The sequence below is a fragment of the Winogradskyella helgolandensis genome, from assembly GCF_013404085.1.
Lineage (GTDB): Bacteria > Bacteroidota > Bacteroidia > Flavobacteriales > Flavobacteriaceae > Winogradskyella > Winogradskyella helgolandensis.
In genome coordinates this window covers 461,372-576,714 of the sequence record NZ_JABFHO010000001.1, presented here as the reverse complement: position 1 = coordinate 576,714, position 115,343 = coordinate 461,372, and the positions used below count along the sequence as shown (strand labels likewise).

Here is a 115,343-nt window from a genome sequence, read left to right as displayed (position 1 = left end):
CCTTATGATACGAGTTTATTCTTAAACGCATCTATAGAAAAAGTAATTCACACTTTATTAGAAGCTTTTCTATTAGTATTCTTAGTGGTGTTTATTTTCTTGCAAGATTTCCGTTCAACATTAATTCCAGCGATTGCTGTACCTGTTTCTATTATTGGTACGTTCTTTTTCTTGAATGTTTTTGGGTATTCCATTAATTTGTTGACGCTATTTGCATTAGTTCTTGCTATTGGTATTGTGGTCGATGATGCCATTGTAGTTGTGGAAGCCGTCCATGCTAAAATGGATGAAGGTGAAAAAGATCCAAAGAAGGCAACGTTAACGGCCATGAATGAAATTTCTGGAGCAATTATTTCAATTACATTAGTCATGGCTGCTGTATTTATTCCAGTAACTTTTGTAACTGGTCCAACAGGTGTATTCTACGAGCAGTTTGGAGTCACTTTAATTATTGCGATTTTAATTTCTGCTGTAAATGCCTTAACATTAAGTCCGGCTTTATGTGCACTATTATTAAAGTCACACAACGATGATGAAGAACTTAAAGGAAAAAGCCCATTAAAGCGTTTTTACGCACTTTTTAATCGTGGATTTAATGCTACAATAAACAAATACGGAAATTCACTTCAATTCTTATACAAGAAAAAATTCATATCGGTAGTCTTACTAATGATAGCCGTTGTTGGTATTTATTGGGCAGCAAACAACACACCTACAGGTTTTGTTCCTAATGAAGATAGAGGTATTATTTTCGCCAATATTGAATTACCAGCTGGTGCATCTTTAGATAGAACAGATGCCGTAGCCAGAAACCTATACTCTAAAATAGAAGGTATGGAAGGTGTTATTGGTGTAAATGTTATTAAAGGTAGAAGTTTAATTAACGGTTCTGGTTCCAACTATGGTATGGGAATTATTAAGTTAGAGGATTGGGGTGATCGTGAAGATCCATCATTGTCAGCACAAGCTATTACAGGAAAATTATTTGGTATTGCTGCAGGAATTCCAGAGGCTAAAATTATTTTCTTCTCACCACCTAGTATACGTGGATTTGGTAACTCAGCAGGATTTGAAGTGAACTTATTAGATAAATTTGGAGGTGAATTCACCGATTTAGATCAAGCTAATAAAGATTTCACAATGGCTTTAATGAGTCATCCTGAAATTAAGTACGCACAGTCGTCTTTTAATACGAGCTATCCACAATATGAGATGGAAGTTAATGTGCCTTTAGCAAAAGAAAAAGGGGTCGATATATCGAGTATTTTTTCAACATTACAAGGCTATATAGGTGGCATATATGCATCCGATTTTTCTAAATTCGGAAAACAATTTAGAGTATATATTCAGGCATTACCTGAGGACAGAGCAGATGTTAGTGCTTTAAATAGCATGTATGTAAGAACAAATACTGGCGAAATGACGCCAATTACACAGTTTGTAAACTTAGAAAGAGTTTATGGACCACAATCGGTAACGCGTTTCAATTTATTAAATTCAACAAGTATAACCGGTGCAACTAACGAAGGGTTTAGTACAGGTGATGCTATTAGAGTTATAGAAGAAGAGGTTGCCAAATTACCAAGTAATTATACGGTTGCTTATTCTGGTTTAACTCGTGAAGAGGTTAGTGCAGGAAACCAAACGACGTTTATTTTTATCTTAAGTATTCTGTTTGTGTATTTCTTATTAAGTGCACAATATGAAAGTTATTTATTACCATTCGCTGTAATTCTATCATTACCATTTGGAGTCTTTGGCGCTTATATAACCACGAATCTTTTAGGATTAGAGAATAATATTTATTTCCAGATTTCCTTAATTATGCTTATTGGTTTATTAGCTAAAAATGCCATACTTATTGTAGAAATCGCACTACAGAGACGACGATCGGGCGAGGATATTGTTGATGCAGCTATCACTGGTGCAAAAGTACGTTTACGTCCAATTTTAATGACGTCATTTGCTTTTATATTAGGATTAATGCCATTAGTACTAGCTAAAGGTGTTGGGTCTGAAGGAAACCGATCTATAGGGTCTGGAGCCGTTGGAGGCTTGTTAATCGGAACTATTTTAGGTGTTTTCGTCATTCCTATCCTATTTATATTATTTCAGTGGTTACAAGAAAAAATTTCAAGTAAACCAGCAGTACAAACTATTGAAGATTAAGAACTATGACATCAATTATAAAACATAGAAATTTTAGTAAAGGAGCACTATTGCTAATTGTTGCAATCACATTACAAAGTTGCTTTGTAGCACAAGATTATGTAAGACCAGAATTAGACTCAGAAACGGAAGCACTTTACAGAACAGATAATTTGCCAACGGACAGTGTGTCTATGGCAGATGTATCTTGGAAATATTTATTTACAGATCAATATCTTCAACAATATATTGAAGAAGGTCTTCAAAATAATATGGATGTGCGCATCGCATTGCAACAAATGTTAGCTGCTGAAGCTTATGCAAAACAAGGTAAGTCTGGATATTTACCAACGGCAAGTATTGGTGCCAATGCAACACACCAAGAATTGTCAGAGAATAGTCAGTTTGGTGCATTGTTTAGTGGAGGTATAGATACTTATGATATTACGGCAAACTTAGCTTGGGAAGCCGACATATGGGGGAAAATAAGAAGTAATAAACGAGCAACACAAGCAGGTTATTTACAAAGTGTAGCAGGACATCAGCTGATAAAAACGCAGCTTGTGTCTAGCATTGCCAACACGTATTACAACTTACTAGCTTTAGATGCACAGTTGGAAGTCACTAAACAGACCATTGCCACTAGAGAAAGTGGTGTAACAACTATTAAAGCATTAAAAGAAGCTGGCCAAGTAACACAGGTTGCAGTAGATCAAAATATCGCGCAATATAATAGTGCAAGAGCTTTACAAGTTGATATTGAAACCGCTATTTTTAAAACTGAAAACACCTTAAGTATTCTATTAGGTAAATCGGCACAACATTTTGAAAGAAGCAGTTTAGATATTCAAAAAATTGATGAAGATATAAAACTAGGTTTACCAGCCACATTGCTTAGTAATAGACCAGATGTTATGGCTGCTGAGTATGGTTTAATTGAATCTTTTGAGTTAACCAATGTTGCGAATAGTAGCTTTTATCCGTCTTTAACATTAAGTGCTTCAGGAGGCTTGCAAAGTTTAGAGTTAGATAAATTATTTAATGCTAATTCTTTATTTGCGACGGTAATTGGTGGCTTAACACAACCCATTTTAAATAACAGAAAACTAAAAACTCAAAAAGAAGTTGCACTTGCAAATCAAGAAGCTTCACTTTTAAATTTTAAGAAAACCTTATTGGTTGCAGGTAATGAAGTGTCTAATGCGTTGTATTCTTATGAAGCGGAGATGAAGAAATTCGAATTTAGAAAAAATGAAGTCGAAGCGTTGCGTACTGCTGAAGCCAACTCGGAAGAATTACTTAAAAATGGTTACGCTAACTATTTAGATTTATTAACCGCAAGACAAAGTGCCTTGAGTGCAGAGCTTAATATCATAGATAGCCAATTACAACAATTAGTGTCTATCGTAGATTTATATGAAGCTCTTGGAGGTGGTTGGAAATAAAATAATGTAAACATGATTACTAAAGCTACATTGTTAAAATGCTCTATAGAACAGTTTACCCAATACGGGAGTAAGCATGTGACATTAGATGATTTAGCTAGAGAGCTCGGCATATCAAAAAAAACAATTTATTCATTTTTTAAAAATAAAGAAGACTTAGTATCCAGTAGTGTCGAAAGTATTATAAATGAATATAAAGAAGATATCGATAGGATTATTATCAGCAATGCTAATGATCCTGTTTTGAGTGTTATGTTAATTTACAAAAGAGGGTTTCAGTATTTACAGTACTTTAAACCCTCTTTTATTTTTGGAATAGAAAAATATTATCCAAAAGCCAATAAGCTTTATAATGATTTTATTGAAGCGTTAGCAAATAGCATTGTATTAGACTTATTAAAAAAAGGTAAAGCACTAGGTGCTATAGAAAAAGATATTAATCTAGAATTGGTAGTGAAACTCTATTTTTATAGAGTAGACCATTTAATATTTAAAGAGAATAATTTATTTGAATCCCATTCAGAATCTGAACTCTTTAAGCACTTAGTCACTAATAATCTTAGAGGTATAATTGCTAAGGATTATTCTAATTCATATTTTGAATAGTTTACTATTTTTGCACTATGAAAAAAGATATTAGAATTCCAGAAGTAAATGATGTACACGTTGCTGTAGTACAAGAACAACATATAGAATATAAAACTCTAGATTGGAACGCTTATATTATTAACAATAGTGATAATGATTTAGAAACGGTCCTTATCGTTTCTAGAGGGTATAATGAAAAGAAATTAACACCATTAATGCGACACACCATCGCAAAATTACCAGCAAGAAGTTACGCTAAGATTGAATACCTACAAGAAAAAGTTTTAGAGCTTAATAACGAATTTAAAATCACATTTTTTGAAGGCAATAAAATGTTTGATAAAACCTACTTATTCAGAACGAATACGATTAACGAAAAGGCTTTACAAACTGTTCCTTTGATGCAGTTGAAAGGGGTTTTGGTAAAATAGCTCTTAGCCTTTTGCTTTTGGCTAACAGCTAAAGGCAAATAGCCAAAAGCTAATCCAACTTATCAACTAATTTTTGAAACACTTTTTTAGCATCTTTTCCTTCATATAAAATATCGTAAACGGCATTTATTATAGGAAGCTGCGTTTTTTTCTTGTTCTTTTTATTTAATTCAAAAGCACTTTTTGTGGCGTAATAACCTTCTGCAACCATATTCATTTCCATTTGTGCAGATTTTACGGTGTAGCCTTTACCAATCATATTTCCAAACATGCGGTTTCTAGAAAATACAGAATAACCCGTTACTAATAAATCACCCAAATAAGCCGAGTTATTAATATTACGTTTCATCTTATGCATCTTTTTAATGAAGCGTTTCATTTCTCTGATAGAGTTACTCATCAAGACACTCTGAAAATTATCGCCATAGCCTAAACCGTGAGCCATTCCGGCGGCGATAGCATAAATATTTTTCAGCATTACAGCGTATTCTATACCAATAACATCATCACTTGTTTTGGTTTTAATGTAATCGCTCGATAAATTATTGGCGATGGCTTGTGCCTTTTTTTTATCATCGCAAGCAATGGTTAAATAGGATAACCGTTCTAAAGCAACTTCTTCTGCATGGCAAGGACCAGCAATCACAGCAATGTTTTCAAACGGAATATTATATTCATCATGAAAGTGCTCACCAACCAATTTCCCTGTTTCTGGCATAATACCTTTTACAGCAGATACTATGGTTTTCTTGCTAATGTCTGTGGTGAGTTTCTCTAATTCACCATGGATAAAAGCAGATGGAATCACAAAAATAAGCACATCTGCCCAATCTGCTATGTCGTTAATATCGTTACTCAGTTTTAATTGTTCAGTTTTGAATTCAACAGAACTTAAATAACTAGGGTTATGTTGTTCTTTTAAGATGTGTTCTTTAGCGTAAACGCTTCGCATATACCAACCCACTTCCTCTAAGTTTTCGCAAAGCATTTTTACAATGGCTGTAGCCCAACTTCCTGCTCCAAAAACGGCATATTTTGTTGTATCACTCATAGAGATTAAATCAGTTTTGTATATCAAAGTTACGGAAAATTTATAGAATTATTCGAGCTAAAACCATGTTAACACTTCGTTGTTTAAAGACTTTATAGATGTGGAAATAACTAGAACAAATGTGGTTTTGGAAGCAATCAAAATAGCTTCAGAATATTTTTTGGCACAGGTTTTGAAACTCTCATAAGTAATAACCATAAAACCGTCGAATTATGAAGACTATAAAACTACTATTAGGATTTGCATTTATGGCAACAGTGTTTACATCATGTTATGTAGAGGACGCTTATTATATAGACGAACCAGAAATTTCATTACATCAGTTATTGAAATCTTACGATTTATGGTATGTTGATATTAATTCGACACAAGGCTATGGGGAAACACCATTTTTACAAATTGCATTTACGGTGTCGTTTAATAATGGTCGTTTGTATGCTAATAATAATTTGGTTGGCTTTGGGAGTCAAGGTAATGGTTATGGTGTTCAAATTGGGAATTATGATGCCTACGATATGATATTGGATGTCGACCATATTATTGATGGTTATGATAGCTTTGATGTGTACCAAGTAGATAATAATACCATTGAATTATATAATCCTTTTAATGATACTTCATATTTTTTAGAGGGTTACCAAAAATCTAACTTTGACTATGATTTTATTTTCTATGATAATATTCATTATTTCTTACAAGAATATGAAGCTTGGGAAAAAACATATACCAGTAATTATGGAGCGCTAAATGATTTTGATAATGAGAATTATTTACAGTTTTTATCTGGTGGAAACGATGCTACATTTAGAAGTTCTCAAGATCAAAACGTCCATAACACAAATAATATTTATTGGGATTTTATAGGTGATTATGGAGTGGGAGATGTCTCTGGAAATAGGTACTTAAAAACATTAACATTAGATTATGATTTCTTCGACAATGAATACTTCGAATTGAGCGTTATTAATGATAGTACGGTAGAGCTGTTTCATGCAAATTCTGGAACATTATATGAATTTAGAGGCAATGGATACATTCAGTATTATAGAAGTACCGATACTGAAGGCAAGTCCACAACAGACGTCGATAGATTTAAAAAACGTAAACAAAATACAAAGAAAGTAGAAAATAAAAGATCAAACACTCGAAACACTTTAGAATCAGTTTCGATGATATAAAAGAAATGAAACTAAATTTGGTTGGTTATTTAGTTTCAAAACGCTCAGTTAAAACACTTGTTTTTGCTGGGCGTTTTCTTTTTAATAAGACGTGTTGTCATCCGAATTATTTTTCCATTTAATAAGTCGAGATATCACACTGTCGTCTGTGCCGTATCTTCTAAAAGAACCCGTTAGATCATCGGCGAATAGGTTCAGAATTCTATCACTTATTTTATCAATAAATAAGAAGTTACTTAAGTCTTTAATAATGGTAAATGGTGTTAATAGAAAACCTTTAATCGACCACCAACCTGCAAGTAAAGTAATTATAATAGCATTAAATTTGGCTTCTTTACCGCAGTTTTTGCAAAGAATTTGTTCATTTCTAGACGTGCTAGTTACAATTAAAAATGATTTTACGGTGTGTGTTTCAAAACCATAAAGTTTACTTTTTTCAGAACATTTTGGACACTGTTGATTTTGAATTTTTCGAATAAGATTTTGACGCTCTAAACCATTGAAAGATTTAGTTTCTGCATCAACCCAATTAATAAGGCTTGGATTTAAATGTCGTCTTGTAATTTCGTCCTTTAAGACATTAAGGATCTCTTTTCTTAAACCTTTAGATTCGTTTCTTGCGATATTTTCAATTTTCGCATCAGTAAAACGTTTGTAGTTTTCTCTTACTTCTTCAATACTGTACATGTAAATTTTATAAGCCCTTCAATAAAACTTCCAATTCCTCAAAACCATAAGGCTTAGCGATAATTGTTTTTGAAGCATCTAAAATAAAATACATTGGAGTAGCTGAAATACCATAGGTTTGTACAATTGGGTTATCCCATTTTTCCAAACCGATTTGATGAATAAAATCAGGATAGTTTTCTTTTTCTTTTTCCCATTTTCTTGCATTATCTTCTAACCCATAAGCAACCACTTTTAGATTGGGTTTGCTTACTACCATGTCTTTTACTTTTGGCAACTCGCTTAAGCAATGACTACAACCACTACTCCAAAAGATTAGCAAGTAGTTTTCTGCGTTATTTAATTGATGTAAGCTTGTTGTTTTGTTACCTATGGTGATTTCAAAATCTGGTGCCTTAGACCCAATAGAGGTGTTTTTAAAAGAAATAACCATATCTTCTAAAACTTTATTGTTAGTAGATTTGGCTAATTCTAACAAATAACGGTCTGTAATATAATTGGCAAGATTATTATTTTCTAATGCTACAAAACGCTGCCAAAGCATTTCTAAAAGACTCGTTTTAATACTTAAATCGTCATTATTAATAGCTGCGGCAACATCATCAATATGCTGTTTATAGGTGGCTTCACTAGGATCTGCAACCATGTTGAAAACATACGCTGTAACTCGATCTATTAAATATGAAGAACTCTGTAGCAGATAATCTCCAAAATCAACCTGACTTAAATAATGCTGCTTAAGGTTTTGCGAATAAGTGCTAATGCCTTCATATTGTGTTGGAATATAAGGTCTATTTGCTTTAATAAAATTGAAAACCAATTTGTCTTTCGCTAATTCTTCGTAAGCCATTTGTGTATCTCTTAACGTTTTGAAAATAGCAGTAAAACCTTTTTCGTCATTATTGTCTTTAGAGTAATAATTACTAATGGTTTGGTTGACCATTTCTATACTTTTTAAGTAAGATGTCCAAAGTTTATTTTCTTCAGACTGAGTGAATTCTACACCTTTGTCATTGCTAAAATTAAAAGCAACGGTTTCTTTGCCATCATATATAAAATCGAAATTATTCTCTTCTGGCGGAATCGCATATACTATTTTATAAATACCTGGTGTTACAGTTGAGTCTAATTGAATTTCAAAATTACCAATGCTATCTAATTGTCCTCTATTAATGTAATTGGCACTTTCTGGTGTTGCTTGATATAGAAATGCATAGGTGAAATCTTCAGCTGGTGAAAAGGTGCCTGATACACTTTGAGCAAAAGTAATTAGTGGTAATACGATTAATAAGACTATGATTTTTTTCATTTGTATATACTGTTTTATCTTTTAATGAGCTTCAAAAATTAAGCCATTTTAATTATCCTATTTCTTTTTTGATCTTACACTTTCAATTACAACGGTAGCCAATATTAAAGCACCTCCAACAAAGGTATGTTTTGTTGGTATTTCATTTAAGAAAAAGTAGGCGATTATAATTCCGAATACAGGTTGCGTGCTTCCAATAATACTCGCTGTACTGGCTTTAAAGTATTTTAAACTATTTACAAACATGGTGTGTCCAATAGTTGTGGTTACTATTGCTAGTAACAGAACGTATGGATACTGCGATGTGATATTAGAGGTATCCATAAAATATAATGTTGGGGCTAATACTACAGTTAGAATTAGCACTTGATAAAACATTAGCATTATCCCATTATACTTTGTAATATGATCTTTTAACATTAAAATTCTTAAAGCATAGCATATTGCGGAAAGTATGCCACACATAATGCCTTGTAATTGACTGTTTTCTAAATTAAATTCTGGTGCTAAAATGTAAATACCTAGAAGTACCATTACACCTAAAAGGATGTGAATAGGATCTAATTTTATTTTTGAAAAGAAAGGTTCTAAAAGGGCTATAATAACCGGAAATGTAAATAATGATATCATACCAATAGCAACATTGGATAACTTTAAAGCATAGAAATAAAAGATCCAATGGCCACCCATTAAAAGCGCTGCAATAAAAAAGGTGAACCGGTCTTTTTTATTGTTTATTTTTAAATTAATGCCCTTATATAAACAAAAAAAGAAAAGTATGAGAGCTGCTAAAATAGAGCGCCACCAGATAATTACAGGAGTAGGCATGTCTATAAAATTACCTAGAGGACCAGATGTACTTAGGCAAATGGTAGCAATTAAGAGTAGTAAAAGATTATTTAAATGACTTTTTTCGTTCATTGTAGATCTTTTAAAGCCAATAAAGCTTGTTTGGTGTTCTTAATTTTATCGAACGTAATTAATAAGCGTAACCCTTTTCTGGTTTGTTTTTCCTTCATTTTACATTTGCTAGCATTCATCTGCACAAACTGTAAAACTTTAGTAAATGCTTCACTTTGATAAAATCCACTTTGTTGATCTTGAACAAAATAACCAATCATTTTACCTTGTTTCATAATCAGTTTTTCAATTCCCATTTTTGTGGCAATCCATTTCAAGCGAACACTATCTAATAAATCTGAAACTTGAGTTGGCAATTCACCAAATCGGTCAATAACTTCAGTTTCAAACTTAGTAAGTTCTTCTTCTGTTTTTATGCCGTTGAGTTTCGTATAAAGATTTAAACGCTCGGTAATATTATTGATGTAATCATCTGGAAATAACAATTCAAAATCCGTATCAATGGTCATATCCTTAACGTATTGTTTCGGCTTACCATCGTCTTTATATAAATCTGAAAATTCAGTTTCTTTTAATTCGTCAATAGCTTCATTTAAAATTTTCTGATACGTATCAAAACCTATGTCATTAATAAATCCGCTTTGTTCACCACCTAATAAATCACCAGCACCACGGATTTCTAAATCCTTCATGGCAATGTTAAATCCACTTCCAAGTTCTGTAAATTGTTCTAAAGCCGAAATACGTTTTCTGGCATCAGCAGTCATTGCAGAATATTCTGGAGTAATAAAATAACAGAATGCTTTTTTGTTACTACGACCAACGCGACCTCGCATTTGGTGTAAATCACTCAGGCCAAAATTGTTGGCGTTATTAATAAAAATAGTATTGGCATTTGGAACATCTAAGCCACTTTCTACAATGGTGGTAGCGACTAACACATCAAACTCACCATCCATAAACGCAAGCATTAGGTTTTCGAGTTTCTTACCATCCAGTTGCCCATGACCAATACCAATTTTGGCATCAGGCACTAAACGTTGAATCATGCCAGCAACTTCCTTAATATTCTCAATTCTATTATGAATAAAATATATTTGTCCACCACGTTGAATTTCATAACTAATGGCATCTCGTATGGTTTCTTCTCCAAAACGAATGACATTACTTTCAATAGGGTATCTATTTGGAGGAGCGGTATTAATGACCGATAAATCTCGTGCTGCCATTAAACTAAACTGCAATGTTCTCGGAATCGGAGTTGCGGTTAACGTTAAAACATCTACGTTTTCCTTTATCGTCTTTAATTTTTCTTTTACTGAAACACCAAACTTCTGTTCTTCATCAACAATCAGTAATCCTAAATCTTTAAATTTTACGTTTTTACTAGCGAGTTGGTGGGTTCCGATAATAATGTCAACACTTCCTTTTTCTAAGCCTTCTAAAGTTTCGCGTTTTTCTTTAGCGGTTCTAAAACGATTCACATAATCTACCGTCACCGGAAAATCTTTTAATCGTTCCTTAAATGTGCGCGAATGCTGATAAGCCAAAATGGTTGTGGGTACTAAAACAGCAACTTGTTTGCCATTATCTACGGCTTTAAAAGCAGCTCTAATGGCAACTTCGGTTTTTCCAAAACCAACGTCACCACAGATGAGGCGATCCATTGGTCGTTCACTTTCCATATCAGCTTTTATATCTGCTGTGGACGTGATCTGATCTGGAGTATCTTCGTAGATAAAAGATGATTCCAACTCCAACTGCATATGGCTATCGGGTGCGTATTGAAATCCTTTTTTAAGTTTTCTTTTAGCGTATAATTTAATAAGGTTGAAAGCAATCTCCTTAACCCTAGATTTCGTTTTTTGCTTTAAAGTCGCCCAAGCTTTGCTTCCTAATTTATAAACCGTTGGTGGCTTGCCATCTTTACCGTTAAACTTGGTAATTTTGTGTAGAGAGTGAATGCTGAGGTATAAAATATCCCGTTCTCCGTACACCAATTTAATGGCTTCTTGTTTTTTGCCTTCAACATCAATTTTTTGTAATCCACCAAATTTACCAATACCATGGTCAATGTGAGTCACGTAATCTCCAATTTCAAGATTTGTGAGTTCTTTTAAAGTGATGGCTTGCTTCTTCGCGTAGCCATTTTTAAGATGAAATTTATGATAACGATCAAAAATCTGATGGTCTGTATAAACTGCGAGTTGATGTTCTGTATCTACAAAACCTTGGTATAACGAAAGCGTAACCGTTTTATAATGTACAGTCTGCTCAGCATCATCAAAAATATCGTGAAAACGTTTGGCTTGTTGTTCACTTACACAAGCGATATAGTTGGTAATACCGTTAGCATGATTTTCGTTTAAATCCTCAATTAATAAATTGAATTGCTTGTTAAACGTTGGTTGTGGTTTGGTGTAAAATGCAATAAGTTGCTGCGCGAAAAAAGCTTCAGATCCAAATTCAACCAAAGGATAGTCCAGAAATTGTCGTTTTAGCAAATCTGAATTACAGAATAATTCTTCAGGAGACGCATGTTTTATATCGCTAGATAAATTGTTAAAAGCCTCTTCAGCCTTCTTGTAAAAATCATCAATTCTTGAAAATGTGAGTGATGCATTTTTAGAAAAAATAACGGTTTTATTCGAAATGTATTTTAGAAAACTTTCGCGTTGTTCAGCAATCTGTTTATTAGCTACATTTGGAATAATGCTCACTTTTTTAATGCGCTCGGTAGATAATTGTGTTTCTACATCAAACGTTCTAATGCTATCAACTTCATCTCCAAAAAACTCTATTCGATAAGGTTCATCATGCGAAAATGAAAAGACATCAACAATACCACCACGAACTGAAAAATCACCAGGTTCTGTTACAAAATCGACACGCTTAAATTTATATTCAAACAAGACTTCGTTTACAAAATCGATACTTAAATCATTTCCTACAGAAATTTTAAGTGTGTTCTTTTCGAGTTCCTTTTTTGTGACTACTTTTTCAAAAAGCGCATCTGGATACGTCACAATAATACATGGTTTTTTACGCGAATTGATTCGATTTAAAACTTCTGCACGTAATAGGACATTGGCATTATTGGTTTCTTCAATTTGGTATGGTCTTCTGTAACTTCCTGGATAAAACAACACATCTTTATCATTAATGAGTTGTTCTAAATCATTAAGATAAAATGCGGCTTCTTCTTTATCATCAAAAATTAATAAAAAGGGTTGGTCTGCTGTTTTAAAAACTTCGGCGACCGTAATTGAAAATGAGGAGCCAACGAGTCCTTTTAAATGTGTTTTTGTTTCGCTTTGGGCAATAGTAGTTTGCAGATTTTGCAGTTGCAAAGTCTGTGCGAATGTTTGGGCAATAGATACTTTACTCAAGTTTCTTTGTTTGTAAGGTGCAAAAGTACATGATTTTATTCATTTGAATATTCAAAAAACTTAAATGAATAAAATTTATAGATTAATGACATAGTTCTTATCGTGAAGCTAATTTTTGAACTTTTTTGAAGTGTTAACTAACGTAAGTATATAAACTATTTCAGTGCTGTGAAAATCAAAAAGTTTAAATGAGGACACTGTTATTCTTTGAATAGAATTATATTTGTGCCCAATTTAATAATAAGATAATAAATACAATAGATATATGTCATTTTCAGATTTATTCGATAGCGGTTTTAAAAAACGTAACGAAGACCATTTTGCAGCAATCGTTAGAGTAGCTATGAGCGATGGTGTAATTTCAGATAAAGAGAAAGCTTTTTTAGAGCGTTTAGCTACGCGTTTAGATATTTCAGAGCTTGATTTTAAAGAAATTTTAGAAGATTATAATAGTCATCCTATCAATGCCCCACATTCTTATGATCACCGTTTAGAGCGGTTATACGATTTAGCTCGTATGGTCTGGGCTGATGATATTGAAGGACCAAATCAACATTGGTTATTAGAAAAAATATGTGTGGGATTAGGATTTCATTCTCAGAACGTAAAGTATATTGCAGATAAAGCCTTGGCTCTTGCTCATGATAAGGTAGACTCTGATACGTTTATAGCAGAAATGAAAAATATGAACAGGTAGTCGTTTACACATCTTAATTATATATAAAAAAAAGCAACTAGTAATAGTTGCTTTTTTTTATAATATGTATGTTGTAATTAGTTATTACGCATAAACTCTTCTGCTTTTTCTACCATATTTACACTGCCACAAATAAAAGGTACACGCTCGTGTAATTCGGTAGGCTGAATATCCATTATTCGTGTAAAACCATCACTCGCTTTACCTTTAGCTTGTTCTGCAATAAATGCCATTGGATTACATTCATACAATAACCGTAGTTTTCCTTTTGGATTCTTAGTGCTTTTTGGGTACATATATATGCCTCCTTTAATCATGTTTCTATGGAAATCTGAAACTAAAGATCCAATATATCTACTTGTATATGGTCTTTCTCCTTCATCTTGTTGACAGTATTTTATATATTTTTTTATGCCTACAGGGAAATCAGAATAATTACCTTCATTTACAGAGTAAATGTTGCCGTCTACAGGAAATTCCATATTTGGATGTGATAAATAATAAGATCCAATCGCAGGATTAAGCGTAAAACCATTAACACCATCTCCAGTTGTGTAAACTAACATAGTAGATGTTCCATACACTACATAACCAGCAGCAACTTGCGCACTTCCTTTCTGTAAAAAATCTTCAATTTTTACTGGTGTTCCAATTGGCGTAACACGTCTATAAATTGAAAAAATGGTTCCTACAGAAACATTAACATCTATATTAGATGATCCGTCTAGTGGGTCAATTAATACCACATATTTATTTTGATGATTTTCATCCTGACTGTTAATGGCAATAAAATCATCTTCTTCTTCACTAGCAATACCACAAACGATATTTCTTTTAGTTAGCGTTTGAATAAACTTGTCATTGGCATAAACATCTAGTTTTTGTTGATCCTCACCTTGGATGTTAGTATCACCAGCATTACCAATAATATCTACTAAACCCGCTTTATTAACTTCATGATTCACCACTTTGGCAGCTAACCGAATAGAATTTAGAAGTCTGGAAAGCTCTCCAGAAGTGTATTTAAATGAGGTTTGATTTTCGATGATGAACTCACCTAAAGTTTGATTGCGTTTTGACATGAAGTGTAATATTGATTAGTAGCTCACAAATATCGCATTTTTTAGCAAACTATAACGTTTTCGTAGTTTAAAAAATTGTTTTGTAAACTGAGTTTAGATTATCTTTGAATCTTTTATTCAAAAAATGAACGAACCGAGATTAGCACTTATTAAAGATATGCCAAGAGTATTAGAACTCATTCAAGAATTGGCAACCTACGAAAAAGAAGCAGATGCTGTAGAAATTACAATGTCTGATTTAGAAAATGATGGTTTTGGATCAAATCCAAAGTTTATATGTTTTGTTTGCGAAGTTAAAAATAAAATTGAAGGCATCGCCTTAGTATATCCAAGATATTCTACTTGGAAAGGTGAAATTTTGCATTTAGAAGATCTTATTGTGAGTGAAAAATGTAGAGGTAAAGGTATAGGAACTCAGCTTTTAGATGTGGTTGTAAAATATGGACAGCAACGCGGTGTAAAACGGATAAGTTGGGACGTTTTAGATTGGAACGAACCAGCTATAAATTTTTATGAAAGTAAAGGAGCAGATGTAAAGCGCGACTGGAATGTTGTGCATTTGGATGAACAAGGAATTAAAAATTATTTAAACCAATTATAATGCGGATTTTTAAGTTTGGAGGTGCATCAGTTAAAGATGCAGATGGTGTAAAAAACTTGGCGAAAGTTTTAACAACCACAGGTTATGATAGGACTTTAGTTGTGGTCTCAGCAATGGGAAAAACAACTAATAGAATGGAATTAGTAATTAAGAATTATTTTGAAAATAAAAGTGAATTACAAAGTTCAATTCACGACGTTATTAAATGTCATGATGATATTTTAGTAGATTTATTTGAGAATAAACGTCACCAAGTATTTACAGATGTAAAAGCGCTTTTCGATGAATTAAACGCATTTTTTAAAGCTAATAAATCTCCGGATTACAATTATGTGTATGACCAAGTTATTGGTTATGGAGAATTAATTTCAACAACAATAATTAGTAACTATCTTAATGAAATTGGTTTAAAAAATAATTGGGTTGATGTTAGGGAATTTATAAAAACAGATAATTATTATAGACGTTCAAATGTAAATTGGGAGAAAACGCAAGAGAATATTTCATCTCATTTAGATGCTAATATTTTAAATATTACGCAAGGATTTTTAGGAAGTGATTCCAATAATTTTACTACAACTTTAGGAAGAGAAGGAAGTGATTATACAGCAGCCATATTTGCATATTGTTTAAATGCGAATAGTGTAACCATTTGGAAGGATGTTCCGGGTGTTTTAAATGCAGATCCACGTTATTTTGAAAACGCACAATTATTACATCAAATATCCTATAGAGAAGCTATTGAGTTGGCTTTTTATGGAGCATCAGTAATTCACCCAAAAACTCTTCAGCCATTACAGAGAAAAGAAATTCCGTTGTACGTAAAATCATTTTTAAATCCTGAAGGAGCTGGTACATGTGTAAGTAAAGGAAAAGCTTTAGTACCAGAAGTGCCTTGTTTTATTGTTAAGAAAAATCAGACTTTGATTTCTTTATCATCTTTAGATTTTTCATATATTATGGAAGAAAATATTAGTGAAATTTTTAGTTTGTTACACTTATACAAAATGAAGGTTGATGTGATTCAGAATTCTGCTATTAGTTTTTCTGTGTGTATTGATAATTTATATGATAATTTAGAAAAATTACTTCAACATTTAAAGGCAAAGTTTAAAGTTGTTTGTCACAATAATGTGAGTCTATACACGATTAGACACTATAATGATACTGTCGTAAAAGAGCTGGAAAAAGATAAGGTAGTATTGTTGAAGCAGTTAGCTCAGGGGACAGTCCAAATTGTTACTAAGTAAATAGTTGTTACATTTGTTTTATGGGGAAATCATCTGATACCGGTTTAGTAACCGCAAAAGAAGTTGCAAAAGCAATTCATGCTGATAAGTATGGGTTTTTAGGTACCTTCTTTGGTTGGATGTTAATGAAAGTGCTTAAAATTTCTACAATAAATAAGTTTTATAAGCGTAATAAACATCTCAGTGATGGTGCCTTCTTAGATGCCATTTTAGAAGAGTTTCAGATTAAGTTTGAAATTCCTGAAGAAGACATGAAACGGCTACCCAAAGAAGGGCCTTATATAACAATCTCTAATCATCCACTTGGCGGGATTGATGGTATTTTACTGTTAAAGTTAATGATAGAACAGCGTAGCGATTTTAAAATCATTGCAAATTTTCTGTTGCATCGTATTGAGCCACTTAAGCCTTACATTATGCCAGTAAATCCTTTTGAGGGTAGAAAAGATGCGGCTAGCAGTATTGCAGGTTTTAAAAATGCGATTATGCATTTAAGAAATGGCCATCCGTTGGGTGTGTTTCCTGCTGGTGAAGTTTCTACCTATAAAGACGGAAAATTAGTGGTTGATAAAGAGTGGGAAGTAGCTGCTATGAAATTAATTCAGAAAGCTGAAGTCCCTGTGGTTCCTATTTACTTTCATGCTAAAAATAGTCGATTATTTTATAGACTCTCTAAACTAAGCGATACATTAAGAACGGCTAAGTTGCCTTCAGAAGTCTTAACTCAAAAACGTCGTATCATTAAAGTAAGAGTAGGTAAGGCGATTTCTGTTAAAGATCAAAAATTACATCCAACGCTTCCGGAGTTTTCAGAATTTTTAAGACGAAAAACATATATGTTGTCTAAAACATTTGAAGATAAACCTAAGATTTTAGATAATATACAATCACAATTAAAAGTAGCTAAAATACCAAAGCGTATTGTGACACCAATTGCTCCAAAAGTAATGATTGCTGAGGTAGATAAACTTAGAGTGAGCGATTGTAGATTGTTAGAAAGTAAAAATTACGAAGTGTTTTTAGCTTCGGCAAAAGATATTCCTAATATTTTAAGAGAAATAGGAAGGCTTAGAGAAATTACTTTTAGAGAAGTCGGTGAAGGTACTAATGAAGCGATTGATTTAGATAAATTTGATACCTATTACCATCACATGTTTTTATGGGATAACGAGAAAAACTTAATTGCAGGTGCCTACAGAATGGGCTTAGGGTCTAAGATTTATGAACGCTTTGGTATTGATGGTTTTTATCTTCAAGATTTGTTTCGATTTGAACCTGAATTGCATAAAATGATGAGCCAATCTATAGAAATGGGTCGTGCATTTATCATAAAAGAATACCAGCAAAAACCAATGCCTTTATTCTTACTTTGGAAGGGTATTGTACATATTACATTGCGTTTTCCTGAACATAAGTATTTAATAGGTGGTGTAAGTATCAGTAATCAGTTTTCGAATTTTTCTAAAAGTCTGATGATTGAGTTTATGAAATCTCATTATTACGATCCTTATGTAGCGCAATATGTACATCCTAAAAAGGAGTTTAAAGTAAAACTAAAAGATGCCGATAAAGATTTTGTTTTTGATGCTACCGAAGCCGATTTAAACAAGTTTGATAAAATAATTGACGAAGTAGAACCAGGAGCATTACGACTTCCTGTTTTACTGAAAAAGTATATTAAACAAAACGCTAGACTTGTAGCTTTTAATGTAGATCCGTTGTTTAATAATGCGGTAGATGGCTTAATGTATATAAAAATTGCAGACCTACCAGATAGCACTGTTAGACCTGTAATGGAAGAATTTCAGGCAGAACTAGAACGCAAGTTTATGGATAACAATGAGGATAAGTAAACTAGTTGTTTTAATCCTTCTATGTCCTTTTTTTTGTGTTTCACAAACGCTTACCGGTCGAGTAATTGATAAAGTTACTCAACAGCCTATTGAAACGGCTTCTGTTTTCTTTAATAATACAACAATTGGTACCACAACAAACAGTAATGGTGAATTTTCTATCACGTATTCAGACGCAGTACAATCTACTTTAGTTATTTCTTATTTAGGCTTTGAAAAGGTTTTGATTTCAGATTATAGAAGTCAAAATGAGATTCGAGTAGAACTCATTGAAGCTAATAACGCATTAGATGAAGTCCATTTAGACTACGATGATGGATTGACGAGGAAACAAAAACTGAGACTGTTTAGAAAAGAATTTTTAGGAACTTCTAAGTTTGGCAAGTCGTGTAAAATTTTAAATGAAGAGGCTTTAGTATTAAAATATGATAAACTTAATAGATCATTATATGCAAGCTCTAAAGCGCCTCTTAAGATTATAAATAAAGCTCTGCAATATGAAGTTGTATATGATTTAATGGAGTTTGAAACTCGCTTTAGATATGCAAATCTTGATGCCTTTAGGTTTACAGTAGACTATGTTACCTATTTCGGAACTTCATTTTATAAAGATTTAGATACGACTAAAAAGAAAACGCTAAAACACAGAATTAAAGCTTACAAAGGATCGACACAACATTTTATGCGTTCACTTTATTCTAAAAACCTTAAAGATGAAGGTTTTTGGATATTTAGTGAATCATTTAGAGTTGATGAATGGTCTTTTTTTACTGTAGAGGAGATAGAGGGTCAAGATTCTAAGCGCGTATCTTTAAAAGAAAAGGTGACTATTCTTTTTGATAAAAATGATCAATCTGAAATTCAATTAAAAATCCCAGAATTTTTTGTTGACGCTTATGGTAATTATACCCCTATAATTGGTGTGTATTTTAGTGGTGCAATGGGTGATCAAAGAATAGGTGATACCTTACCGTTAAGTTTTGGTTTAGTTAAAAAAGAGTAATTAAAAAACCCAGAAGGTTAATTCCGGGTTTTTATATATTGTGACTATTTTGAAACTATTTTAGAACCACGGTTTTTTGCCAACTTGGTAGGTGTTGTAAAACTCTTCGTCAGATTTCGTGAGGTATATTATGCCTTCAATTAAACCTACTAAGCCCGCAAGCCAAACAACAATAACTCCAATTCCTACACAAGATAACACAATACCTAATAGTGTTATTCCTAATAAAATTCCACCTTCTTTATTATAACCTAATATAAACTTATGCACACCAAAGGCTCCTAAAATAATACCTAATATGCCGGCTAAAACCTTCTTGTTGTCACCAGAAACGTTATTAAATGTTTCTTTAGCACTATCAGAAAACTCTTTAGCAGATTCCTTTGCTTCTCCTGCAAATTCAGATGCTTTTTCTTTGGCTTCACGTCCAAGTTCTTTGGCGTCATCCGAAAACTCATGAGCCTTTTGACTTATTTTATCGCCTGATTTGCGAGCATTATCCTTAGCATCGTCCAACATATCGTTAAGATCGTCGCCTAAATTTTTATTATCATCTGACATTTTTTTTAGTTTTTTGATTAGACCATAAAGTTAGTAAAATATTATGAACCTTATTAAATATTATGAGGTGATAAAACAGCGTTATAGTTATTTATCTAAACAACATAATTAGACCTCCAATAGTGGTAACTATTAAAATAAAACGCCTATAATTTACATTCGAAATGCGTTTTACAATGTTTATTCCTAATGTAAACCCAATTAGGACAGCCGGAATTAAAACGGAATTTAAAACTAGTGATTCTACGGTAACGGTTTCCCATATAAAAATATGAAAAGGGAGTTTAATTACATTTATAATAAAGAATAACCACGCGGCCGTTCCTATGAATTCATTTTTAGGAAAGCGCATGGTTAAAAAATAAATATTGGAAATAGGACCTGCTAAATTGCCAATCATCGTAGCAAAACCAGTTAGAAATCCCATGCCAACTGAAAAGAACTTATTATTGGGCACATCGCTAGATTTTCGCTTTTCAAAGTAAAACATTATTAGCACTGAAACGAGTATGATAATAGCCATTAACCTTTTAAAAACGAATTCAGAAATATCAGTTCCAACCCACACGCCAATTAAAACACCTATAATTATCCATGGAATCAGTTTTTTGATAACGACCCAATCCGCATGTCTGTTGTAGTAAATAACAGCTAAAATATCGGCACAAATGAGCATAGGAAGTAAAACACCTGTTGATGCTTTTTCTCCAAAAACAAACGCAAGTATAACGATGAGAATGATACCTACTCCTTTAATTCCGGATTTGGATAAACCCAATAAAAAAACAGCAAAAGCAATAGCAATCCATTGAAATACAGTTAAATTATAAGATTGAAGTATTTCTAAATAAGACAATGGTTAAGGTATAAATGAAGATTATAAAAATGCTTTATCTATAGGTTCCCAAAGTTCAATTTTATTACCATCGTTATCAAGGATCCAACCAAATTTACCGTAATCATATTCTTCCATGTCTCCGACTATAGTAACACCTTCTTCTTTTAAAGTGGCGAGTAACTCTTTTAGGTTTTCAACTCTGTAATTAAACATAAAGTCTTTTTTTGAAGGCTCAAAATAGTTTGAATCTTTCGCAAAAGGACTCCATTGTGTAGAGCATTCTTTTCCTTCTTTATCTTTCCACCAAAAGGTAGAACCATAATCATCGGTATTAAAGCCTAAATGCTTTTTGTACCAATCTTTAGCTGCTTTTGGATCTTCAGTTTTAAAGAATAATCCTCCAATTCCTGTAACTCTTTTTTTCATTTTATTTTGAATTTATGTTAGGATTTCAATAGTTAAGCTCATAACTATTATATTTCTCCTTGTTTCTACTTTTTCTTTAGGGCAGATTCATAAATGTTTATCCATTCATCACAAGTCATTTTTTGTACGAGATCTTCAATTAACTGATAAGGAATGTCATCTATTTTTTTAAATCGAATGCAGCTTTTACCCATGTCTAATTTTCGTTTGCAATGTTTTGGATATTCATTTACAAACCAATCGTGCAATTCAGGTTTGGCATAAATGCCACTATGATAAAGATTAATTGAATTTTTTTGAGAAGCAAAACTCATAAATGGCAATGGTGTTTTTGGATCACAATGATAGCCATCAGGATATACAGAATGTGGGACGTAATAACCAATCATGTTGTATTGCATGCCTTCTTCAAACCCCTCTGGTAAATTTGTTCTTATAACTTGCCTTAAAGTATTTAGAGCATCGTGGCGCTCTTTAGGTGTTTGGCGAATATAATCTTCTGGTGAGTTAGCTTTGATGATCATATATAAAATGGGATATTAAATTCTGTAAATTAATTAAATTTAACCTTTATCTTATCAACGATAGTTTGTGAGAGTTTAATATTACTTTCAACCGTCCAGCCTGCAACGTGAGGAGAAAGTAAAACGTTTTCTGATGCTATTAAATATTTGAAAGCTTCAGGCATGTCATTGGATGTGAATAAATTTTCAAACGATGATTTTTCATATTCTAAAACATCTAATCCTGCTCCTAGAATTTTACCGGATTTTAATGCCGAAACTAAATCTTGAGTCACGACGCTTTTTCCACGTGCTGTATTAATTAGCCAAAACGGTTTTTTAAACCCATTTATAAAATCAGAATTTATCATATTCAGCGTTAAATCTGTTTGTGGTATGTGAAGACTTAACACATCGGCTTTTGCTTTTAATTCTTCGAGAATAACTTGTTTAGCGTTGGCATCTCCAACATCTGTTTTTATGTCATAGCATAAAACCTCTACATCAAAACCTTTTAATTTTTTAGCAAATGCTTTTCCCATGTTTCCGTAACCAATGATTCCTACGGTTTTTCCATCTAACTCTAATCCACGGTTCTCTTCACGTAACCATTTACCTTGTCTGACTTCTTTATCTGCTTTATTGAGTTTATTGAAAAGTGATAACAACATGCCTAAACTATGTTCGCCAACGGCGTTTCGGTTACCTTCTGGTGCAGAAATGAGATAAATACCTTTTGTTTCCGCATAATCACAATCTATATTTTCTAAGCCTGCACCAACTCTCCCGATAAATTTTAGGTTTTTGGCGGCATCTAAAAATGATTTGTCAATGCTAAATCGACTTCGGATAATTATGCCATCATATTTAGAAATTTTAGCTTCAATTTCAGATTTTGAAGACTTGTAATCTTCATGATTGGTGAATCCTAATTCGTTAAGTTGATTTAGAAGTAAAGGGTGGTTAGAATCTAGGTGTAGTATTTTCATGGTAATGCCTACGAAAGCAGGTATCTTTTTTAAGTTTAGACCTGCTCGTTTTTTGAAACCTGCTAGGTCTTACAATATGTTGAAGTAAAGTTACAAAGTTTTGCGTTAGCGATTACTCATAGATTTTATTTAGAAAGAAATCGTGAATGCGTTAGCGATTGAAGTGAACATCCTTTTGCTTTTTTGTAAAAGATTGCAACGGAAAGCGCGACCCTTGTGGTAACGCCCAAATAGTTTTAAATACCAAGAATTAATTTAGCAATTAGAAAGTAAATTAATATTCCAAAAACGTCATTACTTGTGGTTATAAAAGGTCCGGTTGCAACGGCAGGATCGATTCCTCTTTTATCTAGAAAAATAGGAATAAAGGTGCCTATAAGAGCAGCCATTACAATTACAGCAATTAATGCAATACTTATAGTTATGGATACGATGTACGGTGTTCCGAAAATAAAATGTGTAATAAGAATGGCAACAAGTGAAATAGCAACTCCATTTACTAATCCTAATAAAAATTCTTTGAATAATCGTTTTAGAATTTTACCGTCAATAGTCCCATTGGCGATACCTTGAACGACAATAGCAGACGATTGTACACCAACATTTCCGGCAGTTGCTTGAATTAATGGTACAAAACTGAGCAACACTATAAAATTGCCCATATTATCATTAAACTGTTCTATAATACTGGCAGCACCAAGACCTCCAAACATGCCAATAAACAACCAAGGTAGTCTTGCTTTGGTCAATTTTAGTATACTATCATCGGCCTCAACATCTTGTGAAATACCAGCGGCTAATTGGTAATCTTTATCAGCTTCTTCTCGGATAACATCTATAATATCATCAATGGTAATTCTTCCTACAAGAATTTGGTCATCATTAACTACAGGAATGGCTTCCAAATCATATTTCGCCATTACTTTTGCTACATCTTCTACATCGTCATTAACGTGTGCCCAATCTACATTGTCTTTAGCTATATCCGCGATTTTTGTGTCGCTTTTAGAAATGATTAAATCCTTTAAGGACAATCTACCAATGAGTTTATCTTGCTTATCTACAACATAAACGGAATGTACTCTTGTTACATCTTTTGCTTGCCCTCTAATTCTGCGTAAACAACCGGCAACTGTCCAGGTTTCATAAACTTTCACTAACTCCTTTGCCATAAGTCCACCTGCTGTATCCTCGTCATAGGCTAAAAGTTCTTGAATTTCGTCCCTGTGTTCGTGGTCTTCTATGTACGCAATAACTTCGGCTTGCCGTTTTTCTGGAAGCTCGGCAATCATATCTGCCGCATCATCGGTATCTAATTCTTCAACCTCTTCGGCAATTTCTTTAGTAGATAGATTTTTAAGTATTTTTTCTCGGATATCCTCATCGAGTTCCATCAGGATTTCTGAGGTCATTTCAGAGTCGAGAAGTTTTATGACATAAACAGCATCATCATTATCTAAGTCATCTATAATTTCGGCAATATCTGCATGGTGATACTCATTTAATAAGGCTTTTAAATCTTTGTCGTTTTCTTCTTCGACAAGAACTTCTACCTTTTCAATAAGTTCATCAGTTAACTGAAATTGTATGTTGTCTTGGATCTCTTCCACTTGATTTTTAATACGCTTTTACTTTAAAATGTATTTCAACTGCGTTGTGAGTGACAGCAGATAAAATTAGTTTTCGTCATTTTCAATTAACGACGTAAGCTCTATAAACTGTGAAACACTTAGCTGCTCTGGTCGTTGCCCAAATATAGTATTTGCTTTTAAATTATCCGACAGATTGAAGGTTTTTAAACTGTTTCGTAATGTTTTTCTTCGTTGTTGAAAACCTGTTTTTACAACTCTAAAGAATAATTTTTCGTCGCATGGTAATGTAAAATTTTCTTTTCGTTTTAATAATAACACACCCGAATCTACTTTGGGTGGTGGGTTAAAAACGGTTGGAGGAACAGTAAACAAATATTCTGCATCGTAAAATGCTTGGGTTAAAACCGATAATATACCGTAAACTTTGGAACCTTCTTTAGAACAAATTCGCATAGCGACTTCCTTTTGAAACATGCCAGAAAATTCAGGAATTTGATGTCTTTGCTCTATGGTCTTAAACAATATTTGAGACGAAATGTTATATGGAAAATTACCAATGATAGCATAAGGTTTATCTTCAAAAACAAGATTTAAGTCATATTTTAAGAAGTCTTTTTCTATGATTCTATCCGCAAGATTTAGATAGTTGTTTTTTAAATAATCAACCGATTCTGTGTCTATTTCAATAACATGAAGCGTAGTGTCTTTTTTTAGAAGATACTTGGTAAGCACTCCCATACCTGGTCCAATTTCTAAAACATGATCGTAGCCTTTAAAAGATAAGCTATCTGCAATATCTTGTGCAATGGATTCATCTTCTAAGAAATGCTGACCTAAATGTTTTTTTGCTTTAACTTGGTGTTGATTTGCCACGAATACAGGACGGTTTTTAATTAGTAGTAATGCAAAGATACGTTGTGAGAGATTGAGAATGGCTGAATTGCAATAGAAACCTTAATTTATCGTTACCGAATACTCATCTACAACTTCCAATTCTGTTCTAAAGGATAATACTTTATCTCCAAATCGTTGTAATCCATCTTGTTTTAAACGCTCTGCATGCTCATCATAATATGAGTTTAAAGCTTCTCTAGAATGTGCTCTATATTGCACAGAGTAGGTGTCTGCTTCGTCATCATCTACCAAAACTTTGGTTAATTTAGCTTCTTTAAAATGACCAGTTGCTAAGACTTGCGGAATGTGCTCTTTTATCCATTCTAACCATTCTTTGGAAATACTTTTATCGATGTTAAGGGTAACGTTGTATATGATCATTTAATTTGTATTAATTATATGGATAGAGTTGTTAGTCACAAAAATATAAATATGAAAGCGATTATTAAGTTGTTTATAATTTTAATCGTTAATAAACGATATAGATAAGGCTATAAAACACATTCCACTGAGAATAGACATTCCTAGCCCACTAAATATCTTAGGGTGTAATTCAAATACAATGCTTAAACTTGCTGTAAGAAGAGCTACTAACATCACAACTGATCTAAATGTACTTTTGCTTTTATCATTCATTATTATAATTCTTTTCAAAAAAACTAATTAATACTATCACCACGCAACATCCTAAACTTCTTACGAGCTTCAATAAAATAAATACTGTCTTGGTGCTCAAATATTATTTTTTCGTAGAGTAGCTTGGCTTCTTCGGGTTTTGCTAGGTGGTTGTTATAAAGTTCAGCTAAATAGTAGAGTGTATCATCTATTAAAATATCCTCTCCGTAATCTTTGATGATGACTTGGTAGTTAGCTTCAGCCTTAGTGTATTGTTTTTTCTTTTCATAGAGCTTTGCCTGTTGATATAAAGCTTGGTCTGTGATACTTTCTCCTTTGTGCTCTTCTAAAATTTTGTCTAAAAGAGAAATGGCATCGTCAATTTTATTCTGAAACGAAAATAAATCAGCTTTCGCATAGTATTTTAATGCGGTTTGCGTACTGTCTTCATATTTATTATCCGAAATTAATAATTTTAAGTCTAAAGCATCATTTGCAATTAATTGTGATGTTGATGATTTTAGAATTTTAAGTTGCGATTCTGCCCAATCAAAATCACCTTTGTAATAACTTGTTTTTGCGACTTTAAATCGTGCTTCTTGAGCAATAGTGCTATTTTTTAGGTTGGCTTGAATCTGAGAATAGAAAATTAAAGCTTCATTAAATTTTTCTTGAAGCACCAAAATATCAGCCAATAGTAATTTTACTTTCGCTTCTTGAAACTTAGAAACATTAAGCTTTAAACTTTTCTTTAAAAATGTTGTGGCTGCTTCTGTGTCTTTTTGGTTAAAGGCTAAAAATTTACCATAGGCTAATTGTAGCGGTAAGGTTAATTCAGATTTCCCAAACGTTTTAAACAGGTTATTGTAAGTGGCATCAATCTGTTTTAGCATTTTATCGTCAGCATTTTTAGTGTCGATTTCTAAAATGTACTGATGAGCCGTTAAAGCCGTACTTGGGTCTTGCGTAATTTCAAGTATGTAATTGAAAATAGATTTTGCAGTGTCATCATCATTGTCCTTTTGAGCCGTGACAGCCAATTCTATTAAGCGATCTAAACTTTCTGGGTTACGTTTGTAAAGTGCTTTTTCTTGAATGAAAGATTTGTTATAGGCTTTTTCTTGAACATACAACCAACTTAACATTTCATACCAATAGGTTTCTGGATTTTGCTGAATTTTTTTTAAAAGCAGTCGTCGTAAATGGATGTTGTTTTCGTTATCCTTATTTTCTGAAATAAAATCACTGATAGATCGCTTAACATTATTGAGGTGATTAGGTTTGTAGTGAATATAATCTACGTAGTTTACAAACATTTGTTCTACATTGCCTTGATCGCCATAAATACGTGCCAATTGAATACTGTAGTTTCTATCTGGTGTTAGAGTTTTGCCTTTTTCATATATGCGAATAGCTTGATCTGATAGCGAGTAATCTTCAAATTTTTTGGCGATTATATAAATATAGTTGGGCTTATCATCAACAAATGCTATAGCTTCATCATAAAGTTTATTTGCCGTTGCAATACTATCTTTAAGCTGAAAGTTATAACCCAACACAACAACCAATTCCGGATTTCTTCTAATAGATAAGCGTTGTGTAAGAATATTTTCAGCGTCATCATACTGTTCTAATTGCTGATAGATGTCAACAAGCTTATAAATATAGTTGTAATTGAGAGGTTTTTCTTTTAGTAGATTTTTATAAATTAACTCTGCTTTTTTAAACTCCGCTTTTTTATAATAAATTTCTGCTTGTTCTTCACTGTTTTGAGCGAAACCATAAAAGCTTATAAATATAAAAAGTATGATGAAGAAACGTTGTTGCATGTCTGTTTTGGAGTATGTCTAAAAGTCACTGTAAGTGTAAATATAACAAATGCGCCAAGTAGATGTTGTGAAAAAAAGTATAAAAAAAATGCCTAAACGAAAGTTTAGGCAAATTACCAGCAAAATAAATGTGCTATTAACCATTATTTATGTAAAATATGATTCAATTATCTTGACTAAGTTTGTTGTATATATTACTAATTATTGAAGTAATTTATAACTTTTCAACTAAAAGTTTAAAAGCATTTCGGTAGTTAAAATAAAACTTTACTTACCAAAGCAATCAGTGAAACCAGTAATACGATTCGTTTTAAATTCTTCATAATTAAGTTGTTTTAATCTGGGATTACTAATCTCTAAAAAATCAACGAATAAAAAGAAGAAAGGCTATAATAATCGATATAATACATTAAATTTTAACAATTAGAATGAAATAAGTGATTTTACGCTGTTCTAAGAAATCATGTCAAATCCTGTATACGGCACTAAAACTTCAGGTATTTTAATACCATCTTCTGTTTGGTAGTTTTCTAATATGCCAGCTAAAACCCGAGGTAATGCTAAAGAACTTCCGTTTAAGGTGTGGCATAATTCATTCTTTCCTTCGCTATTTTTAAAACGTAATTTTAAACGATTGGCTTGAAAGGTTTCAAAATTAGAAACAGAAGAGACTTCTAACCAGCGGTCTTGTGCTGTTGAGAATACTTCAAAATCGTATGTTAAAGCAGATGTAAATCCTAAATCTCCACCACATAATCTTAAAATTCTATATGGTAGTTTTAAGTCTTGTAAAAGACCTTTGACATGATTTACCATACTGTCTAATGCTTTATAAGAATTATCAGGATGCTCAACTCTAAGGATTTCAACCTTATCAAATTGATGTAATCTGTTTAATCCTCTAACATGTGCACCATAACTACCGGCTTCACGTCTAAAACAAGGTGTGTAACCCGTAATTGTAATAGGAAGATCATTTTCGTTTAAGAGTGTATCTCTAAAAATGTTAGTTGCAGGGACTTCAGCTGTTGGAATTAGGTATAAATTATCTGCGGTAACATGGTACATTTGCCCTTCTTTATCTGGTAATTGACCTGTTCCAAAACCAGAAGCTTCATTCACTAAATGTGGTAGTTGGTATTCTGTGTAACCTGCTTCTGTATTTTTATCTAAAAAATAGGCGATTAATGCCCGTTGTAATCTTGCACCTTTACCAATATAAACCGGGAAGCCAGCACCAGTGATTTTGTTTCCTAATTCAAAATCTATAATGTTATATTTTTTTGCTAATTCCCAATGAGGTAAAGCACCTTCATGTAAATTAGGAATATCTCCTTCTTTAAAAGTTTCTTCGTTGTCCTCATCTGAGTTTCCTGCTGGTACAATAGGATTTGGCACATTAGGAATTCTGTACAATAACTGAGAAAGGGCATAGACTTTATCGCCAAGATGTTGTTCTAACTTCTTAGTCGTTTCTTTTAACTGTGTCGTTTTTTCTTTTAAAATATTGGCTTTTTGTACTTCGCCAGATTTAAAGAGGTTCCCTATTTCTTTGGATAATGTGTTAGATTCTGCTTTTGTATTATCTAATTTAGTCTGTATTGCTTTACGATCTTCGTCTAAAGCAATTGCTTCATTAATAATTTCTGTAGCATCAATATTTCGTTTTGCTAAACGTGCAATGATGTCTTCTTTGTTCTCTTGAATAAAAGCAACTTGTAACATATCTATTAATTTTGGTTTATGCCAATTGGCATGGGAAAAACAAGAGACAAAAGTAAAAAGAAAATGACCAGATAAAAATAAAAAGTTTCTATTTTATATTGTAAAATCTGATTTCATAAAAGTTGAAATTTTTAAAGCAAGAAATGACAGTGCTAATTATTCTGATGGTAATATCCAATCGTGATGTTTAAAGTGTTGCCATTTTTCATTTGCCAAATCAACTTTTGGATCGATTAATTGTTTAGAAGGCTTCCCGTTAACCCTCACATAAGAATTGACATAAACTTTGATTGGGATTCCCTTTGTAGCAAAATCCTTTTTAAGATGTTGTGCAAATTGCCAAATAATATCAGGTTTAGTTTGAGCTCCGCGTTGCTGTTTTTTAGTTAAATAATCGTTTAACTTAATAGGAATAGGGTCATTGGTATTGGCGTTGAAGACTTTATAAGTGGTTCTTCCGCTTTTGGCTCTTAGCATCATTCTCCAAGAAAGACGATGGCCTTCTTCGGTCCATAATACATCGTCTTTAAAAAAGTGATGTCTTAATGGTAAGGCTATTTGAATGATAAAATATATGGAAAACAACGCTAATAAAACTGTATTGTATTTTGGGATGATCACTTCATCAGCATCATAATAATCTTTCCGCTTTAAGAATATATTTTTAATCGTTTTAGGTTCAAAAAAGAACAAACTAAAGGCTAACGACATATAAGGGAAAATGCCGATATGAAAGATAAATGAATTAAATAGATGGAAGAAAATAGACGCAAAGAAGGCATATTTTCGAGTGCGTTTAATAAGTAATAATGGAATAATTAACCCATCAAACAAAATACCACCATAAGATAGTATGTAATGGACAGTTTTTTGTTGCAAGAGCTCTCCAACCACATAAAAATCAGCTTTACTTCGCATTAATATTTTCATTACAGAACCATCTAGCCAATCGGGATAAAACTTAGCTGCCGATGCGTAGGTATAAAGAATAAATAATTGAAGTACAAAAAACCATTTGCACCAACTAGGCATTGAATTACTTTTAAGAGCTGGATTCAGATTAACATCTATTGAGGCATACCGATTTGCTGGAAAAAACACCATTAAAAAACTTAATAGCATTAATAAATAATAATGGTTGTTGTATGAAGACTTTTGCATTAGGTACGTTCCTGTCCACATTACAGCAAACATTAAAACGCTCAATCTGTATTTGTAACCCAGCATTATAAAGAGTCCAAAAATTCCCATTACGGCGTAATATGCATACATCCAATCGCCAGGAAGTGGTTGTAGCCACTCAAAACCAATAAATGAAAAGGTAAATTCGGGTTCTATTAAAGTTCGTCTAATCCAACCTGTAAAAATGGCTCCTACAGCTTCTAAAAAACACAATAGCCCAAAAATGATTCTAAAAACAATGAGTCCTGAATTGTCTATATGTTTAAATAGAAACTTATGCATTTAGAGTTTGTATATAGTTTGACGCATTTACCATGTCTTTTTTTAATTGCATTTTTAAGGCTTCGAGATTCTCATATTTTTGTTCGCTACGCAGGCGTTTTAAAAACTCAATTTTTAATTCGGCATTATAAATATCTTGGTTAAAGTTAAAGAAATGAACTTCAATAGAACGTGTTTTACCATCAACAGTTGGGTTGGTGCCAATATTCATCATCCCAAAAACCGTTTTGTTCTCAATTATAGATTTAACAACATACACGCCATCACTAGGAATCAGTTTGTAAGTTGCGGTGATATTAATATTTGCGGTTGGGAAATCTATAGTTCTACCCAGTTCTTTGCCTTTAACAACTGTGCCAGTTATAAAGAAATTATAACCTAAATAAGAATTTGCTAAATCTACTTCTCCGCTATTCAGTGCGGTTCTAATTTTAGTAGAACTTACGGTAACATCCTTGAGATCTTGTGCTGAAATTTCTTCAACTTTAAAATCATAGAGGTTAGCAAATGCTTTAAGGTCTGTTATATTAGCACTTCTATTTTTGCCAAAATGGTGATCGTAACCAATGACGATTTGTTTAGTATTTAATTCGTCAACTAAAATTTGCTTCACGTAATCTTGAGCAGAAAGGTTAGCAAAGTCTTTTGTGAATTCTTTTACAATAACTTCCTTTATGCCCAGAGATTTTAATAATTCAATGCGTTCTTCAATGGTATTTAAAAGTTTAATAGAATCGTCTTTTTGAAGCACCATTCTTGGATGCGGAAACAAGGTGAGAACCACAGGAACGTAACCTTGCTTTTTAGCAAGAGCTACCACCTGTTTAAGGATTTTTTGATGTCCAATATGAACACCGTCGTAGGTGCCAATGGTTGTTACTTTTTCTGATTTTGAATTCAAACCTAAATGTATTGCGCTTTTACCAATGGTAAACTCTTAGAAAACAAAACTAAATTTTATTTTCCATTAAATTGGTTCATTGTTGTATTTACTCCGGCTAATGCAAAAGATTTTACCAATTCTGCCGAAATTTTTAAACGTTCTTTAAGTTGTGTGTTTTCGTCTTCGGTCCATTCTCCAAGCACGTAATCTATTTGTCGTCCTTGGCTAAATTCAGCGCTGATACCAAATCTAAAGCGATTATATTTTACAGTTTGTAATTTGTCTTGTGTGTCTTTTAGGCCGTTATGACCTCCATCACTGCCTTTGGTTTTTAATCTTAAAGACCCAAAAGGAAGGTTTAAATCGTCAGTAACCACAAGTAGGTTTTCTAAAGGAATTTTTTCTTTCTCTAACCAGTATTTTATGGCTTTTCCGCTGAGATTCATAAACGTACTTGGCTTTAAAAGAATTAAGGTTCGTCCTTTTATTTTTAGTGTTGTAACATCTCCAAGCTTTACAGTTTCAAAAGTTATGTCATTAGTCTCTGCTAAATAATCTAGGATTTTAAAGCCGATGTTATGTCTGGTATTGGCGTATTTTTCACCGATGTTTCCTAAACCAACGATTAAGAATTTTTTCATTGTATCTTCTTCTGTGTGTTCTGTTTTGTCACTAAAACCAAACCATTTTTTAAAAAACGTAATCATGATGTATTTTTAGTTGGTGCAAAAGTAAAAAGAAGTTGACTAAAACCTAACTTTATAGCTCTGGTCTTTGGGTTGTGGGTTTAGTTTTTGAAGATCAAATTTTTAAATAGGTGCTCATTCACAACATAATCTACAAATCTTGATATCATAACATCACTACTATTAGTGGTATGGGTCAAACCATCTTTCAAAGGACCACAGCCTCTAGAATAGTTATAATCATTTTGGTAGTGCGATTCAACAAGCTTCAAATTAGAAAATAACGAGGTGTTAAATGCGTCAGAATTAAGTTCAAAATCAATGTCAGTATTTAACATGGTAAACTTAGTATCGTTTTGTTGAAATTGAAAGGGTAATGGAGTTGTGATTTTTGTGAATGTAAATTCAGCCAATTTCTCATTTAAAAATACAGAAGAATTAAATTTCGTACTACTAAATTCCGATGTTTGAGTAAAGCAAAAAGAACCCATTGCCAATACAAAAACTAAAGTAATACGTAGTTTCATTTTAAATGATTTTTCTAATGCTTTAAAAATAACAAAAATTTATTGATATTTGTAGCACATGATATGAGCGCAAGATAAAATTTTGTAGCTCAGCGTATGATTTTAGCGCGAACAGCATGTGACCATAAAAGCATTAGTTTTAAACACATGACACCATTCTGGGCCAACATAAAATTGCATCTTCATTTCCTAATTAAAAGGAATCCAGAATAAACACGCCTTATTCTTGCGAAGGCAGGAATCTCTACAAATTTTGTACCTTTAAAATTGTAAATAAAGTGTCACCTTGAGCGCAGTCGAAAGGTCTTTGTAATATTTAAAACCATTCAAAAACATGCCATTCTATCATAAATTAGGAAAAATTCCACCAAAACGCCACACGCAGTTTAAAAAACCAAATGGCGATTTTTATTACGAGCAATTGTTTGGTACTATCGGTTTTGATGGTATGTCTACCAACAGCTATCATGAGCAACGGCCAACACAAGTAAAAGAGATAAAAAAGCAATACAGCGTTGCGCCTAAAGTAGCGAAGGAGAATAACATGCAATCGTATCGGTTTAGAGGGTTTCAAGTACCAGCTGAAAACGATTATTTAGAGAGTCGGAAAATTGTACTCACAAATAGCGATTGTAATATTATATTGGCAGCGCCAAAACACTCTACGGAAGATTATTTTTATAAAAACACGGATGCAGATGAGTTAATTTTTGTCCACAAAGGCACAGGGAAATTAAGGACCCATTTAGGAAATTTAGATTTTAAATACGGAGATTATCTATTAGTGCCAAGAGGTGTGATTTATAAACTCGATTTTGATACTGAGGACAATAGATTATTCATTGTAGAATCTAGACGACCAATTTACACGCCTAAGCGTTACCGTAATTATTTCGGACAATTATTAGAGCATTCACCATTCTGTGAGCGCGATTTAAGACAGCCACAAGAATTGGAAACTTATAATGAGTCGGGTGATTTTCTAATTAAAATAAAAAAGAACGACGACATTTTTGATATGGTTTATGCCTCACATCCTTTTGATGTGGTAGGTTACGATGGTTATAATTATCCGTACGCCTTTTCTATTCACGATTTTGAACCCATTACAGGTCGCGTGCACCAACCACCTCCAGTACATCAAACCTTTGAAACCGATGCTTTTGTAGTGTGTAGTTTTGTACCACGTTTATACGATTATCATCCAATTGCGGTGCCTGCACCATATAATCACAGTAATATTGATAGTGATGAGGTGTTGTATTATGTGGATGGTGATTTTATGAGTCGAAATGATATTGCGGCTGGTCATATATCATTGCATCCAGCAGGTATTCCACACGGGCCTCATCCTGGAACCATGGAAAAAAGTATTGGCAAAGTGAAGACAGAAGAACTAGCAGTTATGGTAGATACCTTTAAGCCTTTAAAAGTAACTGAAGACGCCTTAAAAATTGCTGATGAAGATTACTTTAAATCGTGGTTAGAACACTAAAATAGATTAAAATTAAATAGAAGATTAACAAAGGCTCCCTTCTCAGCAAACAGAGTCCCTTTTAAAGTAATGCCAATAGTGGTTTATACAGAAAGGTAAGGTTGAGAATTAAAAAATGAATCAGAATAAATTACCCGCAGATCCACTATCACTTATTTTAGGAATATTAGCCTTAGTTATTGGTATCGCTGGCTGTTGTTGTTATGGTATTACTGCTATTGTTCCATTAGCTATGGCTATTATTGGATTGGTGTCTGCAAATAAAAGTTTACGTGAGTTTGGTGAGAATCCGGAGGCTTTTAATCCACAATCAAGAAGTAACGTAAATACGGCTAAGATTATAAATATTATAGCTATTGTTCTTAATGGTCTTGTGTTCTTAGTGGCAATCGGAGTATTAGCTATTTATGGCACATTATTTTCTTCTGCTATTTTAGAGGGTTTAGAAAATGGAAATTTTGAAGATGATGACTATTATTACGAATCGGAATATGAAACGACCATAGAGCCAGAAAGTTCTGAGACTTGGGAAGATGATACCTATATTATCGAAGAAGAAGTTGATTCTATAAATTTAGATTCAATACAATAGAAGCACAATTAATTATATAACACAATTACAACTAATAAAAATCGAAGAAAATTAGAAGAATTTTATAAGATGACTATCGGTTTTCATAATAAACTAATAGAGTCACTTCTCTTTTTCTAATGTCTCGATTATAAAACAAATAATTATGGCAAAAGAAGTAGAAAATGTAAACTACGGTTTAGAAAAAATATTTGAAGGAGCGCAAGATTTTTTGCCGCTTTTAGGTACAGATTATGTTGAATTTTATGTGGGTAACGCCAAACAAGCCGCACATTTTTATAAAACGGCTTTCGGATTTCAATCATATGCGTATAAAGGTTTAGAAACGGGTTCAAAAGATTCTGTAAGTTATGTGCTGAAACAAGATAAAATACGTTTAGTGCTTACCACTCCTTTAAGCAGTAAATCTGAAATCAATAAACACATTGTAAAGCATGGAGATGGCGTAAAAGTCGTGGCATTATGGGTAGAAGATGCGCGTAAATCTTATGAAGAGACAACCAAGCGAGGTGCGAAATCCTATATGGAACCAACCGTTGAAAAAGATGAATTTGGAGAAGTGGTAAGAGCCGGAATTTATACCTATGGTGAAACTGTACACATGTTTGTGGAGCGTAAAAACTACTCAGGAACCTTTATGCCAGGTTTTGTAGAATGGAAAAGTGATTACAATCCAGAACCGGCAGGATTAAAATATATAGACCACATGGTTGGTAATGTAGGTTGGGGACAAATGAATACATGGGTAAAATGGTACGAAGACGTGATGGGCTTTGTTAACTTTTTATCTTTTGATGATAAGCAAATCCATACCGAATATTCAGCTTTAATGAGTAAGGTAATGAGTAATGGAAATGGACGAATCAAATTTCCAATTAACGAACCTGCTGAAGCCGCTAAAAGATCCCAAATTGAAGAATATTTAGATTTTTACGAAGGTTCTGGTGTGCAGCATATTGCTGTGGCAACCGATGATATTATTACAACAGTTTCACAATTAAAATCTAGAGGAGTTGAATTTTTATCGACGCCACCAGAAGAATATTACAGAGCAGTGCCGGGAAGATTAGAAGAACATAGTCACGCGCTTAGAGAAGATATTGAAACCCTAAAAGGTTTAGGTATTATGATAGATGCCGATGAAGAAGGCTATTTGCTTCAAATTTTTACTAAGCCAGTAGAAGATAGACCAACTTTGTTTTTTGAAATTATTCAACGTATGGGAGCTCGTGGATTTGGAGCAGGGAATTTTAAGGCGTTGTTTGAGTCTATTGAACGCGAACAGGAGAAGCGCGGGACACTTTGATATAAAAAAGCGCGTTTAGTTCCCTAAATTTAAACGCGCTAATAAAAAAACTAATTCTAGTTACCTTCACATATACGTAATAATTTGACTCCATATGTTTTGGTTACCACTACACTTACATCGGCTGTCTTTAAAAATGAGAGCATAACTAATTATGGTGTTTATATCTATGATGTTTTTAGATAGTAAATAAAAGATTTTATAGATTTGGAATAGTAATTGTATTTAAGATAATTGTAACGTAAAAAATGCGTTACATTATTTATATTTACAAACTATAGATTATGAAACATTTATTTGCAATTATATTATTCTTTGTAGGATTTCAAGCCTCTAACGTAAAGAAGGAATCAGCCTTCCAGGAAGGAGAATGGTTTAAATTTGAGATGAGTTATAGCGGCTTCATTAAAGCAGGAAATGCAACCCTTTCCGTCAACGAAAAGAAACTAGACGGAAAGCCCGTATATCATGTGGTTGGAAAAGGTTGGACAACAGGAGCTATTAAGTGGTTTTTTAAAGTTAAAGACCGTTATGAAAGCTATTTTGATAAAGAAACAGGTGCTCCTTATAAATTTATTAGAAAAATTGATGAAGGTGGTCATACAAAGGATGTAGAAATTAACTTTGACCATGAAAAGAAGATTGCTGAGGTCAATAATAAAAAAGATAAAGAAACTAAAAACATAACCACAGAGCAAGATGTTCAGGATATGGTATCAATGTATTATTATTTAAGAAATAACATTGATGTAAAATCGTTAAAAGTTGGTGATGAAATAAAAACCAACATGTTTTTTGATGAAGAAAACTATGGTTTTAAGCTTAAGTATTTAGGAGTAGAGACAATAGAAGTGGATGTTAATGGTTCAGATGTAAAAGTGAAAACCATTAAATTCAGACCCTATGTTATGGCTGGTCGTGTCTTTAAAGAAGAAGAAAGTTTAACACTTTGGGTGAGTGCCGATAAAAATAAAATTCCTTTAAAAATTAAAGCAGATTTAGCTGTAGGCTCTCTTCGTGCAGACCTTGTTGAGTTTAAAGGTTTAAAACACTCTTTTAAAATAGTATTCTAAGATTAAAATTAATGATGTCAGACCAACCTAATTACGACGAAATTGTAAAATCACTTCAAGAGAAGTACGAAAAAATAGACCAAGATACAGACGACCATTTATACGGCTTACTTTATAGTAAACCCATTACGTATTGGGATTACATTCATACAGATGCCTTGTTGAATTTACAAATTCAACGTACCACGCTTCCAGATGAAATGGTGTTTATTGCCTATCATCAAATAAATGAGTTGATTTTTAAAATGATTCTTTGGGAGATTTCTCAAGTGGCTGAAAAAGAAGATTTAGACGTTACGTTTTTTGAAAGTAAACTGATGCGTATTAGTCGTTATTTCGACATGTTGTCCACCTCTTTCAACATTATGAGAGAAGGTATGGATGTTGAGCAGTATATGAAATTTAGATATACCTTAACTCCAGCAAGTGGATTTCAAAGTGCGCAATACAGACTTATTGAGTTTTCATCAACAGAATTGATTAATCTAATAGACTATAGATTCAGAAAAGATATTGATAGAGATACACCGTTTACACATGCTTTTGAGCATTTATATTGGCAAGCCGCAGGAAAAGACCATAAAACAGGAAAAAAATCGACACTTTTAGTTAATTTTGAAAAACGTTACAAAGACGAGTTTTTAAGATTTATGGAAACTTATAATACCACAAATCTTTGGACACGTTTTAAAGAACTTCCAGAAAAAGATCAGAAAGACGAAGAACTAGTTAAAGCCATGCGTCATTATGATTATACGGTTAATGTGAGTTGGGTAATGGCACATTACAACGCTGCCAAACATTATATTGATAGTGGAATCGGAGATGGTGAAGCTACAGGAGGAAGTGACTGGAAAAAATATATGCATCCAAAATATCAAAGACGGATTTTCTTTCCGGAATTATGGAGTGCAGAGGAATTAGAGAATTGGGGAAATAATTTATAATTAGCTTAATTAATGCAGTTAAAACGATTAATAACAATTGCTGTAATTGCAGTAAGTTTATATGCTTGTAAAGAGGATAACTCGGCAGAAATAGCCTTCGAAAAAGAACAAGCCGAAATAGTTGAAGAAGAAAAAATTCTTGAGTTTGGTTTCGATATTAATAATTACATCGTAAAACGAGATACCATACAAAAAGGGGATAGTTTTGGTGAAATTCTACAACGAAATAATATTGGGTACTCCGAAATTTTTAAGATTGCTGAGGTTACAAAAGACACCTTCGATATTAGAAAACTACATCCAGGCAGACCTTATACCTTGTTGTATTCTAAGGAATCGGAACAGGATTCGCTCCCAAGTCCAAATACGTTTATTTACCAAAATAGTCAAGAAGAATATGTTGTTATTGGTTTAAAGGATTCTATTCATGCTTATAAAAACAGAAAGCCGATAACTTATGTCGAAAAAACGGCAACAGGAATTATAGAAAGTAGTATTTCCAAAACGCTTGAGGATAAAGGTTTAAGTCAGCGATTAGCCTATAAAATGGCTGATGAAATTTATGCGTGGACCATCGATTTTAGACGACTACAAAAAGGAGACCGTTTTAAAGTTATTTATACGGATAAATATATTGATGATACTATATATGCAGGAATCCAAAATGTAAAAGCAGCTTATTTTGAACACAATGGTGATTCATTGTACGCGTTTCAGTTTGAAACAGATTCTATTAAAGGCATAGTTGATTATTTTAATGAAGATGCAAAAAATCTACGACGTGCGTTTTTAAAAGCTCCCGTTCAATTTAGTAGAATATCGTCGCGGTATAATCTAAAACGACGTATTGCCGTTTATGGTTATAAAGTTCGTCCTCACAAAGGAACCGATTTTGCAGCTCCAATTGGCACTCCAATTATGGCAACAGCGAACGGAACAGTAACTGAATCTACGAGAAGAGGAGGTAATGGTAAGTATGTGAAAATTAGACATAACGATACCTATTCTACACAGTATTTACATATGAGTAGGCAGAATGTTAAAAAGGGACAATTTGTAAAACAAGGTGATATTATCGGTTTTGTTGGTATGACAGGAAATACAGGTGGACCACATGTCTGTTATCGTTTTTGGAAAAATGGAGAACAAGTCGATCCTTTTAAACAAAAATTACCTGAAGCCAAACCAATATCAGACAGCTTAAAGGTAGAATTTTTAGATCATATTAAACCGATTAAGCAACGTTTAGATAATATCTTTTTCTTAGAGGCAGAGCCTATTCAACCAGAAAACACAATAACCGAAGATTTAAATACAGACATACAGTAATGGCATTAAAAGCAACCAACCCAACCACTACAAACGCTTGGAAAAAATTACAAGCACATTTTGAAACTATTAAATCTCAGCATTTAAAAGATTTATTTAAGGCTGATAAAGAAAGAGCAAATGACCTAACGATTAAATGGGATGATTTTTATGCTGACTTTTCAAAAAATAGAATCACAACAGAAACGCTTGATTTATTAGTTGAATTAGCAAATGAGCAGGACCTAAAAGATGCGATTTCAAAGTATTTTGAAGGTGATATTATTAATGCCACTGAAGGTAGAGCAGTTTTACACACGGCTTTAAGAGCACCTAAAGACGCCACCGTTTTTGTGGATGGTGAAAACGTAATTCCAGAAATACACGAGGTTAAGAAAAAAATTGAAACTTTTACGAACTCCGTAGTTAGCGGAAGTCATAAAGGGTTTTCTGGTAAGGCCATCACAGATGTTGTAAATATTGGTATTGGAGGTTCTGACCTTGGACCTGCAATGGTCGTAGACTCACTTCAATACTATAAGAACCAACTAACAACTCATTTTGTAAGTAATGTAGACGGTGATCACTATCAAGAAGTGATAAAAAACTTAAATCCGGAGACTACGCTATTTGTTATTGTTTCAAAAACATTTACGACTCAAGAAACGCTATCTAATGCGAATTCTATTAGAACTTGGTTCTTAGAATCCCAACCAAAAGAAGCGGTTTCTAAGCATTTTGTCGCAGTTTCAACAAATATTGAGAGTGTAAAAGCTTTTGGTATTGATGAAGAAAATATTTTCCCAATGAAGGATTGGGTTGGTGGTCGTTTCTCTTTGTGGAGTGCTGTTGGACTATCAATAAGTTTAGCGTTAGGCTACAAACATTTTGAAAGTCTTTTAGATGGAGCGCATAAAATGGATGAGCATTTTAGAACTGCTGATTTTAGTGAAAACATCCCCGTAATTTCAGCTTTGCTAACCGTTTGGTATAATAACTTTTTTAAGGCTGAAAGTGAAGCTATCATTCCATATACACAATATTTAAACCAATTTGCAACCTACCTTCAGCAAGGTATCATGGAAAGTAATGGTAAGAGTGTCGATAGAAATGGTGAGAAAGTGAACTACCAAACTGGAACGTTGATTTGGGGAGAACCAGGAACCAATTCACAACATGCCTTTTTTCAATTAATTCACCAAGGAACAAAGTTAATTCCAACGGATTTTATTGGTTATGTAAATTCATTATATGGTAATAAGGACCATCATGATAAATTGATGTCTAATTACTTCGCGCAAACAGAAGCGCTTATGAATGGTAAAACTGAAGAAGAGGTTTTAGCTGAATTTGAAGGTAAAACGATGTCTAAAGAAGCGATTTCTGCATTAGCACCTTTCAAGATATTTGAAGGTAATAAACCAACGACTTCTTTATTAATTAAAAAGCTAACTCCAGAGAGTTTAGGAAAATTAATAGCCATGTATGAGCACAAAATCTTTGTTCAAGGCATCATTTGGAACATTTATAGCTACGATCAGTTTGGTGTTGAGTTGGGAAAACAGCTCGCGAAATCTATACTAGATGAGCTTAATAATGCTAGTAAAGATGGCAATCATGACGCTTCTACGCAAAATTTACTAGCTTTCTATATGAATAATTGTTAATAATTGTTAAAAAGTTTTCATAAAATTGATTATCAATGTATGAAATTTGTTGATTCTATAATTTATCTTCACAATGCTTAATTGTTAACATTAAGTTAATGTTTTAGCTGTTGTATTGCGTAATTTTGCGCTGATAAAAAACCAATTAACTTAAATTTTATATGAAAAAATTTAGTCTTTTTTTATGTATTGTTGTTTTAACCAGTTTAACAACAATTGCATATGCCCAAAGCACTATTACGGGTAAAATTATTGATAGTGACATGAACTCTGCGCTTCCTGGTGCTAATATTATAGAGAAGGGAACGACCAATGGAACAACTACAGATTTCGAAGGTACTTTTACTTTAAACTCTAAATCGAGTTCAGGTGAAGTTGTTATTTCTTATGTAGGTTATGTTTCGCAAACTATTGCATTTAGTGGAGATACTGATTTAGGTACAATTACGCTAATGTCTAGTAATGTTGGCTTAGATGAAATTTTACTTGTGGCTTCTGTCGCTGTTGATAGAAAAACGCCAGTGGCTGTGTCAACAATTAAGGCTGAAGAAATTGCTATAAAATTAGGTACTCAAGAATTCCCTGAAATTTTAAAGTCAACACCTGGTGTTTATGTAACAAGACAAGGTGGTGGTTATGGTGACAGTAGAATTAATCTTAGAGGATTTAGTTCTGAAAACGTTGCGGTAATGATTAACGGTGTTCCAGTAAACGATATGGAAAACGGAGCTGTTTATTGGAGTAACTGGGCAGGTTTAGGAGATGTAACATCGACTATGCAGGTTCAAAGAGGTTTAGGTGCTTCTAAAGTAGCGGTTAATTCAGTGGGTGGTACAATTAATATCATTACAAAAACAACGGATGCAGAACAAGGTGGTCAATTTGGTGCTACTTTAGGTAATGACGGTTATACGAAATACGGAATGACTTACTCAACAGGTTTAAGTGATAAAGGTTTTGCAGCAACAGTTAGCGCTTCTAAACTTTATGGTGATGGTTATGTTGATGGAACAGAATTTTCTGGATATAACTATTTCTTAAGTTTATCTCAACAAATAAATGACGCACACAGATTGTCATTTACGGCTTTTGGAGCTCAACAAGAACATGGTCAGCGTTATAACCGTTCTACAATAGCAGAGTTAAAAGATACCGATTCTGGTCCTCAAAAAGCAAATAAAGATTGGGGTTATAAAAATGGTGAAGTTTACCACCAGTCTTATAACTTTTATCACAAACCACAAATATCTATAAACCACCTTTGGAATATTGATGATAATTCTTCTTTATCAACAGCTGCTTATGCATCGTTTGGTACCGGTGGTGGACGTAGGGATGAAGGTTCTAAAATTGGTTCTGATGATTATAGATTAGGGTCTACAGGCTTAACACCAATTGATTTTGATAAAGTTGTAGAAGAGAATCGTGCTAATGGTGTTAATGGTTCTACTGATATTCTTTCATCATCTATAAATAATCATGAATGGTATGGTATTTTATCTAGTTATAAAAACAGAATTAATGATAAACTAACAGTATCTGCTGGTTTTGATGGTCGTTATTATATTGGATCACACTGGTATGAAGTAACAGATTTATTAGGAGGTCAATTCTTCTTAGATAATGAAAGTGATACTTATGCTTTTGGTAAACCATTACAAGTAGGTGATAAGTACAATAAGGATTACGATGGTGTTGTTACAAGATATGGACTTTTTGGACAAGCAGAATATCAAATCAATGAATCTGTAAACGTATTTGTTGCGGCAGACGTTTCAAATAGTAATTACAAGCAGAAAGAATACATGAATAATACCATAGTAGGTAGTAGAGAGTCTGAAGCTGTTAACTTTACAGGATACGGTATTAAAGGTGGTGGTAACTACAACTTAGACATGAACAACAATGTGTTTGTAAATGTTGGTTATTTCTCTAAAGCACCATTTTTAGATGATGTATTTTTAGATGAAGATGGAATCATTCCTAATGAAAAGGCCGTTAATGAAAAAGTATTTAGTGCAGAACTTGGATATGGTTTCCGTGGTGACAAATTAAGTGCTAATGTTAACGTATATTATACGCAATGGTTAGATAAGTCATTAGGTGGTTCACTTGGGACTGGCGAAAGTCTATTTTTCTACAACTTACAAGGTATAGATGCATTACACCAAGGTGTTGAAGTTGATTTTAGATATAAGGCAACTGAAGAATTAACGGTAACAGGTATGGTATCGATAGGAGATTGGCAGTGGAAGAGTAATGTGTCTTCAGAAATTAGAGATCAATCAGGTGATGTTATAGATGTAGTTGAAGTTTATGCAGAAGATTTAAAAGTAGGTGATGTGGCTCAAACAACATTTGCTCTTGGACTTGATTATAAATTAGCTTCTAAATCTAATATCTACATTGATTATAACTTTGCAGGTGATAACTATTCATCATATGATGTTACAAATAGAGGTAGTTTAGATTTACCAGATGTATGGAAACTTCCTGATTTTGGTTTATTTGATGTTGGTGTAAGACATTCTTTTGAAATGGGATCTTTTAATGCAACATTAATAGGTAAAGTGAATAATGCATTTAATACTGAGTATGTTTCAGATGCTAACGATTTAGATGGTACAGCATCAACAGCTCAAGTTTATTTTGGTCCTGGAAGAACATATAGTGTAGGATTAAATGTTAATTTTTAAAAAAAATTGAATATGAAAAGAATATTTTATTGTTTAGCAGTTTTGGGTATCACCTTGGTAGGTTGTAACCCAATGGATGATATTTATGACGGATTAGATTCGTCAGCAGATCCAATTGTAGGTTCTGAAACTTACACATTAGTTAGTGATGATTATGATGCGTTAGAATTACCTTATGGTAATTTTGGTTCAGAAGAAGAAGCTAAAACGATATTGCCAGGTTTTTTATCTGATAAATATCCATTTTGGGGAGAAGGTTCTTCTGTCTTAATTGGATATGATTTATATGTTGGTAATGCTGAAGGTGTAAGTGATTACACAGATGCCGATGTTTATTCATTAGAAATTTTAGATTATCCTCAAGGATCTCTAAATGCAGTTGGTTTTTATCCAAATGAAAACCCTGAAGATTTTTTACCTAGTATACTTGAAGCAGAATACACTGAGCCAACTGAAGGTCAAGTGGTATTAGCATCATATAAGAGATATACTGAAGAACCAGTAGAAGGTATTTCTAATATATATGAAGCAGATTTTGTTTCTGCAGCAACACTTTTAGACTATACAGCTGTCAGTGTAACTGGTGATCAAGTTTGGGAAGCGTCTAGTTACGGAGCTAAAATGAATGGTTCTGACTATCCTGACTATTTTGAAAATGAAGATTGGTTAGTATCTTCAGAAATTGATTTATCAGCTTATGAAAATCCGTTATTTCAAGTAACTCAAATTTTAAACTATGCTAATGAATCTGATTATTATAACATCTTAGTATCTACAGATTATACTGGTGATGTTACTACAGCAACTTGGGATACTATTGAACTTAATCCTGTGCCTGCTGGTGATAGCTGGTCTTCTGTGACTTCTGATGATTATAATTTTTCTGCTTATGAAGGTGAAACAATTCACATTGCCTTTAAATACGAATCAGATACAACAATTGGTGCGACTTGGGAAATAGAGTTAGCTGTAATTAAAGTTGCAGGTGTTGAAGGAGATACTGTAAATGAAGAGGTTTATTACACGTATACAGATGGAGAATGGGAATTGTCTGAAGGTGTATATATCTTAAGTGAAGAGGATTTTGCATCTATGGGCTTAAGCAACTTCGGAAGTTCTATACCTGCAGATAATTATTTACCTGCATTTTTAAATATTAAATATCCGTATGCTCAAGAAGAAGATGCGTTAACAGTTATCTATAAATATGTGTCTAGTTCTTCTGGAGCACAATTAAGAGGTGATTTATACACATTTGAAGCTGGTGAATGGACTGCTCATGAATCTACTATCTCTACAACTTTACAGTTTGGATTTGTTGATGGTATTTGGGTTCCTGATAACACAATTAGGTATACTTTAACATCTGCTGATTATGCTGCAATTGTTGCGGATTTAGCAACTGTTTATCCAGCGGCTACAGCAAGTACAGAAAATTACGGAAACATGGACAGAAGAGCTGGTAATGCAGCTGAGTGGACAGACCCAATGATACTAGATGCTATTAATGTAGTGTTAGGTAACGTTGCACCTTCTGCAGATGAAGAGCAAAAGTATGTGATTACGCTAGAGGTTTATAATGGTAGTAATACTACAGAAGACTTCGCTGTTATTAAAATAGGTGGCGTATGGGTTTACCAAAGCTAATAAAGCGGTAAATTAAATACATTACAAATAAAAAAAATGCCTATCGAAATTTCGATAGGCATTTTTTTATAGTGTTAAGTTTATAAGATTATTGGTCTTTCCAGCGTACGGTTTCCATAATATGGCTTATATCTTTTTTTAAGTATTCTGAAGCAGGATAAATAGAATCATAATTAGGTTTCGCATAAAAGTAAAGTGAGCCACTTAAAAAGTGATGAATACTATCTGTTACATAAAATTGAGATTGTGATGCAGCATCTCCTCCTATTTCATATAACATACCGTATACATTTGCTTCTTTGTTCTCAAATAACTGATGAGAGATTTCATCAGCTTTTATAGCGTGCTTTTGAGTAAGGTTTTGAGCGTCTCTAAGTAAACTATCAATATTGCCGTTTTTAACTTCTTTATAAGTAAGATAAATGGTGGCTTTAAGTGGTGTATACTTAATATTAATACCATTGGTATTACCTATGGTTTTTATCGTTTTAATAGGGTCTGCTAGTTTATTTTTTTCAAAAGAAAAAGGTAAAGGAACAATAGCTTTTTCATAAACAGCGTTTGGGTATTCAAGTCTTAAATAACCTTTAGGTTTAGGTAAAGTGTCATCTCCGCATCCTAACATTAATACGCTTAACAAGGGTAAAACTAGTCGTTTCATGTGCTCTTTTTTGTTCTTTATTTGACGTGCTTCTTTTTCTTCTTACAAGCAAAGCATTCTCATTTTATTCTTGGTTATCTAATAAGGTTAGCTTAATCTGCTTAATACGTTTTCGTTCTAAAGCTTCTACAGTAAAAACGTAATTTTCAAAATTTATTTTACTTCCTATTCTCGGAAATCCACCCGAAATCTCTAAAACAAAGCCAGCAAGTGTTTCTGAATCCCCTTTTTTAGCTTCAAAAAGTTCTGCATCGTCCTTAATACCAACTATTTTGTAAACATCTTTTAAAGGAGTCTTGCCTTCAAAGCTAAAATTGTTATTATCTAATTTTGTGTACACTAAATCATCATCATCATACTCATCACTAATATCTCCTACAATTTCTTCTATGATATCTTCAAGAGATACCAATCCCGATGTGCCTCCATATTCATCAACAACAACAGCAAGATGTACTTTTTTGGTTTGAAACTCTACCATTAAATCATCTAATTTCTTGTTTTCTGGCACAAAGAAAGGTTCACGTAAAATAGTGGTCCAATCAAATGTTTTCTTATTTAAATGTGGTAATAAATCTTTTACATAAAGGACTCCAATAATGGTATCTATACTTTCTTCGTAAACAGGAATTCTAGAATAACCGTTATCAATAATTTCCGCAATAATGGTTTCGTAAGGAGTTTTTATGCTTAGAGCAAATAAATCCATACGCGGACGCATAACTTGTTTGGTGTCTGTGTTTCCGAAAGAGACGATACCTTTTAGTAATTTTTGTTCTTCTGTTGTGGTGTCTTCGTCATTAGTTAGTTCTAAGGCTTGTGATAGTTGATCTACGCTAAGGTTTGAACGTTGTTTTCCAAATTTGTTATGAATTTTTATCGTTACATAACGCATCGGTAAACTTAAAGGAGAGAAAATAACATCCAACACCTTTAGGGGTTTTGCCATAAATGAAGAAAACTTTACACTATTTCTACTGGCATAAATTTTAGGGATAATTTCTCCAAATAGTAGAATCAAAAATGTAGCAACAATTACTTTAACAAAGAAAGCTAGTTCAATTTCGAAAAAGTGGAAATTGATTGAATAATTAATTCCGTCAAAAACAGTGTCACTAATTGATGCAAACAATAAAACAATTGCAATATTTATAAAGTTATTAGCGACTAATATCGTTGCCAATAATTTTTTGGGTCGTTCTAAAAGTGAAGCAATGATTTCCATGGCTGCCGATTTGTTTTCTAAACCATCATTCAAATTAGATTTTGTAAGAGAAAATAAAGCGACTTCAGCACCGGAAATTAGCGCAGAGCATAAGAGTAAAACGATGAGTAATATAATGCTTACTACAAAGGAAGTGTTGGCAATTAATAAAGAAGAAATTAAAACCGTGGGTTCTGGGTCCAAGATAAAGTTATATTAAATGGTTAAAATGGTTAAAATGGTAAATCGTCATCGCCTTCTGGTTCTGCTGAAGCGGGTGTAGTAGGTTTTGCAGAAGGTTTTGATTGAGCATTAGTATTTGTTGTAGACTGCTTTGGTTGTTGCTGGTCCGTTTTAGGAGTTAAAAACGTAAATTCATCACATTGAATTTCTGTAGAATAACGTTCCATCCCTTTATCATCTGTCCATTTTCTGGTTTTTATGCGTCCTTCAATATAAACCTTATCACCTTTTGTAAGATACTTTTCACAAATTTCGGCAGCTTTATTTCTAACCACGATGTTGTGCCATTCGGTATTTGAGACACGTTCATTAGTCTGTTTACTTATATAAGTCTCACTTGTTGCTATAGGAAAGCGACCAACACAATTTTTATCATCAAAATAGTGCATTTTTACTTCGTCACCTAAGTTTCCAATTAACATTACTTTATTTAAGGTTCCAGACATAATATTTAAGTTTTAATAAGTTGCAAAGTTACTCAATTGCGTAATCACTACTTTAAAAGTAGTAAAAAAATGTGATTTCTTTATGGTTCTAAAAACTGAAGTTGTCTATAAACTCACTTATAAGCACAGGAGATGGATATTTTGTGAGCGATTTAATTAAAATTGCTTCCTTTGGAAGTGATTCTACATCAATAATCCAAAATTTTGTATACAAATGCTGATGAGATAATTTATGAACAATATCTACTTCATTATATAAGGAGTAATCCAAAGGATTAATTTTCAACAAGGAGTCTTCAAAATTTAAAAGATGAAATTCTTCTGCAGTTAAACTTTTTTCAGATTCTATTAATGGAAACTGGTAAAGATGCTGCCATATCCCTTTTTTGCTACGTTTCTCAAAAAGCGTTTTTTTATGATGATCCATAAACACCAGAAAGTTGAAGTATTTTACAGTAACTTTCGTTTTCTTCAGTTTAACAGGAAGCACATCAACGATCTGATTTTTGAGGGCAACACAACTATCTTGTAATGGACAAACAGAGCAAATGGGATTTTTTGGTTTGCATTGTAAAGCTCCAAACTCCATAATAGCTTGGTTATACGTGGCAGGTTGGTTGTGGTCTATTAACGTTGAGGCTAATAATTTGAATTCTTTTATACCTATAGTTGAGTTTATAGGAGTGTCAATTCCGAAATAACGAGATAGTACCCGATACACATTACCATCTACCACAGCAGCGACTTCGTTAAATGCAATAGAAGCAATAGCACTTGCTGTATAATCACCAACTCCTTTTAATTTTAATAAGTCTTTATAATTATCCGGAAATTCACCATCAAACTCCTTAACAATATGTTTTGCTGTAGCATGAAGATTTCGTGCTCTAGAATAGTAACCTAAACCTTGCCATAATTTTAAAATTGACGTTTCAGATGCCTCAGCAAGATCAAAAATTGTTGGGTATTGGGTAACAAATGCGTCATAATATGGTAATCCTTGCTTAACTTGAGTTTGTTGTAAAATTATTTCTGATAGCCAAATGTAATACGGATTACGTGTTTCTCTCCATGGTAATTCCCTCTTTTGAGTTGAGTACCAGTTAATTAGTTTACTATTGAAATCCATTTGGTTTTTTTAATGAAAAGCAAAATTAAATGTTTATTGTGTTAAATTTTAATTAATTACGTTTGAACTATTGAAATTAAATTACCTATATTTGCATCCCTTAGAATTTATAGTAACCCTAAAACTAGTAACAAAATGACAAAAGCTGATTTAGTAGCGAAAATATCTGATAAATTAGGTATAGAAAAAGGAGATGTACAAGCAACAGTTGAAACCTTTATGGAAGAAGTAAAAACATCTTTAGAGAGCGGAGATAACGTTTATTTAAGAGGTTTCGGAAGTTTCATTATTAAAACAAGAGCTGAAAAAACAGGTCGTAATATTTCAAAGAATACTACAATAAAAATTCCTGCACACAACATTCCAGCATTTAAGCCTGCTAAAGTATTTTTAGAAGGAGTTAAATCTAATGTTGAGGTTAACTAAGAAAGCATTTAAACAAAATATTAATTTAAAAAGCATTATTTATTATGCCAAGTGGTAAAAAAAGAAAAAGACACAAGGTAGCGACGCACAAGCGTAAAAAACGTAGACGTGCTAATCGTCACAAGAAAAAATAAATTGAAAAAAGTAGTTATAAAACTACTTTTTTCAGTTTTAAAGAAACGTTCTTTGATATAGAATTTATAGCATTTAATAGAGTGCTGATAGATTTGTTGGATTCCCGATTTTAATCGGGAGACCTGTGTCAAATAATTTAGTAAAATCCATCTACCTCAATTAAGAGTTAGATATAAATTAACATTATGAACAAGGAATTAATCGTAAGATCGAGTTCAGATATTGTTGATTTTGCCTTATTAAAAGATGGAAAACTTATTGAATTACATAAAGACGAAGAGGATAACAACTTTGCGGTTGGTGACATTTTTATTGCCAAAATACGCAAAGTCATGCCTGGTTTAAACGCTGCGTTTGTTAACGTTGGCTATGAGAAAGATGGTTTTTTACACTATCATGATCTAGGACCGCAAATGCCTTCGCTTTTAAAATTCATTAAACGTGTAAGCACAGGGAAATTAAGGGATTACACCCTTAAAGACTTTCCTATGGAAAAAGATTTAGATAAAAATGGTAGCATTGCAAATGCTATTAAATCTAATCAGTCCATATTAGTACAAGTAGTAAAAGAACCAATCTCTACAAAGGGACCACGCATTAGCTCAGAATTGTCTATTGCTGGTAGATATATTGTCTTGGTACCTTTTTCTAATCGGATTTCAATTTCTCAAAAAATTGAATCACAAGAAGAAAAAGACCGCCTAAAAAGACTCGTTAAAAGTATCACACCTAAAGGTTTTGGAGTTATTATTCGTACTGTAGCAGAAGGCAAAAAAGTTGCCGAGCTAGATAGTGATTTACAGAATTTGCTGGATCGATGGACAGCAATGTGTAAAAAATTGTACAAAGCTCATCACCCAACTAAAGTATTGGGAGAAATGAATAAAGCATCCTCTATTTTGAGAGATATTTTTAATGATTCATTCTCTGGTATTGTTGTAGATGATGAAGAAATGTATGTACAAGTAAAAGATTATGTGCAACAAATTGCACCGAATAAGGAATCCATAGTGAAGTATCACAAAAATGGACCTATATTCGAAAAATTTGGTATCGAACGCCAAATAAAAACATCATTTGGTCGTACCGTCTCTATGTCAAGAGGTGCTTATTTGGTTATTGAACATACCGAAGCGCTTCATGTTGTAGACGTAAACAGTGGTAACCGCTCCAATAAAGAGAAGAACCAGGAGGATACGGCTTTAGAAGTGAACATGATTTCTGCTCAAGAAATTGCAAGACAATTGCGTTTACGCGATATGGGAGGCATTATCGTTATCGATTTTATCGATATGGGAAAAGCAGAGAACAGAAAAAAGCTTTATAATTATCTTAGAGATGAGATGAAAGATGATAAAGCAAAGCATAAAATATTGCCGCCGAGTAAGTTTGGATTAGTGCAAATAACCAGACAGCGCGTTAGGCCAGAACGCAATATTAAAACGAAAGAAGAAAATCCTAATGTATTAGGCGATGAAATCGAAGCACCAATTAAAGTGGTGGAACGTATTAATCAAGACCTGCAACGTATTTTCAAAAAAGACCATAAAAAGGTGACTCTTAATACACACCCTTTTATAGCAGCCTTTTTAACCAAAGGGTTTCCATCAGTACGTTCAAAGTGGTTTATTGAACACAAAAAATGGGTAAAAGTTTTACCTAGAGATGCTTACACATATCTTGAATACCATTTTTACGATAAAAATGGCGACAAAATTAAATAATATCTATTAAAAAAAGCCCAATTGAAATTTCAGTTGGGCTTTTGTTTTTAAAAATATATTCTATATTTATTTATAACGTCTTTTAGTATTCCAAATCATTGAACTTGCCTTACTAAATTGTTTAGTTTTCGTTCCAACTTTGCTCTCTGCAGTTATTTGATTATTTAATTTCATAATTTATTTATTATCTCTTTTTTTTCGAGGTGCAAATTTACGACGCTTATACGCTTTAGAATACAATAGATTTGATGTCTTTCTATGTTATATTAACCTTGTTTTTATTTTTTTAACACTAATCAGGTCAAAATAAAATATTTATTAAAAAAGCCCAACTAAAATTTTTAGTTGGGCTTTTCATTTTTTATATAATTTGAGATTAATCTCTAGACATAAATATTCTTAAAATATACCAGAATAATAGCATTAAGGATGCAAACAATCCTAAAGCTGCCGGAATATAATCTTCAACTCCATAAGTCTTTACTAAGTTAGAGGTTTGATATAGAATAGAACCGCCTGCTAATAAACACATACCTACGGAAAACCATAAGCCTAGATTAAAACCAAAAATAGTACCTGCTATAATTAAGCCTATTGCAATGAAGAAACCAACGGTTAATCCTGTTTTTAAAAATGAGAAATCGGATTTCGTCATAAGCACCACAGCAGATAGGCCCGTGAATAATGCCAAGGTTACAATAGAGGCTTGATAAAGAACTTCTGAACCAGCAGGACCCATTAGTTCAGTAACTATATATAACATTGGTACAAAAATTAAGGCTTCAAAAAATATGTAAATGCCATAGGCTAAATACTGCTTGTTTTTATCCGTGGTTTTCATAGCCATACCTTCTGCATAGTTGGTTGCTAACATAAAACCGCCAAGCATTAATAACCATTTATAGCCTTCAGTCATGGAAAGCATAAATTTTACTACCGCATCACTTTGCAGTAATACGTATTCAAATAAGATGAAAGCAAGAACTCCACCTGCAACATGTGAGTATGTTTTTTTGTAAAAAGTAGTGCGCTCGACCTCTGAAATATGGCCTATTAGTATTTTTTCTGAGGATTGGTTTGGGAATTGGTTGTCCATAGTATGATTTAGTTAGAAATGTTAAAGTAAGTGTTTTCTTTATACAGAACAAAAAAAGCCCTGAAAAATCAGAGCTTTTAATACTATATTTTAATAATTAATCTCTACCACCAAACACTTGTAGTGCCCAATATAATAAAGAAGCTAGTGCTCCAATAGCAGCAACCAAATATGTTCTAGCTGCCCATTTTAGTGCATCCTCAGAACCTTTGTATTCATCTGGAGTTAGCATGTTTTTGTTTTTTAACCATGCTAAAGCTCTGTTACTCGCATCATACTCTACAGGTAAAGTAATAAAGCTAAATAATGTAGCAAAGCCCATAAAGACTAAACCAGCAACAGCAACCCAATATCCTAAACCAACTCCTGCAGCAGCTCCTAAAACAAGGCCGCCAATTACTAACCATTGCGACATGCCAGATGTAACACTAACAATTGGTACTAACGCAGACCGCATGCCTAAAGCACTATAAGCTTGTGCATGTTGCACGGCGTGGCCACATTCGTGAGCGGCAACAGCAGCCGAAGCTGCGTTTCGTTGATTATAAACGGATTCACTTAAGTTAACCGTTTTATTTTTTGGATTGTAATGGTCTGTTAATTGTCCTGGTGTAGAAATAACCTCTACATCAGTGATACCATTATCTGCTAACATTTTTTCTGCTATTTCTCTTCCAGATAAACCATTGCGCAATTGTACTTTAGAATACTTAGCAAACTTGCGTTTTAGTTGATTACTCACTAACCAGCTTACTAATGCAATAGCACCAATTAGTATGTAATATCCTATCATTCCACTCATAATTTGAAATTTTTAATTCATGTAAATTTAATAAATGAATAGCAAATAGTAAGCCAAATTTGAGTTAAGAAATTTTGTCAGGACTTTAAATGACAGTCGTAAACTTTACATAGCATCAACAGACCAGTTAAAGGCTTCTGCAATTTCTTCATATACAATTTTACCCTTAACGATGTTTAATCCTTTAGCTAAGGTGGCATCGTTTTTACAAGCTGTTTCCCAACCTTGATTTGCTAAACGCAACACATAAGGTAGGGTAACATTAGTTAAGGCTAAAGTTGATGTGTATGGCACAGCTCCTGGCATATTAGCCACACAATAATGTACAACATCATCTATAATAAAGGTTGGATCTTCATGTGTTGTGGCTTTCGTAGTTTCCATACAACCACCTTGATCTACAGCGACATCAACTAAAACTGTACCTGGTCGCATATCTTTAAGCATATCTCTAGTAATTAATTTTGGGGCTTTTGCTCCTCTAACTAAGACACCTCCAATAATTAAATCGTGATCTTTTATACGTTGTCTAATATTATACTCACTTGAAAATTCGGTGACCACATGGCTAGGCATAACGTCGTTTACATAGCGCAATTGCTTCATGTTAATATCCATAACAGTAACGTGAGCACCTAAACCAGCCGCCATTTTTGCCGCTTGGATGCCAACAACTCCCGCACCCAAAACTAAAACGCGTCCTGGAGGAACACCTGGAACTCCGCCAAGTAATACTCCACGACCTTTAATAGGTTTTTCTAAATATTTTGCACCTTGCTGAATTGCCATTCTTCCAGCAACTTCAGACATTGGTGTTAATAATGGTAATGAACCATCTTTATCTTCAACGGTTTCGTAGGCAATACACACAGCTTGGCTATTTAACATGGCCTTTGTTAATGGTTCGCTAGATGCAAAGTGAAAATAGGTAAACACTACATGATGCGATTGTATTAAAGGGTATTCTTCAGCAATAGGTTCCTTAACTTTTATAATCATATCACTAGAGGTATAAACGTCTGTTATAGTTTCTAACACTATTGCGCCAGCATTTATATAATCTAGATCAGAGAAGCCACTACCAAAACCAGCATCTTTTTGGACATATACCGTGTGTTTGTTTTTTGTAAGTTCAAAAACTCCAGCAGGTGTCATACCAACTCTGTTTTCATTGTTTTTAATTTCTTTTGGGACTCCGATTTTCATTTTTTAATGATTTATAAAATTAATAGCTGGAAGAAAGTACCATCAAAAAAACTAGCTATGCAAATTTCAATATCAACTAAGAGTCATTTTTACGAAATATTTATTTTCAGGCTGTAATTTTGAAAACTATAAAAAATAGTGCTGATTTTGAGGCTAATATGGTATTACGTGAATGTTGAATAGTTTCGGTAAAGTGCCTTACGAGTGTGGCCTCAATATAAAATTGTCGAAAACGAAATGTTACTTTAGGTAATTGGCGAAGAATGAACCGATTGTAATGATGAATTAAAAAGAGATTAGTTGTTTCTAGATTCTAAAACCATTTTAACAACCTTATTATTTTCAAAAATTAAAACGAGTTGCATGGGACCTTCATTATTAAAACTGGCTCTTTCTCCGACGTAATAAATATAAGAATCTATATCTTCTGTATACCTGTCATTAGGTTTTCCTAATTGATCTAAAACGTCTTGTTTTGTAGCGTTAATAAAAAGGTTTCGATCCATAACATCATCGACCATTTCATCCCGAAAGGAAGGTTGAGATTTCCATTTTTCGGAGTCAAAACGTTCGTTAAATTGATAAATTAAAGTGGTTGCCAAAACAAATGCTAAAAAGAAAATTAAACCAACTTGATTGACCTGATTATTACGAAAATCAAAATAATCCTTAAGACTTTTACGCTTCTTTTTAGGTGTGGGTTGATTTAAAAACATAGCATTAGTCTTTGTTCGTATTACCAAACCAAATAAAATAGTTGGAGACCAAACCAACATAACTTTGAGACCAACCTATAATTGGTAACAAAGTTATGATGATATATTTTAGAAGTTTACCCAACAATATTTACAATTTTTCCAGGCACCACAATGATTTTCTTAGGTGTTCTGCCATCTAATTGCGCAATTGTTTTTTCGTGAGACATTACGGTTTTTTCAATATCGTCTTTGTTCATGTCCATTGGCAATTCTAAAGTAAAACGCATTTTACCATTAAAAGAAATGGGATAGTTTTTACTACTTTCTACTAAATGACTTTCGTCAAAAACAGGGAAAGGTGCCGTAGAAATAGAATCATTATTTCCTAATTGACTCCATAATTCTTCAGCAATATGTGGTGCGTAAGGTGAAATTAAAACCAATAAAGGTTCTAAAATGGCTTTACTTGTACACTTCTGAGCGGTTAGTTCATTTACCGCAATCATAAAGGTAGAAACTGACGTATTGAAAGAGAAATTCTCAATATCTTCTTGGACTTTCTTTATGGTTTTGTGTAAGGTTTTTAAGTTGTCTTTGGTCGCTTCAGCATCATTCACTTTTAAACCATTTTCACCAACGTATAATTTCCATAGTTTTTTAAGGAAATTATGGACTCCTGTAATACCAGCAGTATTCCAAGGTTTGTATTGCTCTAAAGGACCTAAGAACATTTCGTAGAGTCTTAGACTGTCTGCTCCGTAATCTGCACAAATACTATCTGGGCTCACAACGTTGTATTTTGATTTAGACATTTTTTCAACGTCTCGACCTACTTTGTAAACATCGTTATTTCCTTCAATAATATCTCCGTTTTCACTAATAAAAATAGCATCTTTATAATCAGCTCCAAATTCAGGATCCGTTTTTAATGCTTCAATATCTAATTCATCTGAAGCATTTACATATTGTACTTTCACGTGAATTTCAGATAATGATATTTTTTCAAAATTAGATTCAACTTTGAATCCATTCTTTTCCCAAATAGAATTTGTTTTATTTAAAACTTCAATTATATTTTTGTCTTGTATTCCTTTTTGAAAATTATCATAACTTGATTTTGAAACATAGAAATGAGGTAATTTGACTTCATCTAAACGAACAGTTTCTGACATACTTTTTACTGTAACGGAAGGTCCAACTCTATAAACAAAAGCACTAGTCCCCAAAATCATTCCTTGGTTAATCAACTTTTTAAAAGGCTCTTCAACATTAACAAAACCGCGATCTTTCAATAATTTCACCCAGAAACGCGAGTAGAGTAGGTGACCAGTCGCATGTTCTGCGCCACCAATATATAAATCTACATTTTCCCAATATTTCAGCGCAGCTTCACTTGCAAAAACACCATCTCTATTGGCTGCATCTTCCATATAACGGAAGAAATACCAAGAACTTCCTGCCCAACCAGGCATGGTGTTTAGTTCTAGTGGATGAATTGTTGTATTGTTTATCTTATCATTAGAAACCACAGAATTACTTTCAGTACACCAAGCCCAAACGTCTGCACGTCCTAAAGGCGGTTCACCTTCTTCGGTTGGTAAATATTTTTCAACTTCCGGTAATCTAATCGGTAAATGCTCAGCATCTATCATTTGTGGCATACCATTCACATAATAGACTGGGAATGGTTCTCCCCAATATCTTTGTCTTGAGAATACAGCATCACGCAAACGGTAATTAGTTTTACCTACGCCTTGACCTAATTGTTCTAATTGATAAATAGCCAATTTAGATGCTTTTTTATAGTTCATGCCATTAAGGAAATCACTATTGGCGATTTTTACATTGTCTTTAGAAGCATAGGCTTCTTCAGAAATATCAACACCTTCAAATATATTTGGAATAGCAATATCAAAATGTTTTGCAAAATCGTAATCACGTTGGTCACCACAAGGCACTGCCATAACTGCACCTGTTCCGTAGCTTGCTAAAACGTAATCGCCTATCCAGATAGGAATCGGTTCTTTAGAAAACGGATGCTCCGCATAAGCTCCTGTAAACACACCAGAAATGGTTTTTACATCTGCCATTCTATCGCGTTCGCTTCGTTTGGCTGATTTTTCTATGTAAGCTTCAACTTCAGCTTTTTGTGCTTCGGTTGTAATTTGTGATACTAATTCGTGTTCTGGTGCAAGCGTCATAAATGACACTCCAAAAATAGTATCTGGTCTTGTAGTGAAAACGTCGATGACATCATCGTGTCCATTTACATTAAAAGATACCGAAGCTCCAACGGATTTACCAATCCAGTTTTTCTGAATGTCTTTTAAGGCATCGGTCCAATCGAGATCATCTAATCCTTGAAGTAAACGTTCTGCATACGCAGAAATTCGCATGCTCCATTGGGTCATTTTTTTACGTACTACTGGATGACCACCTCGTTCCGAAACACCATTAACTATTTCGTCATTGGCTAAAACGGTTCCTAATTCCGGACACCAGTTAACCTCAGTTTCTGCTAAATAGGTTAATCTGTATTTTAAAAGTATTTCTTGTTGTTCTTCTGAAGAAAAATTATTCCATTGCTCTGCCGTAAACTGGCCTGCATTATCATCACATACAGCTTCTACAGCAGCATTACCCTCTCTAGCAAATACCTTTTCTAATTCAGAAATAGGAAATGCTTTATTTGCATGTTTACAAAACCAAGACTCATACAATTGTATAAAAATCCACTGTGTCCACTTATAATATTCAGGATTAGAAGTTCTTACTTCTCTGCTCCAATCGAAAGAAAAACCAATTTGGTCTAATTGACGACGATACGTTGTAATATTGGTTTCAGTAGTAACTGCAGGATGCTGACCTGTTTGTATCGCATACTGTTCTGCAGGCAATCCAAAACTATCATAACCTTGAGGATGTAAGACATTAAAACCTTTATGGCGTTTATAACGTGCATAGATGTCACTAGCAATATAACCTAAAGGATGGCCAACATGTAAACCTGCTCCAGAAGGATAAGGGAACATATCTAATACGTAGTATTTTGGTTTATCGCTTTGGTTTGAGGCTTTAAATGTTTGGTTTTTTGCCCAATAGTCTTGCCACTTTTTTTCTATGTCGTTGAAATTGTATGTCATATGAATTGTCTTTTCACGCAAAGGCGCAGAGTCGCAAAGCATATCGTTTAAAAAAATGACTTTGTGACTTAGCGCCTTTGCGCGAATTTGCCTTTACTTTAAAGCGCAAATTTAATAATAACCATCTAAACAGCCTATTTTAAAATGAATAGGAATTATAAAAGAATAAGCACCTTGTTTTAGACAAGATGCTTTTACTAGGTTAAGTTGTGGGAGATTAAAACTTATAGCCCAAAGCGACTTGAAAAACACTGTTTTTTATATCTGGATTTTCTGCTACAGTTGAGATTCCAAAATTATAACGTGCTTGCACAAATAGGTTTGAACCCAAATTATAACCAAGTCCAACATTTGCACCAATATCAACACTAGAGGCATCTGTGTCTTCATCTGGTAAATCACTATCTATATACTCGCCTTTATCATTAACCAGAAACGAAAATTGTGGTCCTACTTCTAAGCTAAATCTATCAGCTACATAGTATTTAGCCATAATTGGAATGGCTAAGTAATCGACTTTTATCTTAACCACATCTTGTACTTCAGAACCCTGTCTAGAATATAAAAGTTCGGGTTGAAGTGAGAATTTTTCACTTAATGGAATTTCGGAAATGAATCCCACATGAAATCCGATAAGGCTGTTTCGGTCAGCATCTCCTCCTGTAAAATTAGAGATATTGAGTCCGGCTTTGGCTCCAAATTCAATATCTTGAGCATTGGTTTTTTCCGTTAATCCTAAAGCTGCAAGTGCGACTACAACGAGTAATTTTTTCATAATAATTGATTTTAAGGTTTAATTGATTGTTCAAGCTTTGACAAGAACTATGCCAATACAAAATTTAAAAGCTATTAAGTCTAGTAAGAAAACATCTGAATTTGTTGTTGAAATACCATAGAATTTAGGTGCACTTACTTACTTTAAGTCATCATATACAACACTATTAAAAGTTCACCGTTGTAATAGTTAACATAAGCAAATTCTTTATTATTTTTACAGCATAAATCCGCATTCATTCATGGCATCATCTTTTGACAAATATCAAAAACGTAAACTGATATCATCTTACATTTCTGTAGTGATAAGTATCGCTTTGGTCTTGTTTCTTTTAGGCTGTTTGGGTCTTTTAGTCATCAATTCTAAAAAAGTAGCAGATCACTTTAAAGAACAAGTGGTAATGACCATTTATTTGAATGATACGGCAAAAGAAGTCGAAGTCAATCAGCTAAAAAAGAGTTTAGCGATGGCGGATTACACAAAAGATGCCCTTTATGTTTCTAAAGAAGAAGCCGCAGAGTTTATGAAAGCCGAAACAGGTGAAGACTTTATGGATTTTGTAGGTTACAATCCTTTAAAGAATTCGATTGACGTACACTTAAAAGCAGATTTTGTAACGACAGAACAATTAACTGAAATAACAGATGCGCTTTCCAATAAAGCATTTATTGAAGAAATAAGATACGATAATGATTTGGTAGAACTCATGAATGACAACGTTAAAAAAATCACGTTTTGGGTACTAATTATTAGTGGGTTGTTTACGTTAATTGCTGTTTTATTAATTAATAGTTCTATACGATTAGCCGTGTATTCTAAGCGTTTTATTATAAAAACAATGCAAATGGTCGGTGCAACCAAAACCTTTATTCGCAGGCCTTTTGTATGGAAAAGTGTGCAATTAGGAATCATTGGTGCACTAGTTGCCTTAGGAGGCATGGCAGTTGTTTTATACTATTTAGACCTCACGTTTCCTGAATTAGAATTACTAAGAAACACCGTTTTAATTGCAGGCTTGTTTGTCGGCATTTTCCTATTAGGCATTGTAATTACTTGGATTAGTACTTTCATCGCCACACAACGTTTCTTAAACTTGAAGACGGATCAACTTTATTATTAATGCATGAAAGTTTCTGTTTACGTTCTAGCGTTATGTCTAATTGGTCTCTTTAGTTCATGTAATACTCTTGAAACGATACATCCCAATAGTATTTCAGTTGAAATTTTAAGTGAAGTACAGCCAGATAGTATTAAAGTTGTAAGCTATAATAATTCTGAAGGTATTAGTTCAAAACATGGAAGTCCTTATATTTTTAACTTTAGCAAGACTATTAATGATGCCTTTATAATTGATGTTTTTAAAGACGAAAAAACATATTCTGAAAAAGTATTTCTTAATGGTGAACGTTTAAAGATTCAAGTGGAATTATTACCTGAATCGTTAAAGATTGATACTGTAATTGGATCTGAAATTTATACTAAATCTATTCGTTTCTATTCCGATTTAGATAGTTTAAATAGGCTTGAGATTAACAATTTTGATGTCAATACATTTTTATTGAACAGTGTGGAGGAGAATCTTAATCATCCGTTTTCTTTTGAAATAAGCAATCATTATATAGATAAAAACAAAAATTATAAATCTAGATTGATTGATTTAAAATCTATTTTAGATAAACAATCAGATACTTTAAAAGCACACACGCTAAGTGTTCATAGAGTTTTAAAAGACTTAGTTAAAACCGAGAGTTTGGATCTTTCAGCTTTTGAGTTCTATAATAGAAAAGGAGCACTTGCAAAAGTAGACAGGTCTCATACAGGAGATTATCTTTTAGATTTTTGGTTTGTTCAATGTCCACCCTGCGTTCACGATCATAAAAAGATGGTTAACTATTTAGAAGTGTTTGAAAAAAACAATGTAGAATTAATTGGTATTTCTATTGATACACAAGCTGATAAATGGCTAAGTTATTTGCAGAAGAATAATTATGATTGGCAAAACTATAGAGAATTAGGAAGCGATAACGATCTTGTTGAAGTTATGGATGTATGGGAATTTCCTACGTATATACTTCTCAATAGCAAAGGTGAAATTATTACTAAGTTTTATTCTTTTAAAGACATAGAGAATTATTACAGTAAATATTAGACATTAGAATCCGCTTTTATCACTATTAAATTTACAAACTCTTAACGTTTCTATTAGAAATAAAACTGTTACTTTGCATATTACTATAGTAAACTAGAAATGACCATGGGACAACAAAAACGAAATGAAGACTCAAAATCCGAATTTATCTTTGGAAAGAAAAACTATAAATTCTTATTTATAGGTTTAGCATTTATTGTTGTTGGGTTTATCTTAATGTCTGGTGGTGGTAGTGACGATCCTAATGTTTTTGACGAATCTATATATAGCTGGAGACGAATTCGTTTAGCACCAACACTAGTCTTAATTGGATTTGGTATTCAGGTTTACGCTATTCTTTTGAATCCTAATAAAGACTCTAAAAAATAATTCATATTTTATTTACATTTACAGCGTATCATTTCTCTTAATTGATACTTTTGTCTCATGGAAATTATAGATGCAATTATTTTAGGAATTATTCAAGGTCTTACGGAGTTTTTACCTGTATCCTCTAGTGGTCACCTAGAAATAGGAAAAGCCATTCTTGGTGATAATTCTGTACCAAAAGAAAGTTTGTTGTTTACCGTTGTTCTACACTTTGCCACTGCATTAAGTACCATGGTAATTTTTAGAAAAGATATTTTTGATATCATAAAAGGTATTTTAAAATTTGAATGGAATGAAGATCTTCAGTTCATTTCAAAAATTGCTTTATCCATGATACCAGCTGTGATAGTAGGTCTCTTTTTTGAAGAAGAATTAGAGCAACTTTTTAATGGAAATATTCTTCTTGTAGGTTGTATGCTTATTGTTACAGCCGTATTACTCTTCTTAGCAGATAAGGCTAAAGATACACAGAAAAAAGTATCGTTTTCTAATGCGTTTATCATTGGTATTTCTCAGGCTATTGCTATGCTGCCAGGTATATCACGTTCAGGTGCTACAATTTCAACCTCTGTGTTATTAGGTAATGATAAAACTAAAGCAGCTCGATTTTCATTCTTAATGGTTGTGCCTTTAATATTTGGTAAAATTGCTAAAGACCTTTTAGGAGGTGAATTAACCTATGATAGTTCTAATGTAACCGCGTTGAGTGTTGGTTTTATAGCCGCTTTTGTGGCCGGTTTATTTGCTTGTACTTGGATGATTGCTTTAGTGAAAAAGAGTAAATTATCATATTTTGCTATCTATTGTGTTGTTGTCGGTGTTATTGCTATAATTTGGTCTCTAGTATAAATGAAAACTAAAGAAGATTATTTAAACGGAGAAGTCTTATTAATAGATAAACCCTTAACGTGGACCTCTTTTCAGGCGGTTAATAAATTGCGTTGGGAAATTCGTCATGCTTTTGATATTAAAAAGATTAAAGTAGGTCATGCTGGGACTTTAGATCCATTAGCAACAGGATTATTGGTGATTTGTACTGGTAAAATGACCAAGCAGATTAATATTTTTCAAGGTCAAGTAAAGGAATATACTGGGACGTTTGTTTTAGGAGGAACAACCCCTTCTTTTGATTTAGAAACGGAAGTCAATGAAACCTTTCCTACAGATCATATTACAGACGACTTAATTCAGAATACAATTCCACAATTTATAGGTCAAATAAATCAATTTCCTCCCGTGTTTTCCGCGATTAAAAAAGATGGCAAACGGTTATACGAATTTGCAAGAGCAGGTGAGGAGGTTGAAATTAAATCGAGACAAGTAGAAATCACTGAATTTGAAATCACTGAAATTAATCAATTAGAATTACATTTTAAAGTGGTATGTAGTAAAGGAACTTACATTAGATCTTTGGCGAACGACTTTGGAAAAGCATTAAATTCTGGGGCGCATTTATCATCATTACGACGCACGCGTATTGGAGATTTTAAAGTAGATGATGCCTTAACGCCTGAAGATTTTATAGCCAATTTACCTTCCAAAGCGTGATTTAACACCGGTTTAAGATAAGTTCTTAAACTATTTCTTCATTATAATCGTATCTATTAATAGACTAAAACTATTTTATACTGAATTTTGTTGATCAACATAAAGCCGCAATAATTACATTTCTTTTAGCAGGAATTGTAGTCTTTGGCATGTTTAGTTTACAGCTGAAACTTCAAGATGATTTAGTGACTGAAAGTTATTATCTCATGGAACCAGAACCTGAAATAACAAAAGAAGACCTTCAGGACATAGAAGATATCAATGGGAAATCTACCAATAAAGCATTTAACGAAGACCAAGAATATAAAGAAATGATGCGCAACTTTAAAACTGTTGACGCCAATGATTTTGAACGTACTACAAAAGCCATGGCAGAAGCTAAAGCAAGTGAGGTGCTAGAGGAAACAAGTATTAACAAATCGTATGCAGGTAGTAATGCTTACGCTTTAAATTCAGAAGAAACAGAATCTTATAAAAAACTTCAAGAAGAGTTAAAGCAACGGTTGGATAATAAAAAACAAGCAGATGAACACGCCAAAGCAAAAAGTACGCTAACCTATTCTTTAAAAGGTAGAACCTTAACCCATTATAAGACACCACGATATTTATGCGAATATGGAGGAAAAATAGTAGTGAGTATTAGAGTGAATGACGCAGGTGATGTTATTGATGCTTATATTAATGGTTCTTCTAACTCAGATAACCAGTGCTTAATAAATCATGCAATTTCTTATGCTGAAACTGTTCAGTTTGATACATCAGACAAGAAAGAGCAATTAGGTACGATTACGTTTTTGTTCAAAGGGAAATAAAAGTGTGGCTTCGACTATGCTCAGCCACAGAAATACATGACTCATTTTAATAAGTTAACCAAATCCTCAATAAGAGATTGGCCTTTATCTTTATTATACCAGCGCTGTAAATCTTCTTTAAATTCTGGTGTTAACATACCGTGTTCAGCTTTGTAATCTTGTACCATTTTTGTTGCCACTGTAGGTCGTGGTCCAAAGGTGCCTAAAACAGCATTCGTTTCAGAATCTAACATAATTAATTTAGGAATTGATTTTCCTCCATTAGTTAAAAACTGATCCATTAGTGCTTCATTTTCATCTCTGAGTACAATTTTATAATCAATAGCATCATTAAGCTCAGCTACTTTATTAATAATAGGCATAATATGAGCAGCATCTCCACACCAACTTTCAGAAATTACCAACCACGTTACTTTTTTATCAATACTTTCAATCTTGGTTTTCATAGCATCAGAAACTTTAGCCGTTTTATCCCAACGTCTCATACGTCTGTCGTTTAGTAGTGTGTACTCCACTAAAGCATCTGTTTTATCGTTTCCGGTAGTCGATTTTTCTTCAACTAATTTTATAACTAATTCTCTGTATTCAGCATAAGTCATACTGTTTTTTAGACTTTCTGAAATTATATCTTGTAAGGTAAGTGTGTCTGTATTCATGATAACAAAAATAATATTCCGTTGCCATTTTTTATGCAACAGTTGTTACATTAGTAGTATTAAATAAAAATCCTTACAAATGACTAAAAACAGATGCGGTTGGTGCGTTGGTGATCCCTTATATGAAGCGTATCACGATGAAGAATGGGGAGTTCCTGTGTATGATGACGATACACTTTTTGAGTTTTTAATTCTTGAAACATTTCAAGCCGGATTAAGTTGGATTACGGTTTTAAAAAAGCGTGAAAATTTTAGAAAGGCCTTCGATAATTTCGATTATAAAAAAATTGTAAACTATGATACTTCTAAAGTTAAAGACTTATTACAAGATGTAGGCATCATAAGAAATAAGTTGAAAGTAAATGCTACGATTACTAATGCGCAAGCTTTTATGAGAATTCAGGAAGACTTTGGATCCTTTTCTAAATATATATGGGATTTTGTAGATGGAAAACCTATAAAAAATGCCGTTAAATACTACAAAGAAGCTCCTGGAAATACACCTTTGAGTGATGCAATAAGTAAAGATTTGAAGAAGCGTGGTTTTAAATTTGTGGGTTCAACGGTGATTTATGCACACATGCAAGCTACAGGAATGGTGAACGATCATGAGGTATCTTGTTTTAGATATCATGAGGTTTGAGGTATTTTATAAATTCAGCTCTTGGGATATCTTTAGCTCCTAAACTTTCGAGGTGATTGGTGTAGATTTGGCAGTCAATTAATTTATAATTTGAATTTTGAATAAAGGTGATAAACCCTACTTTACTTGCATTGCTGACTTTGGCAAACATACTTTCACCACAGAATACCTTGTCATTAATTGCAATGCCGTATAGACCTCCGACTAATACGTCATCTTGCCAAACTTCTACAGACTTAGCGTATCCTAATTGGTGGAGTTTGACGTAAGCCTTCATCATATCTTCGGTGATCCATGTGCCATCTTGCCCAATACGCTTAGTAATCGCACATTGTTCTAATACTTGATTGAAAGCTTTGTTTTCGGTAACTTGAAAAGTGCCTTTTCTTAAAACTTGTTTCATGCTTTTAGACACTTTTAAGTCTTCTGGGTATAAAACAAATCGTGGATCTGGTGACCACCAAAGTATAGGTTCTCCATCTTGAAACCATGGAAATATGCCTTCAGAATAGGCATGAAGTAAGCGTTCTGAAGACAAATCACCACCCAAAGCTAGAAGCCCATCTGCGGAAGCTTCAGATACATCTGGAAATTCAATTTTCTGAGTTAAAAAGTGCATCTTTAAATAGAATTCAAATTAGAATGGTAGCATATTTCTAAATAACTAATATAATTAAAAAAGAAAAAGACCTGCTTTAAAAATAAAACAAGTCTTTTTAGTATAAGTTTAAACTTACGATTTAGAAAGGTAAATCGTCGTTATCATCTTCTTTTAAATCACTAACTGGCTCAAAAGCTTCAGTTGGTGGTACAGGAGGCATATCTCCACTTGCAGATTGTGCTTGTACACCTTCAATTCTCCAACCTTGAATAGAGTTAAAGTATTTTGTTTCACCTTGTGGGTTAACCCATTCTCTACCTCTTAGGTTAATATTAATCTTTACTTGCTGACCTTCTTTGTAGCTGTTTAATAAATCACATTTATCTTGAACAAATTCCACCATAATATGTTGTGGGTATTGCTCTTCTGTAGTCACTACAACTTCTCTTTTTCTAAACCCGTTACTACCAAAAGTTTGAGTCTCACCTACCATTTTAATACGTCCTTGTACTTCCATTTTTGCTTAATCTATAATATTTATAATACTTAATTTTATTCTGACTACGAAAGTAATAACTTCCAAGCACTTTCTACGTCTCCATAGCTCAAATAATTTTGAGCTAACTTGTGTTTTTCTCTGTGAGATGCCGTTTTTATGTCCGGATAGCGCTCACTGATGTCATCAATAAACTTATTAACATCGTCTGTATTTGGCAACGTTTCAACATTTGCTAACATGCCAATATTGTTTCCTGTTAAAATCATGCTATTCTTTACCACTTCAGGCATATTATCCACGCCAATTCCCATAGAAGCTAGAGGTTTAGGGATTTCAAAAAATCCTTTTTTCGCTCTACTGTAATAACTGCCACCAGCTCTTGCTACTAAATCTAAGGCTTCTTGATTTATCGTTTGGTCAGCATTTAAAACCTCTTCAGAAATATGAAGTTTTACAACTTCACAGATGACTAAATTTCCTGCGCCTCCATCAGAACCTAAAGAAATAATATCATTGACTTTACATTCAAATTGTATTGGGGATTCTGCGACTCTAAAAGGTTTTACTTTATCTGAGGGTAACATGGTTAAGCCGGCTTTTTCAAATTCATTAGTACCTTCAGGGTATTCTGTACTTGCTAAAGATGTTTGGTGTACCATATCGTAATTCACCACATTAATAACCACTTCTTTGGTGGCTTCTACATTGTGTAATGTGTGTTTTGTGGTGTTATCTCTGACACGTCTTGCAGGTGAAAAAATCAAAATCGGAGGGTTAGCACTAAACACGTTGAAAAAGCTAAACGGAGATAAATTCGGCTTCCCATCTACATCAATGGTACTAGCAAAAGCAATCGGTCGTGGTGAAACGGCACTTAGTAAAAAGCCGTGTAAAATACTAGTTGAAAGATCTTGAGGGTCAAATGATACCATGTAGTTTGCTGATTTTTATCAAATATAATTATATTGAATTGGTGACAAAAGTATTTTGGAGATAACTAAGAACAATAATATTAACAATTTTGCATTATATTTAAAAATGATTTAAATCTAACTAATGACTTTTAGCTTCAACCGAAATATAATCCGTTGGATTATTATTGCTTCCTCTTTTATTATTATTTCTCTTATTCTTTGGAATACCTATACGTTTTTTCAAGATTTTAAGGCCGAAGAGCGTTCTAAAATGAAAACGTGGTCTGTAGCATTAACAGATATTGGAACTATAAAGTCTAATGATGAGGTCAATGAAGTGACTAGTCATGTAATTACGGAAACCATAATTAGTACTCCAGTTATTGTCATTGATAATAATGGAGAACTCAGTACGTCTAGAAATATTGATGAATCTTTACTATCAGATTCTCTTGTAGTAAAAAACCTTGTTGTTCAATTTAAAAGTGAAAACACTCCAATTGAAGTGAATATGGGCAGCAAGTCTAAACAATTTATTTATTATGGTAATTCCCCATTACTAAACAGATTAAAGTACTATCCATTAGCCTTATTGCTGATTATTTTGCTTTTTGCAGCTGTGGTCTATTTCTTTTATCGGAGTTCTAAAATTGCAGAGCAAAATAAACTTTGGACAGGTATGGCAAAGGAAACTGCACATCAAATAGGGACTCCTTTATCGTCACTTGTGGGTTGGACCGAAATTTTAAAGACTGAAAATGTAAATCCGGAATATATTCTAGAGATAGAAAAAGATGTAGACAGACTTCAAACCATAACGGAACGTTTTAGTAAAATAGGATCTGCTCCAACACTCAAAGTAATGGACATTGTAGAGGTTACTAAATCGTCTTATGACTATTTAAAATCGAGATCTTCTAAATTAATTAATTTCGAAATTGTACTTCCAGCAAGAGAGATTCCTGTTAAATTAAATGAACAACTCTTTAGCTGGACGATTGAAAATTTGGTAAAAAATGCCATTGATGCCATGAAAGGTAAAGGAGATTTAAAACTAGAATTAACACAGCTTGAAAATAAAGTCTTCATTAATATATCTGATACAGGAAAAGGGATTCAGAAGTCTTCGTTTACTAAAATTTTTGAACCTGGTTATACCACTAAAAAACGAGGTTGGGGACTTGGTTTATCTTTAGCAAAGCGAATTGTGGAAGATTATCACAGTGGTAAAATCAAAGTCTTAACATCTGAAATTGATAAAGGCACAACGATTCAAATTATATTGAGACAGGTGTAATTTGTTGTAATGTAAGGCTTATCAGGCTTTTAAAATTTATAGGTCGGAAATACTAAAAAAATTAGTTTAAATTTGGGGGATGAATTCGTCACGATTTTTTACACTAAAAGAAGCTAGGATAGGTAATAACTGTCCGGAATGCTATTCTAACGATAGTTTAGAACTTACGTTCAAGCAAAAACTTATTGAGACTAAGCTTTACAAGGCTATAACAGACGAAACTGTATGCCAATTACGCTGTTTAAATTGTGAAGTACAGATTTTTCCAATCCGTTGGACTAACGATATTGAGCGTGTGGTGGATTACCACAAAAGAGGACTTAAAACCAAACCTAAGTCCACCAAATTGAAACCTATAGCTTGGGGTTTAGTGGTTTTTGGGGTCATTGTGTTAATAGTAATTGTTCTATTTGCTTTAGGAATACTATAAATACGATCCTATTTTTTCTGCTAGTGCTTTAAACTCTTCAGGTGTTACTTTTTGCTTATTTGTAAAGCGTGCATCGTCCATGGTATGTAGTGGAATTAAATGCACGTGTACATGTGGCACTTCTAGTCCAATTACAGACATCCCAATACGCTCACATGGCACCGCTTTTTCTAAGGCAATGGCCACACGACGCGAAAATTTCATCAACGCTAAATACGTAGCTTCGTCTAAGTCAAAAATTTTATTAACCTCTTTTTTAGGAATACAGAGGGTATGGCCTTTAGAGTTTGGGTTGATGTCTAAAAACGCAAAGAAATCTTCAGTTTCGGCGACTTTATACGATGGTATTTCACCCGAAATTATTTTTGTAAAAAGTGTTGCCATAATCTAGTCAATGTTGTGTTCTATAAATATAAAAAGATTCCTATTAAATAGGAATCTTTTTATCAATAATCTATAACATTCCTGCTTTACTGAAACACGTTCAGCACAAGTTGCAAGACTGCGTTATCTCGAAATTTCTAAAATATCAAATTTCATAATACCACTTGGTACTTGTATTTCAGCAATGTCTCCAACAGATTTGCCTAATAAACCTTTACCAATTGGTGAATTTACTGAGATTTTACCATTAGTTATATCAGCTTCGCTTTCAGCAACTAAAGTATAGGTCATTTCCATACCGTTAGTTTGGTTTTTAATTTTAACCTTTGATAAGGCTAAAGCTTTAGTTAAATCTAATTGCGACTCATCAATAACGCGAGCACCAGATAAAATTTCTTCCATTTTAGAAATTTTCATTTCTAACATGCCTTGTGCCTCTTTCGCAGCATCGTACTCTGCGTTTTCACTTAAATCACCTTTGTCTCTAGCTTCACCAATTGCTTGTGATGCCTTAGGACGTTCCACATCTTTAAGATGGTTTAACTCTTCTCTTAATTTTTTTAAACCTTCAGCTGTGTAATAAGATACTTTACTCATAATTTAATCGTTTTAAATATAACGCCTTTTAATAAGTAGATTCTTTATTATTTTTGAGCCTGTCTGAAAATCAGACAGGCTCAAAAATAACTCTAGATACTATGTGCTTCTTAAAAGTTGTTATTTAATAATTATAATGTTAGCATAAAAAAAATCTCGCGCTGACGAGATTACTATGCAAATATATAAAATATTTACCGTATTGTTGAATTAATAGTAAATTGCGCATCAAAATTTGAAGTTAAAATTCATTAACAATGTTAATAATTTAAAATCCAACATGGAAAGCGAGTGTTCTCGTGGCTTTAAACGATTTAGTATTTTAATTCGTTAAATTTCAAACCATTAAAAAATATAGTAGACCTGTGAAGAAATTAATTTTAATATTAAGTTGTGTTGTCGTTTTTAGTTGTAGTAAAAATGACACTTTATATAATTGTAACTATCTACTAGATGTTGGAGTTAACCTAACAGTGAATCTTAATCTTCCACAATTTAATCAACTTTTGTTCCCTGTGAATGCTGTTAGAGTGGATGGATATGGTAATAACGGAATTATTCTTGTGAGAACGAATGCCAATTCAATTATAGCTTGGGATGGTGCAGATCCAAGTCATACGTCGTCCTCTTGTTCTAAATTAACAATTGTAGGTTTAAATGCTGTTTGTGGCTGTGAGGATGGTAATGAATATAGTTTAATTACTGGGACGTCGCTAGGCGATAATCCTCAACCCTGTACATTAAAACCATACAGAGTTGAAGCTATCGGGAATAATAGTTATTATGTTAGTAATTAAAATTTCAATGTTACACCAACTAAAAAGTTTGTTGTGGCTTGTGGATAAAATCCTGCACCTTCAATGGTTGTTACCGTAGTTGAACTAGACCAAGTATCATCATAAGTGTAATAATAACCATTTGATACATATTTTACATTAAAAATATTATTAACTAAACCTGAGAAAATAATTTCGTCAAAGACAGATTGCGTTTTTAATGTATAATTGATGTTGAAATCATTGGTAAAGAAGCTATCTAATTTAGATAAGTCTGCTTCAGTGTTGCTCATATACTGTTCTCCAACAAATTTGCTTAACAATGACATTTGAAGGTTTTCAATAGGTTGAAAAACAATCGCATTAGCCGCCACTAAACTTGGTGAAAATGAAATGTCTGTATTGCTTAAGTTTTGAGATTCTCCATCGAAAGAAAGGCTTAACTCATCTACTTTATTTGCGCTGATTGTCGTATTTGGTTGTAACGTTAATTTAGACGTTATAGGGACAATGGCTTCTAGTTCTAAACCAATACGGTAACTCTTTTCTACGTTCTGTCTAATAGGATTTCCTACATCGTCAGATTCTCCAGTCAGTACTAACTGATCTTTGTAAAACATAAAGTAAGTGTTTGCGCTAAAGCTAAAATTGTTTTTTTTATGTCTCCAGCCTAATTCGAAATCATTAAGCTGTTCTGGTTTTATACTTTGATCAACTTCAAAATCAGTTCGGTTAGGTTCTCTGTTGGCTCTAGCGTAAGAGAAGTAGAGGTCATTACCTGTGTTTAATGAATAGGTGATTCCAGCTTTGGGATTGAAAAAGGTGAAATCTTTATCTATTGCAAATTCTACAATATCAGATGTTGTTCCCGTTGTTTCATAAGTAACATTTCTTATTTGTAAATCTCCAAACAAACTTATTTTTTCGTTGAGTTTGTAATTGGCTTTGGTAAAAATAGATAGGTCATTTTTTGTGCTATTACCATCATAATAACGGTCCCTAATTTCAGTCTGACTAGCAAATTCAGCCCAAATGATTTCACCAAAATGATCACCATTATAGTGACTAAAAGAACCACCGAAAATTAAATTTAGATTATCATTTTTATAATTTGCGTTCGCGTTAAAAACATAAAAATCGTTATCTAACCAACGTCTTCTAATTAAATCGGTTTCATCAATTGTTTCACCGTTAAAGTTTAAAGGCTCCAAACCGTAATCACCAAAATCTTCATCGTCTTTGTATTGTTCAAAATAACCACGACCATAAGTGTAGTTTACACCCACTGTAGTAGACCATTGGTTATTGTAGCGTTGATTCCAGTGTAATTGGTAATGATCTTGGCTGTAATTATCAACTTCATTATCATAAAATTGAGTGTCTCCGTTATTATCGGTGTACTCTCCAGCTGTATTATAGGTACGGTCGTTTTCTAATTTGTCTAAATCTTCTAGGCCATTCCAGGCTTGATATGTGATTTCTTTGCCTCCAAAAGTGATCGCTTTAATTAACGTGTTATCATCCACATAAGACCCTTGTAAAAAGTAAGATTTTAAATCTGCTGAAGCACGATCAATATAACCATCTGAAGCAATATTAGAGAGACGACCGGCAATTTCTATATGGTCATTAATTAAACCCGTGCTAAATTTTACCGTATGTTTTCTTGTATTATAACTTCCAAATGAATTAGCAATTTCTCCAGAAGCTTCTTTAGAAATGGCATCTGTTAATACATTAATACTCGCACCAAAAGCACCAGATCCATTGGTTGAGGTTCCAACACCACGTTGTAATTGTAAGCTTTCTGTTGAGGACGCAAAATCGCCTAAATTAACCCAAAACGTCCCTAAAGATTCCGCATCATTATAAGGGATTCCGTTGATGGTAATATTAGTAGATTGTGAGCTAACTCCTCTCACTCTAATGCCGGTGTAACCAACTCCTGCACCAGCATCGGTTGTCGTTACAACTGACGGTAGAAAGTTAAGTAACATCGGAATGTCTTGTCCTAAATTACGTTTTTCCAATGCTTCTTTGGTAACGTTAGAGTGTGTAATTGGTGACTTTGCATCGACTCTAACGGCTTTGACTAGAACTTCGTCTAGCTTTTCAACTTTTGTGGAGTCTTGTTGTTTTTCTTGTCCATAAACGGAACAAATTCCTAAAAATGCAATTGAAAGTGTTAATCTCTGCCTACGTTTTTTTGAGAGATTGTTGAATAAAATTTTCATACGACTATAGTATTATAATCGAATAAAAAGAGGTCATTATTCTTTGTTAATAATTAATTTTTTGAGCTACCAGCAACTGCAAAATTTAAAAATGTCGATTTCCTTTTTGAATTTATAGCCTGTATATTAATACAAGATATAACTCAGAAGTAGAAAAATAAACATTGATAACTATTGCGTTCGCCAAAAATATCCATAAGACATTTTCTTTACGCTCTATTCCTAAACAGCATTACCTGTTCTAGGTTCAATGGGTATGATCTCAGCCGATAATAGGCACCCCTTTATTGAGAACGCGGCAAAGATATAAAGGATTTTAGGATTTCGAATTATGAATTATGAATTTTTTTCGAATTGAAGTTAAGGTGTCAGTTCGAGTGATATTCTTTTTTTTAGAATTTTGTATCTAGAACTTTTTGAAAGTATATTAACACTTTTCTGTACAGTTCTTTATGCTTCAGAATCACTCGAAGTGTTGGAAGTGGTTACTCAAGTGTTGGTGGCTTCCGATTCGCTTTTTTATCAGCATTAATCCGTTTAGCTTTTAAACGTTTTCGCTTCACTGATCTCGGAACTCTAGTTGAAATTCGTTTCTTTTCTACCTTTAATCCTTGTTGAATTAATTCTAAAAATCGCTGAGTTACTAAGGCCTTGTTTCTAAATTGACTTCTACTTTCGTCGCAGGCAAGAATTAAAACACCATCTTTAGTTAAGCGATTGTCGAAAAATTCGGTAAGCTTTTGTTTTTCGTCGTCATTAAAAACAGATGAGTTTTGCAGGTTAAAATATAACTCGGCTTTTGAAGATACCTTATTGACATGTTGGCCTCCGCTTCCCGAGCTTCGGACGTATTTATAGGTTAATTCAGATTTAAGTAAGGTTGCATCCACTATCCTTTAATTTGATGTGGTGATTTTAATAAATCGTTGACGGTTTTTACGGGGTTGAACGTAATGACTGGGACTTCAACAAAAATAGTAGTCCAGTTTGCCATACTTCCATTCCAAAGTCCAGGTAATTCCAGTGCTTTTAAATCCTTACCATTTTTAGTTTTCTCAGTTATAAAAGCAGCATTATGATCTACATAATTTTCTAAATCGAATTTTTCTCCTTTGTAATTTTTTACACCACAGACTAAATCTACGGGATTAAAGTGTGTTGCATTTTTAAGAATGTCTTCTTGATTAGGATCATTTAAATTGATTTGAGCCGACTCTACAATTTGAAGCGATTGATTGGATTTATGATCTTTTACCCAAAATGGTCCTCCGCCAGGTTCACCTTCATTTTTTACCATTCCACAAATTCTAATTGGTCGGTTTAATTTTTCTTGTAAATAGTCAATCTTATAACGATCTGTATATTTTTTATACTCATCGGATATTTTGATGCTTAATTTGTGCGTTAAGAAATTTTCTACGTCTACTAAAGTGTCTTTATCTATGACTGCTGAATCTAATTCTTGTAAATATTTAAACGTTTTAGTTTGTAATGTGATTAGGATTCCTGCTAATACCTTTTTATACTTTGCTAATTCATTTTTATATTTATAAACGACAACATTATCTATATTCTTAACAAAAATAATATCAGCGTCTAAGGCGTTTAAGTTTTTTAATAAAGCACCATGTCCAGATGGTCTAAACAGTAATGAGCCATCCGGTTCTCTAAAGGGTCTATTTTTTAATGTTACAGCAATAGTATCGGTGGATTGTTGTTGGTATGAAAACGAGATATCGAATGTTACTCCAGTATTTTGTTCAACCTGATTTTGAATATTTTTGAATTCTTTAGTAAACTTATTTTCATAAACTTCTGAAATGGTGAAGTGGAGTTTAGCCACGCCATTACTTGAAGCATACAAAGCAGACTCATATAAATGTTCTTCAAATGCTGTAGATATATGGTTGTTCTTGTAATCATGAAAAGGGAGTAATCCTTTAGGTTGGTTTCCAAAGTTGAGTTGATTTTCATCTAACATAGCTTTTGCAAAATGCCAAACCTTTTCTTGATTAGATAAGTTTTCATAATCAATCCCTTTAGATTCTAATAATTCTAAGACCTGATTGTAAAAAGGAAACTTCTCTAAGCCTACCATGAACAAGGATAACTCTTTAAGGTTATTTTTGTTAATATATGAGTTGAGTGATTGTTCATTCGAATTATATTCACTGACAAATTTGAATAGAAACTTAAACATTCTTGTTGCTGCTCCAGAAGCGGGAACAAACTTTAACAACGTCTTGTTGTCTTTTTCGGTTTCAAAAATTGAGACATAATCTTCAATACTAGAATCATTTAAGGGCATAATACCATGATTCAGCGTGGCGGCATCAGAAATACTTGTAAACGGAATTCCAGTTTCAAAAATTTCGATTTGGCTTCTAACCTTAGCTAAGGTTAAGTCGTTAGATTCTATTTGATTGATATCGTTTTCAGTAAAACTCATTTCTTCTGTTTTAGTAGGTTATTAATATGCTGAATAGCAATTTTAAGACGTTCCTCTTTATTTCCTTTTAATAAAACGTAAGGTTTATTGTAGGTTTTTAGAGCGGTTTCAAAAGCATTAAACATAGATTCGCGTTCATTGGGCTTGTCTCTTAGGTCGTCGTTTTCCCAAGGGGTGTCAATATAAGTTAAAAAGTATAGATGGTAAAAATTTTTTAGAGCATATGTATTTAAAATAGGGTCACATGTGCCTTGGTAATAAGCCTCACTATAGACTTTAGTTTCAAGTAAATTGGTGTCGCAAATTAAAACGGTGTCCGTTTTTTTTGCCAATTCGTTTTCAAGTTTCATCTGCCCAATGGCTATTGGAAGTATATCTTTAGGTTTGCAAATTTTATGCTCATTGTTCCACTTATCTTGAAGATATGTGCGTGAATATTCTGGCACCCAAACCGAATCGTAATGTTCCGCCAACTGACGAGACAATGTTGTTTTACCAGTAGATTCAGGGCCAAATAAAACTACTTTTATGCAGTTACTAGGTTGTTGTTTAAGTGCTTCTTCCATGCTAAATATCCAAAAATGGCTATTATTGTAAATCCTAAATATTGGAAACTTGTGAATGTAAATCCTTTATAAAAATATAGAGGAATTGAAATAATATCACCAATAATCCAATAAATCCAATTTTCTATTTTTCGTTTTGCCATTAACCACATACCAACAAAAAAGGTAGCAGTTGTAACAGTATCTACATAAGCGACCCAACTCGTCCATTTGTCAAAGGTTTTGTAAACGATAAATACAAAAACAAGGGTTACTATAAAAATAACAAGGCTTATAATTTTTTCTTTTTTTGTGGTTTTAGAGATTGGTGTTTCGTGTTTAGCATCTACTTTTCGAGTCCAAATGTACCAACCAACAACACTCATAATAAAGTAATACGCATTAATCATCATATCTCCTAAAAGTTGCCATTTTAGTAATAGATATACGAAAATACAAGTGCTTATCATACCTGTTGGAAATACTAATATATTGTTCTTCTTAGAGAACCAAACTGATAGAAAACCAAAAATTACTGCCACAATTTCTAAGACAATATCCATAGTTTGATAGTCTGAATATTGACTAAAAAAGAAATCAAAAATTTGGTTCATAGTCGCTGCGATTAGTTTTAACCACTTTCATGGTGAGTACAGAAATATCAACATCTTCAAAAGAACGCTTTATTTCCTTTGTTAAAAAGGGCATGAGCTCGTCATAGTTTCCAAATATTTGAGTGCTTAAAGGATTTTCTAAAACTTTAAATTTTGAATCACGCAATGCTTTAATAAAATTAATGACATGTTTTTCGTAATCATTTTGTAAAGGGGAAAGTGTGAGATCTACTGATATTTCCATGTTATGTTAAGTTTTTTAATTCATTAAAGAAGGATTCATCTTTTTCAAAAGCAGTTCCAATGACCACTAAATCCGCTCCTGCTGTATAAGCAGATTCCATTTCTGCTTTAGTTTTAATACCTCCACCAACAATTAATGGAATATTTAACTGTTGCTTTACTTCGGTTATGATATAAGATTCAATAGGATGTGTTGCTCCACTACCAGCTTCGAGATAAATGAGTTTCATACCTAATAATTCTCCTGCTTTTGCTGTGTCTTTTATAGTTTGAATATCACTTCGTTTTATCGGTTTTGTTGCACTTACGCGTTGTACAGCAGTTTCTTTTCCATTTTCAATGAGAATATAGCCTGTTGGTATAATTTCAAGATTGGTTTTAGTTAATTTTGAAACCGCTTCCACTTGTTTACCTATTAAATAATCAGGATTTCGACCAGAAATTAAAGATAGAAACAAAATACCATCGGCTTTATCTGTAATCTGGATGATATCGCCTGGAAATAAAACAATTGGCAAAATAGTGTGCTTTTTGAGTTCTATGACTAACGTTTCAGTTACTCCTTTATCGACTTCACTTCCACCAACAAAAATATGAGTCGCAACAGATTGATTGACCTTATTTATAAAGCTTGAAACCTTATTAGGTTTCATTTTATCAGGATCGATTAAAACAGCTAAGTTTTTCTCGTTAGCAATAATTGTATCTAATATGTTGCTTGTTGTGTGTTTCATTTCATTTGTAAGAATAAATTTTGGTTTAAAATTCCAAACCTAAAAATCAAATTCTAAATTGAGAATTCGATGTTCATTTTTCTTTATTCTATTTTCTTTCATCTCTAATTTATGGAATCACATAAGCACAAGTAAACCCTTCAAATTCTAAAAATGCTGTGTTGTATCTGTATTTTTTGTTATTGTAATCAATCCAAGCTACTGTTTCTCCATCTTCAAACATAAAGGGAATGACTAAAAAATGTTTTTTAAATAGCATACCAGGAGTGGCGAAAAGTTTATAAAGTGATTCTTTAATTCCCCAAATCACGGTTAGCCTTCTAATGGAATCTTCATCTATTGTGTTTAAATAACTGAACTCATAATCTACAAATTTGTGCGCTATGATTTTTATTTTTTCACGTTGTTTTTCAATATCAATACCAACCTCGCTATCGCTAATTATAATCCCTGAAAACGTAAAAGAATGAGTAATGGAAATATGTTTACCATCTTTAAGATGTGGTTTTCCATGATCGTCATAGTACAAATCTTGATCGGAATATCCAAATTCACGCAGCAGATGTCTAACACTTAAAAAACCACGCTGATGCAGTTCACTTTTCATGCCTAAAACACGTTGTAAACTTTGAGGTTTTAAATCTAAAGCCTGAAATAGAGCATCGTATGATTCTTCAATCTTCCAGATTTTAACAGTAGTTTGTGAATTTACACTAATGGTTTTATATAGTGGCATTTAGAATTCTGAATGATATTGATTACATTTGCACTGCCTAAGGCAGATTTGGTATTTTATATAGGCGAATTTAACTATTTAAGTGCTAAACCCAAAGGTGTTTAAAATATAAAAACAAAGAAAAAAATATGAGTTCAAAAACAGTTGCTTACGTACCAAATAAGGTAAAAGATATGTCGCTTGCGGCTTGGGGAAGAAAGGAAATTAATTTAGCCGAAGCAGAAATGCCAGGTTTAATGAGTTTACGTGAGGAGTATAAAAACGAGCAGCCTTTAAAAGGTGCACGTATTGCAGGATGTTTACACATGACGATTCAGACTGCAGTACTAATTGAAACATTACAAGCTTTAGGTGCTGAGGTAACTTGGAGTTCTTGTAATATTTTCTCTACACAAGATCAGGCTGCTGCTGCAATTGCTGCTGCAGGAACTGCTGTATATGCATGGAAAGGATTAACAGAAGAAGAGTTTGATTGGTGTATTGAGCAAACACTTTTCTTTGGTGAAGATCGTAAGCCATTAAACATGATTTTAGATGATGGTGGTGATTTAACTAATATGGTTTTAGATAAATACCCAGAATTATCTGAAGGTATAAAAGGTCTTTCGGAAGAAACGACTACAGGTGTTCACAGACTTTATGAACGTGTTAAAAATGGTACTTTAACTATGCCAGCAATTAACGTTAATGATTCTGTAACAAAATCTAAGTTCGATAATAAATATGGTTGTAAAGAATCTGCAGTAGATGCCATTCGTAGAGCAACAGATATCATGTTAGCTGGTAAACGTGTAACGGTTTGTGGTTATGGTGATGTTGGTAAAGGTACAGCGGCTTCTTTTAAAGGTGCAGGTTCTATTGTTACTGTTACTGAAATTGATCCAATTTGTGCATTACAAGCTGCAATGGACGGTTTTGAAGTAAAGAAATTAGAAACCGTTGTTGGTAATTCTGATATTATTATCACAACAACTGGAAATAAAGATATCGTTAGAGCTGAGCATTTTGAGGCAATGAAAGACAAAGTAATTGTAGCAAATATTGGACACTTTGATAACGAAATTCAAGTAGGTTGGTTAAACGAAAAGCATGGTGCTACTAAAGATACTATTAAGCCTCAAGTAGACAAATATAACATCGACGGAAAAGATATTATTCTTCTTGCTGAAGGGCGTTTAGTAAACTTAGGTTGTGCTACAGGTCATCCAAGTTTTGTAATGAGTAACTCATTTACAAACCAGACTTTAGCTCAGATTGAACTTTGGAAAAACTCTGAAGCTTACGGAAACGATGTATACATGTTACCAAAGCATTTAGATGAAAAAGTAGCTAAATTACACTTAGAAAAAATTGGTGTTGAGTTAACTGAACTGGCAGAATACCAAGCGGATTATATTGGTGTGAAAGTTGAAGGGCCTTATAAGCCAGAACATTACAGATACTAACAAATTTCTGCAAAAGCAGGAATCTCAGAATAGTAAAATCCCAAGCATTAGTGTTTGGGATTTTTTTTATTATAACTACCTTTCAATAAATAACTAAAATGAGTTCAGTAGATATTACAGTTTTACAAAATAAATTAGACCTTATGGAAGGTTTAATTCCTAATAGTAAAGCTATAAAGACAAGTATTTCAAAAGCGAATGTTGCATGGCATTTAGACCACAGCTTAAAAGTTATTAATGCAGTTGTGACAGCGATGCAGAATTCTGATCCAGCGTTGTATGAGGATAATTTCAGCTTTATTGGTAAGTTGTTATTAAAATTTAGATTCTTTCCAAGAGGAAAAGCAAAAGCGCCAAAATATGTTACACCACCCGAAATCATTAAAGAAGACGCTATTATATTGCAATTAGCAGAAGCGAGAGCGCAGATAAAAACGATATCTAGTTTAGATAATAACGCTTATTTTAAGCATCCCTTATTTGGGAATATAAATAAATCTAGAGTTGTTCAATTCTTGGAAGCGCATACCAGTCATCATTTAAAAATTGTGAAGAGTATATTGAAGTAACTCTATTACATATCTGAAATCAAAAAAGTCCTCACGAATTCTAAAAACTTGTGAGGACTTTTTTATGTATTGGCGACTACCAATTAAATACTACTTACTTCTTTTTACTCTTTCTTTTCTTCTTTTTCTTAGAACCATCTTTTTTAGGATGTACCAATTCCATTTCATCAATTAAATGCTTCGCACCAGCATATTTATCGACTATGAAAAGTACGTAGCGTAAATCTACCATAATATTACGGCAGATTTCTGGGTCGTAATTCATGTCACTCATAGTGCCTTCCCAAACTCTGTCGAAGTTTAATCCGACTAAATTTCCGTGTGCATCAATAGCAGGACTTCCAGAGTTTCCACCTGTAGTGTGGTTGGTTCCTAAAAAGCAAACTGGTACTTTTCCGTTGCTATCTGCATACTGGCCGTAATCTTTAGCTTCGTATAAATCGATTAGTTTTTGAGGTACATCAAATTCGTAATCACCAGGAATATACTTTTCAATCACACCATCTAAATAACTCACAGGACTATAATAAACGGCATCTCTAGGTGAATACCCTCTCACTTGTCCGTAAGTAACACGAAGTGTACTGTTAGCATCAGGAAAATAACGTTCGTTAGGTAACGCTTCCATTAATGCAGTCATATATTGCGTTTGTAAAGCCGTAATTGTTGCATTTTTTTCTTCGTATTCAGTGTTAATAGTATCGAAAAATTCAGCGATGATTGGTTTTGCATACACATAAGCAGCATCGTTATTAAGATTTTTGATGACTGTTTCAGCATCACCTTCTAATAATTCTAAAGCCGATTCTAGATTGGTAAATGCCGTGTTATCATAAATAGAAGCGTCAACTTTTTTACCATATAAAGGCATTACGTTTAGATATACTCCTTTATCTAAATCTACATCATAATTTTTATGAATACCTTGCAACTGACCAGTTAATATCGTTTTTCCTCTTTCAAGAATTTCTGGATTGTCAATTAAAGCTTGTTCCACTTGGTAAGCTCTAAAGGTCATTTGCATTAATTCATTGGTGGTTAAAAAGACTTCAATAAAGTTTCTACGTTTAATATTTATTGGTGCAAAATCTTTATAAAGTTGGTCAAATTCCGAAAGTATATTTCCATATTTGTCTTCTAAGCCTTTTTCTTTTAGGGCTTTGGTGAACGTTGCTTCAAATGCTTTGCGTTTTTCAACTGCATTACTTTTTTCAATTCCTAAGTTTTCACCAATCCATTTTTTCCATGCGTTAGCAATTCGTGCTTGTTTAGAAGCGTATTTGATTCTTACTTCATCGCTCTCTTTCATTTTTTGATCAATGACTTTCAAAGCTGCTTCTCTGATGGCGATATTTGTTGGATTAAATTCTTTTGTAATATGTTCTATAGCAACTGCTGGTAAATATTCGCTAGTCGTTCCAGGGAAACCAAAAACCATAGTAAAATCACCTTCTTCAACACCATCTAAAGAGATAGGAAGAAAATGCTTTGGAGTATAAGGTTTGTTGTCCTTGCTATATGGTGCAGGTCTGTTATTAGCATCTGCATAAATTCTGAATAACGAAAAATCACCAGTATGTCTAGGGAAAACCCAGTTGTCTGTGTCGCTTCCAAACTTACCAATGCTACTCGGTGGAGCGCCAACCAAACGAATATCATCAAAACGTTCTGTGACAAAAAGGAAATATTGATTCCCTTCATAAAATGCCTTTGTTTTAACGTCTTGCCATGATTCTTTTGGCCAAGTTTTTAGAGCGGCATTACTGTTTTTTGAAATTTGAGATTGCTTTTCCTTTTCGGTCATAGATTCTGTAATACCTGCTAAAACTACATCTGAAACATCGTGAATACTCACAATAAATTCAATAAATAAACCGTTGTTAGGCAATTCGTCTTCTTTATTCATGGCCCAAAAACCATCTTTTAAATAATCGTTTTCTAAAGATGAATGCGATTGAATTTGACTATAGCCACAATGGTGATTCGTAAGAATCAATCCTTGGTCTGAAATAACTTCACTTGTACAGCCACCATTAAAATGACCAATGGCATCTTTTAAACTCGAATTGTTAACATCATAAATATCTTGAGCTGTTAATTTACTGCCCAAACTTTGCATTTCATCTTCGTTCATTCCTTCTAAAAGCGAAGGAATCCACATACCACCTTGTTGAGCGGAAGCTTGAAAAACAATGAAAAGAAAAAGAATTTTTAAAAAGCGCATAGTTAATAATTTATTAGTTTTTGTAAAGATAGAAAAGCTTGTTTTATATCTTTAATGTTTTCGGATATAAAGACTACTTTTTTATGAAAATCAAATCAAAATTACCTTACGTTGGCACCACAATATTCACAGTAATGAGTGCTTTGGCTAATGAGTATAATGCGATTAACTTGTCGCAAGGGTTTCCAAATTATCCAAGTTCTCAAAAGTTGAATGATTTGGTGACTAATGCTATGAACAATGGGTATAACCAATATGCACCAATGGCTGGTAATTTAGAGTTGCGTTTAGCGATTGCTCATAAATACAAATTACTCTATAAAAGCACCTATCATCCTGAAAAGGAAATCACAGTAACAGCAGGAGCAACTCAAGCCATTTATACGGTTATTTCAACATTTATAAGACAAAATGACGAGGTTATTATATTTAAACCCGCTTACGATTGTTACGAGCCAGCAGTTGAAATCAATGGAGGGAAAATAATTCCTATTCAATTGTCCGCACCTAATTATAGTGTGAATTGGGATTTGGTAACTTCAAAAATTTCGAATAAAACGAAACTAATTATTATCAATTCTCCACATAATCCTAGTGGCACCATTTGGTCTAAGGACGATATGCTTCAACTTCAAAAATTGACTCAAAATACCGATATTATTGTGCTGAGTGATGAGGTTTACGAGCATATTATTTTTGATGAAGCACAACACCAAAGTGCGTGTTTGTTCGACGATTTAAAACAGCGGAGTTTTATAACAGCTTCCTTCGGGAAAACTTTCCATAACACAGGTTGGAAAATTGGATATTGCTGTGCACCAGAAATTTTAATGTCTGAATTCAGAAAAGTACACCAATTTAATGTGTTTTCTGTAAATCATCCATCACAAAAAGGCATTGCAGATTATATGCAAGATTCAGAAACATATCTAGGCTTAAATGCTTTTTTTCAAAGGAAACGCGATTTGTTTTTAAGTTTAATTTCAGAATCGAGATTTAAGTTTCAACCTTCACAAGGCACCTATTTTCAAGTGTTAGATTATTCTGAAATCACAGATGCGTATGATGTAGATTTTGCAAAACGCTTAACTAAAGAGTTTAAAATTGCTGCCATTCCACTTTCGGTTTTTAATGATAACAATAAGGATGATAAAGTGTTACGGTTCTGTTTTGCTAAGACAGATGAAACTTTAGTTAAAGCTTCAGAAATTTTAACTAAAATTTAAGTTACTTCTTATACATTTCTGTGTCTTAATAATGAACATAAAATTTATATCATGAAATATTATATTATCTTATTATTCTTAAGTGTGTCGCTTACTAGCTTTGCACAACAAGTAACCAAAGAAGGGAAAATCTATGAGGTTAAAAGTGAGAAAATCTTTTTAGAAGGACAAGATGTGACATCCACTTTAAGTCTAGAAGAAAAAGCAGTTATTTTTAAAGAGGCAGCTTTGATTACAGAAAAAATTAAAGCAGAAGCAGCAGCAAAATTGGAAGCAGCAAAAGCTAAAGAAGTTGAAGCCAAAGCAAAATTAGAAGCAGAACAAGCTAAGGCGGAAGCCGAAAAATCTGAAAAAGCAGCTGTAAAGCTTAAAAAAGAAGAAGAAAAGGCCGTAAAGGAAAAGGAGAAAGCCGCAAAAAAGTTAGAAGACGAAAAAGAAGATGCTGAAAAAGCGCAGAAGAAAGCGGAGAAAGCACAAAAAAAGGCAGAGAAAGCATTAGAAAAACAAGAAAAGCTAAAATCTAACCTAGTAAAGGCTGAAGAGAAATTGGATAAGGGGCAAAAGAAATATGAGAAGCTAAAAAGAAAAGGTAAATTGTCTCCTGTTGATGAAAATAAGTGGATGGATAAGATAGAGAAGCTTACTGAAAAAGTATCAAAAGCTAAAAGTAAATTATAAATAGAATTTAGCCTTAAGTTATTAAAGCAATCTAGTAAGAAAACGCGTTTTAGTGTTTTCTTACTAGATTGCTTTTTTTTGTACCTCTTTTTGAAATCAAATTTGTAATTTTAAGCTATGAATAAAGAATTAAGAGTTGCTATCATTCAAACTGAATTGGTCTGGGAAAATCCGGAAGAAAACAGACGTTTACTAAGTGATAAAATTGACGCTATTATAGCTAACGTTGATCTTATTGTTTTACCGGAAATGTTTACGTCTGGTTTTACAATGAATCCGTCTTCTGTAGCTGAAACTATGGAAGGAAATACAATAGTATGGCTAAAGGAGAAAGCAAACGAAATGCAAGCTGTAATTATGGGAAGCCTTGTGATTTCTGAAAATAACAATTTTTATAATCGTATGGTTTGTGTTGAGCCATCTGGTGCAATTACAACCTACGATAAACGTCATACGTTTACTTTAGCGGGTGAACACAAGGTTTATACAGCTGGAACTGAAAAAGTAATTTTCAATTATAAAGGTTGGAAAATTTGTCCGTTGGTTTGCTACGACCTACGTTTTCCTGTTTGGGCGAGAAATACTGAAGACTACGACCTTTTAATCTATGTTGCTAATTGGCCTAAAGTACGTGTCAATGCTTGGGATGCCTTATTAAAAGCAAGAGCCATTGAAAATATGACGTATTGTATTGGCGTAAATAGAGTAGGTTTAGATGGTAATAATCATGAATATTCTGGGCATTCGGCAGCCTACGATGTTTTAGGAAATAGAATGGATAACTTAACCGAAAACCAAGATGCTACTGCAATTGTGGTTTTAGAAAAAGAGGAGATTACAAAATACCGTGAAAAATTAAATTTTTTAAATGATAGAGACGACTTTAATCTAAAAGAGTAAACTCTTCAACAAAATCAAAATTAGAGCGCACCTCTTCTATAGGTTCTGAGTAACTAACACGTTCTGGTTGAATGCCTAATAAGAAATTTCCAGTATCATATTTTCCGTTTCCGTTAGTGTCAAAAATAGCACGCAGTTTATATTTTCTAGGGACTAAATTTCTAAAATCTACAATAGGAGAATCTTTAGCGTAGCGTTCATACAATACATCACCTTTTTCACTAACGAGTTGAATAATTAAAGGGAATTTAGCATTTCTGATATTCACTCTTATATTTCCATATTCAGATTTCATTTTGGTTTTAATAGAATAATTTAAGGTGTCTATATTAGTGCCATCATAGAAATCGGTAAATGTACCTGGAAGCATGGTGAAGCTGTATTTCTGATCTTCTTGTTTGTCAATTGGAAATTTGTAAGTATTAAAAATAGAATCGTATTCCACTTTTAAAGGTATAGCTAAAGAATCTTTGTCTATGATTCTAATCTTTGTGGTGTCAATTTTAACTAATGGTATATTGGATTCCATCGTAAAATCTTCATTAAAATTCAATATACCTTGTGCTACAGGTTTAAGGGTTAAAGAATCTCCTTTTATGGTTCTAAAACGGTGTTTAAAAGTGTCAATTTGTTTGTTGTTGGTTACGATAAAGAATGTGGTATCAATTTCAAATTTTGGCTTATACCAATAGTATAAGGTGTCTGTTGTGGGAGATTTAACAATTCGAGATTTGTAACCTTCAGGTGCATCTCCAAGCAGTTTAATTCGCATGGCTTCATAATCACCTTCGTATGGAAAAATAAGTCGTGTTTCACCATCTTGTGATGGCTTAACGGCTTTGTAATTTACCTCTTCGTTAAAAAGTTTAAGTTCATAAGAGTCATCCGTTGGCACCGTAATAAAATCTTCTTTAAAACCTATTTTGTCATTTTTTTGGTTGAACAAATAGTTTGAATTTTTATCCTTTAAAGCAATTAATTTATATTTTCCTGCTTTAATATTATCAATACTAAACGTTGTAACACTATCCAGTGTATTAGTAATATATCTTGGTTTTTTCTTATAAATAATAGAGTCTGTATAAGTAGAATCAACTTCGTATAACATCACCGAAATAAATGTGTCTGGCTCTTCTTTTAGTGCATCTACAACATAACCTTTAACAGATAAAGAATCTATACTATTTCCTGTAGAAAACACATAGCGATAATATGGATAAGGATTACCTTCATTATTATCTACAATACTTTCACCAAAATTGAACGCGTAAGTTGTATTGGCTTCTAGGGTATCAATTATTTTTATTGAAATATATTCACTTGCACCACTTGCTGGAGTTACAACAGGATCTGTATCCATAGGAGGTGAAACAATAAGTTGTTTTCTAAGGTCTTTTATTTTAACGTATTCATTAAAATAAATTCTAATTTCATCGCCTTTAAAATTAGTTGAAAAATTTTCAGGAACAGATTTAGTAATTTCTGGTGGTAAAATATCTTTTTCTCCTCCAGTAGGAGTCCCACGATTGGCGCAACTAGCAATGCTTATTGCAATTAAAATCAGACTTAAAACTCGTAGTAATGATAAACGCATCTACTCAAAATAATTTAGCACAAAGAAACAATATAATTTATTTAGAAACGAAAAAATCAATCTGCAATTGCCATCGTTGCAAGACTTAACTTAATATTATTAATTTTTAACAAAACAGTAGCACAAGCTTCAACCGTTGAACCGGTTGTAATGATATCGTCTACTAATAAAATATGTTTTCCGGTTAAGGATTTGTTTTCGGAAATATCAAATATGGCTCTATCATCATTCCAACGTGTTAAGCGCCCTTTAAAGACTTGTGTTTTGGTCGATTTTATTTTAATTAAAACCGTGTCGTTGTAGTCGGCATTTAATGATTTTACAATCTCTTTTCCAAATTTTGCCACTTGATTATAGCCACGTTTTCTCAATTTAGATTTATACAAAGGAACAGGTATAACAACGTCGATATTTTTGTAAGCCTCAACAGTTGCTAATTCCGATCCAAACCATTTGCCAAAGAATTCGCCAATATCCTCATGCCCTCTATATTTTAAATTATGAAGAATTTGCTGCACAATTCCTTTTTTAGAAAAATGTAATAATGCTGTTGCATTTTCTAATTTCACACGTCCATAAACAATTTTTTTAACATCTTCAGCATTGTCAAAATGAAAGTTGGTCACAGGCAAATGATGTCTACAGGTCGTACATAAAACCATTTCATTATCGGCTAAAACGTTATTGCAGGCTTCACAAACCTTAGGAAAGAACAAGTTTAACAAGTTTTTCATCATTTAGTCGATTAAAATAAAATTAGACTTCAATTAACTCTAATTTCGCATTAAATTAATAAAATTAATAATGATAGTTAACCCTCAGCTATTTAATTATAGATTAATTATTAGTTCTTTATTAGTCGTTTTAACTGTTTTAGGAGTTTATAGTTTTAATAAATATAAATCCATTGAATCTTACGAAGACTTCTTAAAACAAGAAAAAGTTTTGATAGAAACTGAATTATCAGAACTATTATCAAGTTATGAAGAGCTAAGCCAAGACTATAATTTTATGACATCTCAGCTTCAAGCTGCAAAATTAGAAACTAGTAATGCTTTAGATTCATTACGTTTATTAAATAGTGATTTATCTATAGTTACCAAGTTTAAAGGTCAGCTTGTTGTTTTAAAATCTAAGAGCAAAGTATTGCTAAGTACGATAGACTCTTTAAATTCTGCGAATAAAAAATTGCAGAATGAAAAGCGTTATGCTCTAAATACTATAAAGAATAACACTATTAAGATCATTGACTTAGAAGAAGTTAACGATTCGCTATATAAAACAATCGATAATGCAGCTATTTTAAAAGCTAGTAATATTAATGTTAAGGCATATAAATTAAAGTCGGGCAAAAAACGAGTTACAGATCGTGCAAAGCGTGCTAATGCTATTGATGTTTGTATTACATTGAATGAGAATCCATTAGCTTTAGAAGGGGATAAAGATATTTACATTCAAATTGTAAGCCCACAAGGCAATGTCATATCAGATAAAGGTGAAGTGATTTTTGGAGCTACTTCGTTAAACTATAGCTTTAAGGAAATCATAAATTACGAGAATGAAAATTTAGAAATATGTACAGCTGTAGTTACCGGTAAAGATGATCAGCCCTTATTAAAAGGACACTATTTTATTAATGTTTTTCATGAAAATGTTAAGCTAGGAAGTACAAGTCTTAATCTAAAATAAACAATAGAAATAATAAACAATATAATTTTTGAAAAACCGCTCTGTAAATCAGAGCGGTTTTCTATTTTTGCAGTATTATGGCAAACGAAGATCAATTTAAAAAAGTAATCTCTCACGCAAAGGAGTATGGTTACGTATTTCAGAGTAGTGAAATCTACGATGGACTTAGCGCAGTATACGATTATGCTCAAAATGGAGTAGAATTAAAGAAAAATATTAGAGACTATTGGTGGAGAGCCATGGTACAAATGAATGACAATATTGTAGGTTTAGATGCTGCAATATTTATGCATCCAACAACTTGGAAGGCTTCAGGTCACGTTGATGCATTTAGCGATCCTTTAATTGATAATAAGGATTCTAAAAAACGTTATAGAGCTGATGTTTTAGTAGAAGATTATTGTGCTAAAATTGAAGCTAAAATTGAAAAGGAAGTTAAAAAAGCTGAAAAACGCTTTGGAGATGCTTTTAATAAAGAAGAATTTATTTCTACTAACGGACGTGTTGTTGGTTATCAAGAAAAAATAGATTCAATTTTAAAACGTTTAGGGCAGTCTTTAGAAAAAGAAGATTTAGCCGATGTAAAAGCTTTGATTGAAGAATTGGAAATCGCTTGTCCTGTTGCAGGAAGTCGTAATTGGACCGACGTTAAGCAATTCAACTTAATGTTTGGAACTAAACTTGGTGCTTCTGCAGAATCTGCAATGGACTTATATTTGAGACCAGAAACCGCGCAAGGTATTTTTGTGAATTTCTTAAACGTTCAGAAAACAGGACGTATGAAGATTCCTTTTGGAATTGCACAAACCGGAAAAGCCTTTAGAAATGAAATCGTTGCGAGACAATTCATTTTTAGAATGCGTGAGTTTGAACAAATGGAAATGCAATTTTTCATTAAGCCAGGCACACAAAAAGAATGGTTTGAATATTGGAAAGAAACACGTATGAAATGGCATCTTTCTCTTGGAATGGGAGAAGAAAATTACCGTTTTCACGACCATGAAAAATTAGCACACTACGCAGATGCTGCTACAGATATCGAATTCAAATTCCCATTTGGCTTTAAAGAATTGGAAGGGATTCATTCGCGTACAGATTTCGATTTAAAACAACACGAAGAATTTTCTGGTAAAAAATTGCAGTATTTTGATCATGAAGATAAAGAAAGCTATACACCTTACGTTTTAGAAACGTCTATCGGTTTAGATCGTATGTTCTTAGCGGTATTTTCAACTGGTTTAGTTGAAGAGGAATTAGATAACAATACTACCAGAACGGTTTTAAAATTACCAGCAGTATTAGCGCCTACAAAAGCAGCGATTTTACCATTGGTGAAAAAAGATGGTTTACCAGAAATTGCAAAACAAATTGTTGACGATTTAAAATGGGATTTCAACGTTACTTACGATGAAAAAGATGCCGTTGGAAGACGTTATAGAAGACAAGATGCAAACGGAACACCATTTTGTATCACGGTAGATCACGATACTTTAGAAGATAACTCAGTAACGATTCGTCATAGAGATACGATGGAACAAAAACGAGTAAAAATTGAAGATTTAAAAGATATCATTAAAGCTGAGGTTGATGTGAAGCATTGGCTTCAAAAAATGTAATTATAAATTCCTAAGAAAGCAGGAATCTTCAATAAAACCAGAAACACCCAAACTTTATAACGTTTGGGTGTTTTGTTTATCATAAATAAATTTAGACAAAGCTATAACGTCTTATGTTAATGATCATGGCCTCCTTCACTGTTACTAAGTAACATGCCAATGCCTTTTACTAAGATTTGTTTGTCTTTTAGAGTTTCTGAATTTAAAATTTCTAGGATATCTTCAGTTTCTTTTCCTGTGGTTATTTTAACTTTTTTCAGATGAATTTTATGGTTGTCTTCCGCGTCAAAAACCAGAACATAATCACCATCTTCTAAATTAATAATTGCTTCTTTTGGTAAACCGATTCGTTTTGTACTTTCCGTAATAATTTCAGCTTCTACAAACATGCCAACAATAAAATGGTCTTCTTCATTATCTACATGCCCATGAACTTGGACACGTCTACTCGCTCCATCAATGGTTGTACCAACCAAATGCACTTCTGCGTCAAAAGTTTCATCTGATGCTTCTGGAATTTTAAATCGTATTTTTTGCCCTTTTTTAACAGCCATGATATCCTTTTCAAAAACCGATAATTCCAAATGCACATGATCTGTGTCTACAATTTCTAAAATGATATCGCTTGGTGACACATAGGTGCCGTTACTCACATTTACTTTAGTTACAAATCCGTCAATTGGTGCATATAAATTAATACGCGATGAAATAGTGCCTTGTTCTACACGCTTTGGGCTAATATTCATCATCTGTAGATTTTTACGTAGGCCGTTGTAATGTGCTAAGTTACTTTTATAGGTACTTTCTGCTTTTAGGTAATTCTTTTCTGATGTTATTTGTTCTTCAAACAAGGTTTTTTGTCGGTTAAATTCTGATTTTAGGTAATTTAATTGTTCTGCGACTTCTAAGTAGTTTTGTTGAATTTCAACATACTCAGGATTTTGAAGCGTGACTAAAAGCTGTCCCTTTTTTACTTCATCACCAATTAATAAAGGTGTTTTAGTAATGTAACCACCAATAAAAGTTGAAATACTAGATTTGTTTTGTGGTGGTACATCAATCATTCCGTTGACTTTAATGCCTTCGTTAAAATCGAATTCAGCTAAATTCCCAAAAGCCATATTTTCACTTTCAAATTGTGCTTGTGTGATGGTAATTTCATCCCTATGGTCTTCCTCTGTTTCTAAAGCCGTAGGTTCATTGTGTTTATCATTTCCGCAGCCTACAAAAAGCATTGCGAATAGTATTATATATAGGTGTTTCATCTTTAATAAATATTTAAAATAAGGTGATTAATAGTAATAACGGTTTGGTTGTAAGCGTTTAAATTATCTAGATAAGATAACTCAATGTCTTTTGCCGTTTCGAGACTTTGGATGTATTGAAAAAAGTCAATCTCTCCTTCTTTAAAGGTTCGGTTAGCTGTTTTTATAATTTCATCTTTTAAACGTTTGCCTTGGGTGTCGTAATAATTTACAGCTTCGTTGTATTTGTTTAGTGTGGTTAAAAGCGATTTGTATTTGGCATTTAACTGTATTTCATACTCTTGTTTTTGTTCTTCAATTATGTCTTTAGCAATTTTAGATGCTTTAATTTTTGAAGAATTTCCGAAGAATAGTAACGGTATTTTTATGCCGAATTGATATCCTTTTAGATTTGTATTTAGTTGGTCGTTGGTACCTTGAAAATATTCAAAATTAAGGTCTGGTAATAAATTCTGCTTTTCAGATTTAGAAAGTGCGTTTTGATAATTTTTAGCGTTTTCAAAGTAAAGTAAACCAGAATTATTTTGAAGTGATGGATTGTTCAATTCCAATTTTTCTAAATCTTGATCTACAATTTCCAAAGTATCTACTTGTACAATAGCTATCAATTGCTCTTTTGAAAATTCTACATCTTGTAACGCTTGTTTATACAAGGTTTCAAGTTGTTTTTGTTTAGACTCGGCGGTAATAGTTTCTAAATAATTGGTTTCACCAAGTTCAAAACACCGTGCCGATTTTTGAGCAAAATCTTGATACAAACTATCTAAAAACTGATAGGCTTTCGCTTTCTGTTTTGCATAACGCAGTTGGTAATAGCTAGCATATACTTTCTTTTTAATCTTTTGAAATTGTATGTTGTACTTAGATTCTTGCAAATTAACCATGGCTGTATTTACCTTCTTTTCGGCAAAATAAATCGTTGGAAATTTAAAATCTTGAGACACTCCAAACACTTTTAAAGGCGCATTATTAGCTACATTGCTCTCGTCGTAATTGTAATAGATCTCGGTCTTATCAAAACTAAAAGCACTTCCAACAAAAGCACGGCTTTTTTCAATTTGTAAATTGGATGCTTTTAAACTTGCGTTGTTTTCTATGGCTAAATCTAAAGTTTGCTCAGCCGTAAGCTTAGATTGCGCATGGCCATTCCACATAAATAGAAAACCAATTATGATAGTAATTGCTGTTTTATTCATTTTTAAAGTCGATTTATTTATAAACCAAGTATATAAAACCGGTAAAACCACTAAAGTTAAAATGGTTGCAGTAAATAAGCCGCCAATAACTACTGTTGCTAGTGGTCGTTGCACTTCAGCACCTGCGTTTGTTGAAATTGCCATTGGCAAAAATCCTAATGCAGCTGCCATAGCAGTTAATAATACGGGTCTTAAACGTTCTGTTGTACCTCGTTTTACGAGTGCTTCAATGTCTTCTTCTGAATGCGCTTCTTGCAAGGCTTTAAAATGTTCAATTAATACAATACCATTTAGCACTGCAATTCCAAAAAGCGCAATAAAACCAACTCCTGCTGAAATGCTAAATGGCAAATCACGAAACCACAATAATAAAACTCCTCCAACTGCAGCGAGAGGAATTGCCGAATAGACAATTAAGGCTTCTTTTACTGAACCAAAAGCAAAATATAATAGCACAAAAATTAATGCCAATGCAATAGGCACAACTACCAATAACCGGTCTTTGGCGCTTTGTAAATTTTCAAATTGACCACCATAAGTAATCGTATAACCAACAGGAAGTTTTAATTGTGTATCAAGAATGGATCTGACGTCATTTACTACCGATTCTAAATCCCGATTTCTAACATTAATACCAACCACAATGCGTCGTTTAGTATCGTCTCTAGAAATTTTAGCAGGTCCTTCTGTATAGGTGATATCCGCTAATTCGCTTAATGGAATTTTGTTTCCGTTAGGCACATCTACATATAGGTTTTGAAGGCTGGCCAAATTTTTTCTACTCGATTCATCTAAACGCATCACTAAATCAAACCGTTTTTCTCCTTCAAACACATTACCTACTGTGCCGCCTGCAAATCCCATTGAAATCAAATTATTTATATCTGAAATATTGAGACCATAACGGGCTATTTTTTGGCGATTAAAAACGACGCTCATTTGTGGTAAACCTTCCACTTTTTCTACTATGATATCTGAAGCCCCTTTAACATTTTCAACTAAGGTTTTAACTTCATCTGCTTTTTGGGCTAAAATGGATAAATCATCTCCAAAAATCTTAATGGCAACATCGGCTCTAACTCCTGTAATCAGTTCATTAAAGCGCATTTCTATAGGTTGCGTAAATTCAACGTCCATACCTGGGATTATAGAGAGTGCTTCTTTAAATTTATCGGCTAACTCATCTTTGCTTGCTGCTGAAACCCATTCTTTTTTAGGTTTTAGTTTAATAATGACGTCGCTTTCCTCCATAGACATGGGGTCGGTTGGGACTTCTGCGGCACCAATTCTTGTAACCACTTGGTCTACTTCAGGAAAGTTATCGAGTAGAATCTGTTCAATTTTTGTCGTGATTTCAATCGTTTTTCCTAAAGACGTTCCTGTTTTGAGAACAGGTTGAATGACAAAATCTCCTTCATCTAAAGTCGGTACAAATTCACCTCCCATTGTACTAAATATGAAAACGCTTGTCGCTAACAAAATTGTAGACATTAAAATCACGATTTTTTTATGCGTCAAAGACCAATTGATAATGGGCTGATAAATTTTGTTTATAAAATTCATGAAGCGTACCGAAACATTTTTTGAAGAGGGTTTATGCGGTTTTAGAAATAAGGAAGACACAACAGGAACATAGGTTAAGCACAAAATCATCGCACCAATTAGAGCAAAACTAAACGTTAATGCCATAGGTCTAAACATTTTGCCTTCAACTCCACTTAAAGCTAAGATTGGAATGAAAACAATTAAAATGATTAATTGCCCGAAAATGGCTGAATTCATCATTTTTGAAGCGCTTTTTAGCGTAATGGCATCAATTTCGCTCTGTTTTTCTGCTTTATTGAGTGTTTTTAGTTTGTCATTCTCTGAAATAATTCGAAAAGCAATAAACTCTACAATAATAACAGCACCATCAATAATAATTCCGAAATCAATGGCTCCTAAACTCATTAAATTAGCATCAACGCCAAACACATTCATCATAGAAATGGCGAATAATAAACTTAACGGAATCACAGAAACGACCACCAAACCAGAGCGTAGATTTCCAAGTAATAAAACCACCACAAAAATGACGATGAGCGAACCAAGAATTAAGTTCTCAGAAACTGTAAATGTCGTCTTGTTAATGAGTTCACTACGTTCTAAAAAACCATTGATATACACACCTTCTGGCAATGTAGATTGTATGGATTCTACACGTTTTTTTACCGCATTGATAATGGCTTTAGAGTTACCGTCTTTAATCATCATTATCTGTCCTAAAACTTTTTCCCCTTCACCATTTCCTGTAATAGCTCCAAAGCGTGTCGCACTTCCAAAACCAACTTTGGCGACATCTTTAATGTAGATTGGTGTGGTGGTGTTTTTAACTACAATAGTTTCAATATCATCTAAGGTTTTTACCAAACCTTCACCTCTAATAAAGAAGGATTTATCGTTTTTTTCGATATAACCACCTCCAGCAACACTGTTGTTTTTTTCTAGTGCCTCATAAATTTCGGAAATCGAAATATTCATGGCATTTAGCTTGTTGGGATTAATAGCAACTTCATATTGCTTTAGAAATCCTCCCCAAGTATTCACTTCAACAACTCCGGGAATTCCAGAAAGTTGACGCTTTACAATCCAATCTTGAATTGTTCTTAAATCGGTTGCTGAATATTGATCTTCATAACCTGGTTTTACATCTAAAATGTATTGGTAAATCTCACCTAAACCTGTTGTGATTGGTCCCATTTCTGGTGCTCCAAATCCTTCAGGAATTTTCTCTGATGCCGATTTTATTTTCTCGGCAATCAATTGTCTTGGAAGAAAGGTGCCCATATCATCCTCAAAAACAATAGTAACTACAGAAAGGCCAAATTTAGATACGGAACGGATTTCTTCCACTCCAGGTAGATTGGCCATTTCCAGTTCTACAGGATAGGTAATGAATTGTTCAACATCTTGCGTAGATAAATTACGCGATGTTGTAATAACTTGTACTTGGTTATTGGTAATATCTGGCACAGCTCCAATAGGAATTTGAGTTAGGGAAAGGATTCCGAAACCAATAATAAATGCTGTAAACAGGGTGATAATCAGCTTATTTTTTAAGCTGAACTTTATAATGTGTTCTAACATAATTCAAAAAAATTAAGAAATAATGGAAGCCTATTTAGGTGGAATAGGATTAGATCTAAAATGAATTATGCGTGCTTGGGTGGTTGAAAAACAGATGATTTCTCAAAGTTGGTATGAGATTCTGTGTAATGAAAATTGAAAGGGATTTTTATGAAATCCTGTTGGGTAAAATCGTAAGTAATAGTGGTATTTATAAACGGTGTGATGATATGAGAACAGAAATGATGAGCGCCTTTAAAAGGTAAGTCTTTATGCTCTTTGTGTTCATTATCGTGATCGGCTTTTGCGTCACCATAATGCTCTGCTAAAAATTGAACGAAATTATCACCATACATTTCTTTATGATAGTCCGCATGTTCCAATAGCGCACTAAACTTAGAAAGATCTTCTAAGCCAATATTGAAACTTTGAAAAAGAATCAAAAGTGAATATGTAAAAGCTATTAGTTTGCTCATAACGTTTACGAAGATACAAATTTTTGCATGTAGTTATGTAATAAAGGTTACATGTACTAAAAACAAATTTGAAACTGAATTTATTCTATGTCAGTCATTTAATATGTCACAAAATTTTATTAGCTAAGTAAGTCGCATCTTTTTTTATACCTCCCAATGTTGCAGAACCTCGAGTGTGTAACCAAGGTAAACCAATAAAATAAAGCCCTTTTGTAGTGCTAATCCCTCTATTGTGTTTAGGGTAGCCATCATCAGTAAGTTCTAAGTTATTTATCCATTTAAAATTTGGTTTATAACCGGTTGCCCAAACAATGTTTTTTACGTCTGTAAGTTCTACTGTTGCTGTTTTTATACGTTCAGTTTCTGCATTAAGTGTGTGTCCAACAACTTTTACATTATCACGTTTTATAATAGTTTTTACATCTGTTCCGATGATAGGTTGCTTAGATTGATTAATCTTTTTACCAATCCATGATTTTTTACTAAAACTTAAAAATCCAGTGATTGTAAACCACCACCATAATGTTTTACCGAGGATTTCTTGAGGAAGAGTTCTAATGTCAGTACTTCCAGAAAAATAGGTGGTTTCTGAAGTGTTTTTAGAAATTTCGTCTAAAATCTGAAATCCGCTATCTCCACCACCAACAACTAAAGTTGGTCCTTTTTGTAATTGGTCTGGCGTTTTATAATAATTGCTATGAACTTGATATATGGTGTCTGAAAGGTTTTTGTGGAATGTTGGTGTGTATGGAATATGAAATGGTCCTGTAGCGATGATGACCTGTTTACAAGTGATATCCTGTTGACTCGTTTTTATGATAAAATGGTCGTTCTTTTTTTCAATATGTTCAGCTAATGTATTTAGTTGAATCGGAAATTGAAAGGTTTCGGCATACTGTTTAAAATAATTTGTGACTTCGTACTTGTCTGGATAATGGCCTTTTGGTGCAGGAAACGGCATTCCTATTAAATGATTAAACTCAGTAGGTGTAAATAATTTTAAAGAATCCCAACGGTTAAGCCAAGACGCGCCTACGTCTTCCTCTCTGTCAATGATTAAAAAATCTTTCTGCTTTTGTTTAAGAAAATAAGCCATAGAAAGGCCTGCTTGTGCGGCTCCTATGATTACAAAGTCTTTCATTAATGTGTTTTGTTGGTATCTGGACATAATACCATTTTTAACGGCTTTATACAAATTATGAAGCCGTATAAAACAATTTTTTTATGTTTTAGAAATAAGCCTTTAATTGTACCGTTCCTGTATGGATCATTTTGGAAGTTTCGGATTTTCGACCAAAATAATTGAGATTTAAGTCTAAGTATTTGGTTAATTTCTTTTGTGCTAATAAGCTCCATGTAAAGTTTTTTCCTGGTTGTAAACCTTCGAGCATTTGGTAAGCTACAGGAGAATTAGAATTACCTTCAAACTCATTTTTGAAATAGTTGAATTCACCTGTCAAAGCAATTTTTTGTGCATTGTTGTAAGTGAAGGATAGTCCATAATTGTTTTGCGCTAAGGATTCAAAACTTGCTTTGGTGTTTTCTTTTGAAGTGTATTGGTAAAAGATATCAAATTTTGCATTTTCATTGAATAAATAGCTCAATTTTGGTTTAATTTGATATTCGTCAATGGTGTAATTTTGGCTTGTGAAATTCTCGCTTTTACTATCTTTTGTTCCTATGCTAGCTAAGGAATTAACTAACCAATTCATATTGAACTTATGATTAAAATTAAGCTGATGACTATTGGTTTTATTTTGCTGAAACCCTGTAGTGAGTAAATTTCTACTCTTATTACTTAAAAAGGTGTAAGAGGTAGTGTAGTGTTGTTTTCCTCTGTTAAAAAATAGAACATTCCTGATGCTATAATTTAGAGACACATAATTTTCAGTATCTAAATCGTCTTTTAAAGCTTCAAAAGGATTCAGATTAAAAGAATTACCGTCTTTAAAGGTTTTACTATCTACAATAAATGACGCTTGGTCATAGAAATGTGACCAAAATTGTTTCGTTTTATTTTCAGAAACACTCCATGTTTGAGGATTTACAGTTACCGTTTGTCCAAATCTGTTTTGATGTGTTTGTACGAAAACCTGATTAGGTAATAAAACTCTAATATAACTGCCTTGGTCTGCAAATTGTGCAGTTTCAAATTCGTCTAATTCTTGTATGCCGTTCTCGTTGTAATCTATCCAAGTATAGGCTCCTTGTCCAGCTTCAACCTCAACATACGTAAAATCTTGTTGCGCTAAACTTCCTGAATTGGTTTCAAAACTAGTGTTCCATAAAACAAGATTGTTAAATAATTTTTGGTTAAAATTTAAACGGCTATTCAAACTTTGCTCATCTTCTACGCTACTATCTTCCGATTTTAAATCTCTATAATTCAAAAATAATTGAAGCGTTGTGTTTTTATTTTGAATTAATCGCGATTTCAAATAATAAGTATTAGAACTGTTAACGCGCTCTAAATTATTGTTGCGTAAACTATCATTATAACGTTTAATATAACCAACTTCTGCATAAACTTTAGTGCTATCTCCAATACCAACAAAAGCTTCGTAAGCTTTAAATTTTTGACTTAAAGAGGTTAATTCATCACTTGTAATTTCGCGTTGTTCATTGTCTTCAGTTGAGAATTTTGCACCAGCCCATCTATTGTCTTTACCGTAAACGACACGGTTAAAAGATCGTAAAAATGCAGAACGATTGATGGTGCTTTCACTATTTAAAAAACTAGAGTTAGAAAAAACAGTAAAATCACCTAAGCGTAAATTGGTGGTGATGATATGTCTATTGCCATTAAAGTTTTCAGAATAGTTTAAATGCTCAAAATTATATGTTGCAAGTCCTTTTTTGGAATGTGATAAGCGTAATCCTGTGGTAAATAACAATTGATTTTCATAGTTAATGTCTTCTTGGTTTGTGTCTTCTGAACTGTCCAAGTTCCAATCTCTAGTGAATTCAGCTCTGTACAATCTTTGAATAGTCTCAAAATCCTTTTGAATAAAATCTGCATCAACTAATGCTGATAAATTCCAAAGACTATCCGATTTAATTAGGCTCTGTTTTAAAGTAAATTTACCAGCATAGCCATCATTATTAGCATCGTCTAAATCGGAAAATAAATTATTGTCCTTTTTACTTCCTGCTAATTCAAAAAAGATATCTGTTTTTTTAGATGGAGTATATTGCCCATTAACAACGGCAATTTGCAAACGTTCTGGTGCTACTAATTGAGTGATAGGTTCATAGTTTCCTTGAGGTATGCCTGCAATTGGTGAGACATATTCATAAATATTATTGATGGCATTTGAATTGCTTAAGATATAATTTCCCTGGTTTTCTCCAACTAAGGTAAAGCGAACACTGTATAATTCGTCTTCAGCGTTGTTAGAAAACACAAATATTTCTTCTGCTCCAAAGAGTTCTTTTCGATATAAAATTCGATTTTCAGAATAGGTTGTTTGTGTTGCTGATGGAGCCACCATTAAATCTTGGTCATCACCAGCATCTGCTAATATTTGTGTTTGTTCAGTAGAAAGGTTTTGTTGTAATGGCTGATTCTTGGCATCGCTTTCAGAGTAAATGGACACATTCAATTTTAAAGTTTCAGTTGTGTAATTTGCACCACCATAAACCGTAAATCGCGAATAATTACGTTCGCTAAATTGATAATCTACCGTAATTCGCATTTCGGAAGTAATAGGAAACGTAGAATTGAAAATAATTTCTCCAGCATTATAATCTATGATGTAGTCGTTGTTTTCTCCTTGTTCTAAAGGTACGCCATTGACGTAAACAGTCTCACTACCAGAAACTACCAGCACGTATAATTCGTTATTTGAACCTGTTAATTTATAAGGGCCTTGGTTCCCTTCTTGAGCTGTAAATTGTGTAGTTGTAAATTGACCACGCACTAAAGCGCCTGAAGCAAAAACCGATGTTTTGTCGCTTAAATTGACATTCACCAATAAGCCTTGTACGCGTTTTGAAAAATTAGCGAAATAACTTTTAGTATTCTCTAAGTCGATGTCTCCTGCACGTATATTCCAATCGTCGCTGAACAATTCAATAAAAACTTGGTCAAATTCGTCTAATCGTTGGGAATAGCCACTTTCTTGTAATGGAATATTAGCATCTTGTATAGAGGCTCTTAACGACACCTTATCACTCAGTTTTCCTGAAATCTGTAAATCGAGTTCACTATTTAGAACTGAATTTTGATTGTTTCCAATAGTAACTCCTCTCGAAATACTTCCAGAAGTCGTTAAGCCATCAAATGGAGTGAATGTGTTTTTAGATGTAGTATTTTGAAATTGGTAGAGTTGCTCAAATTCCGATGATCTTTCAATAATAACTGCATCATCTAACTGTCTGTATACTTTGGTTAAGAAATCCGGATAACGTAAATAGCCTATTTGAATAGTATCTATTTCGGTAGGGGATTTAAAACGTAATAATGCTTTTCCAAAATCAACAGTATACAACGTAGAATCTATGATTTTGTTCTCTTTTGTTCGTATGGTAAACCTGGAAGGATTAATACTCACAGAGTCAATTTGAATAGAATCCGTAACCGCCATTTTCTTTTGTATATAATTACTATTCTGCTCTTGGGAAAACCCCAAAAAAGCGGATAGCATTAGTAGAACGGAAATAGCAATTTTCATGTAGAATAATAACTGTTTTAAGCTAAAAATATTTTATCGTTAAAACAAGCTTAAAATAATGGTGTAAAAGTAGGGTATTATTTAATTTAGCGGTTAATCGAATGTTTAACTAAAATGAGATTCCCGTTTTCACGGGAAATGTGTATGAAAATAGTTTCTTATAACGTCAATGGTATCAGAGCAGCCTTAAATAAAGGCTTTATAGAGTGGTTAACAGCAACAGATCCAGATGTGGTTTGTTTACAGGAAATTAAAGCGATGGAAGAACAACTCGATCTTAATTTATTTACAGAAGCTGGTTACAAATTCAATTATTGGTTTAGCGCACAGAAAAAAGGCTATAGTGGAGTTGCTATTTTATGTAAAACAGAACCCAATCATATAGAATTCGGAACAGGAATCGAATCCATGGATTTTGAAGGTAGAAATATCCGAGTAGACTATGATGGAGTTTCAGTTATGAGTATGTATTTGCCATCTGGTACTAACGATGCACGGTTATCGCATAAGTTTGAATATATGAATCTTATTCAACAGTATTTGATTGAACTTCAGACCGAAAAACCAAACTTAGTGGTTTGTGGTGATTATAATATTTGTCATGAAGAAATTGATATTCATAACCCAAAAATGAAAGGAGTTTCAGGTTTTTTACCCGAAGAACGTGAATGGTTAGGAGAATTTATAGATAGTGGATTTATAGATAGTTTTAGGTATTTACATCCTGAACGTCAGGAGTATTCTTGGTGGAGTTACAGAGCAAATTCTAGAGCAAACAATAAAGGTTGGCGATTAGATTATGCCATGGTAAGCGCACCTTTACAAGAAAAAATAAAACGCAGCGTTATACTAACTGAAGCGGTTCATAGTGACCATTGTCCAATTTTATTAGAATTGGATATTTAAAATATAACTATTGAAATTACCCCAAATAATAATTAAACTTAAAACAACTTAACAAAAGAATCATGATTAAAAAACTTTCAATCTTAGCATTAACCATCACGCTTTTTTCATCTTGTGTGTCGAAAAAAATCTACACAGATCTTGAAGATAAATATGCCAATCTAAAACAAGAAAACCGTGGTTTAACTGATGAAGTAGAGGCTTTGTCTAGTGATAAAACAAAGCTTACAAATGATTTAGGTCAATTGCAAACCTCTTATGACAAGGCTGTTGCTGAACGCGATAAACTTCAAGCAGATTATGCGGCGGCAAAATCGAATTTAGAAACTTTAAAAGCGTCTTATAAAGCTTTAGAGGAAAATAGTTCAGCTTCAATTGCTAAAAATGCACAAAAGAATAGAGAGCTTTTAGCACAATTGGAAGCAAAGGAGCAGGCTTTAGCCGCAGAAAACGAACGTTTAAATACGTTGAAGCAAGAATTGGAAAGTCGTTCGCAACGTGTGGCTGAATTAGAAAATGTTATTGCGAGTAAGGATGCAGCAATGAACAAATTAAAAGATGCCATTTCTAAAGCGTTGACTAATTTTGAAGGTAAAGGCTTAACCGTTGAGCAACGCAATGGAAAAGTATACATTTCTATGGAAAACAAATTATTGTTTGAATCTGGAAGTTGGTATGTTGGCTCTCAAGGTAAGCAAGCGGTTAAACAACTGGGAAGCGTATTGGCTGAAAATCCTGAAATTTCGGTATTGATTGAAGGTCATACGGATAATGTACCATATAAAGGTAATGCGCAATTGAGTGGTAATTGGGATTTATCTGCAAAACGTGCAACAGCCATTGTGAACATCCTTAGAGAAAACGATGCTATTAATCCTGAAAATTTAACAGCTGCAGGACGTGGAGAATTTGCACCAATTGCGACAAATGACACAGCAGATGGTAAAGCAAAAAATAGAAGAATTGAAGTGATTTTAACGCCTAAGTTAGATGAGATTTCTAAATTATTGAATGAAATTTAAACTAGAAAGTCATTGCGAGGAATGAAGCAATCTGTTGAATTTGAGTTTCAGTTTGAATAAATTGTCTCGACGCTAAAAGCTTTTCGTAAAGGTATATTAACAAACATTTAGACCTCACATGTTTTTAAAACCTGTGAGGTCTTCTTATATTTACTGTATATTCTAGGTGTGAAAATGTTGCGCTGAGCGGAGTCGAAACGTAGATTAATAAATTAAGTTTAACTAAAATGAGATTCCCGTTTTCACGGGAACTAAAGATGAAATACACAACACTACCAAACACAGATATAAAAGTTAGTAAAATTTGCCTTGGCACCATGACATGGGGAAATCAAAATACCCAAGACGAAGGTTTTGCTCAAATGGATTTTGCTTTAGATAAAGGAGTTAATTTTTTTGATACTGCAGAATTGTATCCTGTTCCGGCGAGAAAAGAAACCTATGCAGAAACCGAACGTATTATTGGTAATTGGTTTGCTAAAACAGGAAACAGAGATAAGGTTGTTTTGGGTTCTAAAATTGCAGGAACTGGAGATTATACAGCTCATATTAGAACTAATGGTTTTAGCAAGGAAGCGCTAAATGATGCCGTAAACCACAGTTTAAAACGCTTAAAAACCGATTATATAGATTTATATCAACTGCACTGGCCAGAACGAAATACGAATACCTTTGGAGTACGCGATTATAAAAATAATCCTAAAGATAAATGGGAAGATAATTTTAAGGAAATTCTTCACAACTTAGATGAGATTATCAAAACTGGAAAAATAAGGCAAGTCGGTATTTCTAATGAAAAGGCTTGGGGAACTATGCGTTATTTAGAAGAATCTAAAAGGCAGAGTTTACCTCGAATGATTACCATACAAAACGCATACTCTTTAATTAATAGAGTTTTTGAAGGTGATTTAGCAGAAGTTTCACAGCGAGAGAATATTGGCTTATTAGCCTATTCTCCAATGGCATTTGGAGTCTTATCTGGGAAATATATAAACGGAACAGCTGCTAAAAATTCAAGATTGAATATGTTTTCGCATTTTTCACGATATAGCAGTGCAAATGCTACAGAAGCTACAAAACGCTATTTAAAAATTGCGGAAAATCATAATCTGTCTTTGGCACAAATGTCTTTAGCTTTTGTAAATGAAAGACCTTTTGTAACCAGTAATATAATTGGCGCAACTAATCTTGAACAATTAGAAGAGAATATAGACAGTATAAATGTGTCTTTATCGGATGAGGTTATGAAGGAGATTGATGCTGTTCATTCTGATATTCCTAACCCAACACCATAACAACTATATCTTAATCTGTCGATTAATTTGTTCTTGTAACGAAATAAACGTTTCTGTTCGAGAAACCCCTTTTATACTTTGTATTTCGGAGTTAAGTACGTGCATTAAGTGTTCATTGTCTTTAGAAAGAATTTTAATAAAAATAGACCAGTTACCTGTGGTGTAATGGCATTCAATCACCTCGGGAATTTTTTGTAATTGCTTTACAGCTTCAGGATTACTGATGGCTTTATCGAGATAGACGCCAACAAATGCCATAGTGGTATACCCTAAAACTTTGGGGTTAATAATAAATTTAGATCCAGCGATAAGTCCTGATTTTTCAAGTTTTTTTAAACGTTGATGTATTGCAGCACCAGAAATACCGACATTCCGAGCGATTTCAAGAATAGGTGTTCTGGCATCTTCCATTAATGCACGTAGTATTTTTTTATCAATACCATCGATGTAAATACCATTATCGTTAATCTTCATGAGTAATAATCTAATAAATTGAAAGTTAAAGATAGAAAAAGCGTTTCAATTTGAAACGCTTTATGCTATTATTCTGTTTAATTCTTATTCTAAAGATTCAGAGGATTGTAACCTAAATATGGCACTTCGTACTCTTTAAAAATTATATCATAAGCTTCTAATTCCTTTAAAATAGGGGTGTAAACCTCTTTCGTTATAGGAATTTGAACTCCTGGTGTTTTTATTTTACCATTTAATATGGCTAAAGTTGCAATGGCGACCGGTAAACCAACAGTTTTGGCCATGGCAGTATAAGTTTGGTCTTTTCCAAGTGTAACCATCGTAGAATCAATCTGATGTTTTTTGCCATTAAGTTCGTACCCAAACTTATGATACATAACTATCATATCTTTATCATCTGGACTAAGCGTCCAGCTATCCATTAAGATTTTCTGAAGAATTTGAGCAGGTGTTCCTTTATCTAAGTCGACCATTTTTTTAGGGTTAAAAATATCGAGCTCTAAGAATTTTTCCCAAACAATATCATCTTGGTCAATTTTAAGGGCATGTCTAAACTTAAGTTCCACAGAATCCGTTGGACTATATGGTAAAAAAGAGTTTACAAAATCACGGTAGCTCATATTAATACTATCATCAATTGTATAACTATCGTCTGTCATTCCTAATTGTACAAAAACATTCCAAGCGCGACTAAAACCTACGCGTCGCATAGTTCCTCTGTAAAGAGTTTTAATATGGTCTAAACCATAAACTTGCTGGTATTTTAGAGAATCTCTATTGGCATAACCTTCAAAACGTCCATAACCTTCAACATCTAAAAATTCGGTACGTCTAAATAATCGGTTATAAGGAATGTACTTAAATTGATTTTCTTGTAAAAATTTAGCGGCTCCACCTTGTCCTGCAACGACGACGTTTCTTGGATTCCAAGTAAATTTGTAATTCCATAGGTTATTATCACTTTCCGGAGCTACTAAACCACCTGTAAAGGATTCAAATAAAATCATTTTTCCACCTTTATCTCTAATCCTATCAATGACATGCATAGCACTCATATGGTCAATGCCAGGATCTACACCAATTTCATTCATAAAAATGAGATTGTTGGCTTTAGCATCTGCATCTAAAGCTTCCATTTCTGGACTCACATAAGAAGCCGTAACCATATTCTTTTTATATGTAATACAATCTTTGGCAACTTCGATATGAAAACGTGCCGGAAGCATTGAAACTACGATATCAGCTTTTTTTACCGCTGCAATTCTAGATTCGGCGTTAAACACATCTAAATGGATAACATCAGTATTGGGATGATCGCCAACAAGCTTTTTAGCATTGTCTACATTAAGATCTCCTATGGTAATATGAAGCTTTTCGGTCTGAGAATTATCGAGTAAATATTTTATAAGATATGAGCACGATTTTCCTGCTCCAATGATTAATATGTTTCGCATAATGGGTTTATATAACTAATTTTGTATTCAACGAAAGTAAGAAATACAATAGGCATTAAAAACCGAATTAACGTTTTAATTATGAATAAGAAGCTATTAGTAACAGGAGCAGTTTTAGGAATTTTAGGGATTATTTTGGGTGCTTTTGCTGCACATGGTTTAGAAAAATTAGTTGATACTGATGCTATTAAATCCTTTGAAACTGGTGTGCGTTATCAACTTTACCATGCGTTTTTGCTTCTCATCCTTGGCGGTACGTCATTTGTGAGTTTAAAAATGAAAAAAACAATTTTTTATTTAGCACTTATTGGTGTTATTTTCTTTTCAGGATCTATTTATGGATTGGCTACAAACACACTTTCAAGCTTCGACTTTAAAACTATAGCAATGATAACGCCTTTTGGAGGTCTACTGTTAATCTCTGCTTGGATTGTAATGTTGATTGGTATTATAAGAAAACACGATGATTAATAGCAATCTACAATGCTGTTTCAAAATAATATTTTAGTTTTGCAGAACTAAACAACACAAATATTATGGCAAATCATTCCCAATCAACGAAATCGATTTCGTTGGATCAATATGGAATTAAAAATGCAAAAGTAAATTATCAATTATCTTCAGATGAACTTCATGCTGAAACTATTGCAAAAGGACAAGGAGTAGAGTCTTCTTCTGGTGCTTTAGCGGTTAATACAGGTGAATTTACAGGTCGTTCTCCATTGGACAGATTTATTGTTAAAGATGACATCACCAAAGATAAAGTTTGGTGGGGAAATATTAACATTGCTTTTGATGGTGATAAATTCCAAAAACTTTACGATAAAGTTGCTGATTATTTATCTGAAAAGGAGATTTATGTGCGCGATAGTTACGCTTGTGCAGATGAAAATTACAAATTAAATATTAGAGTCATTAATGAATACCCTTGGAGTAACATGTTTGCTTATAATATGTTTTTACGCCCTTCGGAAGATGAATTAAAAGACTTTTCGCCAGAGTGGACCGTGGTAAATGCTCCAGGTTTTATGGCTGATCCTGAAGTAGATGGTACACGCCAACATAACTTTGCAATTTTGGATTTTACACGTAAGATTGCGTTAATTGGTGGAACGGGCTATACAGGTGAAATTAAAAAAGGAATCTTTTCTGCTTTAAATTTTATACTTCCTGTATTTAAAAATACATTACCAATGCACTGTAGTGCTAATGTTGGTAAAGATGATGATACCGCGATCTTCTTCGGTTTATCTGGAACAGGGAAAACAACCCTTTCTACGGATCCTAATCGTAGTTTAATTGGTGATGATGAACATGGATGGACAGCAGAGAATACGGTATTTAATTTCGAAGGAGGCTGTTATGCGAAGGTAATTAATTTATCTCAAGAGCAAGAACCCGAGATTTTTGCAGCGATTAAAAAAGGAGCAATTTTAGAGAATGTAATCCTAGATGATAAAGGGCATGTTAATTTTCAAGATACTTCTATTACGCAAAACACAAGGGTAAGTTACCCTATTTATCATATAGACAACATTCGAAAACCTTCAATTGGTGAAAACCCGAAGAATATATTTTTCTTAACAGCGGATGCCTTTGGAGTTCTACCTCCAATATCTAAATTAACACCGAGTCAGGCGGCTTATCATTTTATTTCTGGCTATACTGCTAAAGTAGCTGGTACAGAAGCTGGAGTAGTAGAGCCTGTACCAAGCTTTTCGGCTTGTTTTGGTGCGCCTTTTATGCCATTACATCCAACGGAATATGCTAAGATGTTAAGTAAAAAGATGAAAGATGCTAACGTAAATGTATGGTTAGTAAATACAGGTTGGACAGGTGGTCCTTATGGTGTAGGGACACGTATGAAATTAAAATACACGCGCGCTATGATTAATGCAGCTTTAAATGGTGATTTAAAGGATTACACTTATGAAGATTATCATATTCATTCGGTATTTGGAGTGGCGCAACCAAGAACATGTCCTGGAGTACCAACAGAAGTGTTGAGTCCAAGAACGACTTGGAATGACGACAAAGCTTATTATACTATGGCATTTAAATTATCTAATGCGTTTAGGGAGAACTTTAAGAAGTTTGAATCTTATGCTTCTGAAGAAGTGAGACGTGGTGGTCCACAACGTTATGCATTTTAGACCTTAATTCTTATAAACTAAAAAAAGCGATTCTATATTTAGAATCGCTTTTTTATATGAAGTAATATTTCTTTTATTATTTCCCTTTATTCACAGCATCAATATACTTCTGTAATGCCATGGTCATAGAAGGAGTTTCAGGTGTTGGTGCAGAAATATCTACACGCAATCCTTTTTCTTTAACTGCATTTACGGTTGTGTTTCCAAATACAGCAATACGTGTGTTTTTTTGTTCAAAATTAGGGAAGTTATGAAATAAAGAATCTATCCCAGAAGGGCTAAAGAAAACCAATATATCATAAGTAACATTTGATAAGTCTGATAAATCGCTAATTACTGTTTTGTAAAAAGTAGCTTGTTTCCAATTAACACCTAATTTATCTAATAATTCAGGTATAATAGGTTTAACTTTATCTGTAGTTGGTAATAGAAACGATTCGTCTTTATATTTTTTTATCAAAGGCATTAAATCTTCAAACGTGCGTTTACCTACGTAAATTTTACGTTTTCTATACACCACATATTTCTGTAAATAATAGGCAACAGCTTCAGATTGGCAGAAATATTTCATAGAATCTGGAACTTTAAAGCGTAATTCATCTGCGACCCTAAAGAAGTGATCTACTGAATTTCTACTTGTAAGTATAATAGCGGTATATTTAGTAAGATCAACTTTTTGTTGTCTCACATCCTTAGAGGATACTCCTTCAACATGAATAAAAGGTCTAAAGTCTACTTTTACTTTTTGCTTTTCTTGCAAATCAAAGTATGGGGAGTTCTCTATTTTAGGCTCTGGTTGTGATACTAAAATTGTTTTCACTTTCATACGTAAACTGGGTGTTTTAAACGTTATACTCCCTAATGACCTTAAATAAAAGTACATAAGGGCCAATTTCGAGAGCGCAAAGATACAATAAAAAATAGAAAAAATTTGGATTAATTAACTTTTGATGGGTTTTATATGAAGATAAAAATCCAATGAGATTTATAAGGAAAACCACAGATAAAGCTGAGATTATGATAATATTCATACCTGTATCCGTGTATAATAAAAACAAATTCGCAATTAAAAATATAAGCCCAGAAAAATTCTTAAAAGTTGTCTTTTGAAATAAGTAGTCATCTATTAAACTATCCATTTCAAAAAGGCTTCCAATTAAGCGTTCCAAAAGGGTTTTTATAATTAAGATAGTAGAAATGGCAAACAATAATTTAAGGAACGAAATAAGCTCAAAACTAACAGGTGCTATAAACGTGTTATACGTAAAATAGATGAAAATACTTAAGGATAGCGAGAGGTTTACAAACAGAAAGCTATCAAACTGATCTATAAATTTTTGATCCTTAGCATATATTTTAAGGTATTTAGAATTACCTATAACATACAAGAAATCATTAAATCGCAACGTATTCAAATATTTTGCAACCACGATGGTAAACAATCCTATGATTGTAAAAATGGTAAACCACTCGTGTGTTATATAATTTCGCATGCCGCTAAATTATAAAAAAATGAGCTGACTATTATAAGTACTATTCATATCTATCAAAAAAGTTAATTCTAGTATTTAATCCGTTAAAAACTTTATTTTTGTTCAAATTCTAAAAGTCACTCAAAAAGAGTGTTTAAAAGTGAGTTAATGTCTGACGCAATTGTCATAATCCCTACCTATAACGAGATTGAAAACGCAGAATCAATCATCAGAGCTGTGTTTGCACAGCAAAAAGAATTCCATGTGCTTATTGTAGATGATAATTCACCAGATAAAACAGGTGACACAGTAAAACGTTTGCAAAAAGAATTTAAAGATCGCTTATTTTTATTAGAGCGGACTGAAAAGAGTGGTTTGGGTACGGCTTACATTGCGGGATTTGAATGGGCTTTAGAAAAATCATATCAGTACATTTTTGAAATGGATGCAGATTTTTCACATAGTCCAGAAGATCTTATAAGGCTATATAAGGCTTGTGCAGTTGATGGGGCAGATGTTTCAGTAGGCTCTCGTTACGTTAAAGGTATTACGGTTGTTAATTGGCCAATGTCCCGTATTCTTTTGTCTTATGGCGCGTCGCGCTATGTAAGATTAATAACGAGGATGAAAGTTAAGGATTCCACAGCCGGATTTATTTGCTATAAAAGAGCTGTTTTAGAAGCTATAAATCTTAAGAAAATAAAATTCGTCGGTTATGCGTTTCAAATTGAAATGAAATTCAAAGCCCATAATAAAGGTTTTAAAATTGTAGAAATACCAGTTATTTTTAAGGATAGAACCAAAGGTAAATCTAAAATGAGTGGAGGCATTATTACCGAAGCTATTTTTGGAGTTATTAGTTTAAAAATTAAAAGCTTATTTACTAAGTAAAAGATACATGAAGCGAAATACCCTCATAAAAAACGCAAGAATTGTCAACGAAGGAAAAATTGTTGAAGGTGACATTCTTATTGAAGACAATATTATAAAGGAAATTGATATATCTATAAGTGTCAAATCTGCCGACATGTTGGTTATTGATGTTGAAGGAAACTATGTATTTCCAGGAATGATTGACGACCAAGTTCATTTTAGAGAACCAGGATTAACGCATAAAGCCAACATAGAGTCGGAATCTAAAGCGGCTATCGCTGGTGGTATTACCTCGTTTATAGAGATGCCAAATACCAATCCACAAACTACAACAGTAGAAAAGTTAGAAGAGAAATTTGATATTGCTGCAAACTCGTCTTACGCTAATTACTCGTTTATGTTTGGAGGTACCAATGATAATTTGGACGAAATTCTAAAAGTAGATCCTAAAACCGTTGCAGGTTTAAAATTATTTTTAGGGTCTTCTACAGGAAATATGCTGGTTGATGATCCTAAAGTGATTGAAAAAATATTTTCGAGCACAGATATGGTGATTTCGGTGCATTGCGAAGACGAAGCGACTATAAAAGCCAACTTAGCAAAATATAAAGCAGAATATGGAGATGATATTCCAATGGAATTACATCCTATCATCCGAAGTGAAGAAGCGTGTTATTTATCGTCTTCAAAAGCGATTGAATTAGCTAAGAAAACTGGAGCGCGATTGCATGTATTTCATTTATCAACAGGAAAAGAAACCAAATTGTTTTCAAATAAAATCCCACTAAAGGATAAAAAGATTACGGCTGAGGTTTGTGTGCATCACTTGTGGTTTTCAGATGAAGATTATGCAAAAAAAGGAAGTCATATTAAATGGAATCCGGCAGTGAAAACATCAAAAGATAGAGACCAACTTTGGAAGGCTTTATTGGATGATAGAATAGATGTCATTGCTACAGACCATGCGCCACATACTTTAGAAGAGAAAACGAATAACTATATGAATGCTCCTTCTGGTGGACCATTAGTGCAGCATGCTTTGGTAGCTTTGATGGAAGCACATCATCAAGGGAAAATTTCAGTTGAAAAAATTGTGGAAAAGGCCTGCCATAATCCTGCTATATTATTCAACGTTGAAAAACGTGGTTTTATTAAGGAAGGTTATTTTGCTGACTTAGTAATTGTAGATCCTCAAAGTCCATGGACCGTTAATAAAAGTAATATTCTTTACAAATGTGGTTGGTCTCCTTTTGAAGGCAACACATTTAAAAGTAGAATTACGCATACCTTTGTAAACGGGCAATTGGTGTATAATAATTTCAATGTTTTAGGCGTTAAAGCAGGACAACGACTAACTTTTGATAGATAAGATGTTAAAGCAAATCAGTATTGTATTGGTATTTGGGATTGTAATTTTGGCCTGCGATGGTATTAATAAACCCGAAAAACCAGATGATTTAATATCAAAAGCGCAAATGACTGATTTGCTGTATGATTTATATGTTATGAATGCAGCTAAAGGAGTTAATAGGGCGACTTTGGAAAAAAATGATTTAGATCCAGAATTTTATATTTTAAAAAAACATAATGTAGATAGTATTCGATTTGCTGAAAGCAACACGTATTACGCTTTTGATACTGAAACTTATAAGGAAATAGTTGATAATGTAAAGGCACGTCTCGAATCCGAAAAGGAATATTATGATGATTTAAGAGAAATGGAAACCGATTCTATTAAAAGACGTCGAGATTCTATATCAAAAAAACGAAGAATTCCAAAAGATTCTAATGTAAAGACTATAGATACCGCAGGTTTAAAGAACGCGAAACCTAAAGATGTTTAAGGAATAATTTACTGACCTCTTCTATACTTGTATCTATTGATTTGAATTCAAAATTGATACTGTTTTTTATTTTTGATGCATCATAATTTGTAATGCTTACCGCAGATTTTGCCGTTTGTTTAGCTAATCGCCTGCGTTTACCCAAAAGCTTATGATTTAGCCAATCTAATTTCCAGCCAATTCCCAATAACCAAGATTTGGCTTCTTTTGTAGGTGGCTTAACATCTAAATATGTTGCTACTTTTGTAAAAAAGGATTTAAAGCTTAAATTTTCTGAGACTAAAATAAAACCTTCATTTTTAATACTCCCTTTCATCAACTGTTCCATAGCATTTGTGACATCCCAAACGTCTACATAACCAGTAACGCCAGAAGTGTAATACGGCGTACCGTTATAAATTCGCTTAAACAAACTGCCACTGCTTCCACCATTCCAATAGCCAGCTCCTAAAATAATTCCAGGATTAATAATTACGGCATCTAAGCCTTCTTGAGTGCCTCGCCACACTTCAAGCTCTGCTCCGTATTTAGTAATCGCATACACGCTATTATCGTCTTCAGGACTCCATTCGGTTTGCTCATCTATTAATTTTTCAGGATTGCTATGATGTCCAATTGCCGCGATAGTACTTACATAACATAATTTTTTAACCTTATGACTTATAGATAAGTTAACGATGTTGGCCGTGCCTTCAATATTAATCCGTCTTAACTCTATATACTTATTAGGCTCAAAAGAAACAAAAGCAGCACAATGATAAACGTGTGTAACGCCTTTAAATGCATCTTGAAGTTTAGGTATATCATTAACATCTGCTTCAACCCATTCAATTTTATTAAAAAGCGTTTCAGCATCATCCGAAAAGTAGGAAAAAACGTTTTTTACACGTGCTAGCGTTTTCTCTCGTCGATATATTGCACGTATCGGTTCATTACTTTTTAAAAGTTGAAAAAGTAAATGCGAACCAACTAAACCTGTACCTCCTGTTACTAGAATCATTGGGTAAAGTTACGTTTTTTAAGCCTTATTTAAAATGTGAATTTTCATTATATAAGTTTTCAAGTCTAATAAATTTTACAATCGCTAAATTGAGTTAAAATTGTCTTTTGTCTTTAAAGGTGGAAACTTATCTTTGCGCAAATCAATTTGAAACTAAAAAATAATGGCAAACAAGTTTGTAGAAGAATTACGTTGGAGAGGAATGGTACATGATATCATGCCAGGAACAGAAGAACAATTAGACAATGAGATGACTACTGCCTATATTGGTTTTGATCCTACATCAGATTCATTACACATTGGTAGCTTAGTGCCAATTATTTTATTAGTTCATTTAGAAAAGGCAGGTCACAAACCTATTGCTTTGGTTGGTGGTGCTACAGGTATGATTGGTGATCCTTCTGGGAAAAGTGATGAGCGTAATTTATTAGATGAAGTGGCTTTAGCTCATAATGTCGCAGGAATAAAAAGTGTATTATCTCGTTTTTTAGATTTTAATTCAACTGAAAAAAACGCTCCGGTTTTAGTGAATAACTATGATTGGATGAAAGAATTTAGCTTCATAGATTTTGCTAGAGATGTTGGTAAACGTATTACCGTAAATTACATGATGGCTAAAGATTCTGTAAAAAAGCGTCTAAGTGGTGATGAAGGCAATGTAGGGATGTCTTTTACAGAGTTTACGTACCAATTGATTCAAGGCTACGATTTTCATCATTTGTATAAAACCATGGGTTGTAAACTACAAATGGGAGGTAGCGACCAATGGGGAAATATTACGACAGGAACTGAACTGGTTAGACGAATGCACGATGGTGAAGACCAAGCAAAAGCTTATGCCATGACATGTCCTTTAATTACAAAAGCAGACGGTTCTAAATTTGGTAAGTCTGAAGGAGGAAATATTTGGTTAGATGCAGATAAAACATCAGTTTACAAATTTTACCAGTTTTGGTTGAATTCTAGTGATGAAGATGCTGAAAAGTATATTAAAATTTTTACGTTTTTAGATAAAGAAACGATTGAAACTTTAATTGCAGCTCATAAAGAAACTCCGCATTTAAGATTATTACAAAAACGTTTGGCTGAAGAAGTAACAGTATTTGTGCACAGTAAAGATGATTATGATAATGCGGTAAAAGCATCGGAAATATTGTTTAGCAAAGACTTTAAAAATGAGATTAAACAATTGTCAGAGTCTTTGTTTTTAGATGTTTTTGAAGGTGTAAAACATGCTAAGATTTCAAAATCAGAATTTGAAGAAGGTTTAGATATGATAGGTGCATTAGCAGCGAAAACTGATTTTTTGAGTTCTAATGGTGATGCAAGACGTGCTTTAAAAGAAAATGCTGTAGCAGTAAATAAAGAAAAAGTAAAAGAGGACTATATGTTATCTGCGGAAGATTTAATTCACGATAAATATATTATTCTTAGTAGAGG

The 115,343-nt window shown here is 33.1% G+C and carries 104 protein-coding genes (2 of these 104 running past the window's edge); 47 read left to right on the top strand and 57 right to left on the bottom strand.

Features of this window, described 5'->3' with window-relative positions; translation table 11 throughout:
• The 4 genes in view from HM992_RS02265 to HM992_RS02250 are tightly spaced (at most 17 nt apart) and all read left to right on the top strand, a layout consistent with a single transcriptional unit that may run on beyond the window.
• Positions 1-2,169, top strand: partial view of an efflux RND transporter permease subunit gene (locus tag HM992_RS02265; RefSeq protein ID WP_178986613.1) — the 3' portion only. The gene continues 969 nt to the left of window position 1, outside the view; only the last 2,169 of its 3,138 coding nucleotides appear in the window; its start codon lies off the left edge, out of view; its stop codon occupies positions 2,167-2,169.
• Between the two features lie 5 nt (positions 2,170-2,174).
• Positions 2,175-3,593, top strand: coding sequence for an efflux transporter outer membrane subunit (locus tag HM992_RS02260; RefSeq protein WP_179318548.1), 1,419 nt, complete (start codon positions 2,175-2,177; stop codon positions 3,591-3,593).
• Between the two features lie 12 nt (positions 3,594-3,605).
• The gene (locus tag HM992_RS02255) at positions 3,606-4,199 is read left to right on the top strand and encodes a TetR/AcrR family transcriptional regulator (protein ID WP_178986615.1); all 594 of its coding nucleotides are present in this window, start codon (positions 3,606-3,608) and stop codon (positions 4,197-4,199) included.
• A gap of 17 nt (positions 4,200-4,216) precedes the next feature.
• The gene (locus HM992_RS02250; RefSeq protein WP_179318546.1) at positions 4,217-4,612 is read left to right on the top strand and encodes a hypothetical protein; all 396 of its coding nucleotides are present in this window, start codon (positions 4,217-4,219) and stop codon (positions 4,610-4,612) included.
• 49 nt (positions 4,613-4,661) lie between these two features.
• Here HM992_RS02250 and HM992_RS02245 read toward each other — a convergent pair whose 3' ends face one another.
• Complete coding sequence (locus HM992_RS02245) at positions 4,662-5,663, bottom strand: NAD(P)H-dependent glycerol-3-phosphate dehydrogenase (protein ID WP_178986617.1); 1,002 nt, start codon at positions 5,661-5,663, stop codon at positions 4,662-4,664.
• A gap of 212 nt (positions 5,664-5,875) precedes the next feature.
• Between HM992_RS02245 and HM992_RS02240 the strand changes: the two genes are divergently transcribed.
• On the top strand, positions 5,876-6,841 hold the full coding sequence (locus tag HM992_RS02240; RefSeq protein WP_179318545.1) for a nicotinic acid mononucleotide adenyltransferase: 966 nt from the start codon (positions 5,876-5,878) through the stop codon (positions 6,839-6,841).
• A gap of 81 nt (positions 6,842-6,922) precedes the next feature.
• On the opposite strand, the gene HM992_RS02235 is transcribed toward HM992_RS02240, so the two are convergent.
• From HM992_RS02235 to mfd, 4 genes are read right to left on the bottom strand one after another with little or no spacing between them, the layout of a single operon-like run.
• Complete coding sequence (locus tag HM992_RS02235) at positions 6,923-7,528, bottom strand: hypothetical protein (RefSeq protein WP_179318543.1); 606 nt, start codon at positions 7,526-7,528, stop codon at positions 6,923-6,925.
• Between the two features lie 7 nt (positions 7,529-7,535).
• Positions 7,536-8,837 carry a TlpA family protein disulfide reductase gene (locus HM992_RS02230; RefSeq protein ID WP_179318541.1) on the bottom strand — a complete coding sequence of 434 codons (1,302 nt, stop codon included), beginning with the start codon at positions 8,835-8,837 and terminating at the stop codon, positions 7,536-7,538.
• Positions 8,838-8,894: 57 nt separating this feature from the next.
• Positions 8,895-9,758 carry a DMT family transporter gene (locus HM992_RS02225; protein ID WP_178986621.1) on the bottom strand — a complete coding sequence of 288 codons (864 nt, stop codon included), beginning with the start codon at positions 9,756-9,758 and terminating at the stop codon, positions 8,895-8,897.
• Positions 9,755-13,087, bottom strand: a complete 3,333-nt coding sequence (gene mfd / locus HM992_RS02220) for a transcription-repair coupling factor (protein ID WP_179318539.1) — start codon at positions 13,085-13,087, stop codon at positions 9,755-9,757. The genes HM992_RS02225 and mfd overlap by 4 nt, the downstream gene beginning before the upstream one ends.
• A 265-nt stretch (positions 13,088-13,352) precedes the next feature.
• Between mfd and HM992_RS02215 the strand changes: the two genes are divergently transcribed.
• Positions 13,353-13,784, top strand: coding sequence for a tellurite resistance TerB family protein (locus HM992_RS02215; RefSeq protein ID WP_178986623.1), 432 nt, complete (start codon positions 13,353-13,355; stop codon positions 13,782-13,784).
• A 77-nt stretch (positions 13,785-13,861) separates the two neighbouring features.
• On the opposite strand, the gene fbp is transcribed toward HM992_RS02215, so the two are convergent.
• Positions 13,862-14,866, bottom strand: coding sequence for a class 1 fructose-bisphosphatase (fbp, locus tag HM992_RS02210; RefSeq protein WP_178986624.1), 1,005 nt, complete (start codon positions 14,864-14,866; stop codon positions 13,862-13,864).
• Between the two features lie 124 nt (positions 14,867-14,990).
• On the opposite strand from fbp, the gene HM992_RS02205 reads away from it, so the two are divergent.
• The 4 genes from HM992_RS02205 to HM992_RS02190 are packed head-to-tail and all read left to right on the top strand — an operon-like array spanning position 14,991 to position 19,573.
• Positions 14,991-15,467 (top strand): GNAT family N-acetyltransferase, encoded by a 477-nt coding sequence (locus HM992_RS02205; RefSeq protein WP_179318537.1) that lies wholly within the window; start codon positions 14,991-14,993, stop codon positions 15,465-15,467.
• A complete protein-coding gene (locus HM992_RS02200; RefSeq protein WP_179318535.1) occupies positions 15,467-16,717 on the top strand; it encodes an aspartate kinase in 1,251 nt (416 codons plus the stop codon). Before HM992_RS02205 ends, HM992_RS02200 begins: the two co-directional genes overlap by 1 nt.
• Positions 16,718-16,737: 20 nt before the next feature.
• The gene (locus tag HM992_RS02195) at positions 16,738-18,570 is read left to right on the top strand and encodes a GNAT family N-acyltransferase (RefSeq protein ID WP_178986627.1); all 1,833 of its coding nucleotides are present in this window, start codon (positions 16,738-16,740) and stop codon (positions 18,568-18,570) included.
• Positions 18,557-19,573 carry a carboxypeptidase-like regulatory domain-containing protein gene (locus tag HM992_RS02190; protein WP_179318533.1) on the top strand — a complete coding sequence of 339 codons (1,017 nt, stop codon included), beginning with the start codon at positions 18,557-18,559 and terminating at the stop codon, positions 19,571-19,573. Before HM992_RS02195 ends, HM992_RS02190 begins: the two co-directional genes overlap by 14 nt.
• A 60-nt stretch (positions 19,574-19,633) precedes the next feature.
• Here the strand turns inward: HM992_RS02190 and HM992_RS02185 are convergent, their stop codons facing one another.
• The 14 genes from HM992_RS02185 to HM992_RS02120 all read right to left on the bottom strand — a co-directional run bounded on the left by HM992_RS02185 (position 19,634) and on the right by HM992_RS02120 (position 33,105).
• The gene (locus HM992_RS02185; protein ID WP_179318531.1) at positions 19,634-20,134 is read right to left on the bottom strand and encodes an NINE protein; all 501 of its coding nucleotides are present in this window, start codon (positions 20,132-20,134) and stop codon (positions 19,634-19,636) included.
• 91 nt (positions 20,135-20,225) lie between these two features.
• On the bottom strand, positions 20,226-20,990 hold the full coding sequence (locus HM992_RS02180) for a sulfite exporter TauE/SafE family protein (protein WP_179318529.1): 765 nt from the start codon (positions 20,988-20,990) through the stop codon (positions 20,226-20,228).
• Between the two features lie 21 nt (positions 20,991-21,011).
• The gene (locus tag HM992_RS02175; protein ID WP_178986630.1) at positions 21,012-21,398 is read right to left on the bottom strand and encodes a VOC family protein; all 387 of its coding nucleotides are present in this window, start codon (positions 21,396-21,398) and stop codon (positions 21,012-21,014) included.
• A gap of 65 nt (positions 21,399-21,463) precedes the next feature.
• Complete coding sequence (locus tag HM992_RS02170) at positions 21,464-21,922, bottom strand: DUF1801 domain-containing protein (RefSeq protein WP_179318527.1); 459 nt, start codon at positions 21,920-21,922, stop codon at positions 21,464-21,466.
• Between the two features lie 29 nt (positions 21,923-21,951).
• Positions 21,952-22,890 (bottom strand): 2-hydroxyacid dehydrogenase, encoded by a 939-nt coding sequence (locus HM992_RS02165; protein ID WP_178986632.1) that lies wholly within the window; start codon positions 22,888-22,890, stop codon positions 21,952-21,954.
• Positions 22,891-23,126: 236 nt separating this feature from the next.
• Positions 23,127-24,500, bottom strand: coding sequence for a magnesium transporter (mgtE, locus tag HM992_RS02160; protein ID WP_178986633.1), 1,374 nt, complete (start codon positions 24,498-24,500; stop codon positions 23,127-23,129).
• Positions 24,501-24,566: 66 nt separating this feature from the next.
• Positions 24,567-25,355 (bottom strand): 16S rRNA (adenine(1518)-N(6)/adenine(1519)-N(6))-dimethyltransferase RsmA, encoded by a 789-nt coding sequence (rsmA, locus tag HM992_RS02155; RefSeq protein WP_178986634.1) that lies wholly within the window; start codon positions 25,353-25,355, stop codon positions 24,567-24,569.
• 81 nt (positions 25,356-25,436) lie between these two features.
• Positions 25,437-25,757, bottom strand: a complete 321-nt coding sequence (locus tag HM992_RS02150) for a DUF4286 family protein (protein ID WP_179318525.1) — start codon at positions 25,755-25,757, stop codon at positions 25,437-25,439.
• 278 nt (positions 25,758-26,035) lie between these two features.
• Complete coding sequence (locus HM992_RS02145) at positions 26,036-27,820, bottom strand: tetratricopeptide repeat protein (protein ID WP_179318523.1); 1,785 nt, start codon at positions 27,818-27,820, stop codon at positions 26,036-26,038.
• A 453-nt stretch (positions 27,821-28,273) separates the two neighbouring features.
• Positions 28,274-29,545 (bottom strand): serine--tRNA ligase, encoded by a 1,272-nt coding sequence (gene serS, locus HM992_RS02140; protein ID WP_178986637.1) that lies wholly within the window; start codon positions 29,543-29,545, stop codon positions 28,274-28,276.
• A gap of 156 nt (positions 29,546-29,701) precedes the next feature.
• Positions 29,702-31,009 carry an HTTM domain-containing protein gene (locus HM992_RS02135; protein WP_179318521.1) on the bottom strand — a complete coding sequence of 436 codons (1,308 nt, stop codon included), beginning with the start codon at positions 31,007-31,009 and terminating at the stop codon, positions 29,702-29,704.
• Positions 31,002-31,910 (bottom strand): bifunctional riboflavin kinase/FAD synthetase, encoded by a 909-nt coding sequence (locus tag HM992_RS02130; RefSeq protein ID WP_179318519.1) that lies wholly within the window; start codon positions 31,908-31,910, stop codon positions 31,002-31,004. The genes HM992_RS02135 and HM992_RS02130 overlap by 8 nt, the downstream gene beginning before the upstream one ends.
• Positions 31,911-31,966: 56 nt before the next feature.
• Complete coding sequence (pth, locus tag HM992_RS02125) at positions 31,967-32,599, bottom strand: aminoacyl-tRNA hydrolase (RefSeq protein ID WP_179318517.1); 633 nt, start codon at positions 32,597-32,599, stop codon at positions 31,967-31,969.
• Positions 32,600-32,679: 80 nt separating this feature from the next.
• Positions 32,680-33,105, bottom strand: coding sequence for a hypothetical protein (locus tag HM992_RS02120; protein WP_179318515.1), 426 nt, complete (start codon positions 33,103-33,105; stop codon positions 32,680-32,682).
• A gap of 334 nt (positions 33,106-33,439) precedes the next feature.
• Here HM992_RS02120 and HM992_RS02115 point away from each other — a divergent pair, with 334 nt between their 5' ends.
• The 9 genes from HM992_RS02115 (at position 33,440) to HM992_RS02075 (ending at position 45,836) form a co-directional block, all read left to right on the top strand.
• Positions 33,440-34,600: a homogentisate 1,2-dioxygenase gene (locus tag HM992_RS02115; RefSeq protein ID WP_179318513.1), complete on the top strand. Its 1,161-nt coding sequence runs from the start codon at positions 33,440-33,442 to the stop codon at positions 34,598-34,600.
• Positions 34,601-34,715: 115 nt separating this feature from the next.
• Positions 34,716-35,192 carry a CCC motif membrane protein gene (locus tag HM992_RS02110; protein ID WP_179318511.1) on the top strand — a complete coding sequence of 159 codons (477 nt, stop codon included), beginning with the start codon at positions 34,716-34,718 and terminating at the stop codon, positions 35,190-35,192.
• 145 nt (positions 35,193-35,337) lie between these two features.
• Positions 35,338-36,498 (top strand): 4-hydroxyphenylpyruvate dioxygenase, encoded by a 1,161-nt coding sequence (hppD, locus tag HM992_RS02105; protein WP_179318509.1) that lies wholly within the window; start codon positions 35,338-35,340, stop codon positions 36,496-36,498.
• Between the two features lie 284 nt (positions 36,499-36,782).
• Positions 36,783-37,571, top strand: coding sequence for a DUF3108 domain-containing protein (locus HM992_RS02100; RefSeq protein ID WP_178986645.1), 789 nt, complete (start codon positions 36,783-36,785; stop codon positions 37,569-37,571).
• 14 nt (positions 37,572-37,585) lie between these two features.
• A complete protein-coding gene (locus HM992_RS02095; protein ID WP_178986990.1) occupies positions 37,586-38,518 on the top strand; it encodes a tryptophan 2,3-dioxygenase family protein in 933 nt (310 codons plus the stop codon).
• Positions 38,519-38,530: 12 nt separating this feature from the next.
• Positions 38,531-39,847, top strand: coding sequence for a M23 family metallopeptidase (locus tag HM992_RS02090; RefSeq protein WP_178986646.1), 1,317 nt, complete (start codon positions 38,531-38,533; stop codon positions 39,845-39,847).
• Positions 39,847-41,493: a glucose-6-phosphate isomerase gene (pgi, locus tag HM992_RS02085; RefSeq protein ID WP_179318507.1), complete on the top strand. Its 1,647-nt coding sequence runs from the start codon at positions 39,847-39,849 to the stop codon at positions 41,491-41,493. Before HM992_RS02090 ends, pgi begins: the two co-directional genes overlap by 1 nt.
• Positions 41,494-41,654: 161 nt before the next feature.
• On the top strand, positions 41,655-44,189 hold the full coding sequence (locus HM992_RS02080; RefSeq protein WP_178986648.1) for a TonB-dependent receptor: 2,535 nt from the start codon (positions 41,655-41,657) through the stop codon (positions 44,187-44,189).
• Between the two features lie 12 nt (positions 44,190-44,201).
• Positions 44,202-45,836 carry a choice-of-anchor J domain-containing protein gene (locus HM992_RS02075; protein WP_178986649.1) on the top strand — a complete coding sequence of 545 codons (1,635 nt, stop codon included), beginning with the start codon at positions 44,202-44,204 and terminating at the stop codon, positions 45,834-45,836.
• Positions 45,837-45,924: 88 nt separating this feature from the next.
• Here HM992_RS02075 and gldD read toward each other — a convergent pair whose 3' ends face one another.
• The 4 genes from gldD to mutY all read right to left on the bottom strand — a co-directional run bounded on the left by gldD (position 45,925) and on the right by mutY (position 49,519).
• Positions 45,925-46,497, bottom strand: a complete 573-nt coding sequence (gldD, locus tag HM992_RS02070) for a gliding motility lipoprotein GldD (protein ID WP_178986650.1) — start codon at positions 46,495-46,497, stop codon at positions 45,925-45,927.
• 64 nt (positions 46,498-46,561) lie between these two features.
• Positions 46,562-47,905 (bottom strand): gliding motility-associated protein GldE, encoded by a 1,344-nt coding sequence (locus HM992_RS02065; protein ID WP_178986651.1) that lies wholly within the window; start codon positions 47,903-47,905, stop codon positions 46,562-46,564.
• Positions 47,906-47,934: 29 nt separating this feature from the next.
• A complete protein-coding gene (locus HM992_RS02060) occupies positions 47,935-48,390 on the bottom strand; it encodes a single-stranded DNA-binding protein (protein WP_179318505.1) in 456 nt (151 codons plus the stop codon).
• A gap of 88 nt (positions 48,391-48,478) precedes the next feature.
• A complete protein-coding gene (gene mutY, locus HM992_RS02055) occupies positions 48,479-49,519 on the bottom strand; it encodes an A/G-specific adenine glycosylase (RefSeq protein WP_179318503.1) in 1,041 nt (346 codons plus the stop codon).
• A 105-nt stretch (positions 49,520-49,624) separates the two neighbouring features.
• On the opposite strand from mutY, the gene HM992_RS02050 reads away from it, so the two are divergent.
• On the top strand, positions 49,625-49,945 hold the full coding sequence (locus HM992_RS02050; protein WP_262890396.1) for an HU family DNA-binding protein: 321 nt from the start codon (positions 49,625-49,627) through the stop codon (positions 49,943-49,945).
• Positions 49,946-50,265: 320 nt separating this feature from the next.
• Positions 50,266-51,804 carry an Rne/Rng family ribonuclease gene (locus HM992_RS02045; RefSeq protein ID WP_178986654.1) on the top strand — a complete coding sequence of 513 codons (1,539 nt, stop codon included), beginning with the start codon at positions 50,266-50,268 and terminating at the stop codon, positions 51,802-51,804.
• Between the two features lie 376 nt (positions 51,805-52,180).
• Here HM992_RS02045 and HM992_RS02040 read toward each other — a convergent pair whose 3' ends face one another.
• The 6 genes from HM992_RS02040 to HM992_RS02015 all read right to left on the bottom strand — a co-directional run bounded on the left by HM992_RS02040 (position 52,181) and on the right by HM992_RS02015 (position 59,524).
• The gene (locus tag HM992_RS02040) at positions 52,181-52,900 is read right to left on the bottom strand and encodes a Bax inhibitor-1/YccA family protein (RefSeq protein ID WP_178986655.1); all 720 of its coding nucleotides are present in this window, start codon (positions 52,898-52,900) and stop codon (positions 52,181-52,183) included.
• A 97-nt stretch (positions 52,901-52,997) separates the two neighbouring features.
• Complete coding sequence (locus HM992_RS02035) at positions 52,998-53,693, bottom strand: zinc metallopeptidase (RefSeq protein ID WP_178986991.1); 696 nt, start codon at positions 53,691-53,693, stop codon at positions 52,998-53,000.
• Between the two features lie 114 nt (positions 53,694-53,807).
• Positions 53,808-54,908, bottom strand: a complete 1,101-nt coding sequence (gene ald, locus HM992_RS02030) for an alanine dehydrogenase (RefSeq protein ID WP_178986656.1) — start codon at positions 54,906-54,908, stop codon at positions 53,808-53,810.
• Positions 54,909-55,204: 296 nt separating this feature from the next.
• Entirely contained in the window at positions 55,205-55,624 is a 420-nt protein-coding gene (locus HM992_RS02025; RefSeq protein WP_179318501.1) for a hypothetical protein, read from the bottom strand.
• 116 nt (positions 55,625-55,740) lie between these two features.
• Positions 55,741-58,749, bottom strand: a complete 3,009-nt coding sequence (locus HM992_RS02020; protein ID WP_179318499.1) for a leucine--tRNA ligase — start codon at positions 58,747-58,749, stop codon at positions 55,741-55,743.
• A 217-nt stretch (positions 58,750-58,966) separates the two neighbouring features.
• Positions 58,967-59,524 (bottom strand): porin family protein, encoded by a 558-nt coding sequence (locus HM992_RS02015; protein WP_179318497.1) that lies wholly within the window; start codon positions 59,522-59,524, stop codon positions 58,967-58,969.
• A 241-nt stretch (positions 59,525-59,765) separates the two neighbouring features.
• Between HM992_RS02015 and HM992_RS02010 the strand changes: the two genes are divergently transcribed.
• The 6 genes from HM992_RS02010 to HM992_RS01985 all read left to right on the top strand — a co-directional run bounded on the left by HM992_RS02010 (position 59,766) and on the right by HM992_RS01985 (position 64,402).
• Positions 59,766-60,644, top strand: coding sequence for a cell division protein FtsX (locus HM992_RS02010; protein WP_178986660.1), 879 nt, complete (start codon positions 59,766-59,768; stop codon positions 60,642-60,644).
• Between the two features lie 3 nt (positions 60,645-60,647).
• A complete protein-coding gene (locus HM992_RS02005; protein ID WP_179318495.1) occupies positions 60,648-61,673 on the top strand; it encodes a TlpA family protein disulfide reductase in 1,026 nt (341 codons plus the stop codon).
• Between the two features lie 105 nt (positions 61,674-61,778).
• A complete protein-coding gene (locus tag HM992_RS02000) occupies positions 61,779-62,042 on the top strand; it encodes a DUF3098 domain-containing protein (RefSeq protein ID WP_178986662.1) in 264 nt (87 codons plus the stop codon).
• A 57-nt stretch (positions 62,043-62,099) separates the two neighbouring features.
• Positions 62,100-62,891, top strand: coding sequence for an undecaprenyl-diphosphatase UppP (gene uppP, locus HM992_RS01995; protein WP_178986663.1), 792 nt, complete (start codon positions 62,100-62,102; stop codon positions 62,889-62,891).
• On the top strand, positions 62,892-63,590 hold the full coding sequence (truB, locus tag HM992_RS01990) for a tRNA pseudouridine(55) synthase TruB (protein ID WP_179318493.1): 699 nt from the start codon (positions 62,892-62,894) through the stop codon (positions 63,588-63,590). It abuts the gene before it with no gap.
• A 149-nt stretch (positions 63,591-63,739) separates the two neighbouring features.
• Positions 63,740-64,402, top strand: coding sequence for a hypothetical protein (locus tag HM992_RS01985; RefSeq protein ID WP_179318491.1), 663 nt, complete (start codon positions 63,740-63,742; stop codon positions 64,400-64,402).
• Between the two features lie 41 nt (positions 64,403-64,443).
• Here HM992_RS01985 and HM992_RS01980 read toward each other — a convergent pair whose 3' ends face one another.
• On the bottom strand, positions 64,444-65,058 hold the full coding sequence (locus HM992_RS01980) for a thioredoxin family protein (protein WP_179318489.1): 615 nt from the start codon (positions 65,056-65,058) through the stop codon (positions 64,444-64,446).
• 79 nt (positions 65,059-65,137) lie between these two features.
• Between HM992_RS01980 and HM992_RS01975 the strand changes: the two genes are divergently transcribed.
• On the top strand, positions 65,138-65,701 hold the full coding sequence (locus tag HM992_RS01975) for a DNA-3-methyladenine glycosylase I (RefSeq protein ID WP_178986667.1): 564 nt from the start codon (positions 65,138-65,140) through the stop codon (positions 65,699-65,701).
• Here the strand turns inward: HM992_RS01975 and aat are convergent.
• From aat to HM992_RS01960, 3 genes are all read right to left on the bottom strand, one after another.
• A complete protein-coding gene (gene aat / locus HM992_RS01970) occupies positions 65,682-66,320 on the bottom strand; it encodes a leucyl/phenylalanyl-tRNA--protein transferase (protein WP_178986668.1) in 639 nt (212 codons plus the stop codon). The genes HM992_RS01975 and aat overlap by 20 nt on opposite strands.
• A 121-nt stretch (positions 66,321-66,441) precedes the next feature.
• Entirely contained in the window at positions 66,442-66,819 is a 378-nt protein-coding gene (locus tag HM992_RS01965) for a DUF3127 domain-containing protein (RefSeq protein ID WP_178986669.1), read from the bottom strand.
• 44 nt (positions 66,820-66,863) lie between these two features.
• Complete coding sequence (locus HM992_RS01960; protein ID WP_178986670.1) at positions 66,864-67,733, bottom strand: flavin reductase family protein; 870 nt, start codon at positions 67,731-67,733, stop codon at positions 66,864-66,866.
• A 124-nt stretch (positions 67,734-67,857) separates the two neighbouring features.
• Here HM992_RS01960 and HM992_RS01955 point away from each other — a divergent pair, with 124 nt between their 5' ends.
• Together HM992_RS01955 and HM992_RS01950 are read left to right on the top strand one after the other, a co-directional pair.
• Positions 67,858-69,012, top strand: a complete 1,155-nt coding sequence (locus HM992_RS01955) for a sensor histidine kinase (protein ID WP_178986671.1) — start codon at positions 67,858-67,860, stop codon at positions 69,010-69,012.
• A 79-nt stretch (positions 69,013-69,091) separates the two neighbouring features.
• The gene (locus tag HM992_RS01950) at positions 69,092-69,442 is read left to right on the top strand and encodes a hypothetical protein (protein ID WP_179318487.1); all 351 of its coding nucleotides are present in this window, start codon (positions 69,092-69,094) and stop codon (positions 69,440-69,442) included.
• Here the strand turns inward: HM992_RS01950 and HM992_RS01945 are convergent.
• Complete coding sequence (locus tag HM992_RS01945; protein WP_178986673.1) at positions 69,437-69,826, bottom strand: HIT family protein; 390 nt, start codon at positions 69,824-69,826, stop codon at positions 69,437-69,439. The two genes, HM992_RS01950 and HM992_RS01945, sit on opposite strands and share 6 nt — an antisense overlap.
• 123 nt (positions 69,827-69,949) lie before the next feature.
• Positions 69,950-70,423: a transcription elongation factor GreA gene (greA, locus tag HM992_RS01940; protein WP_178986674.1), complete on the bottom strand. Its 474-nt coding sequence runs from the start codon at positions 70,421-70,423 to the stop codon at positions 69,950-69,952.
• Between the two features lie 365 nt (positions 70,424-70,788).
• Between greA and HM992_RS01935 the strand changes: the two genes are divergently transcribed.
• Positions 70,789-71,220: a hypothetical protein gene (locus HM992_RS01935; protein WP_179318485.1), complete on the top strand. Its 432-nt coding sequence runs from the start codon at positions 70,789-70,791 to the stop codon at positions 71,218-71,220.
• Here HM992_RS01935 and HM992_RS01930 read toward each other — a convergent pair.
• From HM992_RS01930 to HM992_RS01895, 8 genes are all read right to left on the bottom strand, one after another.
• Positions 71,217-73,433 carry a TonB-dependent receptor gene (locus tag HM992_RS01930; RefSeq protein ID WP_179318483.1) on the bottom strand — a complete coding sequence of 739 codons (2,217 nt, stop codon included), beginning with the start codon at positions 73,431-73,433 and terminating at the stop codon, positions 71,217-71,219. The genes HM992_RS01935 and HM992_RS01930 overlap by 4 nt on opposite strands.
• 485 nt (positions 73,434-73,918) lie before the next feature.
• Positions 73,919-74,323 carry an alternative ribosome rescue aminoacyl-tRNA hydrolase ArfB gene (gene arfB, locus HM992_RS01925; protein WP_179318481.1) on the bottom strand — a complete coding sequence of 135 codons (405 nt, stop codon included), beginning with the start codon at positions 74,321-74,323 and terminating at the stop codon, positions 73,919-73,921.
• Positions 74,323-75,882: a DUF4301 family protein gene (locus tag HM992_RS01920; RefSeq protein WP_179318479.1), complete on the bottom strand. Its 1,560-nt coding sequence runs from the start codon at positions 75,880-75,882 to the stop codon at positions 74,323-74,325. The genes arfB and HM992_RS01920 overlap by 1 nt, the downstream gene beginning before the upstream one ends.
• Positions 75,879-76,448, bottom strand: a complete 570-nt coding sequence (locus HM992_RS01915; RefSeq protein WP_179318478.1) for an AAA family ATPase — start codon at positions 76,446-76,448, stop codon at positions 75,879-75,881. The genes HM992_RS01920 and HM992_RS01915 overlap by 4 nt, the downstream gene beginning before the upstream one ends.
• Positions 76,409-77,041 (bottom strand): nicotinamide riboside transporter PnuC, encoded by a 633-nt coding sequence (pnuC, locus tag HM992_RS01910; RefSeq protein WP_179318476.1) that lies wholly within the window; start codon positions 77,039-77,041, stop codon positions 76,409-76,411. The genes HM992_RS01915 and pnuC overlap by 40 nt, the downstream gene beginning before the upstream one ends.
• Positions 77,025-77,285, bottom strand: a complete 261-nt coding sequence (locus HM992_RS01905) for a thiamine-binding protein (RefSeq protein ID WP_179318474.1) — start codon at positions 77,283-77,285, stop codon at positions 77,025-77,027. Before HM992_RS01905 ends, pnuC begins: the two co-directional genes overlap by 17 nt.
• Before the next feature lies 1 nt (position 77,286).
• Positions 77,287-78,018: a geranylgeranylglyceryl/heptaprenylglyceryl phosphate synthase gene (locus tag HM992_RS01900; RefSeq protein WP_179318472.1), complete on the bottom strand. Its 732-nt coding sequence runs from the start codon at positions 78,016-78,018 to the stop codon at positions 77,287-77,289.
• A gap of 109 nt (positions 78,019-78,127) precedes the next feature.
• Entirely contained in the window at positions 78,128-78,754 is a 627-nt protein-coding gene (locus tag HM992_RS01895) for a 4'-phosphopantetheinyl transferase family protein (RefSeq protein WP_179318470.1), read from the bottom strand.
• Positions 78,755-78,882: 128 nt separating this feature from the next.
• Here HM992_RS01895 and ahcY point away from each other — a divergent pair, with 128 nt between their 5' ends.
• Positions 78,883-80,199 (top strand): adenosylhomocysteinase, encoded by a 1,317-nt coding sequence (gene ahcY, locus HM992_RS01890; RefSeq protein ID WP_179318468.1) that lies wholly within the window; start codon positions 78,883-78,885, stop codon positions 80,197-80,199.
• A gap of 98 nt (positions 80,200-80,297) precedes the next feature.
• Positions 80,298-80,768, top strand: coding sequence for a DUF1569 domain-containing protein (locus HM992_RS01885; RefSeq protein ID WP_179318466.1), 471 nt, complete (start codon positions 80,298-80,300; stop codon positions 80,766-80,768).
• Between the two features lie 94 nt (positions 80,769-80,862).
• Here HM992_RS01885 and HM992_RS01880 read toward each other — a convergent pair whose 3' ends face one another.
• A complete protein-coding gene (locus tag HM992_RS01880) occupies positions 80,863-82,992 on the bottom strand; it encodes a S46 family peptidase (RefSeq protein WP_179318464.1) in 2,130 nt (709 codons plus the stop codon).
• Between the two features lie 83 nt (positions 82,993-83,075).
• Between HM992_RS01880 and HM992_RS01875 the strand changes: the two genes are divergently transcribed.
• The 3 genes from HM992_RS01875 (at position 83,076) to HM992_RS01865 (ending at position 85,796) form a co-directional block, all read left to right on the top strand.
• Positions 83,076-84,218 carry a methionine aminotransferase gene (locus tag HM992_RS01875; RefSeq protein ID WP_179318462.1) on the top strand — a complete coding sequence of 381 codons (1,143 nt, stop codon included), beginning with the start codon at positions 83,076-83,078 and terminating at the stop codon, positions 84,216-84,218.
• A gap of 51 nt (positions 84,219-84,269) precedes the next feature.
• Positions 84,270-84,896 (top strand): hypothetical protein, encoded by a 627-nt coding sequence (locus tag HM992_RS01870; RefSeq protein WP_179318461.1) that lies wholly within the window; start codon positions 84,270-84,272, stop codon positions 84,894-84,896.
• A 117-nt stretch (positions 84,897-85,013) separates the two neighbouring features.
• Positions 85,014-85,796, top strand: a complete 783-nt coding sequence (locus HM992_RS01865) for an amidohydrolase (RefSeq protein WP_179318459.1) — start codon at positions 85,014-85,016, stop codon at positions 85,794-85,796.
• On the opposite strand, the gene HM992_RS01860 is transcribed toward HM992_RS01865, so the two are convergent.
• Positions 85,780-87,390 carry an Ig-like domain-containing protein gene (locus HM992_RS01860; RefSeq protein ID WP_179318457.1) on the bottom strand — a complete coding sequence of 537 codons (1,611 nt, stop codon included), beginning with the start codon at positions 87,388-87,390 and terminating at the stop codon, positions 85,780-85,782. The genes HM992_RS01865 and HM992_RS01860 overlap by 17 nt on opposite strands.
• A 56-nt stretch (positions 87,391-87,446) precedes the next feature.
• Positions 87,447-88,127, bottom strand: a complete 681-nt coding sequence (locus HM992_RS01855) for a ComF family protein (protein ID WP_179318455.1) — start codon at positions 88,125-88,127, stop codon at positions 87,447-87,449.
• A 67-nt stretch (positions 88,128-88,194) separates the two neighbouring features.
• On the opposite strand from HM992_RS01855, the gene HM992_RS01850 reads away from it, so the two are divergent.
• Positions 88,195-89,079, top strand: a complete 885-nt coding sequence (locus HM992_RS01850; RefSeq protein WP_179318453.1) for a hypothetical protein — start codon at positions 88,195-88,197, stop codon at positions 89,077-89,079.
• A 77-nt stretch (positions 89,080-89,156) separates the two neighbouring features.
• Positions 89,157-90,695 (top strand): glycine--tRNA ligase, encoded by a 1,539-nt coding sequence (locus HM992_RS01845; RefSeq protein WP_179318451.1) that lies wholly within the window; start codon positions 89,157-89,159, stop codon positions 90,693-90,695.
• A gap of 116 nt (positions 90,696-90,811) precedes the next feature.
• On the opposite strand, the gene HM992_RS01840 is transcribed toward HM992_RS01845, so the two are convergent.
• From HM992_RS01840 to HM992_RS01820, 5 genes are all read right to left on the bottom strand, one after another.
• A complete protein-coding gene (locus HM992_RS01840) occupies positions 90,812-91,960 on the bottom strand; it encodes an efflux RND transporter periplasmic adaptor subunit (protein WP_179318449.1) in 1,149 nt (382 codons plus the stop codon).
• A gap of 2 nt (positions 91,961-91,962) precedes the next feature.
• Positions 91,963-96,282: a CusA/CzcA family heavy metal efflux RND transporter gene (locus tag HM992_RS01835; RefSeq protein WP_179318447.1), complete on the bottom strand. Its 4,320-nt coding sequence runs from the start codon at positions 96,280-96,282 to the stop codon at positions 91,963-91,965.
• Positions 96,283-96,347: 65 nt separating this feature from the next.
• Positions 96,348-96,737 (bottom strand): hypothetical protein, encoded by a 390-nt coding sequence (locus HM992_RS01830; RefSeq protein WP_178986696.1) that lies wholly within the window; start codon positions 96,735-96,737, stop codon positions 96,348-96,350.
• A gap of 106 nt (positions 96,738-96,843) precedes the next feature.
• Entirely contained in the window at positions 96,844-97,878 is a 1,035-nt protein-coding gene (locus tag HM992_RS01825) for a flavin-containing monooxygenase (protein ID WP_179321014.1), read from the bottom strand.
• Between the two features lie 88 nt (positions 97,879-97,966).
• Positions 97,967-101,410, bottom strand: coding sequence for a hypothetical protein (locus tag HM992_RS01820; protein ID WP_179318445.1), 3,444 nt, complete (start codon positions 101,408-101,410; stop codon positions 97,967-97,969).
• 144 nt (positions 101,411-101,554) lie between these two features.
• On the opposite strand from HM992_RS01820, the gene HM992_RS01815 reads away from it, so the two are divergent.
• The 3 genes from HM992_RS01815 (at position 101,555) to HM992_RS01805 (ending at position 104,633) form a co-directional block, all read left to right on the top strand.
• Positions 101,555-102,316, top strand: coding sequence for an exodeoxyribonuclease III (locus tag HM992_RS01815; protein WP_179318443.1), 762 nt, complete (start codon positions 101,555-101,557; stop codon positions 102,314-102,316).
• 62 nt (positions 102,317-102,378) lie between these two features.
• A complete protein-coding gene (locus HM992_RS01810; protein WP_179318441.1) occupies positions 102,379-103,338 on the top strand; it encodes an OmpA/MotB family protein in 960 nt (319 codons plus the stop codon).
• A gap of 257 nt (positions 103,339-103,595) precedes the next feature.
• Entirely contained in the window at positions 103,596-104,633 is a 1,038-nt protein-coding gene (locus HM992_RS01805; RefSeq protein ID WP_179318439.1) for an aldo/keto reductase, read from the top strand.
• A gap of 3 nt (positions 104,634-104,636) precedes the next feature.
• On the opposite strand, the gene HM992_RS01800 is transcribed toward HM992_RS01805, so the two are convergent.
• A complete protein-coding gene (locus HM992_RS01800) occupies positions 104,637-105,107 on the bottom strand; it encodes an Lrp/AsnC ligand binding domain-containing protein (RefSeq protein ID WP_020898179.1) in 471 nt (156 codons plus the stop codon).
• 89 nt (positions 105,108-105,196) lie between these two features.
• Positions 105,197-106,561, bottom strand: coding sequence for a saccharopine dehydrogenase family protein (locus tag HM992_RS01795; protein WP_179318437.1), 1,365 nt, complete (start codon positions 106,559-106,561; stop codon positions 105,197-105,199).
• 81 nt (positions 106,562-106,642) lie between these two features.
• Here HM992_RS01795 and HM992_RS01790 point away from each other — a divergent pair, with 81 nt between their 5' ends.
• Positions 106,643-107,032, top strand: coding sequence for a DUF423 domain-containing protein (locus HM992_RS01790; RefSeq protein ID WP_179318435.1), 390 nt, complete (start codon positions 106,643-106,645; stop codon positions 107,030-107,032).
• Between the two features lie 65 nt (positions 107,033-107,097).
• The gene (gene pckA, locus HM992_RS01785) at positions 107,098-108,714 is read left to right on the top strand and encodes a phosphoenolpyruvate carboxykinase (ATP) (protein ID WP_179318433.1); all 1,617 of its coding nucleotides are present in this window, start codon (positions 107,098-107,100) and stop codon (positions 108,712-108,714) included.
• Positions 108,715-108,790: 76 nt separating this feature from the next.
• On the opposite strand, the gene HM992_RS01780 is transcribed toward pckA, so the two are convergent.
• Positions 108,791-109,540, bottom strand: coding sequence for a uroporphyrinogen-III synthase (locus tag HM992_RS01780; protein ID WP_178986704.1), 750 nt, complete (start codon positions 109,538-109,540; stop codon positions 108,791-108,793).
• Positions 109,541-109,556: 16 nt separating this feature from the next.
• The gene (locus HM992_RS01775) at positions 109,557-110,207 is read right to left on the bottom strand and encodes a DUF4271 domain-containing protein (protein WP_179318431.1); all 651 of its coding nucleotides are present in this window, start codon (positions 110,205-110,207) and stop codon (positions 109,557-109,559) included.
• A 147-nt stretch (positions 110,208-110,354) separates the two neighbouring features.
• Between HM992_RS01775 and HM992_RS01770 the strand changes: the two genes are divergently transcribed.
• The 3 genes from HM992_RS01770 to HM992_RS01760 are packed head-to-tail and all read left to right on the top strand — an operon-like array spanning position 110,355 to position 112,903.
• A complete protein-coding gene (locus HM992_RS01770; protein ID WP_179318429.1) occupies positions 110,355-111,077 on the top strand; it encodes a polyprenol monophosphomannose synthase in 723 nt (240 codons plus the stop codon).
• A 7-nt stretch (positions 111,078-111,084) separates the two neighbouring features.
• Positions 111,085-112,428, top strand: a complete 1,344-nt coding sequence (locus tag HM992_RS01765) for a dihydroorotase (RefSeq protein ID WP_178986707.1) — start codon at positions 111,085-111,087, stop codon at positions 112,426-112,428.
• Between the two features lies 1 nt (position 112,429).
• Positions 112,430-112,903 carry a DUF4296 domain-containing protein gene (locus HM992_RS01760; RefSeq protein WP_179318427.1) on the top strand — a complete coding sequence of 158 codons (474 nt, stop codon included), beginning with the start codon at positions 112,430-112,432 and terminating at the stop codon, positions 112,901-112,903.
• Here the strand turns inward: HM992_RS01760 and HM992_RS01755 are convergent.
• A complete protein-coding gene (locus HM992_RS01755) occupies positions 112,890-113,903 on the bottom strand; it encodes an SDR family oxidoreductase (RefSeq protein WP_178986709.1) in 1,014 nt (337 codons plus the stop codon). The genes HM992_RS01760 and HM992_RS01755 overlap by 14 nt on opposite strands.
• A gap of 163 nt (positions 113,904-114,066) precedes the next feature.
• On the opposite strand from HM992_RS01755, the gene tyrS reads away from it, so the two are divergent.
• Positions 114,067-115,343, top strand: the 5' portion of a protein-coding gene (gene tyrS, locus HM992_RS01750; RefSeq protein WP_179318425.1) for a tyrosine--tRNA ligase. Its footprint extends 34 nt past the window's final position; 1,277 of the gene's 1,311 nt are visible here — the first part of the coding sequence; the start codon lies at positions 114,067-114,069; its stop codon lies beyond the right edge, outside the window.

What these genes read in the sequence shown, in the direction of transcription:
- HM992_RS02260 (WP_179318548.1), top strand. Translation starts at nt 2,175, where the DNA reads ATGACATCAATTATAAAACATAGAAATTTTAGTAAAGGAGCACTATTG.
- HM992_RS02255 (WP_178986615.1), top strand. Translation starts at nt 3,606, where the DNA reads ATGATTACTAAAGCTACATTGTTAAAATGCTCTATAGAACAGTTTACC.
- HM992_RS02250 (WP_179318546.1), top strand. Translation starts at nt 4,217, where the DNA reads ATGAAAAAAGATATTAGAATTCCAGAAGTAAATGATGTACACGTTGCT.
- HM992_RS02245 (WP_178986617.1), bottom strand. Translation starts at nt 5,663, where the DNA reads ATGAGTGATACAACAAAATATGCCGTTTTTGGAGCAGGAAGTTGGGCT.
- HM992_RS02240 (WP_179318545.1), top strand. Translation starts at nt 5,876, where the DNA reads ATGAAGACTATAAAACTACTATTAGGATTTGCATTTATGGCAACAGTG.
- HM992_RS02235 (WP_179318543.1), bottom strand. Translation starts at nt 7,528, where the DNA reads ATGTACAGTATTGAAGAAGTAAGAGAAAACTACAAACGTTTTACTGAT.
- HM992_RS02230 (WP_179318541.1), bottom strand. Translation starts at nt 8,837, where the DNA reads ATGAAAAAAATCATAGTCTTATTAATCGTATTACCACTAATTACTTTT.
- HM992_RS02225 (WP_178986621.1), bottom strand. Translation starts at nt 9,758, where the DNA reads ATGAACGAAAAAAGTCATTTAAATAATCTTTTACTACTCTTAATTGCT.
- HM992_RS02215 (WP_178986623.1), top strand. Translation starts at nt 13,353, where the DNA reads ATGTCATTTTCAGATTTATTCGATAGCGGTTTTAAAAAACGTAACGAA.
- fbp (WP_178986624.1), bottom strand. Translation starts at nt 14,866, where the DNA reads ATGTCAAAACGCAATCAAACTTTAGGTGAGTTCATCATCGAAAATCAA.
- HM992_RS02205 (WP_179318537.1), top strand. Translation starts at nt 14,991, where the DNA reads ATGAACGAACCGAGATTAGCACTTATTAAAGATATGCCAAGAGTATTA.
- HM992_RS02200 (WP_179318535.1), top strand. Translation starts at nt 15,467, where the DNA reads ATGCGGATTTTTAAGTTTGGAGGTGCATCAGTTAAAGATGCAGATGGT.
- HM992_RS02195 (WP_178986627.1), top strand. Translation starts at nt 16,738, where the DNA reads ATGGGGAAATCATCTGATACCGGTTTAGTAACCGCAAAAGAAGTTGCA.
- HM992_RS02190 (WP_179318533.1), top strand. Translation starts at nt 18,557, where the DNA reads ATGAGGATAAGTAAACTAGTTGTTTTAATCCTTCTATGTCCTTTTTTT.
- HM992_RS02185 (WP_179318531.1), bottom strand. Translation starts at nt 20,134, where the DNA reads ATGTCAGATGATAATAAAAATTTAGGCGACGATCTTAACGATATGTTG.
- HM992_RS02175 (WP_178986630.1), bottom strand. Translation starts at nt 21,398, where the DNA reads ATGAAAAAAAGAGTTACAGGAATTGGAGGATTATTCTTTAAAACTGAA.
- HM992_RS02170 (WP_179318527.1), bottom strand. Translation starts at nt 21,922, where the DNA reads ATGATCATCAAAGCTAACTCACCAGAAGATTATATTCGCCAAACACCT.
- HM992_RS02165 (WP_178986632.1), bottom strand. Translation starts at nt 22,890, where the DNA reads ATGAAAATACTACACCTAGATTCTAACCACCCTTTACTTCTAAATCAA.
- HM992_RS02150 (WP_179318525.1), bottom strand. Translation starts at nt 25,757, where the DNA reads ATGATCATATACAACGTTACCCTTAACATCGATAAAAGTATTTCCAAA.
- HM992_RS02145 (WP_179318523.1), bottom strand. Translation starts at nt 27,820, where the DNA reads ATGCAACAACGTTTCTTCATCATACTTTTTATATTTATAAGCTTTTAT.
- serS (WP_178986637.1), bottom strand. Translation starts at nt 29,545, where the DNA reads ATGTTACAAGTTGCTTTTATTCAAGAGAACAAAGAAGACATCATTGCA.
- HM992_RS02135 (WP_179318521.1), bottom strand. Translation starts at nt 31,009, where the DNA reads ATGCATAAGTTTCTATTTAAACATATAGACAATTCAGGACTCATTGTT.
- pth (WP_179318517.1), bottom strand. Translation starts at nt 32,599, where the DNA reads ATGATTACGTTTTTTAAAAAATGGTTTGGTTTTAGTGACAAAACAGAA.
- HM992_RS02120 (WP_179318515.1), bottom strand. Translation starts at nt 33,105, where the DNA reads ATGAAACTACGTATTACTTTAGTTTTTGTATTGGCAATGGGTTCTTTT.
- HM992_RS02115 (WP_179318513.1), top strand. Translation starts at nt 33,440, where the DNA reads ATGCCATTCTATCATAAATTAGGAAAAATTCCACCAAAACGCCACACG.
- HM992_RS02110 (WP_179318511.1), top strand. Translation starts at nt 34,716, where the DNA reads ATGAATCAGAATAAATTACCCGCAGATCCACTATCACTTATTTTAGGA.
- hppD (WP_179318509.1), top strand. Translation starts at nt 35,338, where the DNA reads ATGGCAAAAGAAGTAGAAAATGTAAACTACGGTTTAGAAAAAATATTT.
- HM992_RS02100 (WP_178986645.1), top strand. Translation starts at nt 36,783, where the DNA reads ATGAAACATTTATTTGCAATTATATTATTCTTTGTAGGATTTCAAGCC.
- HM992_RS02095 (WP_178986990.1), top strand. Translation starts at nt 37,586, where the DNA reads ATGTCAGACCAACCTAATTACGACGAAATTGTAAAATCACTTCAAGAG.
- HM992_RS02090 (WP_178986646.1), top strand. Translation starts at nt 38,531, where the DNA reads ATGCAGTTAAAACGATTAATAACAATTGCTGTAATTGCAGTAAGTTTA.
- pgi (WP_179318507.1), top strand. Translation starts at nt 39,847, where the DNA reads ATGGCATTAAAAGCAACCAACCCAACCACTACAAACGCTTGGAAAAAA.
- HM992_RS02080 (WP_178986648.1), top strand. Translation starts at nt 41,655, where the DNA reads ATGAAAAAATTTAGTCTTTTTTTATGTATTGTTGTTTTAACCAGTTTA.
- HM992_RS02075 (WP_178986649.1), top strand. Translation starts at nt 44,202, where the DNA reads ATGAAAAGAATATTTTATTGTTTAGCAGTTTTGGGTATCACCTTGGTA.
- gldD (WP_178986650.1), bottom strand. Translation starts at nt 46,497, where the DNA reads ATGAAACGACTAGTTTTACCCTTGTTAAGCGTATTAATGTTAGGATGC.
- HM992_RS02060 (WP_179318505.1), bottom strand. Translation starts at nt 48,390, where the DNA reads ATGTCTGGAACCTTAAATAAAGTAATGTTAATTGGAAACTTAGGTGAC.
- mutY (WP_179318503.1), bottom strand. Translation starts at nt 49,519, where the DNA reads ATGGATTTCAATAGTAAACTAATTAACTGGTACTCAACTCAAAAGAGG.
- HM992_RS02045 (WP_178986654.1), top strand. Translation starts at nt 50,266, where the DNA reads ATGAACAAGGAATTAATCGTAAGATCGAGTTCAGATATTGTTGATTTT.
- HM992_RS02040 (WP_178986655.1), bottom strand. Translation starts at nt 52,900, where the DNA reads ATGGACAACCAATTCCCAAACCAATCCTCAGAAAAAATACTAATAGGC.
- HM992_RS02035 (WP_178986991.1), bottom strand. Translation starts at nt 53,693, where the DNA reads ATGATAGGATATTACATACTAATTGGTGCTATTGCATTAGTAAGCTGG.
- ald (WP_178986656.1), bottom strand. Translation starts at nt 54,908, where the DNA reads ATGAAAATCGGAGTCCCAAAAGAAATTAAAAACAATGAAAACAGAGTT.
- HM992_RS02025 (WP_179318501.1), bottom strand. Translation starts at nt 55,624, where the DNA reads ATGTTTTTAAATCAACCCACACCTAAAAAGAAGCGTAAAAGTCTTAAG.
- HM992_RS02020 (WP_179318499.1), bottom strand. Translation starts at nt 58,749, where the DNA reads ATGACATACAATTTCAACGACATAGAAAAAAAGTGGCAAGACTATTGG.
- HM992_RS02015 (WP_179318497.1), bottom strand. Translation starts at nt 59,524, where the DNA reads ATGAAAAAATTACTCGTTGTAGTCGCACTTGCAGCTTTAGGATTAACG.
- HM992_RS02010 (WP_178986660.1), top strand. Translation starts at nt 59,766, where the DNA reads ATGGCATCATCTTTTGACAAATATCAAAAACGTAAACTGATATCATCT.
- HM992_RS02005 (WP_179318495.1), top strand. Translation starts at nt 60,648, where the DNA reads ATGAAAGTTTCTGTTTACGTTCTAGCGTTATGTCTAATTGGTCTCTTT.
- HM992_RS02000 (WP_178986662.1), top strand. Translation starts at nt 61,779, where the DNA reads ATGGGACAACAAAAACGAAATGAAGACTCAAAATCCGAATTTATCTTT.
- uppP (WP_178986663.1), top strand. Translation starts at nt 62,100, where the DNA reads ATGGAAATTATAGATGCAATTATTTTAGGAATTATTCAAGGTCTTACG.
- truB (WP_179318493.1), top strand. Translation starts at nt 62,892, where the DNA reads ATGAAAACTAAAGAAGATTATTTAAACGGAGAAGTCTTATTAATAGAT.
- HM992_RS01985 (WP_179318491.1), top strand. Translation starts at nt 63,740, where the DNA reads ATGTTTAGTTTACAGCTGAAACTTCAAGATGATTTAGTGACTGAAAGT.
- HM992_RS01980 (WP_179318489.1), bottom strand. Translation starts at nt 65,058, where the DNA reads ATGAATACAGACACACTTACCTTACAAGATATAATTTCAGAAAGTCTA.
- HM992_RS01975 (WP_178986667.1), top strand. Translation starts at nt 65,138, where the DNA reads ATGACTAAAAACAGATGCGGTTGGTGCGTTGGTGATCCCTTATATGAA.
- aat (WP_178986668.1), bottom strand. Translation starts at nt 66,320, where the DNA reads ATGCACTTTTTAACTCAGAAAATTGAATTTCCAGATGTATCTGAAGCT.
- HM992_RS01965 (WP_178986669.1), bottom strand. Translation starts at nt 66,819, where the DNA reads ATGGAAGTACAAGGACGTATTAAAATGGTAGGTGAGACTCAAACTTTT.
- HM992_RS01960 (WP_178986670.1), bottom strand. Translation starts at nt 67,733, where the DNA reads ATGGTATCATTTGACCCTCAAGATCTTTCAACTAGTATTTTACACGGC.
- HM992_RS01955 (WP_178986671.1), top strand. Translation starts at nt 67,858, where the DNA reads ATGACTTTTAGCTTCAACCGAAATATAATCCGTTGGATTATTATTGCT.
- HM992_RS01950 (WP_179318487.1), top strand. Translation starts at nt 69,092, where the DNA reads ATGAATTCGTCACGATTTTTTACACTAAAAGAAGCTAGGATAGGTAAT.
- HM992_RS01945 (WP_178986673.1), bottom strand. Translation starts at nt 69,826, where the DNA reads ATGGCAACACTTTTTACAAAAATAATTTCGGGTGAAATACCATCGTAT.
- greA (WP_178986674.1), bottom strand. Translation starts at nt 70,423, where the DNA reads ATGAGTAAAGTATCTTATTACACAGCTGAAGGTTTAAAAAAATTAAGA.
- HM992_RS01930 (WP_179318483.1), bottom strand. Translation starts at nt 73,433, where the DNA reads ATGAAAATTTTATTCAACAATCTCTCAAAAAAACGTAGGCAGAGATTA.
- HM992_RS01920 (WP_179318479.1), bottom strand. Translation starts at nt 75,882, where the DNA reads ATGAGTTTTACTGAAAACGATATCAATCAAATAGAATCTAACGACTTA.
- HM992_RS01915 (WP_179318478.1), bottom strand. Translation starts at nt 76,448, where the DNA reads ATGGAAGAAGCACTTAAACAACAACCTAGTAACTGCATAAAAGTAGTT.
- pnuC (WP_179318476.1), bottom strand. Translation starts at nt 77,041, where the DNA reads ATGAACCAAATTTTTGATTTCTTTTTTAGTCAATATTCAGACTATCAA.
- HM992_RS01905 (WP_179318474.1), bottom strand. Translation starts at nt 77,285, where the DNA reads ATGGAAATATCAGTAGATCTCACACTTTCCCCTTTACAAAATGATTAC.
- HM992_RS01900 (WP_179318472.1), bottom strand. Translation starts at nt 78,018, where the DNA reads ATGAAACACACAACAAGCAACATATTAGATACAATTATTGCTAACGAG.
- HM992_RS01895 (WP_179318470.1), bottom strand. Translation starts at nt 78,754, where the DNA reads ATGCCACTATATAAAACCATTAGTGTAAATTCACAAACTACTGTTAAA.
- ahcY (WP_179318468.1), top strand. Translation starts at nt 78,883, where the DNA reads ATGAGTTCAAAAACAGTTGCTTACGTACCAAATAAGGTAAAAGATATG.
- HM992_RS01885 (WP_179318466.1), top strand. Translation starts at nt 80,298, where the DNA reads ATGAGTTCAGTAGATATTACAGTTTTACAAAATAAATTAGACCTTATG.
- HM992_RS01880 (WP_179318464.1), bottom strand. Translation starts at nt 82,992, where the DNA reads ATGCGCTTTTTAAAAATTCTTTTTCTTTTCATTGTTTTTCAAGCTTCC.
- HM992_RS01875 (WP_179318462.1), top strand. Translation starts at nt 83,076, where the DNA reads ATGAAAATCAAATCAAAATTACCTTACGTTGGCACCACAATATTCACA.
- HM992_RS01870 (WP_179318461.1), top strand. Translation starts at nt 84,270, where the DNA reads ATGAAATATTATATTATCTTATTATTCTTAAGTGTGTCGCTTACTAGC.
- HM992_RS01865 (WP_179318459.1), top strand. Translation starts at nt 85,014, where the DNA reads ATGAATAAAGAATTAAGAGTTGCTATCATTCAAACTGAATTGGTCTGG.
- HM992_RS01860 (WP_179318457.1), bottom strand. Translation starts at nt 87,390, where the DNA reads ATGCGTTTATCATTACTACGAGTTTTAAGTCTGATTTTAATTGCAATA.
- HM992_RS01855 (WP_179318455.1), bottom strand. Translation starts at nt 88,127, where the DNA reads ATGATGAAAAACTTGTTAAACTTGTTCTTTCCTAAGGTTTGTGAAGCC.
- HM992_RS01850 (WP_179318453.1), top strand. Translation starts at nt 88,195, where the DNA reads ATGATAGTTAACCCTCAGCTATTTAATTATAGATTAATTATTAGTTCT.
- HM992_RS01845 (WP_179318451.1), top strand. Translation starts at nt 89,157, where the DNA reads ATGGCAAACGAAGATCAATTTAAAAAAGTAATCTCTCACGCAAAGGAG.
- HM992_RS01840 (WP_179318449.1), bottom strand. Translation starts at nt 91,960, where the DNA reads ATGAAACACCTATATATAATACTATTCGCAATGCTTTTTGTAGGCTGC.
- HM992_RS01835 (WP_179318447.1), bottom strand. Translation starts at nt 96,282, where the DNA reads ATGTTAGAACACATTATAAAGTTCAGCTTAAAAAATAAGCTGATTATC.
- HM992_RS01830 (WP_178986696.1), bottom strand. Translation starts at nt 96,737, where the DNA reads ATGAGCAAACTAATAGCTTTTACATATTCACTTTTGATTCTTTTTCAA.
- HM992_RS01825 (WP_179321014.1), bottom strand. Translation starts at nt 97,878, where the DNA reads ATGAAAGACTTTGTAATCATAGGAGCCGCACAAGCAGGCCTTTCTATG.
- HM992_RS01820 (WP_179318445.1), bottom strand. Translation starts at nt 101,410, where the DNA reads ATGAAAATTGCTATTTCCGTTCTACTAATGCTATCCGCTTTTTTGGGG.
- HM992_RS01815 (WP_179318443.1), top strand. Translation starts at nt 101,555, where the DNA reads ATGAAAATAGTTTCTTATAACGTCAATGGTATCAGAGCAGCCTTAAAT.
- HM992_RS01810 (WP_179318441.1), top strand. Translation starts at nt 102,379, where the DNA reads ATGATTAAAAAACTTTCAATCTTAGCATTAACCATCACGCTTTTTTCA.
- HM992_RS01805 (WP_179318439.1), top strand. Translation starts at nt 103,596, where the DNA reads ATGAAATACACAACACTACCAAACACAGATATAAAAGTTAGTAAAATT.
- HM992_RS01800 (WP_020898179.1), bottom strand. Translation starts at nt 105,107, where the DNA reads ATGAAGATTAACGATAATGGTATTTACATCGATGGTATTGATAAAAAA.
- HM992_RS01795 (WP_179318437.1), bottom strand. Translation starts at nt 106,561, where the DNA reads ATGCGAAACATATTAATCATTGGAGCAGGAAAATCGTGCTCATATCTT.
- HM992_RS01790 (WP_179318435.1), top strand. Translation starts at nt 106,643, where the DNA reads ATGAATAAGAAGCTATTAGTAACAGGAGCAGTTTTAGGAATTTTAGGG.
- pckA (WP_179318433.1), top strand. Translation starts at nt 107,098, where the DNA reads ATGGCAAATCATTCCCAATCAACGAAATCGATTTCGTTGGATCAATAT.
- HM992_RS01780 (WP_178986704.1), bottom strand. Translation starts at nt 109,540, where the DNA reads ATGAAAGTGAAAACAATTTTAGTATCACAACCAGAGCCTAAAATAGAG.
- HM992_RS01775 (WP_179318431.1), bottom strand. Translation starts at nt 110,207, where the DNA reads ATGCGAAATTATATAACACACGAGTGGTTTACCATTTTTACAATCATA.
- HM992_RS01770 (WP_179318429.1), top strand. Translation starts at nt 110,355, where the DNA reads ATGTCTGACGCAATTGTCATAATCCCTACCTATAACGAGATTGAAAAC.
- HM992_RS01765 (WP_178986707.1), top strand. Translation starts at nt 111,085, where the DNA reads ATGAAGCGAAATACCCTCATAAAAAACGCAAGAATTGTCAACGAAGGA.
- HM992_RS01760 (WP_179318427.1), top strand. Translation starts at nt 112,430, where the DNA reads ATGTTAAAGCAAATCAGTATTGTATTGGTATTTGGGATTGTAATTTTG.
- HM992_RS01755 (WP_178986709.1), bottom strand. Translation starts at nt 113,903, where the DNA reads ATGATTCTAGTAACAGGAGGTACAGGTTTAGTTGGTTCGCATTTACTT.